This window comes from Streptomyces sp. NPDC001002 (assembly GCF_053599215.1).
In genome coordinates this window covers 1-81,755 of sequence record NZ_JBSFLV010000034.1, presented here as the reverse complement: position 1 = coordinate 81,755, position 81,755 = coordinate 1, and the positions used below count along the sequence as shown (strand labels likewise).

67 protein-coding genes, 1 tRNA gene and 2 pseudogenes are annotated in these 81,755 nt (G+C 70.2%); 28 read left to right on the top strand and 42 right to left on the bottom strand.

The window, feature by feature from the left end; genetic code table 11:
* From ACWDR3_RS17890 to ACWDR3_RS17835, 12 genes are all read right to left on the bottom strand, one after another.
* Positions 1 to 305 (bottom strand): L-threonylcarbamoyladenylate synthase (locus tag ACWDR3_RS17890; RefSeq protein WP_450353432.1); only part of this gene is annotated, 305 nt, incomplete at its 3' end.
* Between the two features lie 55 nt (positions 306 to 360).
* Positions 361 to 1,206, bottom strand: coding sequence for a peptide chain release factor N(5)-glutamine methyltransferase (gene prmC / locus ACWDR3_RS17885; RefSeq protein WP_123997735.1), 846 nt, complete (start codon positions 1,204 to 1,206; stop codon positions 361 to 363).
* 39 nt (positions 1,207 to 1,245) lie between these two features.
* The gene (prfA, locus tag ACWDR3_RS17880) at positions 1,246 to 2,322 is read right to left on the bottom strand and encodes a peptide chain release factor 1 (RefSeq protein ID WP_450353431.1); all 1,077 of its coding nucleotides are present in this window, start codon (positions 2,320 to 2,322) and stop codon (positions 1,246 to 1,248) included.
* Between the two features lie 106 nt (positions 2,323 to 2,428).
* A complete protein-coding gene (rpmE, locus tag ACWDR3_RS17875) occupies positions 2,429 to 2,653 on the bottom strand; it encodes a 50S ribosomal protein L31 (RefSeq protein ID WP_019073185.1) in 225 nt (74 codons plus the stop codon).
* Between the two features lie 184 nt (positions 2,654 to 2,837).
* On the bottom strand, positions 2,838 to 3,959 hold the full coding sequence (locus tag ACWDR3_RS17870) for an LCP family protein (protein WP_450353430.1): 1,122 nt from the start codon (positions 3,957 to 3,959) through the stop codon (positions 2,838 to 2,840).
* Between the two features lie 331 nt (positions 3,960 to 4,290).
* Complete coding sequence (gene rho, locus ACWDR3_RS17865; RefSeq protein WP_450353429.1) at positions 4,291 to 6,339, bottom strand: transcription termination factor Rho; 2,049 nt, start codon at positions 6,337 to 6,339, stop codon at positions 4,291 to 4,293.
* A 417-nt stretch (positions 6,340 to 6,756) separates the two neighbouring features.
* Positions 6,757 to 7,686 carry a homoserine kinase gene (gene thrB, locus ACWDR3_RS17860; RefSeq protein WP_123997739.1) on the bottom strand — a complete coding sequence of 310 codons (930 nt, stop codon included), beginning with the start codon at positions 7,684 to 7,686 and terminating at the stop codon, positions 6,757 to 6,759.
* 292 nt (positions 7,687 to 7,978) lie between these two features.
* Positions 7,979 to 9,037 (bottom strand): threonine synthase, encoded by a 1,059-nt coding sequence (gene thrC, locus ACWDR3_RS17855; RefSeq protein ID WP_450353428.1) that lies wholly within the window; start codon positions 9,035 to 9,037, stop codon positions 7,979 to 7,981.
* A gap of 6 nt (positions 9,038 to 9,043) precedes the next feature.
* Positions 9,044 to 10,336 carry a homoserine dehydrogenase gene (locus ACWDR3_RS17850; RefSeq protein ID WP_450353427.1) on the bottom strand — a complete coding sequence of 431 codons (1,293 nt, stop codon included), beginning with the start codon at positions 10,334 to 10,336 and terminating at the stop codon, positions 9,044 to 9,046.
* 173 nt (positions 10,337 to 10,509) lie between these two features.
* Positions 10,510 to 11,901 carry a diaminopimelate decarboxylase gene (lysA, locus tag ACWDR3_RS17845; protein WP_450353426.1) on the bottom strand — a complete coding sequence of 464 codons (1,392 nt, stop codon included), beginning with the start codon at positions 11,899 to 11,901 and terminating at the stop codon, positions 10,510 to 10,512.
* 26 nt (positions 11,902 to 11,927) lie between these two features.
* Complete coding sequence (nrtL, locus tag ACWDR3_RS17840; protein WP_450353425.1) at positions 11,928 to 13,424, bottom strand: ArgS-related anticodon-binding protein NrtL; 1,497 nt, start codon at positions 13,422 to 13,424, stop codon at positions 11,928 to 11,930.
* A gap of 319 nt (positions 13,425 to 13,743) precedes the next feature.
* Entirely contained in the window at positions 13,744 to 14,346 is a 603-nt protein-coding gene (locus ACWDR3_RS17835; RefSeq protein WP_450353438.1) for a response regulator, read from the bottom strand.
* Between the two features lie 61 nt (positions 14,347 to 14,407).
* Here ACWDR3_RS17835 and ACWDR3_RS17830 point away from each other — a divergent pair.
* Positions 14,408 to 14,479: transfer RNA gene (locus ACWDR3_RS17830), tRNA-Arg, on the top strand.
* Between the two features lie 441 nt (positions 14,480 to 14,920).
* Positions 14,921 to 15,280, top strand: coding sequence for a hypothetical protein (locus tag ACWDR3_RS17825; protein ID WP_450353424.1), 360 nt, complete (start codon positions 14,921 to 14,923; stop codon positions 15,278 to 15,280).
* A 290-nt stretch (positions 15,281 to 15,570) separates the two neighbouring features.
* Here ACWDR3_RS17825 and ACWDR3_RS17820 read toward each other — a convergent pair whose 3' ends face one another.
* The gene (locus ACWDR3_RS17820; protein WP_450353423.1) at positions 15,571 to 15,816 is read right to left on the bottom strand and encodes a hypothetical protein; all 246 of its coding nucleotides are present in this window, start codon (positions 15,814 to 15,816) and stop codon (positions 15,571 to 15,573) included.
* 12 nt (positions 15,817 to 15,828) lie between these two features.
* A pseudogene (locus tag ACWDR3_RS17815) lies at positions 15,829 to 16,290 on the bottom strand (FtsK/SpoIIIE domain-containing protein); the annotation flags it as partial.
* Between the two features lie 360 nt (positions 16,291 to 16,650).
* Here ACWDR3_RS17815 and ACWDR3_RS17810 point away from each other — a divergent pair.
* The 3 genes from ACWDR3_RS17810 (at position 16,651) to ACWDR3_RS17800 (ending at position 19,502) form a co-directional block, all read left to right on the top strand.
* Positions 16,651 to 17,625 carry a DUF262 domain-containing protein gene (locus tag ACWDR3_RS17810; protein ID WP_450353422.1) on the top strand — a complete coding sequence of 325 codons (975 nt, stop codon included), beginning with the start codon at positions 16,651 to 16,653 and terminating at the stop codon, positions 17,623 to 17,625.
* Entirely contained in the window at positions 17,594 to 18,310 is a 717-nt protein-coding gene (locus ACWDR3_RS17805) for an MAE_28990/MAE_18760 family HEPN-like nuclease (protein WP_450353421.1), read from the top strand. The genes ACWDR3_RS17810 and ACWDR3_RS17805 overlap by 32 nt, the downstream gene beginning before the upstream one ends.
* Positions 18,311 to 19,070: 760 nt before the next feature.
* Positions 19,071 to 19,502 carry a hypothetical protein gene (locus ACWDR3_RS17800; protein WP_450353420.1) on the top strand — a complete coding sequence of 144 codons (432 nt, stop codon included), beginning with the start codon at positions 19,071 to 19,073 and terminating at the stop codon, positions 19,500 to 19,502.
* Positions 19,503 to 19,914: 412 nt separating this feature from the next.
* On the opposite strand, the gene ACWDR3_RS17795 is transcribed toward ACWDR3_RS17800, so the two are convergent.
* Both ACWDR3_RS17795 and ACWDR3_RS17790 read right to left on the bottom strand, forming a co-directional pair.
* Positions 19,915 to 20,514, bottom strand: coding sequence for a hypothetical protein (locus tag ACWDR3_RS17795; protein ID WP_450353437.1), 600 nt, complete (start codon positions 20,512 to 20,514; stop codon positions 19,915 to 19,917).
* 80 nt (positions 20,515 to 20,594) lie between these two features.
* Positions 20,595 to 21,401, bottom strand: a pseudogene (locus ACWDR3_RS17790) (IS5 family transposase).
* Between the two features lie 211 nt (positions 21,402 to 21,612).
* On the opposite strand from ACWDR3_RS17790, the gene ACWDR3_RS17785 reads away from it, so the two are divergent.
* Positions 21,613 to 21,936 (top strand): CPCC family cysteine-rich protein, encoded by a 324-nt coding sequence (locus ACWDR3_RS17785; protein WP_450353419.1) that lies wholly within the window; start codon positions 21,613 to 21,615, stop codon positions 21,934 to 21,936.
* Positions 21,937 to 22,185: 249 nt separating this feature from the next.
* On the opposite strand, the gene ACWDR3_RS17780 is transcribed toward ACWDR3_RS17785, so the two are convergent.
* The 4 genes from ACWDR3_RS17780 to ku form a co-directional block, all read right to left on the bottom strand.
* A complete protein-coding gene (locus tag ACWDR3_RS17780) occupies positions 22,186 to 22,416 on the bottom strand; it encodes a hypothetical protein (RefSeq protein ID WP_450353418.1) in 231 nt (76 codons plus the stop codon).
* Positions 22,417 to 22,521: 105 nt separating this feature from the next.
* The gene (locus tag ACWDR3_RS17775; RefSeq protein ID WP_450353417.1) at positions 22,522 to 25,656 is read right to left on the bottom strand and encodes an AAA family ATPase; all 3,135 of its coding nucleotides are present in this window, start codon (positions 25,654 to 25,656) and stop codon (positions 22,522 to 22,524) included.
* Between the two features lie 199 nt (positions 25,657 to 25,855).
* A complete protein-coding gene (locus ACWDR3_RS17770) occupies positions 25,856 to 28,975 on the bottom strand; it encodes an AAA family ATPase (RefSeq protein ID WP_450353416.1) in 3,120 nt (1,039 codons plus the stop codon).
* A gap of 146 nt (positions 28,976 to 29,121) precedes the next feature.
* Complete coding sequence (ku, locus tag ACWDR3_RS17765) at positions 29,122 to 30,261, bottom strand: non-homologous end joining protein Ku (RefSeq protein WP_450353415.1); 1,140 nt, start codon at positions 30,259 to 30,261, stop codon at positions 29,122 to 29,124.
* A 62-nt stretch (positions 30,262 to 30,323) separates the two neighbouring features.
* Between ku and ligD the strand changes: the two genes are divergently transcribed.
* On the top strand, positions 30,324 to 31,205 hold the full coding sequence (ligD, locus tag ACWDR3_RS17760) for a non-homologous end-joining DNA ligase (RefSeq protein ID WP_450353414.1): 882 nt from the start codon (positions 30,324 to 30,326) through the stop codon (positions 31,203 to 31,205).
* Between the two features lie 3 nt (positions 31,206 to 31,208).
* Here ligD and ACWDR3_RS17755 read toward each other — a convergent pair whose 3' ends face one another.
* A complete protein-coding gene (locus ACWDR3_RS17755) occupies positions 31,209 to 32,012 on the bottom strand; it encodes a nuclease-related domain-containing protein (RefSeq protein WP_450353413.1) in 804 nt (267 codons plus the stop codon).
* Between the two features lie 99 nt (positions 32,013 to 32,111).
* Between ACWDR3_RS17755 and ACWDR3_RS17750 the strand changes: the two genes are divergently transcribed.
* The 11 genes from ACWDR3_RS17750 to ACWDR3_RS17700 all read left to right on the top strand — a co-directional run bounded on the left by ACWDR3_RS17750 (position 32,112) and on the right by ACWDR3_RS17700 (position 42,023).
* Positions 32,112 to 32,618: a protein-tyrosine phosphatase family protein gene (locus ACWDR3_RS17750; protein WP_450353412.1), complete on the top strand. Its 507-nt coding sequence runs from the start codon at positions 32,112 to 32,114 to the stop codon at positions 32,616 to 32,618.
* A gap of 198 nt (positions 32,619 to 32,816) precedes the next feature.
* On the top strand, positions 32,817 to 33,608 hold the full coding sequence (locus tag ACWDR3_RS17745) for a hypothetical protein (RefSeq protein ID WP_450353411.1): 792 nt from the start codon (positions 32,817 to 32,819) through the stop codon (positions 33,606 to 33,608).
* On the top strand, positions 33,605 to 34,840 hold the full coding sequence (locus tag ACWDR3_RS17740; protein ID WP_450353410.1) for an ATP-binding protein: 1,236 nt from the start codon (positions 33,605 to 33,607) through the stop codon (positions 34,838 to 34,840). The genes ACWDR3_RS17745 and ACWDR3_RS17740 overlap by 4 nt, the downstream gene beginning before the upstream one ends.
* A gap of 119 nt (positions 34,841 to 34,959) precedes the next feature.
* Positions 34,960 to 35,379 (top strand): SH3 domain-containing protein, encoded by a 420-nt coding sequence (locus ACWDR3_RS17735; RefSeq protein ID WP_450353409.1) that lies wholly within the window; start codon positions 34,960 to 34,962, stop codon positions 35,377 to 35,379.
* Positions 35,380 to 35,422: 43 nt separating this feature from the next.
* The gene (locus tag ACWDR3_RS17730) at positions 35,423 to 36,784 is read left to right on the top strand and encodes an FtsW/RodA/SpoVE family cell cycle protein (protein ID WP_450353408.1); all 1,362 of its coding nucleotides are present in this window, start codon (positions 35,423 to 35,425) and stop codon (positions 36,782 to 36,784) included.
* A gap of 22 nt (positions 36,785 to 36,806) precedes the next feature.
* The gene (locus ACWDR3_RS17725) at positions 36,807 to 38,264 is read left to right on the top strand and encodes a peptidoglycan D,D-transpeptidase FtsI family protein (RefSeq protein WP_450353407.1); all 1,458 of its coding nucleotides are present in this window, start codon (positions 36,807 to 36,809) and stop codon (positions 38,262 to 38,264) included.
* A 46-nt stretch (positions 38,265 to 38,310) separates the two neighbouring features.
* Positions 38,311 to 38,835 carry a DUF3291 domain-containing protein gene (locus tag ACWDR3_RS17720; RefSeq protein ID WP_450353406.1) on the top strand — a complete coding sequence of 175 codons (525 nt, stop codon included), beginning with the start codon at positions 38,311 to 38,313 and terminating at the stop codon, positions 38,833 to 38,835.
* A 25-nt stretch (positions 38,836 to 38,860) separates the two neighbouring features.
* On the top strand, positions 38,861 to 39,799 hold the full coding sequence (locus tag ACWDR3_RS17715) for an AurF N-oxygenase family protein (protein WP_450353405.1): 939 nt from the start codon (positions 38,861 to 38,863) through the stop codon (positions 39,797 to 39,799).
* An 87-nt stretch (positions 39,800 to 39,886) separates the two neighbouring features.
* Positions 39,887 to 40,540: a TetR/AcrR family transcriptional regulator gene (locus ACWDR3_RS17710; protein WP_450353404.1), complete on the top strand. Its 654-nt coding sequence runs from the start codon at positions 39,887 to 39,889 to the stop codon at positions 40,538 to 40,540.
* Positions 40,533 to 40,853 carry a hypothetical protein gene (locus ACWDR3_RS17705; RefSeq protein WP_450353403.1) on the top strand — a complete coding sequence of 107 codons (321 nt, stop codon included), beginning with the start codon at positions 40,533 to 40,535 and terminating at the stop codon, positions 40,851 to 40,853. The genes ACWDR3_RS17710 and ACWDR3_RS17705 overlap by 8 nt, the downstream gene beginning before the upstream one ends.
* 141 nt (positions 40,854 to 40,994) lie before the next feature.
* Entirely contained in the window at positions 40,995 to 42,023 is a 1,029-nt protein-coding gene (locus ACWDR3_RS17700) for an NlpC/P60 family protein (RefSeq protein WP_450353436.1), read from the top strand.
* On the opposite strand, the gene ACWDR3_RS17695 is transcribed toward ACWDR3_RS17700, so the two are convergent.
* The 5 genes from ACWDR3_RS17695 to ACWDR3_RS17675 are packed head-to-tail and all read right to left on the bottom strand — an operon-like array spanning position 41,993 to position 47,707.
* Positions 41,993 to 43,249 (bottom strand): styrene monooxygenase/indole monooxygenase family protein, encoded by a 1,257-nt coding sequence (locus ACWDR3_RS17695; RefSeq protein WP_450353402.1) that lies wholly within the window; start codon positions 43,247 to 43,249, stop codon positions 41,993 to 41,995. The two genes, ACWDR3_RS17700 and ACWDR3_RS17695, sit on opposite strands and share 31 nt — an antisense overlap.
* A 25-nt stretch (positions 43,250 to 43,274) precedes the next feature.
* On the bottom strand, positions 43,275 to 43,919 hold the full coding sequence (locus ACWDR3_RS17690; RefSeq protein WP_450353401.1) for a GTP-binding protein: 645 nt from the start codon (positions 43,917 to 43,919) through the stop codon (positions 43,275 to 43,277).
* The gene (locus ACWDR3_RS17685; protein WP_450353400.1) at positions 43,900 to 44,310 is read right to left on the bottom strand and encodes a DUF742 domain-containing protein; all 411 of its coding nucleotides are present in this window, start codon (positions 44,308 to 44,310) and stop codon (positions 43,900 to 43,902) included. Before ACWDR3_RS17685 ends, ACWDR3_RS17690 begins: the two co-directional genes overlap by 20 nt.
* A complete protein-coding gene (locus ACWDR3_RS17680) occupies positions 44,307 to 44,828 on the bottom strand; it encodes a roadblock/LC7 domain-containing protein (RefSeq protein ID WP_450353399.1) in 522 nt (173 codons plus the stop codon). Before ACWDR3_RS17680 ends, ACWDR3_RS17685 begins: the two co-directional genes overlap by 4 nt.
* A complete protein-coding gene (locus ACWDR3_RS17675; protein WP_450353398.1) occupies positions 44,825 to 47,707 on the bottom strand; it encodes a nitrate- and nitrite sensing domain-containing protein in 2,883 nt (960 codons plus the stop codon). The genes ACWDR3_RS17680 and ACWDR3_RS17675 overlap by 4 nt, the downstream gene beginning before the upstream one ends.
* 416 nt (positions 47,708 to 48,123) lie before the next feature.
* Here ACWDR3_RS17675 and ACWDR3_RS17670 point away from each other — a divergent pair, with 416 nt between their 5' ends.
* Positions 48,124 to 48,909: a protein phosphatase 2C domain-containing protein gene (locus ACWDR3_RS17670; RefSeq protein ID WP_450353397.1), complete on the top strand. Its 786-nt coding sequence runs from the start codon at positions 48,124 to 48,126 to the stop codon at positions 48,907 to 48,909.
* Positions 48,910 to 48,915: 6 nt separating this feature from the next.
* On the opposite strand, the gene ACWDR3_RS17665 is transcribed toward ACWDR3_RS17670, so the two are convergent.
* Positions 48,916 to 49,326: a MarR family winged helix-turn-helix transcriptional regulator gene (locus ACWDR3_RS17665; protein WP_450353435.1), complete on the bottom strand. Its 411-nt coding sequence runs from the start codon at positions 49,324 to 49,326 to the stop codon at positions 48,916 to 48,918.
* A 393-nt stretch (positions 49,327 to 49,719) separates the two neighbouring features.
* On the opposite strand from ACWDR3_RS17665, the gene ACWDR3_RS17660 reads away from it, so the two are divergent.
* Positions 49,720 to 50,556: a lysozyme gene (locus tag ACWDR3_RS17660; RefSeq protein WP_450353396.1), complete on the top strand. Its 837-nt coding sequence runs from the start codon at positions 49,720 to 49,722 to the stop codon at positions 50,554 to 50,556.
* 97 nt (positions 50,557 to 50,653) lie between these two features.
* Here the strand turns inward: ACWDR3_RS17660 and lon are convergent, their stop codons facing one another.
* Positions 50,654 to 53,080 (bottom strand): endopeptidase La, encoded by a 2,427-nt coding sequence (gene lon / locus ACWDR3_RS17655; RefSeq protein WP_450353395.1) that lies wholly within the window; start codon positions 53,078 to 53,080, stop codon positions 50,654 to 50,656.
* Between the two features lie 205 nt (positions 53,081 to 53,285).
* Here lon and ACWDR3_RS17650 point away from each other — a divergent pair, with 205 nt between their 5' ends.
* The gene (locus ACWDR3_RS17650; RefSeq protein ID WP_450353394.1) at positions 53,286 to 53,927 is read left to right on the top strand and encodes a GNAT family N-acetyltransferase; all 642 of its coding nucleotides are present in this window, start codon (positions 53,286 to 53,288) and stop codon (positions 53,925 to 53,927) included.
* Between the two features lie 21 nt (positions 53,928 to 53,948).
* Here the strand turns inward: ACWDR3_RS17650 and ACWDR3_RS17645 are convergent, their stop codons facing one another.
* Positions 53,949 to 54,779, bottom strand: a complete 831-nt coding sequence (locus ACWDR3_RS17645) for a rhomboid-like protein (protein WP_450353392.1) — start codon at positions 54,777 to 54,779, stop codon at positions 53,949 to 53,951.
* 157 nt (positions 54,780 to 54,936) lie between these two features.
* Here ACWDR3_RS17645 and ACWDR3_RS17640 point away from each other — a divergent pair, with 157 nt between their 5' ends.
* The 4 genes from ACWDR3_RS17640 to ACWDR3_RS17625 all read left to right on the top strand — a co-directional run bounded on the left by ACWDR3_RS17640 (position 54,937) and on the right by ACWDR3_RS17625 (position 61,711).
* On the top strand, positions 54,937 to 55,614 hold the full coding sequence (locus ACWDR3_RS17640; protein ID WP_450353390.1) for a spermidine synthase: 678 nt from the start codon (positions 54,937 to 54,939) through the stop codon (positions 55,612 to 55,614).
* Positions 55,615 to 55,745: 131 nt separating this feature from the next.
* The gene (locus ACWDR3_RS17635) at positions 55,746 to 56,483 is read left to right on the top strand and encodes a response regulator transcription factor (protein ID WP_123997789.1); all 738 of its coding nucleotides are present in this window, start codon (positions 55,746 to 55,748) and stop codon (positions 56,481 to 56,483) included.
* Positions 56,480 to 57,592, top strand: a complete 1,113-nt coding sequence (locus ACWDR3_RS17630; RefSeq protein WP_123997790.1) for a HAMP domain-containing sensor histidine kinase — start codon at positions 56,480 to 56,482, stop codon at positions 57,590 to 57,592. The genes ACWDR3_RS17635 and ACWDR3_RS17630 overlap by 4 nt, the downstream gene beginning before the upstream one ends.
* Positions 57,593 to 57,883: 291 nt before the next feature.
* Positions 57,884 to 61,711, top strand: coding sequence for a multifunctional oxoglutarate decarboxylase/oxoglutarate dehydrogenase thiamine pyrophosphate-binding subunit/dihydrolipoyllysine-residue succinyltransferase subunit (locus ACWDR3_RS17625; protein ID WP_450353389.1), 3,828 nt, complete (start codon positions 57,884 to 57,886; stop codon positions 61,709 to 61,711).
* Between the two features lie 117 nt (positions 61,712 to 61,828).
* On the opposite strand, the gene fxsT is transcribed toward ACWDR3_RS17625, so the two are convergent.
* The 8 genes from fxsT to ACWDR3_RS17585 all read right to left on the bottom strand — a co-directional run bounded on the left by fxsT (position 61,829) and on the right by ACWDR3_RS17585 (position 75,242).
* Positions 61,829 to 64,846, bottom strand: coding sequence for an FxSxx-COOH system tetratricopeptide repeat protein (gene fxsT / locus ACWDR3_RS17620; RefSeq protein WP_450353388.1), 3,018 nt, complete (start codon positions 64,844 to 64,846; stop codon positions 61,829 to 61,831).
* A gap of 153 nt (positions 64,847 to 64,999) precedes the next feature.
* On the bottom strand, positions 65,000 to 66,460 hold the full coding sequence (locus tag ACWDR3_RS17615; protein WP_450353434.1) for an aKG-HExxH-type peptide beta-hydroxylase: 1,461 nt from the start codon (positions 66,458 to 66,460) through the stop codon (positions 65,000 to 65,002).
* The gene (locus ACWDR3_RS17610) at positions 66,460 to 67,638 is read right to left on the bottom strand and encodes an FxsB family cyclophane-forming radical SAM/SPASM peptide maturase (protein WP_450353387.1); all 1,179 of its coding nucleotides are present in this window, start codon (positions 67,636 to 67,638) and stop codon (positions 66,460 to 66,462) included. Before ACWDR3_RS17610 ends, ACWDR3_RS17615 begins: the two co-directional genes overlap by 1 nt.
* Before the next feature lie 205 nt (positions 67,639 to 67,843).
* The gene (gene fxsA, locus ACWDR3_RS17605) at positions 67,844 to 68,038 is read right to left on the bottom strand and encodes an FxSxx-COOH cyclophane-containing RiPP peptide (protein ID WP_450353386.1); all 195 of its coding nucleotides are present in this window, start codon (positions 68,036 to 68,038) and stop codon (positions 67,844 to 67,846) included.
* Between the two features lie 49 nt (positions 68,039 to 68,087).
* A complete protein-coding gene (locus tag ACWDR3_RS17600) occupies positions 68,088 to 71,456 on the bottom strand; it encodes an SAV_2336 N-terminal domain-related protein (protein ID WP_450353385.1) in 3,369 nt (1,122 codons plus the stop codon).
* Between the two features lie 7 nt (positions 71,457 to 71,463).
* Positions 71,464 to 72,483, bottom strand: coding sequence for an AAA family ATPase (locus ACWDR3_RS17595; protein ID WP_450353384.1), 1,020 nt, complete (start codon positions 72,481 to 72,483; stop codon positions 71,464 to 71,466).
* A gap of 120 nt (positions 72,484 to 72,603) precedes the next feature.
* Positions 72,604 to 74,766, bottom strand: a complete 2,163-nt coding sequence (locus tag ACWDR3_RS17590) for a VMAP-C domain-containing protein (RefSeq protein WP_450353383.1) — start codon at positions 74,764 to 74,766, stop codon at positions 72,604 to 72,606.
* Complete coding sequence (locus ACWDR3_RS17585; protein ID WP_450353382.1) at positions 74,763 to 75,242, bottom strand: CU044_2847 family protein; 480 nt, start codon at positions 75,240 to 75,242, stop codon at positions 74,763 to 74,765. The genes ACWDR3_RS17590 and ACWDR3_RS17585 overlap by 4 nt, the downstream gene beginning before the upstream one ends.
* 163 nt (positions 75,243 to 75,405) lie before the next feature.
* Between ACWDR3_RS17585 and ACWDR3_RS17580 the strand changes: the two genes are divergently transcribed.
* Entirely contained in the window at positions 75,406 to 75,588 is a 183-nt protein-coding gene (locus ACWDR3_RS17580) for a DUF6104 family protein (RefSeq protein WP_019058231.1), read from the top strand.
* Between the two features lie 84 nt (positions 75,589 to 75,672).
* On the opposite strand, the gene ACWDR3_RS17575 is transcribed toward ACWDR3_RS17580, so the two are convergent.
* A complete protein-coding gene (locus ACWDR3_RS17575) occupies positions 75,673 to 76,518 on the bottom strand; it encodes a hypothetical protein (RefSeq protein ID WP_450353381.1) in 846 nt (281 codons plus the stop codon).
* Positions 76,519 to 76,730: 212 nt separating this feature from the next.
* Here ACWDR3_RS17575 and ACWDR3_RS17570 point away from each other — a divergent pair, with 212 nt between their 5' ends.
* Together ACWDR3_RS17570 and ACWDR3_RS17565 are read left to right on the top strand one after the other, a co-directional pair.
* Positions 76,731 to 77,870 carry a DUF4097 family beta strand repeat-containing protein gene (locus ACWDR3_RS17570; protein ID WP_450353380.1) on the top strand — a complete coding sequence of 380 codons (1,140 nt, stop codon included), beginning with the start codon at positions 76,731 to 76,733 and terminating at the stop codon, positions 77,868 to 77,870.
* Between the two features lies 1 nt (position 77,871).
* Positions 77,872 to 78,981 carry a helix-turn-helix transcriptional regulator gene (locus ACWDR3_RS17565; protein WP_450353379.1) on the top strand — a complete coding sequence of 370 codons (1,110 nt, stop codon included), beginning with the start codon at positions 77,872 to 77,874 and terminating at the stop codon, positions 78,979 to 78,981.
* A 133-nt stretch (positions 78,982 to 79,114) separates the two neighbouring features.
* Here the strand turns inward: ACWDR3_RS17565 and ACWDR3_RS17560 are convergent, their stop codons facing one another.
* The 4 genes from ACWDR3_RS17560 to ACWDR3_RS17545 all read right to left on the bottom strand — a co-directional run bounded on the left by ACWDR3_RS17560 (position 79,115) and on the right by ACWDR3_RS17545 (position 81,728).
* Positions 79,115 to 79,756 carry a hypothetical protein gene (locus ACWDR3_RS17560; protein WP_450353378.1) on the bottom strand — a complete coding sequence of 214 codons (642 nt, stop codon included), beginning with the start codon at positions 79,754 to 79,756 and terminating at the stop codon, positions 79,115 to 79,117.
* Between the two features lie 106 nt (positions 79,757 to 79,862).
* Positions 79,863 to 80,474 (bottom strand): Clp protease N-terminal domain-containing protein, encoded by a 612-nt coding sequence (locus tag ACWDR3_RS17555; protein ID WP_450353377.1) that lies wholly within the window; start codon positions 80,472 to 80,474, stop codon positions 79,863 to 79,865.
* A complete protein-coding gene (locus ACWDR3_RS17550; protein WP_123997798.1) occupies positions 80,474 to 80,683 on the bottom strand; it encodes a helix-turn-helix domain-containing protein in 210 nt (69 codons plus the stop codon). Before ACWDR3_RS17550 ends, ACWDR3_RS17555 begins: the two co-directional genes overlap by 1 nt.
* A 79-nt stretch (positions 80,684 to 80,762) precedes the next feature.
* Positions 80,763 to 81,728 (bottom strand): zinc-binding dehydrogenase, encoded by a 966-nt coding sequence (locus ACWDR3_RS17545; protein ID WP_450353433.1) that lies wholly within the window; start codon positions 81,726 to 81,728, stop codon positions 80,763 to 80,765.
* Positions 81,729 to 81,755: the final 27 nt, after the last annotated feature.

Here is an 81,755-nt window from a genome sequence, read left to right as displayed (position 1 = left end):
GCGACGAGCGTGAGGGCGCCCGGCCAGAAGGCGTCGACCAGCTCCCAGGCCAGCTCGGAGAAGTCCGTGACGAGGCCGTGCAGGGTGTTCGGGGAGCCGATGAGGACGGGCGTGGGCATGTTGCGGCCCCTGCCCTTGGCCTCCAGCAGGTCGGCGACGGCCTCCGAGGTGAAGGCGTCCGCGCCGATGCCGTACACCGTGTCGGTCGGGAGGACCACGAGCTCGCCACGGCGGACGGCGGACGCGGCCTCGCGCAGACCGGTCGTGCGGTCGGTCGCGTCGTTGGTGTCGTATCGCCGTGCCATATCTAGCGGGCCTCCTCGTACACGTACTGCTGCGGGTCGAAAGTCGGGGCGGAGCTCACGGCATCGCCCTGCGGGCGGTGGCGAAGCGCGGGCGGTTGTTGAGGTCGGGGTGATCGGCCGCGTCGGCCCAGCCCCGCTCCTCGGTGAAGATCCACGGCACCTGGCCGCCCTGGGTGTCGGCGTGCTCGATGACGACGACACCGCCCGGGCGCAGCAGCCGGTGCGCGGTGCGCTCGATCCCGCGGATCAGGTCGAGGCCGTCCTCGCCGGAGAACAGGGCGAGTTCGGGATCGTAGTCCCGGGCCTCGATGGCCACGTACTCCCACTCGGTGAGCGGGATGTAGGGCGGGTTGGAGATGACCAGGTCGACATGGCCGTCGAGGTCGGGGAAGGCGTCCAGGGCGTTGCCCTGACGCAGGTCGACCCGGGAGCCCTGGACGTTCTTGCGGGTCCAGGCCAGGGCGTCCTCGGACAGTTCCACGGCGTGCACGCGCGAGCGCGGGACCTCCTGGGCCAGGGCCAGCGCGATGGCGCCGGAGCCTGTGCACAGGTCGACGATCCTGGGCTCCACGACGTCCATGGCGCGCACGGCGTCTATGGCCCAGCCGACCACGGACTCGGTCTCGGGCCGGGGCACGAACACGCCCGGCCCGACCTGGAGTTCCAGATAGCGGAAGTAGGCCCGGCCGGTGATGTGCTGCAGCGGTTCGCGCTGCTCACGCCGGGCGATGACCTCCCAGTAGCGGGCGTCGAAGTCCGAGTCCTTGACGGAGTGCAGCTCGCCCCGCTTCACACCGTGCACGAACGCGGCGAGCTCCTCCGCGTCGTTGCGCGGCGAGGGCACGCCGGCGTCGGCCAGCCGCTGGGTGGCCTGTGCCACCTCTGCGAGCAGCAGGTTCACGCAAGTCCTCCGTGTCGTACTCGTACGCGCCGACGTGTCTTACGCAGCTGCCAGCTTCGCTGCCGAGTCCGCGTCGACGCAGGCCTGGATCACCGCGTCGAGGTCGCCGTCCAGGACCTGGTCCAGGTTGTACGACTTGAAGCCGACGCGGTGGTCGGAGATGCGGTTCTCCGGGAAGTTGTACGTGCGGATCTTCTCGGAGCGGTCGACGGTGCGGACCTGGCTGCGACGGGCGTCGGCGGCTTCCTTCTCCGCCTCCTCCTGCGCCGCGGCGAGCAGCCTGGAGCGCAGGATACGCATCGCCTGCTCCTTGTTCTGCAGCTGGCTCTTCTCGTTCTGGCAGGAGGCGACGACTCCGGTGGGAATGTGCGTGATGCGCACCGCGGAGTCGGTCGTGTTGACGGACTGCCCGCCGGGCCCGGAGGAGCGGTAGACGTCGATGCGGAGGTCGTTCGGATTGATCTCGACGTCGACCTCCTCCGCCTCAGGGGTTACGAGGACGCCGGCCGCGCTGGTGTGGATGCGCCCCTGCGACTCGGTCGCCGGCACACGCTGCACGCGGTGCACGCCACCCTCGTACTTCAGGCGGGCCCAGACACCCTGCCCCGGCTCGGTGGCGCCGTTGCCGCCCTTGGTCTTCACCGCGACCTGGACGTCCTTGTAGCCGCCCAGCTCGGACTCGGTGGCGTCGATGATCTCGGTCTTCCACCCCACGCGCTCCGCGTAGCGCAGATACATGCGCAGCAGGTCACCGGCGAACAACGCCGACTCGTCACCGCCGGCCCCCGCCTTGACCTCAAGGATCACGTCCTTGTCGTCGTTGGGGTCACGCGGCACCAGCAGCAGGCGCAGCTTCTCGGTGAGCTCGTCGCGCTGCTTGTCCAGCTCCTTGACCTCGGCCGCGAAGTCCGGGTCGTCGGCGGCCAGTTCGCGCGCGGTCTCCATGTCGTCGCCGGTCTGCTTCCAGGAGCGGTACGTGGCGACGATCGGGGTGAGCTCGGCGTAGCGCTTGTTCAGCTTGCGCGCGTTGGCCTGGTCGGCGTGGACCGACGGATCGGCGAGCTTCGTCTCCAGGTCGGCGTGCTCGGCGACGAGTTCCTCGACGGCCTCGAACATCTTGGGCTCCTGAACTACGTAAGAAAAGGGAAGGCGGGCGACCAAAAACGCCGGTCCCGGCACGCCTGGGTAAGGGCGTGGCCGTGGACCGGCGAAATGGAGCTCGCTACTTCTTGGAGCCGGCGCCAGCCTTGCCGAAGCGGGCCTCGAAGCGGGCCACGCGGCCACCGGTGTCGAGGATCTTCTGCTTGCCCGTGTAGAACGGGTGGCACTCGGAGCAGACCTCGGCGCGGATGTTGCCGCTCGTGATCGTGCTGCGGGTGGTGAACGACGCGCCACAGGTGCAGCTGACCTGGGTCTCGACGTACTCGGGGTGGATCTCGCGCTTCAAGGTGTCTCCTAGTTTCGGGAGGGCACCGGGTCGCTCCGCGGGTTTGCGGGACGTGAACCGGGGCCGACTGTCCAGTCTGCCAGGACTGGGGCCATCCCCCCAAACCGGGGGTTGCGGTTGTCTATTCCCCGCGGGCCGGTGGGGGCTTGTCGCGCAGTTCCCCGCGCCCCTCAGGGGTTGCGCCTTACGAAGTTGTAACGACGCCCTTGGCTTCGCCTGTCGCAGTGCCCTTCGTGGCCGCTGCCGGGATCGCCTGGTCGTTCTTCAGAGCTGTCCAGACCAGCTGGGCCTTGGACTTCTCGACTATGACGCGGTTGGGGTTGGCCGGGTCGTACTGGACCGGCATCGTGACCATGGTCATGTTCTTGGAGCTGATGCTCTTGAGGCCGTTGGCGAAGGACATCAGGGAGTTGACCGAGCCGAGGTCGGAGTCGGTCGTGACGGCGCTGGTGGCGGTGTTGGCGAGGTCGTACAGCTTCTTCGGGCTGGTGAAAACGCCGATGTGCTTGACCTGGTTGACCAGCGCCTTGATGAAGGCCTGCTGGAGCTGGATGCGGCCGAGGTCGGAGCCGTCGCCGACGCCGTGCCGGGTGCGGACCAGGCCGAGGGCCTGCTCGCCGTTGAGGGTGTGCGTGCCGGCCTTCAGGGTCAGGTGGCTGTCGGGGTCGCTGATGTTCTTGGTCGTGGTGACCGGTACGCCGCCGAGCTCGTCGATGAGCTTCTCGAAGCCGCTGAAGTCGACTTCCAGGTAGTGGTCCATGCGGATGCCGGTGACGGACTCGACGGTCTTCACCGCGCAGGCCGCGCCACCCGTGGTGTACGCGGAGTTGAACATGACGCCGGACGCGGCATCGTGCGTACCGCCCTTGGTGTCGGTGCACTCGGGCCGGTCTATGAGGGTGTCGCGGGGTATGGAGACCACGCTGGCCTTCTTGTGGCCCTTGTAGACGTGCACGATCATCGCGGTGTCCGAACGGGCACTGCCGTCGTCCGTACCGCCGCCGAGCTTCTTGTTGCTGCCGGAGCGGGAGTCGGAGCCCAGCACGAGGATGTTCTCGGAGCCGTTGTCGACCTTCGTCGGCCGGGCGCTGCCCAGGGCCTGGTCGATGTCGACGCTCTTGATGTTGCCGTTGAGCTTGAAGTACAGGTAGCCGGCCCCGGTACCGCCGAGCACGACGATGCCCGCGGCGACCCAGGCCGTCACGACCAGACCCTTACGACGCTTGTCGCGGGTCTTGCGGCGGCGGCCCTTGCCACGGCGGCTGGGGCCGGGGGTGCCGGGCTCAGGCGTGTTCTCGGCGGACATGTGCTCCTCGAATCTCGGCTACAGCTCCATCGTCGCTCCCGTCCGGTCAGACGGCGAAACTCGACAAAGAGTTGCACAACGCCCTGTGCCCAATATGCACAAAGTTAGGCACACTGCGTAACGATCACCGGTGCTCATACGTCCCTGACCTGCGCTTTAGACGCAGAAGGTGGTCCCGCCGAAAACTGTGGCCAACCGAGCCCCTTGTGGCAAAGATCTCGCACACAAAAGGTCGACCCCCGTCACAGATGGACGAGGGCCGACCAAGACGCCCCTAGGGGCGCGGGGAACTGCGCGACCAGCCACAACGGACCGGCAGCCAAAGAACTACCTAGTCACCGTTACCAGGAGTAGGCGTCGTCTTCTGAATCTGCAGCAAGAACTCCGCGTTCGACTTCGTCTGCCTCATCTTGTCCAGCAGCAGCTCGATCGCCTGCTGCTGATCAAGCGCGTGCAGCACCCGACGAAGCTTCCACGTGATCGCCAGCTCATCGCTGCCGAGCAGGATCTCTTCCTTACGAGTACCGGACGCATCGACATCAACGGCCGGGAAGATCCTCTTGTCCGCGAGCTTCCTGTCGAGCTTCAGCTCGGCATTACCCGTGCCCTTGAACTCCTCGAAGATGACCTCGTCCATGCGCGACCCGGTGTCGACGAGCGCCGTGGCCAGGATCGTCAGCGAGCCGCCGTCCTCGATGTTCCGCGCCGCACCGAAGAAGCGCTTCGGCGGGTACAGCGCGGTCGAGTCGACACCACCGGACAGGATGCGGCCGGAAGCCGGCGCCGCGAGGTTGTACGCACGGCCCAGACGCGTGATCGAGTCGAGCAGCACGACGACGTCGTGGCCCAGCTCGACAAGACGCTTGGCGCGCTCGATGGCGAGCTCGGCGACCGTGGTGTGGTCCTCGGCGGGACGGTCGAAGGTCGAGGAGATGACCTCGCCCTTCACCGACCGCTGCATGTCGGTGACCTCTTCCGGACGCTCGTCGACCAGGACGACCATCAGGTGGCACTCGGGGTTGTTGTGCGTGATCGCGTTGGCGATCGCCTGCATGATCATGGTCTTGCCGGTCTTCGGCGGGGCCACGATCAGACCGCGCTGACCCTTACCGATCGGCGACACCAGGTCGATGATGCGCGTGGTGAGGACACCCGGGTCCGTCTCCAGACGGAGGCGGTCCTGCGGGTAGAGCGGCGTGAGCTTGTTGAACTCCGGGCGGCCGCGGCCGTGTTCGGGCGCCATGCCGTTGACGGAGTCGAGACGGACCAGCGCGTTGAACTTCTCGCGCCGCTCGCCTTCCTTGGGCTGACGGACCGCGCCGGTGACGTGGTCGCCCTTGCGCAGGCCGTTCTTGCGGACCTGGGCGAGGGAGACGTACACGTCGTTCGGGCCCGGCAGGTAGCCGGAGGTCCGGATGAACGCGTAGTTGTCGAGGATGTCGAGGATGCCCGCGACGGGGATCAGGACGTCGTCGTCGGAGACCTGCGGCTCGCTCGTGCCACCGATCTCGTCACGGCCGCGGCGACCGCGCCGGTCCCGGTAGCGACCGCGCCGGCCGCGCCGACCGCCCTCGAAGTCGTCGTCGTCCTGGGGGCCGTTGTCCCGCTGCTGGCGGTCCTGGCGTGCGCCGCCGCCCTGCTGCTGACGGTCCCCGCGGTCCTGGCGCTCCTGCCGCTGCTGGCCCTGGCCACCGCCCTGGCCGCCCTGCTGCTCGTCGCCCTTGTTGCCACGACGGTCGCGGTCGCGTCCGCCGCGGTCACGCTCACCGCGGTCCCGGTCGCGGTCGCGACGGTCCCGGCGGCCCTGCCGGCCGTCCGCGTCCGCGTCGCCCTGCGGCTGCGCCTGGACGGGCGTCTCGGCCTTCGGCTCGCTCTTCGCCTCGGCGACGACGGTCTCGGGGCTGCCGGCTTCGGCGGTGGCACGGCGACGACGGCGCTCAGCGGGGGCGTCGTCGCTGGCGGGCTGGCCGGGAATCTCGATCTGCTGCTGGGCCACGGCCTTCTCGGCGGGCGCCTCGGCGACCGCCTTCTCGGCGGCGGGGGCGGCCTCGTCGCCCGTGCGGGCCTTGGAGGTGGCACGGCGCTTGGGCTTGGTCTCGGCAGCAGTGTCCCCGGCGGGGGAAGACGCAGCCTTCGCCGGGGCACCCCCGGCCTGCGCCTCCTTGATGACCTCGATCAGCTGGCTCTTGCGCATACGCGCGGTGCCCCTGATGCCGAGGCCCGAGGCGACCTGCTGCAGCTCGGCCAGCACCATGCCGTCGAGGCCGGTACCGCGGCGCCGCCGGGAGCCGGCACCGGTGGCAGGCGCGGAGGCGTCCGTGGCGGGCGCGGCAGCGGTCTCCTCGACACGTGCGCCCATCAGATCGGTGGTGTCGCTCACGAAGGGTCCTTCCCTGGAGCGGACGTCGGCCTTCTGGCTCGGCGACCGGTTGTGCTGTCCGGCAGTGGTCCTTGCTGTGTGGACCGTGCCGGGGCGGTGGTCCGCCAATGCAGGCGGAGGGAATTTCTGGGATGGCACTTGCCTGAGCCTGGGCGTGGCACCGGATGTTTCAGTGTCACGTGGCTCGGTAGCACCGATTCCGGAGCGTGCCCGGCAAGTCGCTCAGCGCCCGCGTACGAGGTACTGCCCACGTACGTCGTACGGAACACAGTGCGGCTTGGGAGGCTCCCGGAAGAATGTCTGTCCCTGACGGGGACAACAAGCACCTCGCCATGGTGGGGTCGGGTGCAGACTTGAGATTAACACTACCGGATCCAACAAACATTCCCCCTCTCGAAATCCGGCAACCGTGCACTCCTAGATGTCGCCGGAGGCCGCGAGCGGCAGTACGCACGCGCCCTGGGCGTCGAGGTCGAGCCGGTTGGCGGCCCACCCCTCGCCCGCCAGATGGGCCACCTTGTCCGCGCTGTCCCCGTCGACGAGCGCGAGCACGGTGGGTCCTGCTCCGGAGATGACTGCCGGGACTCCGTCGGCCCGCAGCCGCTCCACCAGAGCGGCGCTCTCCGGCATGGCCGGAGCGCGATATTCCTGGTGGAGCCGGTCTTCGGTGGCGGCCAGCAGCAGCTCGGGGCGCCTGGTGAGGGCCTCGACGAGCAGCGCGGCACGGCCCGCGTTGGCGGCGGCGTCGACGTGCGGCACGGTGCGCGGAAGCAGTCCGCGCGCGGTCTCGGTGAGCACCGGCTTTCCGGGCACGAAAACCACCGGAACGATGGAATGGGCGGGCTCCATGGAAATGGCGCGGGCGGCGCCGGACTCCATCCAGGAGAGCGTGAATCCGCCGAGCAGACAGGCCGCCACATTGTCGGGATGGCCCTCGATCTCGGTCGCGAGCTCCAACAGGGCGATGTCGTCGAGCCGCGCTTCGCCGCCTATGGTCACGGCGCGCGCGGCGACAATGCCGGCGCAGATCGCGGCGGAGGAGGAACCGAGGCCGCGGCCGTGCGGAATGCGGTTCGCGCACACGATCTCCAGACCGCGCGGCTGTCCGCCGAGCAGGTCGAAGGCGGTGCGCAGGGCGCGTACCAGAAGGTGGTTCTCGTCGCGGGGCAGTGTCTCGCTGCCCTCGCCCGCGATGTCGATGTGCAGCCCGGAGTCGGCCACGCGGACGACCACGTCGTCGTAGAGCCCCAGCGCGAGGCCCAGGGCGTCGAAGCCCGGGCCGAGGTTGGCGCTGGTGGCGGGGACGCGCACCCTGACGGCGGCGGCGCGGAAGGCTGGACCGGCCATCGCTCGATGACTCTCCTTGAGCTGCGTGACTGTCGAAGACATTCGATGGAGTTCGATGCGTACGGGGAACCCACGGGGAATCCCCTGGGGCCGTCTCCGGGACGCGGGGACGGCGCGGCACCGCCCTCATGCCTCCATGCGTGGAGGCATATGCATCGGGCGGGTTCGGTACAGCCTATCGAAGGAAGGTTCTGTGGCGACATAGGGCGCACAGGAGGCGCACGATGCGTGTCGTAAGCCCCCTGTGCACCCCCGCGGGGGAAAACCCCTGGCGCCCGTCCGTCGTACGGAGTTACGCGAGTCCGAGGCGCTCGGCCGCCGTCGCCGCGTCGACCGGGACGGTGACCGGCTGCGGGGCGCCGGCGACGGCCCAGTCGGGGTCCTTGAGGCCGTTGCCGGTGACGGTGCAGACGATCGTCTGGCCCGGGTCGACCTTGCCCAGCTCGGCCGCCTTCAGCAGACCGGCGACCGAAGCGGCCGACGCGGGCTCCACGAAAACGCCCTCCTGCGCGGCCAACAGCCGGTAGGCGCGCAGGATCTCACGGTCCGTCACCTCGTCGATGGCGCCGCCGGACTCGTCCCGCGCGGCCAACGCGTACTGCCAGGAGGCCGGGTTGCCGATCCGGATCGCGGTGGCGATCGTCGAGGGGTCCTTGACGATCTCGCCGCGCACGATGGGCGCCGAGCCGGAGGCCTGGAAGCCCCACATGCGGGGCGACTTGGCGGCGATGCCGTCGGCGGCGTACTCCTTGTAGCCCTTCCAGTACGCGGTGATGTTGCCCGCGTTGCCGACCGGGAGGACGTGGATGTCGGGCGCGTCGCCGAGCATGTCGACGATCTCGAAGGCGGCCGTCTTCTGGCCCTCGATGCGCACCGGGTTGACCGAATTGACCAGCGCCACCGGGTAGTTGTCGCTCAACTCGCGCGCGAGGGTGAGGCAGTCGTCGAAGTTGCCGTCGACCTGGAGGATCTTCGCGCCGTGCACGAGGGCCTGGCCCATCTTGCCGAGCGCGATCTTGCCCTGCGGGACGAGGACGGCACAGACCATCCCGGCGCGCACGGCGTAAGCGGCGGCGGAGGCCGACGTGTTGCCGGTGGAGGCGCAGATGACGGCCTGCGCGCCCTCCTCCTTGGCCCGCGTGATGGCCATGGTCATACCGCGGTCCTTGAAGGACCCGGTGGGGTTGGCGCCCTCCACCTTGAGGTGGACCTCGCAGCCGGTGCGCTCGGAGAGCACCTGCGCGGGCACGAGGGGCGTACCGCCCTCGCGGAGGGAGACGACCTCCGTGCTGTCGGACACCGGAAGCCGGTCCCGGTACTCCTCGATGATTCCGCGCCACTGGTGGGTCATTGCTGGTTACTCTCCTTCAACCCGCATGATGCTGGCGACACCCCGCACGGTGTCGAGCTTGCGCAACGCCTCGACGGTCCCGGTGAGGGAGGCGTCGGACGCGCGATGGGTGACGACGACGAGAGAGGCCTCGCCGTCCTTGCCCTGCTGGCGCACGGTGTCGATGGACACACCGTGCTCGGCGAACACGGTCGCCACCTGCGCCAGGACGCCCGGTTTGTCGGCGACGTCGAGGCTGATGTGGTAGCGCGTGACGACATCGCCCATGGGCGACACGGTCAGCGCCGCGTACGCCGACTCCCCAGGTCCCGTAGTGCCGTTGAGCCGGTTGCGGCACACGGCGACGAGGTCGCCGAGCACGGCGGAGGCGGTCGGCGAACCGCCCGCGCCGGGACCGTAGAACATGAGCTGCCCGGCCGCGTCGGACTCGACGAACACGGCGTTGTAGGCGCCGCGCACGGAGGCGAGGGGGTGGCTCAGCGGGATCATCGCGGGGTGCACGCGCGCGGTGACGGACCCGCCGTCCTGCGCACGCTCGCAGATGGCGAGCAGTTTGATGGTGCAGCCCATGTTCTTGGCGGAGGCGAAGTCGGCCGAGGTCACCTCGGTCATGCCCTCGCGGTAGACGTCGTCGAGACGCACGCGCGTGTGGAAGGCGATCCCGGCGAGGATGGCGGCCTTGGCGGCGGCGTCGAAGCCTTCGACATCGGCGGTGGGATCGGCCTCGGCGTACCCGAGCGCAGTCGCCTCATCGAGGGCTTCCTGGTACCCCGCCCCCGTGGAGTCCATCTTGTCGAGGATGAAGTTGGTCGTCCCGTTGACGATCCCGAGCACCCGGTTGACCTTGTCCCCGGCGAGGGACTCGCGCAGCGGCCGGATCAGCGGAATGGCACCGGCGACGGCGGCCTCGTAGTAGAGGTCCTTGTCGGCCTCCTGAGCCGCCGCGTGCAGGGCGGCGCCGTCCTGGGCGAGCAGCGCCTTGTTGGCGGAGACGACGGAGGCACCGTGCTCGAAGGCGGTGGTGATCAGAGAACGAGCGGGCTCGATCCCCCCGATCACCTCCACCACGACGTCGATGTCCCCACGCTTGACGAGGGCGGTGGCGTCGGTGGTGACAAGACTCGGGTCGATCCCGTCCCGCACCTTGGAGGGCCGCCGCACGGCGACCCCCGCCAGCTCCAGCGGAGCACCGATCCGCTGGGCGAGGTCGTCGGCGTGCGTCGTCATGATGCGCGCCACCTCTGAGCCGACCACTCCACAGCCCAGCAGCGCCACCTTCAGCGGACGCGTACGCATCATCCGACCTCGTTTCCTCATACCGGCTACGGTGGGAACAGTCTCACGCACCGGACGGGACTTTCTGTCCTTTGTCCGGATCGTGAGACATTGATTTCATTTCTACGGCCCCGGAAAACCGAAGATCTTCCGCCCCGGAATTCTCGTGGCCGTCCGGACCCCTGGGCCCTCGCTGCTCACCCCACATCGAGCCGCAGCAGATCCTCCTCTGTCTCGCGCCGCACGATGACCCGCGCCTGCCCGTCGTCGACGGCGACGACCGGCGGCCGGAGCACATGGTTGTAATTGCTGGCCATGGACCGGCAGTACGCGCCGGTGGCGGGTACGGCGATGAGGTCACCCGGTGCCAGGTCGGCCGGCAGGAACGCGTCCTTGACCACGATGTCCCCGCTCTCGCAGTGCTTGCCGACGACCCGGGCGAGCATGGGCTCGGCGTCGGAGGTGCGGGAGACGAGGGCGACGCTGTACTCGGCGTCGTACAGCGCGGTCCGGATGTTGTCCGACATCCCGCCGTCGACGGAGACGTACGTGCGCAGCCCGTCGAGGGGCTTGATGGTGCCGACCTCGTAGAGCGTGAAGGCGGTCGGCCCGACGATGGCGCGCCCCGGCTCGACGGAGATCCGCGGAGTCCGCAGCTTGGCGGAGTCGCACTCGCGGGTGACGATCTCGGTGAGCGCCTTGGCGATCTCGTGGGGCTCGCGGGGGTCGTCGTCACTGGTGTAGGCGATCCCGAGCCCACCACCGAGGTCGATCTCGGGCAGCTCGACACCGTGCTCGTCGCGAATGTCCTTGAGCAGCCCGACGACGCGATGGGCGGCGACTTCGAATCCGGACATGTCGAAGATCTGAGACCCGATGTGGGAGTGAATGCCGATGACTTCGAGCCCGTCGAGCTGGAGGGCACGCCGAACGGCCTCGGCGGCCTGCCCCCCGGCGAGCGGAATCCCGAACTTCTGGTCTTCGTGGGCGGTGGCGATGAATTCGTGAGTATGGGCTTCGACACCGACGGTGATACGGATCTGCACGCGCTGCCGCTTACCGAGGGACTGCGCGATGTGGGCGACGCGGACGATCTCCTGGAAGGAGTCGAGAACGATGCGCCCGACGCCGGCGTCGATGGCCCGGTGGATCTCGTCGGTGGACTTGTTGTTGCCGTGGAAGGCGATGCGGTCGGCGGGCATGCCGGCGGAGAGGGCGGTGGCGAGCTCGCCGCCGGAGCAGACGTCGAGGTTGAGGCCTTCCTCGTCGAGCCACCGCACGACGGCACGGGACAGGAACGCCTTGCCGGCGTAGAAGACGTCGGCGTCATGCCCGAAGGCACTGCGCCAGGCACGCGCCCGGGCCCGGAAGTCGGCTTCGTCGACGACGTAGGCCGGGGTCCCGAACTCCTCGGCCAACGTCTTCACGTCGATACCGCCGACGGTGACGACCCCGTCTCCGTCCCGGCTGACGGTCTGCGCCCAGACCTTGGAGTCGAGGGCGTTGAGATCGGTGGGCGGGGCGGCGTAGTGGCCCTCGGGGAGGACGTCGGCGTGACGGGGCCCGGCGGGGTGTGCGGAACGGCTCATGGCTGTGTGGCTCTCTCGTTGCTCTCTCAGAGGTGATCGGGTGCGTCGATGCCGAGCAGGGACAGGCCACCGGCAAGCACCGCCCCGGCGGCTTCGGCGAGCGCGAGCCGGGCGCGATGGGCGGCCGAGGGTTTCTCGTCCCCCAACGGCAGCACGGCGGGGAGAAAAGCGAGCGTCGCATCGGCGACGGTGACGAGATGCCGGGCGAGACGATCGGGGGCGCGGTGGGTGGCGGCGCGGGTGAGGGTGGGGGGGTGGGTGGATAGGGCGGTTAGGAGGGGGGTGGTGAGGGAGGGGGTGGTGGAGAGGAGGGTGCTGGTGGGGCTGGGGTTGGTGTCGGGGGTGGGGGTGTCCAGGCCAGGGGCGGTGGAGGTGGCGCCAGGGGTGAGGGGATGCGGCGCGCCGTCGCCGGGGGTGGGTCCGATGGCGGGGGCGACGGCCTCTGGTCCAGGGGCGGCGGCGATCTCGTCGGCGGTGGAGGAAGGAGAGTGCCCGTCGGGGGCGGGAGCAGCACCGGAGAGATACGGAAGCGGCGCGCCGTCGGCGGGGGTGGGGACAGTCCCGGGGACGGCGGCGTCTGGTCCGGGGCCAGCAGCGACTTCGTCGGCGGTGAAGGACAGACAAGGCTCGTCGGAGACGGGAGCAGCACCGGAGACGTGAGGACGAGGCGCGCTGCCGGCGAGGGTGGGTGTAGTGGCGGGGGCGGCTTCTGGCCCGAGGTCATCGGCAATCGAACCGGCGGTGAGAGAAGGAGGCGCCTCGCCGGAGAAGGGGGCGCTGCCGGGTGCGGCGGCATCGACGCCGAGGGCGGTGGAGATGGCGGCGGGGTCGGCGGTGAAACCGAGGGCGGCGGCGTTGCGGGTGACGGCGCGAGTGCGGGCGTAGGCGTAACGGACCCGGAAGAGGGGGTTGCTCGCGCGCTGGACCAGGTGGTCGGCGGTGATGCGGGGCCGGTCGTGGGCGGCGGGGTGGAGGAGGGCCCAGCGGGCGGCGTCGGGGCCGAGCGGGGCGGGGTCCTCGGGCGCGGGAACGGGCCGGAGATTGACGGGTTCACCGTGCTCGACCTCGACCCGGCCGCCCTGCGCGGCAACGATCCGCACGATCGCGTCGGCGACGACCTCGGCACGGATCTCGTACGGAATCCGCAACTCGATGACCTGTCCGGCGAGGGCGTCACTGTGCCCGTACCGCAGACCCGCGCGCAGAATCTCCTCGACGAGAGCGGCGGCGCCGTCCGCCGCGTCCTGGAGGCTGATGTTGATGAACCCCGGCCCGGTGACGACGACATCGGCGACGCCGGCCACCTCGACGAGATGCGGCCGCAGGATCTCGGCCACGCGCCGGGGCGGCTGCCCTGCGGGGCGGGCGAGCTGCAGGGCGATGTTCGTGGCGTAGTCGCCACAGCCCCCGGGCCCAGGAACGGTCACCACGGCCCGCTCCGGCACCGTCACCTTCAGTTCCCCCTCGTCAACAGCACGACGCACCGCGCGCAGCACGGTACGGGAGAGCTCGACGGGGGTCACGGGACAAGCGTATGGGAGGAGGGGGGTGGGTAGGCGAGCCGGATTGGGTGGGGTCCCGGGATGTGGACGGGGTGGTCGCGCGGAGGGGAGCCCTCGGGCGGGTCGGGGATGACAATGGCAACGGCTCCGGTGCCCACCCAACCCTTGCGCCGACGCCGGGCGCATCACTCGGTACCACTAACTACGGGGCTACGGGATTACTGGGCCGCTCGACTAACTGGACTCTGGACTACTGACGGCTGGCGCACGGACCTCCGACTACTGACGGCTGGCGCATGGACTGCCGACTACTGACTACTGACGGCTGGCGCATGCACTGCTAACTACTGGCGCGCTCGGCCTCGCCGACGGCCCCGAAGGCGCTCCCCAGGCCGCCACCCCCGCCGGCCCCGTCTCCCCCGTCCGGCTCGCTCGACGCATCCCACCCACCGCGCCCACTCCGCTTCCGCTCGATCAACTCCTGTACGAGGCGTACGAGTTCGGCGGGTTCGAAGGGCTTGGCGAGAAACGCGTCGACGCCGACGTCGAGGCCACTCTCGACCTCGTACTGAGTACAGGCGCTGACGATGGCGAGGGGCAGCTCACGGGTCCGCGGGTCGGAACGCAGCCGGGCCGCAGTCCTGAGCCCGTCCAACCGGGGCATGACCACGTCCAGGGTGACCACATCGGGCCGCACTTGATGAATGACATCCAGACACTCGGCACCATCGGCCGCGGTCACGACCTCGAGACCCTCAAGCTCGAGATTGACCCTGATCAACTGCCGGATGACCTTGTTGTCGTCCACAACAAGAACCCGGCCCGACGCGCCTGGCACAACTCGAGAGTAGGTCCGGACCGGCCACCGCGTCCGGGTTTTCCCCACTTCCACCCCGTGCGAGGGACGCGGGGTCGGTGCCCCGACCCCCCAAAACCCGTTCATGAACACCCCCACGGAGCTGGTAGTGTTCAACCCGTCGCCGCGCACACCGCGCCACCGACACGCCCCCGTAGCTCAGGGGATAGAGCAACGGCCTCCGGAGCCGTGTGCGCAGGTTCGAATCCTGCCGGGGGCACTCGCCAGTCAGTCAGCGGAAATCATGCTCTGACCTGTGCGGATGCCGACATGAGAGAGCGGGAGTCAGTCTCACTGACTCCCGCTCTTTCTCGTTGCCTCTCACTGTCCACGCACTATCTGCGATACACGCGACACCCCTGCGTACTACGCTCGCGGCCGACCGCCCAGCAGCCGCTGGCGCTCCTGAGATCTGCCCGAACCGGAGCCGAGGTATTGGACTTCCCCCAAGCGATCCTCCGCGGGAGGTCGGGCGGGCGGGAGCTGATCTCAGCCCGTCGCCGCACCTTCACAACCGGACCCGATCGATTCGGCGCTAGAGCAGCGCACTGGCTCGGACACTTGAGGCGTGGGACAACCTAGTGGCACACCAGACCGACTTGAAACTGCTCTGAGTCATGCATGGGCAGTCTACGAGCTGTATGCCAATCAGCGACATAGCGTGGTCAACTACCACCTAATTACAGCGGCATTTCTGACCAACGCATTCATCCTCGCAATCAATGATGGCCGGGTGACGCTTGCGGTCACCGTATGCTTAATCGGCGCAACATCCTCATTCGGAGCGATACTTAACGATCTGCGCCTAAACGCAATAATGGCAGTGGGTGAGAAGTCCATCAAGGACTTAGAGTCATTGCTCGCCAGCACAATGAACCTAGAATCACTCAAGATCATGGAGGCGGCCAAATCCCCGAGGTCTCGATGGAAGAAGCGGGGGATGATGGCACGCATATTCTATGGCATGGTCGGGTCTTCCTTCTGCGCTGGTGCAGCGTATGCGGTCGCAAGCAAACCGTGAGATCTACATTCTGCACCTAGAGGCGACGCAGATTGCCCCACACCGGCCATTGATATCTCGCGATGTGCTGCTACATCGTGTCTCCTTCCTCCTCAAGCGACTTCGCGATCTCGACGTTGGCTGCTTCCTCATGGCCGTCAATGCAACCGTGATAGCGGCGATGGATGACTTCTGGTGAGTTACCGACTCGCCGTGCCACTTCAGCAATGGGTACTCCTGCGTTCAGCCATCGTGTGATGCATGCGTGCCGCAGGTCGTACGGACGTCCGGAAAATGGCGAATCGACGCGTTCAGGAGGAAGGGCGAACAGCCTCTCTTCTTCCCACACACGCCAGTACGTCGATGAGCCGGAGCTGACCGAGAAAGCCGTTGACGGCGAGGAGAGTCGCCTGAACCACCGGCGCGGCAACTGTCTTTGCCACCAGGAAGCCGAAGGTTCCGCAGAGCAGGGTGTCCGCCCAGCGCAGGTAGCGGATGCGCAGCAGGAACCAGATGCACAGGCCGAGCAGCACGACGGCCGACATGGAAACCAGCACGACAGCCCCCTCTCACTTGGCCTCGGTGAACAGCTCGGGCAGGAACGGGGTGAGGTGCGCGTACTCGGCCGCGATCGCTTCCGCGTCCGCCTCGGTGACAAGGTGCGAGCGAGCGCGCTCCCAACCGTCGCCGGAGGCCAGCACGGCCGTACCGGCCTGCTCGGGGGTGATGGCTTGCGCAGCCTTGAGGGCATCGGGATTGAGGTCCCCAAGCGCCATTTCCGCCGTACCGGGATCGGCCACTCGGTGGCACACACGTCCGCCGAGTTGGGCACGCAGTGCCGTGACGCCCGACCCCAGGTCGGATCCCACTCGCTGGCCGGCCACGACGAGGAACACCCCGAGCGCGGCGCCGAGTTGGGCGAGCCGGATCAACGCCGTGCCGGCCGCGTGCGCTTCGTCCTTCTCGCTACGGCTCGCCACGAGGAACAGTTCCGCGATCTCGTCGACAATCACGACGACGGGGACAGCCCGGCCGGTGTCCGTGCCGCGCTCATGGCAATCAGCCGGCCGACGCCAGGAGAAGGTAGCCCAACGTTGTGCTTTACCAGGCAGGTCCACAGACTGCTCCAACGCATCGCAAGCTTGCGGGGCCATGATCACTCGCGCCACAGCAGCGCCACCTCAAAGCCGCTCCGCCGACCGCTCGCTATTGGATCCCTGAAACCCCCCGCAGAGGTGCTCATATGAGTATGTTGGACATACTCCATCGAGGATCCACCTGACCGTCCAAGAGACAGGGAAAACGTGTCTACGCCCGTCGCACCCACCGAACAGCGGACGCAGCTAGCAGCTCAGCGACGTAAAGTCGATTTCGACACTTACGACGTCACTGTGGACGAGCTTCTGCGGCGTGTCAGCAAAAGGCGGATCGATATCGCTCCTGTCTACCAGCGTCAATTTCGATGGGATAAGTCCCGCCAGTCGCGCCTAATCGAGTCAGTCATGCTGGGGATTCCTGTCCCTCCACTATTCATGGCAACTAATAGCGCTAGCGGAGAACAGACCCGCTGGGAGGTGGTCGACGGCCTCCAAAGACTACTCACCCTGGTTAATTTCGCCGGAGATGAGGACACGAGAAGCGCCGCAAACCTGGACGGCGACCCTCTTCGCCTAACCGACCTTGAGAAGCTGACCACCTTCGAAGGCTACGCCTTCGACGGATTGCCTGAGGATATTCGCACCACATTCGAGGACCGGCCTCTCAAGATCATCATTCTTAACGACAAGAGCGAACTGCAAGTACGCTACGACTTGTTCGAGCGTCTGAACACCGGCGGAATCGAGCTCACCGATCAGGAGATCCGCGAGTGCGTATATAGAGGAGAATTTGTTGACCTCCTTGGAAGGCTTGCCGAAGACGAAAACTTCAACACCATTGTCAAGCTTCCTGTCGCCCGACAGAAGGACGGAACTCGCGAAGATTACGTCCTTCGATTCTTTGCCTTCCTTGACCGCTACCAGAAATTTGACCACTCGGTCAAAGATTTCCTTGACGACTTCATTGCAGACGCTCACAAAGCGCCAAAGATCTCGTCGAGGGAAGCGGTATTTAACAGCACCTTCAAATACCTAGCCTCATGCTTCCCAGATGGCCTCAAGAGCAGGAAGGGGCAGACTCCTGTCAACCTATTCGAAGCCGTATCCGTAGGCGCAGCGCTGGCTCTCCGTGAAAACCCTAAGATCGGGGTACCTGACATGAATTGGGTATTCTCGGAAGAGCTTCGGGCTTTTGTAACCGGCGCCACCAACAGCAGGCCGCGCGTACGCGGCCGAATTGAGCTCGCCAAGGGAAAGTTCCTTGGGTAGGCGCCCGATCTTTGACCGTAGCCCGCTAGAGAAGGAGTTTCGACAGCGCATCGCGGTTGTACGCAAACTTCTTGACGCCACGGACTCATCTCCAGGCGCCCCAGGAGCAACAGCACCTATTGACGTCTCGCGAGAAACAAGAGGCCTCAGCATCGTGCTCCTGTATGCCGCGTACGAGAATCTCCTAAAAGGGATATCTCGCACTCTTCTGGAATCCGCCGTTCAATTGAAGCTCGGCAACAGAAGACTCAAGCCTGAATTCCAGGTATTCGCTATTCACGCAAAGCTGCGGGCGCTTACAGATATCTCTGCGCCGCAAATCTGGAAGGGCTCCGGAAGAGGAATAATCGATGCACTTCTCGACAAGGCCTGCTCTATTAACTCGAATATTTTCCCAAACGACGGAAGTCACATGAAGACCGCCCAGGTAGCCACATTGTGCCAAGTCTATGGATTAAACCCTCCCGGCCCTATTCTTCGGGAAGCGTGGGGGCGCATCAACACCGTCGTTTCTGAACGTAACAGCATCGCTCACGGTCAGCGCACGCCCGAAGAAGTTGGCCGAAACTATTCGATCGGCGAACTCAGAAATCTAGTGGATATTTGGGAGCGAAGATGGTGCGAGTTCCTCGCGGACGTGGATAGCAAGGCGTCGACCAGGGACTTCTACCGGGATCCTCGTTAGGAGCCCTTCCCGACCGAGCCCGGTGAGCATCACCCCCGGGTTTCTATGCATCACAAGCGCACTTGAACGAGCGGGGAACAGTGGGAGATCACGGTAAACGAGGCCAAGGTCGGAGAGAGCGAAATTCGGTCGTTCGCCCAGGCCAGCACTCCAACCTTCCGCAAATGCTCGCAGCTTCCCAAGCCGAGTGCATCGGTTGCATCCTTGCGAACCGGCCGTCACGAGTTGCTCTGGTCGACGAAAACCTTGGATAGCGTGGCTGGGGCCGATGGCGGTACAGCGAAACACACGCGCGCCTGATCGGTCGACACGCCCGCCGTCGTGGCTGACTGTCGTCGGCTGAGGCTCAGGCCCCAAACCGAGCTTCCGCCCAGGGTTCTCCGCAGCGAACGGGTCGTGCCATTCGCGTGCCAGATCCTGCGGGGAACCACGGGGAACAGCGGGGACCGGCCACGGATGCGACCAAGGCCCCGAGACCACCCCGCCGCAGGTCAACGGAGCAATGGCCGTCAGAAAACCCGAGCTTCCCAAGCTGATGACCTTGCGGGTGTTGTTCGGAGGCGGTCATGCCAGCGTGACCGACGATGGTGGCCCAGCTCTACCCTGCCGGCAATGAGCACGGCAAAATGCTTCTATGGATCAGGGGGTCGCTGCGGTCTGGGCCGCAGGCTTAGCAGGACTCGCGGGCACAGCAGGGGTTGCTGTGGGGGCCGGATTGACAGCCCGTAGCACGCGTGTACAGGTGCTTCAGCAGAGCGAGTTGGACAAGCAGAGCAGGGAAGAGGAGCGGCGGCGTCAACATGATGAGTGGCGTCGCCAAAACTGCCTCGCCTTCCAAGCAAAGCTAGGAGAGGCAATCGATGCCCTTGACGAACTGATCTACATCCTCAGCGATGGGCAACAGCCAAGCGAGGCGCGCGACAAGCTACGCAAAGCGGAAGGAGCAGTGCTCCGAGGGCACTTCGATCTTGTGGTGGTGTGTGAGGTCGCGGAGCTTGAGCGTATTTCGGGTGCAGCCCTTAGGTTGCTTGAACAGGCACTCTTTGCCGTCGATGCCCTCCGCCGTGACCCTGCCCATGTGACGAATTACGACTCACCCTTGAAACAACATTGGCTCGATCAGCGCCGAGGCCTGCTGGGTGCGTACGAGATGTTTTCCAAAGCGCTTCCCCAGGTCCTACCCGCCGCCTAGCAGATATTCCGCGCTCCCCGGCGAACGGCCCCGAAGAGACAGTGACGGTCTGGCGGCGAGCCTTGTTCTGGTCGACCATGAGCCCCTCGCCTGGCTGGGGCTTATAGGGTAACGAGGCGCTGGCCGGATAGGTCGGTGAACCCAGCATCGTGGCCAACTGCCGTGGCTGATGTTCAAACAGACCGCCTCGAAGTTGTCTGTCGTGGGTGGAGGGGAGGACTTGGACCGATCAAAACTGGGCCGCCCCTAGGCTGTCCGAGGTTGCTCAACAAGAAACAGCGCCGACCAATGACGACCACTTAGCCGCATATGAGACGCGCCCTGAGCAACAAAACCCCAGCTCCCCAAGACCCCAGACAACACTAAGAGCTCGTAACACGATCTTGTGGTCTCAGTGAGGGAGTGCCGATGCTCATTTCTCGGGGTCGGACCAAGCCGCCGCAAGTGCTCGCCGATCTGGAAAGCGGGGACCGGGGACTATCTCCTGGGTGGGTTCACCGTTGAGCCAGCACACTTGCTCTGGGGCGCCGTCGCCAGTGTCGAACAGGCAGCACACTCCTCCGCTGTCGCCGGTGAGGTCGGTGAACACCTTCCTTATGTTGGCCGACCGCGCAAACAAGCGGCTCATCCCCGACGTCGCTGCCCAGCAACCCACCGACGTGTAGCCAGGGTGCAGAACGGACTCGAACCGGATCGTCGCGTAGATGTACCCGATCTGGATGCGTCCGTCCGCCTCGGGTTCAGGGCCGTTCGTCCGCGCGTACTCACGCAGTGCATCATCGACGTCGAACATGAGGGACGTGTCGAGCTCGAGCGTGCTGGTCGTGGAGCAGTCGACCGGCTCGCTCTTGAAATGTGACGTGAACGGGAGGACGAGCCGGTCACCGCCGGGCAGGGCGACCTCAAGCGGCGGCACGGCACGGGACGGTGGCGCCAGCTCGGCCAGACTGGCCAACGCCCTGGCGACATTCCGAGGACGCAGATAGATGTCGTAGCCGTAGATCAGCCCCACAATTCCCCAATCCCAGATCGAACCGCACCCTCTCACGACCCGCCCCTTCGGCGCTTGTCGGTTTCGAGCTCGCAGTACGTTCATGAGTGGTTCCTCATGAGGCGCCGCCAGCAGATCAGGCTGCAGGCCAACGAGAGGAAGGCGTTGTGGAGTTCGAGGCGTCGTTCCATCGGACAGCGAGGCGTTTGAACTGGTGGAGCAGGGCGAAGGTCTGCTCGACGACGTAGCGGAGCTTGCCCAGCCCTTGGATGTTCGGGGCGCCCTTGCGGGAGATCACCGGCACGATCCGGTGTTTGCGCAGTTCATGACGGACGGCCCGGGAGTCGTATGCCTTGTCGCCCAGCAGGGCGTCGGGGCGTCGGCGGGGATGGCCCGGACGTCCGGCGACGGGCGGAATGCCGTCGACGAGGGCGAGGGTCTGGGTGATGTCATTCACGTTTGCCGCAGTGGTGAGCACCTTGAGCGGGTGCCCTTCCCGTCGCAGATCAGATGGTGTTTGCTACCCGCCTTGTGCCGGTTGACCGGCGACGGGCCGGTCGCGGCTCCCCCCTTTTCGCGCGGACGTGGGAGCCGTCCACGCACACGCGAGACCAGTCGAGTTCGCCGGCCGCATTCAATTTCGCGAGCAGAATGCGGTGCAACTGGTCGAAGACCCCTGTCTGTTGCCAGCGATCCAGACGCCGCCAGCAGGTCTGTCCTGAGCCGAACCCCAGCTCCAGGGGCAGGAGCTGCCAGGCGACGTCCTGGTGCAGGACATACAGGATGCCCTGCAGGCACAACCGGTCCGACACCGGTTTCGGCCCCGGCGACCGCTTGGGCCAGGGCGGCAGCAATGGTTCGATCAGCGCCCACAAGTCGTCGTCCACGATCCACGCTCGAGTCGTCACACCTACCGAACGGTCAGATCGTCACAACAGTCCCGCCCGAGCAGGGCACTTCAACAAGATCTTGTCACGAGCTCTTAGACCCGGTGACCTGGACAACCGCCTTGGCCTGCCCGCCAGGCCGTAAGGGGCGAACGGTGCGAGGCTTCTGCCTGACAAGTCACCCCGCCAAAAGTCGTGGGCCCTTGCGGTGTTGGTGGGCAAGGGTGGAGCCGTGACCTATATCAATGTCCGCGGTAGCGCCGAGGACGGACCGTACCGCTGCCCCTGCTGCGGCTTCATCACCCTCGCCGAGCGCGGGATGTACGAGATCTGCCCGGTCTGTTTCTGGGAGGACGACGGGCAGGACGAGCACAACGCGGATGAGGTCCGAGGAGGCCCCAACCACGGTCTGAGCCTCCGAGAGGGCCGCCGCAACTACCAGGAGATCGGCGCGTCCAGCGAACGCGACACCCACCTCGTGCGGGACCCGCTCCCCCACGAGCACCCCGACAGCGGCACACCGTACGGAACGGCGACCCTCCACAACCGCTCCTGACAGACGCAGACATGCAGTCTGCTTCCGCACCACCACCGCACCAGATCAGGCAGGCCCAGCCGGCCCGTGCCCTGCGTCCCGACTTCAGCCGTGACGACAGGTTCTCCGTCCTCGGCATCGCCCGTGCCGCCAAGGCCCCGCCTCCCGGCGTCTGGCGGCGCGGTGTCGCCTTCATGCTCGACGGGCTGCGCGCCGAAGCCGTCCACCCACTCCCCACCGGGACGCCATGGCGAGCCGCCGGGTGCGGGTTCATGTGGTCGGCTGGTCCGCGGCTCTTCGGCGCGATCTCAACTCACCTCGCAGAACGAACCCCCTCAGGACCGCGACCGCGAGGAACGCCACGCCGAACGCTGCTCGTTGCCACTCTCCGACCATGAAGTACCAGTAGAGGGCGAGGCCGGAGAAGGAGAGGCAGACGGCGATGAGGAGGGGTTCGCGGATCCAGAACGGCAGGACTCGGAGAATCAAGTTGATCAACATCGGGTCAGTATCGGGGCAGTTGAGCAGGCGAACAACCGTTCGCGCGATGCCTGCGTGGCCTCTAACCCTCCGCCAGCCCTCCCACGCCCCTCCCCTGCCGCTTCGCTAGCCCTCCGCCTCCCCCGCCAACCCCGTCAGCGCATCCCGCAACCCCGCCCTAGACGTGATGTTCAGCTTGGGATAGGCGTTGCGGAGGTGGGCCGCGACCGTCCGTGGGGACAGGAACAGTTGGGCCGCTATCTGTTTGTTCGTCAGGCCTGTTGCCGCCAGTTGGGCCGTGTGCCATTCCTGGGGGGTCAGGGGGGAAGGGCGGGTCTCCGTGGGGTCCGTGGGGCGGGTCTGGAGGCCTGTCGCGCGGAGTTCGTTCGCCGCTCGGGTGGTCCAGGGGGCCGCGCCCAAGCGTTCGAACGTGGCCAGGGCGGCGGTCAGGTGGGGGCGGGCCGCGACGCTGGCCCGGGCCCGGCGGAGGCGTTCGCCGTAGGCGAGGTGGATGCGGGCCAGGTCGAAGGGCCAGCACTCGGCGCCGGGGGTGGCGAGGGCGCGTTCGAAGAGGTCCCGGTCCACCGAGCCCTGGTCGGCTATGGCTGCCGCGCCGTCCGCGATCATCGCCAGGCGTGGGGAGAGTCGACGGATTCCCAGCGCGCCGATCGCTTCCAAGTGGGCCGCCGCTTCCGCGTGGTGGCCGCTGTGGGCCGCGGCCTCCACGAAGTCCCAGAGCAGCCACAGGTCGTGAGGAGACGTCAGGCGGCCGGCCTCCGTCACCGACGTCAAGTGGTAGTACGCCATGCCGAAGTCCGCGTTGCCCAGCGAGGAGAGGGACTTGATGTGGGCGGAGTAAGTGCGCAGGATGCCCAGGCCTCGTGGATTCCCCCAGGAGACAAGGGTGTTGGCGAGTGTGCGGGCGGTGCCTTCGTCGCCTCGGGCCGCCGCCAGTAGGCCCTGCAGGAAGCGGCCCGGCCAGGCCTGGAGGCGGTAGTTGTGCGTCGTGCACCAGCCCAGGCCCTCGTCGGTGAGGGCGGGGATGTCGTCCCATTGGCCTGTGGTGTAGGCGTCGTTGGCCAGGAGGAAGAGGGCCTCGATCGCCAGGGTGACGGCTCCGCCGCCGCGGCCGTCGTCGACGACGCGCCGGAGTGAACTGCGGCTGCCCAGCAGGCGGTCGACGTAGGAGCCCGCGGCGGCCGTACGGACGATACGGGTGGGGTCCGTCTCGCGGTGGAGGCCGGAGATCAGTTCGTCGAGGCGGGGCAGTACGGGCAGGGCCAGGTGGGCCGGGTCGCCCAAGGTGGCGCGCAGAACGGGGAGTTGATGGCCCACGGCATCGGGATGGAGGCGGTCCAGCGCGGTGTCGACGGAGCGCCATACGTCCGGTCGGCCGCTGAAGAAGCAGACCCTGAGCAGGGTGTGCAGCGCCTCGGAGAGCATGGTGTCGTCGCTCGGCCGCAGGGTGGCATCGTTGTCGATCGCGTTGACCAGGAGCCGCTGGGCGGTGTCAACGTCGCCTTCGCCGTTGAGGAGTTGGCTGGCCGCGGCGACGGCGGCCGGGAGGGACGTGGTGGCCCGGGAGTCCGCGCCGGTGGCGTTGTCCAGGAGGTCGCGCACGTTGCGCAGATCGCCGGTGACGTTGGCCCCCAGGCAGGCCGCCTCGGCGAGCCTGCGTCCCTTGGCCGCCCCGGTGGTGCTGAGTTCAGAGGCGCGCAGCAGGGCGTTGATGGCGCCGACGGCGTCTCCGCGGCGCAGGGTGCCGTAGGCGAGTTCGTGCAGCAGACCGGCCACGTGCTCGTCGGGTCCGACCGCCGCGTCGGCCAGGTGCAGGGCCCGCCGTTCGGAGCCGGCCGGGAACTCCTCGGCGAGCACCTGATGGGCCCACCGGCGCTCGGCGCTGGTCGACAGTTCCATGACGGCGGACCGGGTCAGCGGGTGCCGGAAAACCAACTTCCCTGTCTCTACGTCGACTTGTACGAGGCCGCCGCGCTCGGCGGGGCACAGTCCGGGCTGCGCCTCGGGGGTCGCCATGGCGCGCCGCAAGGTGCGCAGCTCGCCGGAGCCGTCCAGGACCGCGAGCAGGAGCAGCTTGCGGGTGCCGGCCGGGAGGGCGCTGACGCCCTCGCAGTAGATCCGCTTGAGCCGCTCGGTCAGCGGGAGGACGGCCGGCAGTGTGCTGCGCTCGGTCTGCTGCGGTGTGTTGAGCGTGCTGGGCAGTTCGAGCAGGGCCAGCGGGTTGCCGCAGGCCTCCGCGACCAGGCGCCGGCGAACCCGGGGAGCCAGGGCGGGGAATCGTTCCGCCACCAACGCGGTCGCCGCGATGTCGTCGAGCGGCTGGATCTCGTGCGTGGCCATCCCGGTGCCGCTCAGGAAGGACTCGTCGCCGGTCCGGGACGCGGCCAGCAGGGCGATGGATCCGGTGCGTACGTAGCGGGAGACGATCCCCAGCACCATCGCGCTGGGCCGGTCCAGCCAGGCCGCGTCGTCGACGACCAGTGCCAACGGCCTTGCCCTGGTGGCGATTTGAGAGAGCAGGGCATGTACGGCGCTGGCGATGGCGATGAACTCCACCGGCTGCTCGTCGGACAGTCCGAGTACGGCCTGCAGGGTCGCCGCCTGCCGGGACGGCAGGGCCGCGATCTCCTCGGACAGCGGCTGCAGCATCTGGTGCAGCCCCGCGAAGCCGACGGTCCGGTCGAACTGCGACCCGGTGACCCGCAGCACCCGGAAGCCGGCGTCGGCCGCCCGCTGCGCCGCCTCGTCGAGCAGCGCGGTCTTGCCCACCCCGGCCGCTCCGGTCAGCATCAGCGCGGCGCCCTTGTCGACGGCCGCGGCGAGCAGCGAGTGCACGACCCGCAGCTCCGCCGACCGCCCCACGAGGCGGAACGGGGCGCACGGGTCCGTCGCGGAGAGCGTGCCGGTCACCATGTCACTCGCCGCGGAGGACGTGCCGGTCACCGTGCCACCCGCGGAGGACGTGCCGGACACCGCGTCCCTCACCGAGGACGTGCCCGTCACCACGTCACCCGCCGAGAGCGTGCCGGTCATCGCGTCACTCGCGGAGGACGTGCCGGTCGCCAGGTCACTGTCACTCGCCGAGGTCGTGCCCGTCACCACGTCACCCGCCGAAGACGTACCGGACACCGCGTCCCTCACCGAGGACGTGCCGGTCACCGCGTCGCCACCGGCCCGGAGGTCCGGCGGTGAGAGGAACAGCCGCTCGTCCTGTCCGGGCAAGCGGGAAATCGTGCGGCTCATCCTGCACTCTCCCTGTGTTCTGGGTAGGGCGCCACGGTGCGCTGCGCTGCTGTTTCGGCAGCTGAGAGGGGCGGTACGCCCAGGCTTCGGGTGCGCCTTCGGCTGGTCGTCAGTCTGGTGGGCCGGCGGCATCGGCGGCTTCTGTCAGACGACCTGACTTGCCCTCTCAGGTAGTCATCGGGCCGGTCTTTCTGCCCGTTCAGGCGACGACGTCCCGCAGTTGGAAACGTGAGGTGACCCCGAGCTTGGGGAACGCCCGGTTGAGGTGGAAGCCGACCGTGCGCGGCGAGAGGAACAGCCGGGCCGCGATCTCCTTGTTCGACAGTCCCTGCGCGGCGAGTTGGACGATGGCCAGCTGCTGCGGGGTGAGTTCCATGGTCGCGTCCGGGCGCCGCCCCTCGGCGGTGTCGACGCCGGTGGCCCGCAACTCCGCTGCCGTGCGGGTCGCCCAGGGCACCGCCCCGAGCCCCTGGAAGAGTTCCAGTGCCTCACCCAGGGGTGCGCGGGCATCGGCAGGGCGCTGACGACGACGTAGCCACTCCCCCAAGTCGGCCAGCGCGAGGGCGCGTTCGAAGGGCCACTGGTCGCCCTCGGGGGTGAACGCCGCCTCGCGGAGCAGCTCTTCGGCGCGCGTGGCGTCGTCGGTGAGCAGGCCCTGGGCCCGGCACAGGATGAGATGCAGCCGCAGCGAGATCTTGGCGGGCAGTTGCCCCATGGCCGTGTCGAGCGTGACCCGCGCCTCCGCGGACCTGCCCGTGCGTACGGCGCTGGCCGCCAGGTCGCCGAGTCCGTGGTACGAGCTGTGGTAATGCACGGGGCTGCCGTCGCGGTGGAAGTACCGGCTGAGGTGGAAGTACGCGACCTCGTGATCGCCCTCCGCCAGTGCGGCCAGCGCGCTCGCCTGACGGGCGCGTACGTCGAAGGTGCGGGTGCCGCGCAGGTCGTAGTCGCGGACGGCGTCGGCGAGCGTCTGCCGGGCGCGCTCGCTGTCGCCGCGCACGGCGGCGAGCGCGCTGGCGAGGATGTGATTGCTGACGGTGGCGATCTCCATCCCGCCTGCGGCGGACGCCGCCCGGACGGACTCGCTCAGACTGGCGAGGGCCGCGGGCCAGCGGCCGACCTCGAAGAGGGCGAGCGCGTGCGCCGAGGCGACGGTGGCGTTCGCTCCGGCGGTGGCGGCCTGACGGTAGATCTCCAGCATGGTGCCGAGCAGTTGTACGGCCATCTCGGTCTCGTCCAGCGCCCACGCGGCGGCGCCGAGTGCCGCCCAGGCCATGAGCGACTTGTCCTCCTGGGCGGCCGCCCGGTGCAGATGGTCGAGGGCCTCCTCGCGCGAGGCGAGCACGTCACAACTGGCGAGCACCCAGGCCGAGTCGAAGGTCGGTTCACGGGGCGGAAGCCGTCGGTAGCGGTTCAGGATGGCCGTGCGGAACCGCGGGTCGCCGCTCTGGTAGCCGACCGTGGCCGCGGTGCCGAGCGCGTCCATGACCCGGTCGGGCCGGTCCGGCCACGAGGCGTCGGCGGCCGCCATCAGGCGGTCCATCGCCTCGCCGTGCCGGCTGGTCAGCACGAACGCCCAGCCGCCCATCGTGTCGGCCAGCACCCGGGCCTCGTCGGTGTGGGCGATGGCGGCGACGGTGGAGGTGAGTTCGGCCACCCAACGCGGATGGCCGGCCCATGCCGCGAACTCGGCGGCCGCGTTGAGCCGGCGGACCCGGTCGTCCGTGCGTGGGCTGAGCTGGGCGGCCCGTTCCAGGGTCATCGCGGCCGCCGCGTAGCCGCCGCGGCGGCGGGCGCGTTCCGCGGTGGCCTCCAGGGCGGCGGCCACGCTCTCGTCCGCCGTGACCATGGCGGCGGCCCGGTGCCAGGCCCGGCGGTCCTCGTCGAGGTCGGGCACGGACGCGATCAGGCGGTGCGCCTGGGACCGCTCGTCGAACGGCGCGGCGGCCAGGACGGCCGACCGGACCAGGGGATGCCGGAACCGGACCACGCCTTCCCGGAGGGTCAGCAGTCCGGCCTTCTCGGCCACGGCCCAGGCTTCGTCGGCGGCCCGGGCGACCTGGGCTCGACGGGTCGGGGTGTGCGGGTCCGGTGGGTTGCCTTGCGCGTCCGGCGAGTTGACCGACGGGTCCGGCGAACCCCCATCTGTCTCCTGCGAGCTGGCCGACGAGTTCTGCGAACTCCCATCCGCCTCCTGTGAGTTGACCGACGAGTCCTGCGAACCCCCATCCGCCTCCTGCGAGTTGACCGACGGGTCCTGTGAACCCTCATCCGCGTCCTGCGAGTTGCCTCGCGCTTCCTGCGACTTGACCGACGAATCCAGCGAACCCCCGTCCACCTCCCGCGAGTTACCCCCCGCCTCCCGCCCCTCCCCCAACCCCGCATCTTCCGGTTCCGGCAGCAGCACATCGCCCAGGATCTCCGCCAGCGCCGCCATGTCCGGCAGGTCGGCGACCGCGGCCAACGTGAGGAGGCGGCGGGTCGGTCGCGGAAGGGGCTCCAGGTCGGCGGCGAAGAGCTGTTCCAGGCGTTCGGTGAGGGGGAGTTCGAGGCCGACCCACTCCTCGCCGATCGAGCGGGTGGCCGCCGCGCGGGACAGCTCGACCAGGGCGAGCGGGTTGCCGCCGGCCTGCCGCAGCACCTGCCGACGGGTCCGGCCCTCCGGCGGTGTCGCGAGGGAGTCGAGGAGGCGGGCGGCCTGGATCTCGTCGAGGTCCTCCAGCCGGTGCAGGGTGCTCTGGCGCATCCACCCGGCCGGCAGTCCCGTAGGACGGGAGGCGAGGAGGAAGCCCACGGGCTCGCCTTCGAGGCGGCGGGCGCAGAGGCTCAGCAGGTCGTGGGAGGACTGGTCGAGCCACTGGAGGTCGTCGATGATCACCAGGACCGGTCCCGTGTCGGCCCACGTGGACAGCACCCGGAGCAGCGCCCCGGCCAGTGCGAGTGTGCCGCCGGTGGCCGGTTCTCCCCCGCGCAGGGCGGTCTGGAGCATCGACCTGTCCTCGGCGTCGATGCCGGCCAGGGTCTTGTGCCAGGGATGGAGGAGAGCGTCAAGTCCGCTGAAGGCGAGCCCCGCCTCCTCGGGCCGGCCGACCACCCAACGGGCCTGTCCGCCAAGGTCGTCGACCTTCTTGGCCGCGGCCTCCAGGAGCGAGGTCTTGCCGATACCTGGCTCGCCCACGAGCAGCAGCGTGCGCTCGATCGCCCCGCCCTCGGGGCCCCACGCGTCGATCGGGGTCTCCCCGCGCAGTCGGTCGAAGAGACCGTCGATGGCGTCCAGTGACTGCTCCCGACCGAACAGCCCCATCGGTATCGATGACATCGGGCCTCCCACACCTCGCTGCTGGACCGCCAACCCTAGCCCGGCTTCCTATAGGAAACGGATGCGTTCAGCCGATCATCGCCATGACGAAAGAGTGACATCGAGCGCCAGCGACGCCCAGTTCAGGCCCGGTCCGAGGAGGCGCGTCAGGCCGAACGCCTGCGGGGCGCCGCCTTCTTGGCAGTGCTCTTGGCAGTGCTCTTGGCAGCACTCTTCGCCGTGGTCCCGGCCGCCGCGGTGCTCTTGGCCGCCGTCGTCCTCTTCGCGGCGGCCGTGGTCTTCTTCGCCGCCGCCTTCTTCGTCCCCTGCGCCGACTTCGCCGTCGACTTGCTGGCGGACGCCGTCGCTTTCTTCGCGGCCGTCTTCTTCGCCGCCGTGGACGTCGACTTCTTGCCGGTCGACTGCTTCGGCGCCGTACGCGCGGACTTGCGCTGCGGAAGGCGGCGGACCTCGGCCTCTTCCGCCCGGCCCGCTTCCGGTACGCCCCCGTCCTCCTCCGTCGTTCCCTCGCCCCGGGACTCCTGCGCCGCCCGGACGCTCTTCTCCAGGGCCGCCATCAGGTCCAGGACCTTGCCGCCGGACGCGGGGGCCGGGGCGTCGGGGATGGACTCGCCCGCCGCCTTGGCCGCGATGACCTCCTCCAGCGCCTCGCGGTACTCGTCGTGGAGGTCGGAGAGTTCGACCTCGCCGAGGGTGTCCATCAGGGCGTCGGCCAGGTCGAGTTCCTTGGGGTTGACGGTGACGTCGACGTCCGGGGCGACGCCCGTAGGGGCGCGGACCTCGTCCGGCCAGAGCAGGCCGTGCATGGCGATCGCCTCGTCCACGACCCGCAGCATGCCGAGGCGCTCCCGGCCGCGCAGGGCGTACTTGGCGATCGCGACCTTGTTGCTGCGCTTCAGGGCCTCGCGCAGCAGGGTGTACGGCTTCGCCGCGGGGGCGCCGCCCGCCGCGAGGTAGTACGCCGCGTCCATCTGGAGCGGGTCGATCCGGTCGGCCGGGACGAAGGCCACGATCTCGATCGTGCGGGCCGTGGGGAGCGGGAGGTGGGACAGGTCGTCGTCCGTGATCGGGATGATCGTGCCGTCCGCGTCCTCGTACCCCTTGCCGATCTCGGCGGAGGTCACCTCGCGGTCCTCCAGGTCGCAGTACTTGCGGTACCGGATCCGGCCGCCGTCCTCGGTGTGGATCTGGCGGAAGGAGATCGAGTGGCTCTCGGTGGCGTTCACCAGCTTGATCGGGATGCTGACCAGGCCGAACGAGATGGCGCCGTTCCATATGGATCTCACGTGCAGCACCCTTTCGGTCGGTTTGCTCAGGTCTCTGACCAATCGCGTGAGATTCTCATCGTATGACGCCCATCACAGAGGTGGAGGGGAGACGGCTCGCGCTCAGCAATCTGGAGAAGGTGCTGTATCCGGCGACCGGCTTCACCAAGGGCGAGGTGCTGCACTACTACGCCACCACCGCCGCCGCGCTCCTGCCCCATCTGCGGGACCGGCCCGTCTCCTTCCTGCGCTATCCCGACGGGCCGGACGGGCAGGTGTTCTTCACCAAGAACGTTCCGCCGGGTACGCCCGACTGGGTCACCACCGCCGAGGTGCCGCGGTCGGAGGGGCCGGCGCGGATGGTGCTCGTACAGGATCTGGCGAGTCTGATGTGGGCCGCGAATCTCGTCACCGAGTTCCACACGCCCCAGTGGGTGATCGGCGCGCCCGCGGAGGCCGACCGGATCGTGTTCGATCTCGATCCGGGGGCGCCCGCCACGATCGTCGACTGCTGCGAGGTCGCGCTGTGGCTGCGCGAGCGGCTCGCGGCGGACGGTGTCGACGCGCACGCCAAGACCTCGGGCGCGAAGGGGCTGCACCTGCTGGCCGCGCTGCGGCCGACGCCGTCCGAGCGGGTCAGCGAGTACGCCAAACAGCTCGCCGTCGAGGCCGAGCGGGCCCTGCCCCGGCTCGTCGTGCACCGGATGACGCGGAGCCTGCGGCCGGGCAAGGTGTTCGTCGACTGGAGCCAGAACGCGGCCCGCAAGACGACGGCCACCCCCTACACCCTGCGCGCCCGCCCCGAGCCGACTGTTTCCACGCCGGTGACCTGGTCCGAGGTCGAGGAATGCCGGGACCCGGACCGGCTGGCCTTCCGGGCCTCGGACATCGCCCCACGCCTTGAGGAGTACGGCGACCTGCTGGCCCCGCTCATGGACCCGGACGCGGCGGGCTCGCTGCCGTGACCGTCACACCCGGACCCACGTCCCCCGGTCCCGGGCCATCGCGTGCAGGGCTTCCACGTCCGCCGGTTTGAGGACTCCGCCGAGGCGGGCCAGGCCCGAGAGGTCGGTGTCCTGGAGGACGCGGACCTCGCGGAGCGGCGCGGTGACCGAGACGTCGGCGGGGCCGGCGAGGGCCAGTACCGGATGGACCTCGGCCGTCAGGGCGTACGAGGCCCGGTCGGCGTCGGCGCGGACGCGGCGCAGGAGTGGCTGGGGCTCGCGGCGGCCCAGCGCGACCATCGGGTCGGCGACCGTCACCCGCTGCTTGCGCGCGTACAGCGTGTGCACGGCGAAGAGGCCGCCCGGCCCGATCACCAGGTGGTGGACGCGGTCGCCGCCCGGCAGCGGGACCGAGTGCAGGGCGTGCCAGCCCGCGCCGTCCAGCCGGTCCAGGGCCTCGCCGACCGTCTGTTCCGCCGTGAGAGCCCGGCGGCGCGGGTCCGCGCGGAGGCGGTGGGCGGACCCCGGTTCCCGGTCCAGGTCGACCAGCAGCGCCTCGCCGGGGCGGTTGGGCGCCAGGTCGTCGTCCGGGTGGAGGGAGAGCCGGGCCAGCTCGGCCGGGGTCGGGACGGGTGGCGGGCCCACGGTCACCGGGCCCGTGAGGAAAGGACCGAGGGCTTCCAGGACGTCTTCTCTCTCGTCCTCGCTGAGCAGATTGACCCTGGCCGCCTCACGGTCGTACCAGGCGATGTTCCTGCCGTCTGTGAGACAGACGTAGAGCCGCTCCTGGCCATGCCGCCAGGCGGGTACGACGCGTAGTCCGGTCATGCACCATCACCCCTTGACCATGGGAACAGGCGGGGTGCTCCCCGGGCAAGAACCCGGTTACCTTTGAGACCAGTTGGGCGTGGAGTTGGGGAGGCGTTGTTGCGTACCCGCAGGAAGCAACCCGACGTACCGGCTCCGGACACCCCGTGGAGCGAGATCGTGCCCGGACTGTGGATGGGCGGGCACGAGTTCAGGGGGACCTCCGGACAACTCGAATTCGCTGTGGTGCGGGACGAGTTCGACCTCGTCCAGACGCTGCTCAGGCTGCCGGGGCACGGGCCCGATCCCGGCGTCGAGCACCATGTGTGGCCGATACCGGACGGGCCGCTGGACGGGACGCAGCTCGCGGGCGTCATCCGGCTCGCGCGGGCCGCGAGCGACGCGATGGACGAGGGCCGAAAGGTCCTCGTCCGCTGTTACAGCGGCTACAACCGCTCCGGGCTGGTCGTCGCGCAGACGCTCGTCCAGCGCGGCGGCGCCGCCGACGAGGCGATACGGCTGATCAGGGGCCGGCGTTCGCCATGGGCCCTGCACAACGAGCTGTTCGTGGACTATCTGCGGACGGGTCTTTCGACGGCGCGGCTGCTGGAGGAGCTGACGGAGTAGCGCGGGTGGAGTTCCGGGGCGGGGCAGGGTGGGAGCGGGCGGTGCGTGACCGTTTCCCCGGGGCATCCCACGGACCGGCTCTCCGGGGCACCCCACGGACCGGCCCTCCGAGACGTCCCACGGACCGGCCCTCCGAGGGAATTCTCCGGATGAATAGGGTGTACTGGGTCATCGATCACCCTCGCACCCAGGAGCACCGTGCCCCGCACCAGCCCCGCGCGCACTCGTCCCGCGCGCACCGCCCTCGCCGTCACCGTGCTGACGGCGACCGCGGTGGTCACGGCGGCCTGCGGTGACACGGGCGGGCTGCGCGGGGCCGGCGCGACGCCGACCGCGACCAGTCCGGCCAAGCTCTGGCCCCATCTGGCGCCGGCCACCAGCCCCGCCTGGAACTACGACGACGGCGAGTCCGAGCTGGTCCGGGGCATCACCGCACCCGGCGACGACATCCACAAGGTGGACCCGGTCGCCGTCGTGCGCGAGGAGATCCGCCGGCACCCGGACGACTACACGAGCGCGAAGGCGCCGTACGCCGGGACGGCCCGTCGGCTGGCCGACTGCGCCGAGGGGGCCGGGCACGGGAGCTGTCCCGTCCTCAAGCCGTACTACCGCGATCTGACCGGCGACGGGCGCGCCGACCTGACGCTCGGGTTCCGGCTGCTGCCCGGCAATCAGACGGCCGTGCGCGTCTACACCTTCGAGTCGGGCCGGCTGGTCCAGGTCATGTCCAACGACGACGCGGTGAGCGGGGTCGAACTGGCCGGACGGTCCGTGATCATCCACTCGCCGTCCGACATCGCGGACTACGAGTACCGCTTCCAGTGGACCTGGGACCCGGACCAGCGCGTGATGCTGCTGACCCACGACGAGATGCTCCGCACGGGGGGCGGGAAGGGCGGAAAGCGGGACCGGCGTGTGCCGCCCTCGGTGGCCCCGTCCCCCTCGGCCTCCCTCACGGTCTCTCCGTCGGCTTCGGTGGGCGCCGGATGAGGCTCGCGCTTCCGCACTGGGCCGGCACCCTCGCGGTCAAGGCCGCCGTGTTCATCACCGTGATGTGCTGCGCGCTGGCCGCCCTGCTCGGTGTCCTCGTGCATGTCTCGGTGAGCGACCAGATCGTCGGTCAGGCCCGTGACCTCGCGCTGTCCAGGCTGGACGACGCCACGGAGTCGTTCGAGGCCGGGGACACGCTGATGCCGGGTGCCGGGGTCGATCCGTCGGGGCTGCCCGCGCGGCTGCGGACACTGGCGGCGACCGGTGAGCGCGGCACGATGGTCGCCGACCACCGCGGGCGCCCCACGATGTGGGCTGCCGGGCCGGTCGACGGCGGGCGCGCGCTGGCCGTGCGGGTCGACTACGCGCAGGGCCGACGCACGATCGTCGGGCTCGACCGGGCGATCGTGTGGTCCTCGGCGCTGGCGATCGGGGCGACGCTGCTGGTCGGCGCGTTCGCCGTGACCCGGGTGACACGACGGCTGCACGCGACGGCGCAGGTGGCTCGGCGGATCAGTGCCGGAGATCTGGACGCGCGTGTCGACGACTCGCGGACGAAGGATCCGACGCGGCCGCAGGACGAGGTCGCCGCGGTTGCCGCCGCACTCGACTCGATGGCGGGCTCGTTGCAGGGGAAGTTGCTGAGCGAGCAGCGGTTCACGGCGGATGTGGCGCATGAGTTGCGTACGCCGTTGACCGGGCTGCACGCGGCGGCCGAACTGCTGCCGCCGGGGCGGCCGACCGAGCTGGTCCTGGACCGGGTCGCCGCGTTGCGGACGTTGACCGAGGATCTGCTGGAGATTTCCCGGTTGGACACCGGGCGGGAGCTGTTGGAGGTGGACACCGAGGAGTTGGGGGCGTTGGCCGAGCGGGTGGTGCGGGCGTCCGGGACCGACACCGAGGTGGTCGTCGAGCGGGACGCGCGCGTGGAGACGGATCGGCGGCGGCTGGAGCGGGTGCTGGGGAATCTCGTCGCCAACGCGCATCGGCACGGGCGTGCGCCGGTGTCTCTGACGGTTCGCGGGGGTGTGGTGATCGTGCGGGATCACGGGGACGGGTTTCCGGAGTATCTGCTGGCGCACGGTCCGCAGCGGTTCCGTACGGAGGGGGGTGCCCGGGGGCATGGGTTGGGGTTGACCATCGCGGCGGGGCAGGCGGAGGTGCTGGGGGCGCGGCTTGAGTTCGCCAACTCGGCTGACGGTGGAGCCGTTGCGACGCTGACCCTCCGCTAGGGACCACGGAAGAAGCGAACGGCACCTAATGGCCCAGCGTGACGGGCGGCCCCGGTCCCCTCCTCTTAGCGTGGCGATTAGTCCGCTTTGCGGCTCCCGCCCCCCTCACGGAGGTCCCCATGTCCCTGCGTCACACCCTCACCCGTCTCTCCATAGCCGCGGCCTCCGGTGCGCTTCTCGCGTCCGTCGCCGCCACTCCCGCGCTGGCCGACGACGACTGGGACGGCGGTGACGACCCGGGGGTCAGCAGGCAGGACGACGGCTTCGACGACCGCGGGGACTGGAACGACCACCAGAACAACCCCCGGCTGTACCGGGGTGTCGTGACGGCCAGTGAGCTGCTGCTGCGCAGCGCGCCGAACCGCGGCGGCCAGGTGATCCGGGTCGCCTACCGGGGCGACCACGTCAGGATCTTCTGCAAGACCCAGGGCCAGAACATCCAGGGCAACCGGAACTGGTACCTGCTCACGGACGGCACGTGGGCCTGGGGCTCCGCCCGGTACATCAAGACGCTCGGGCCCTCGCCACGCTGGTGCTGACGCCCTGAGGTCACAACACGCACTATTTGGGTAGGTTCCGGACATGACCAAGGCCGGAATCACCGTGGTGGAGGCGGATGCCCCCGCTCCCGCGGTACGCCTGCCCCGACGCCGTGGCATCGAACTCGCCCTCATCGTCCTGGCCGTACTGCTCTCGGTGTACGGCTACTGCGCTGTCGGCCTCGCCCAGCACGGCACCGTCCCGCCCGGCGCCGCCGGTTACGGCGCCGGGCTCGGCGCGCTCGCGCTGCTGGCGCATGTCGCCGTGCGGGTGCGCGCCCCGTACGCCGATCCGCTGCTGCTGCCGATCGGCGTGCTGCTCAACGGGGTCGGCCTGGTCCTGATCTACCGGCTGGACCTGGAGACACCGGGCGATCGCGCGGCGCCCACCCAACTCGTCTGGTCCACGCTGGGCGTGACCCTGTTCACCGTCGTCGTGCTGGCGCTGCGCGACCACCGGGTGCTCCAGCGGTACGCGTACGTGTGCGTGGTCGGCGCGCTCGGCCTGCTGCTTCTGCCGATCTTCTTCCCGGCGGTCAACGGCGCCCGCATCTGGCTGCGGATCGCCGGATTCTCCATCCAGCCGGGCGAGTTCGCGAAGGTGCTGCTCGCGATCTTCTTCGCCGCGTACCTGGCCGCCAACCGCAACGCGCTCGCCTACGCCGGCCGCCGCGTGGGATGGCTCCAACTGCCCACCGGGCGTGTGCTCGGCCCGATCGTCGCCGTCTGGCTGCTGAGCGTCGGCGTCCTGGTCCTGGAGCGCGACCTCGGCACCTCGCTGCTGTTCTTCGGCCTGTTCGTCGTCCTCCTCTACGTCGCCACCGGCCGCACCGGCTGGATCGCGGTCGGCCTGCTTCTGGCCTCGCTCGGCGCGGTGGCCGTCGGCTGGCTGGAGCCGCACGTGCACAGCCGGGTGCAGGACTGGCTGTACCCGTTCGCGTCGATCGAGGCGGGGCAGGGACCCAACCAACTCGCCCAGTCCCTCTTCGCGTTCGCGGCCGGCGGGGTCCTCGGCACGGGCCTGGGCCTCGGCCACTCCATCCTCATCGGCTTCGCCGCCAAGTCGGACTTCATCCTGGCGACGGCCGGCGAGGAACTGGGCCTGGCCGGACTGTCCGCGCTCTTCATCCTCTACGGCCTGCTGGTCGAGCGCGGCTTCCGGGCAGGGCTCGCCCTGCGCGACCCCTTCGGCCGGCTGCTCGCCGTCGGCCTGGCGTCGATCGTCGCGCTCCAGGTCTTCGTGATCGCGGGCGGAGTGACCGGACTGATCCCCCTCACCGGCATGGCGATGCCCTTCCTCGCCCAGGGCGGCTCCTCGGTGGTCACCAACTGGGCGATCGTGGCGCTGCTGATCCGCATCAGCGATTCGGCGCGCGGCCAGTACGACGGCGAGGCGGTCCCGTGACGCGGCACATCGAGGTGGGCACTTGACCAGGTACATCCGGCACGCGGCCGTCTTCTGCGCCCTGCTGCTCGTGGCGCTCCTGGTCAACGCCACCCGCATCCAGGTCTTCCAGGCCCAGTCCTACGACGACAATCCAGCCAACCGCCGGGCCGGCATCGCCCGTTGGGAGCAGCGGCGCGGCAACATCCTTGTGCAGGGCGGGAAGATCACCGGCTCCCGGGACACCGGCGAGCAGCTCCGCTACGAACGGACGTACACCGACGGCCCGTTGTACGCGCCCGTCACCGGCTTCGCCTCGCAGGTGTACGGGACGTCGTTCCTGGAGCACTCCGAGGACGAGGTGCTGGCCGGGACCGACCCGATGCTCACACCGTTCCCGCTCTGGAACGAACTCACGCGGGCACAGAGCCCCGGCGGGAACGTCGTCACGACCCTCGACCGGGCCGCGCAGCGGGCGGCGTTCGCGGGGCTCGGCGCGCGCAAGGGGGCGGTGGCGGCGGTGGAGCCGTCGACCGGGCGGATCCTGGCGCTGGTGTCGACACCCTCGTACGACCCTGCCGTACTGTCGGGCAACTCCGCGGCCACGGAGCGGTCCTGGGCGCGGCTGAACGGCGATCCGGACAAGCCGATGCTCAACCGGGCGATCCGGCAGACGTATCCGCCGGGGTCGACCTTCAAGGTGGTCACCGCGGCGGCCGCGCTGGACGCCGGGGTGATCACGGACGTGGACGCGCCGACCGACTCCCCCGCGCCCTACACCCTCCCCGGCACCACCACGTCCCTCACCAACGAGTCCGACGGGTGCGAGGACGTCTCGCTGCGGACCGCCTTCGAGTGGTCCTGCAACACGGTGTTCGCCAAGTTGGGCGCGGACGTGGGGGTTTCGGACATGGCGGCGACGGCGGAGGGCTTCGGCTTCAACGACACGGGTCTGCGGGTCCCGTTCTCGGTCGCGCCGAGCACCTTCGACACCTCCGTCGACAAGGCGCAGTTGGCGCTGTCGTCGATCGGGCAGTACAACACCCGGGCCACGCCGTTGCAGATGGCGATGGTCGCGGGGGCGGTGGCCAACGGCGGGCAGGTGCGGACGCCGTACCTGGTGGAGCGGACGACGACGGACGACGGCGACACGGTCGGGTCGGCGGGCTCACGCCCGGTGCGCCAGGCCATGCATCCGGCGACCGCGGTCCGCATGAAGGAGCTGATGGAGGACGTCGTCACCGAGGGCACCGGCACGAACGCCGCCATCCCCGGCGCGATCGTCGGCGGCAAGACCGGCACCGCCCAGCACGGCATCGGCAACTCCGGTACGCCGTACGCCTGGTTCGTGTCCTGGGCGCAGGGCGAGCGCGACATCGAGCCGAAGGTCGCTGTGGCCGTGGTGGTCGAGGACGCGTCGGCGATCCGGGGGGACATCACGGGGGGCGGGGTGGCGGCGCCGATCGCCAGGGCGGTGATGGAGGCGGTTCTCACTCCGTGAGATACGGGGTTTCGGGCGCCGTACGCGCCGACCTACCGTTCGGTACATGACGTCAGCGACGGCAGCAGCCGCGTACCAGCTCGCCCAGGTCAACATCGGCCGCCTCAAGGCCCCTTTGGACTCACCCCAGTTGAAGGACTTCGTCGACAACCTCGACCCGGTGAACGCCGACGCGGACAGCGCCGACGGCTTCGTCTGGCGCCTGGAGAGCGACTCGGGCAACGCGACCGACGTGCCCGTCCTCGGGGACGAGTGGCTGATCATCAACATGTCCGTGTGGCAGGACCTCGACTCCCTCACGGCGTACATGTACGAGGGGCGCCACCGGGAGATGCTGGCCCGCCGCCGGGAGTGGTTCGAGCGGGTGCGGGAGGCGATGGTGGTCCTGTGGTGGGTGCCGGCCGGACACCGGCCGACGGTCGCGGAGGCGGAGGAGCGGCTGCTGCACCTGCGTGCAAATGGGGCCACGCCGTACGCGTTCACCCTCCGCTCGCCGTTTCCCGCGACAAGTCACGCACAAGGGATTGACGAGCTTGCTGACAAGCAGTCTCATAAGTCGAGGAGGATGTGACCCCGGGTAACAAGGTGGGAGAACCATGACGACCCAGACGGAAGCCGCCGACCTGGACGGCCTGCGTGACGCGCTCGGGCTGCTCAAGGACCGGGAGCAGGTGGCCGAGCGGTTGCTCGACTCCTCCGCCAAGCACTCCTTCGACCCCGACAAGGAGCTCGACTGGGACGCGCCCTTCGAGGAGGGCAAGTGGTTCTGGCCGCCGGAGCTGGTGTCGCTGTACGACACACCCCTGTGGAAGCGGATGGGTGAGGAGCAGCGGATCCTGCTCTCCCAGCACGAGGCCGCCGCGCTCGCCTCGCTCGGCATCTGGTTCGAGCTGATCCTGATGCAGCTGCTGGTGCGGCACGTCTACGACAAGGCGGCCACGAGCGCGCACGTGCGGTACGCGCTGACCGAGATCGAGGACGAGTGCCGGCACTCCAAGATGTTCGCGCGGCTGATCTCGCGGGGCGACACGCCCTGGTACCCGGTGAGCCGGGTACACCAGAACATGGAGCGGCTGTTCAAGACCATCTCCACCACGCCGAGTTCCTTCACCGCCACGCTGCTCGGCGAGGAGGTCCTCGACTGGATGCAGCGGCTGACGTTCCCGGACGAGCGGGTGCAGACCCTGGTCCGGGGGGTCACCCGCATCCACGTCGTGGAGGAGGCACGGCACGTCCGGTACGCCCGTGAGGAACTGCGGCGCCAGATGGTGACGGCGCCGAAGTGGTCCCAGGAGTACACCCGGGTCACCTCCGGCGAGTTCGCCCGCATCTTCTCGGTGGCCTTCGTGAATCCCGAGGTCTACGCGAACGTCGGCCTGGACAAGCGCGAGGCCATGGCCCAGGTGAAGGCGAGCGGTCATCGCCGGGAGGTCATGCAGACGGGGGCGAAGCGCTTGACGGACTTCCTGGACGACATCGGGGTGCTGCGGGGTGCGGGCCGGCGGTTGTGGAAGGCCTCGGGGTTGCTGGCCTGAGTTCGCGGGTGCGGGTCCGTTGTGGCTGGTCGCGCAGTTCCCCGCGCCCCTGAGTGGGACCAGCACAGGCCGACTACGCTGCGAGGCATGACCCCGCCCGCCGCCACCCCGGCCTACCGTCGGCTCAGTGTCGAGGAGCGGCGCAGTCAGCTCCTTGACGCCGCGCTGTCCCTCTTCGCGCACCGCGTCCCCGAGGACGTGTCCCTCGACGACGTGGCGGAAGCGGCCGGAGTCTCCCGCCCCTTGGTCTACCGGTACTTCCCGGGCGGCAAGCAGCAACTCTACGAGGCCGCCCTCAGGTCCGCCGCCGACGAACTCCGCCAGTGCTTCGACGAGCCCCGCGACGGCGCCCTGCTGCCCCGCCTGGCCCGTGCCCTGGACCGCTATCTCGCCTTCGTCGACCAGCACGACGCCGGTTTCAGCGCGCTGCTCCAGGGCGGCAGCGTGGTCTCGACGTCCCGGACGACCGCCATCGTGGACGGTGTGCGCCGGGCCGCCGCCGAGCACATCCTCAGCCACCTCGGCGTCGCGGATCCCGGCCTGCGGCTGCGGATGACCGTACGGATGTGGATCACCGCGGTCGAGGCCGCCTCCCTGATCTGGCTGGACGAGGGCAAGCAGCCGCCGGTGGACGAGTTGCGGGACTGGCTGGTGGAACAGTTCGCCGCCGTCCTGTCGGTGACCGCGAACCGGGACCCGCAGACCGCGGCCCTGGTCGAGGCGCTGGCCGGGGATGTCTGACACTGGTGCCGTGAAGAGCGAAGACACCCCCTTCGAGGGCGGCCCGATGGACGGCCGGGTGCTGCCGGTCCTGGTCGGCGCCACCGGGCACCCGCCCAAGACCTACCGCATCCCCGTCCCGGACGCGGCCGGCGGCCCGCCCACGGTCCACGTCTACCGCCGCGTACCGCGCGGCTTCAGCAAGCGGCTGGGCCTGCAGAAGGGCTGGAAGTACGAGTACGACCCGACGGCCGGGCCCACCGACAAGCTCAAGTGGCCCTGGTCGAAGCCCGACGCCACGCCGGGCGGCAAGCCGGACGACACCGATGGGTGACGAGGTTGGGCCAAGCCGCCCACACCCGGCGCGCGCGGCCCGCGTCCACGTCTGAAGCTCACGGTGCGGGGCAGAGGGGCTGCCCGCACCGGAGGTGATGACGTGTCAGGAAGGCTTCTGCGTCTGGTGTGTACGGCGGCGATGGCGGCCGGCACCGTCCTGGTGCCGCTGCCCGCGGTGGCCGTGCCCGAGCCGGACGCCGGCGAGCGGCCCGTCTCCCAGCTGCTGACGGACCTTCAGAAGCTGTACCGGGAGGCCGAACAGGCCACCGAGACGTACAACGCCACCGAGGAGAAGCTGCGCAAGCAGCGCACCGAGGTCGACCGCCTCGACCGCGAACTCACCCGCACCCGCCTCTCGCTGCACGACAGCCGGGGCGCGGCCGGCCGCCTCGCCCGGCAGCAGTACCAGAACAGCACCGACATCTCCCCGTACGTCCGCCTGTTGCTGGCCCGCAACCCTCAACAGGCCCTCGACCAGGGACATGTGATCGAGCAGGTCTCCCGGGAACGCGCCGAGACCGTCGGCCGCCTCACCGGCACCGAGAAGAAGGCCGACGAACTGGCCCGCAAGGCGCGCAAGGCCCTCGACGACCGGCTCTCCCTCGCCGCACGCCAGAAGAAGGACCGCGACGACGTACTGAAGCGCCTCAAGGACGTCCAGGAACTCCTCGTCTCCCTCTCCCCCGAACAGCTCGCCGACATCGCAGAGTTGGAGGAGAAGGACGTGGACAAGGCCCAGCAGCAACTCATGACGTCCGGCGCCCTGAGCGACGAACACGAGCCGTCACGCGAGGGCGACCGGGCCGTGCGGTATGCCGTGCAGCAGCTGGGCAAGCCGTACGAGTGGGGCGCGGAGGGCCCCGAGACGTACGACTGCTCGGGCCTGACGTCCCAGGCGTGGGGCCACGCGGGCGCCCCCATCCCCCGGACCAGCCAGGAGCAGTGGGCCCAGCTCCCGAGGATCCCGCTCAAGGACCTCCGCCCGGGCGACCTGGTCATCTACTTCCCCGAGGCGACCCACGTGGCGATGTACCTGGGCGAGGGCCTGATGATCCAGGCCCCCAGAACGGGCGAGAAGATCAAGGTCTCCCCGGTGGCGTCATTCCCGATCCTCGGAGCCGTACGTCCAGACGGGGTTCAGGCTGCTCCGGCGACCGATCCCAGGTAGGCGTTCGTCTTCTCGGGCTCGTAGAAGAAGTTCTCGAAGTCGGCCGGGTCATTGAACGCGTTGGCGAAGCGGTCGGCGACCGGCTGCAACTGACCTGCCGCGCCGATGAGGTTGAGGATGTGCTCCGGCGGCGGGGACAGCATCGCGTTCGTCCACTTGGTGACGTGCTGCGCGGTCTCCCAGTAGCGCTCGAAGGTCGCCCGCATCCACTCCTCGTCGAACTCCTTCTCGCCCTGGTCGAGGATCGACGCGAGATACGAAGCCGCGCACTTGGACGCGGAGTTGGAGCCCTGTCCGGTGATCGGGTCGTTCGCGACGACGACGTCGGCGACGCCGAGGACCAGGCCCCCGCCGGGCAGCCGACCGATCGGATTGCGGACCGTCGGCGCGTACCGGCCCGCCAACGTGCCACCGGCGTCCGTGAGTTCGACCTTCGTGGCCCGCGCGTACTCCCACGGCGTGAACTTCTCCATGAGTTCCAGGGTCAGGGAGAGGTGCTCGGCCGGGTCCTTGACGCCGTTGAAGACGTCGAGCGGGCCGCCGGGTATGCCCTCCCAGAACAGGATGTCCGCGCGCCCGGAGGTGGTGAGCGTCGGCATGACGAACAACTCGCCTACGCCCGGGACCAGGTTGCAGCGGACCGCGTCGAACTCCGGGTGCTCGGGACGCGGGCCGAGACCGTGGACGTAGGAGACGGCCAGGGCCCGCTGCGGCTCGCTGTACGGCGAACGGGACGCGTCCCGGCCGAACATGGAGACCAGCTCGCCCTTGCCCGCCGAGACCAGCACCAGGTCGTACGTACGGGCGAAGTAGTCGAGGTCGGAGACCGCCGCGCCGTGGATGACCAGTTGGCCGCCGCGCTGGGCGAACGTCTCCATCCAGCCGGCCATCTTCACGCGCTGGTCGACCGACTGCGCGTACCCGTCGAGTGTGCCCACCCAGTCGATGGCCCGCTGGGTCGGACCGGGGTCGTGCGAGCCGGGGGCCGCGACCGAGACGCCGAGTCCTTCGATCTTCGGGGCCTGGGACTCCCAGAAGTTCAGCTGGAGATCGCGCTCGTGCTGCAGTGCCGTATGGAACATGCACTGCGTCGACATGACCCGGCCGGAGCGGATCTCGTCCGCCGTCCGGTTCGACATCAGGGTGACCTCATACCCGTTCGACTGGAGTCCGAGGGCGAGTTGGAGGCCGGCCTGGCCGGCTCCGACGACGAGTATCTTCCGCATGCGGGTGGTGTCTCCTAAAGGGCGGTCACTCGGGGGTGACGTCCAGTGCGTGGCCGACGAGGGACAGGAGCGTCTCGATCGCCGAGATCCGCCGACGCGCATCCATGATCATTACAGGTATGTGCACGGGGATCGTCAACGCCTCCCGCACGTCCTCCGGTTCGAACCGCTCGCTGCCGTCGAAGTGGTTGACCGCGACGACGTACGGCAGCCCGCAGCTCTCGAAGTAGTCGAGCGCGGGGAAGCAGTCCTTGAGGCGTCTGGTGTCCGCGAGGACGACCGCGCCGATCGCGCCGCGCACCAGGTCGTCCCACATGAACCAGAACCGCTGCTGGCCCGGCGTGCCGAACAGGTAGAGCACCAGGTCGTCGTCGAGCGTGAGGCGGCCGAAGTCCATGGCCACGGTGGTGGTCGACTTGCCGGGCGTGCCGGAGAGATCGTCGGTCTCCTCGCTCGCCTCGGTCATCAGCGCCTCGGTCTGCAGGGGCGTGATCTCGGAGACTGCGGTGACCAGCGTCGTCTTGCCGACGCCGAAGCCGCCCGCCACCACGATCTTCGTGGCCACGGGGGCGCGGGTGCGGTCCGTCTGCCAGGACCGCAGGTGCTCCTCGTCATCGGGGAGCGGGGTGACGCCGAAGGAGGCGGCGGCGTCAGAGACGACGGAGTCCACTCAGCACCCTTTCCAGCAGAGCGCGGTCGGGACGGCCCGTACCGTGACCGGTACCGGTGCCGTACACACGGATCTTTCCCTGGTCCGCGAGATCGCTGAGCAGCACGCGAACCACACCGAGCGGCATCTTCAGCAGCGCGGCGATCTCGGCCACCGTGCGCATACGGCGGCACAGTTCGACGATGGCCCGCATCTCCGGCATGACCCGGGTGTTGAGGGAGCCATTCGTCAACTCCTTGCGCTCCTCGGGCGCTTCGAGCGCCGCGACGAACGTCTCCACGAGGAGTACGTGACCGAAGCGGGTACGCCCGCCGGTGAGCGAGTAGGGGCGGACGCGGGCGGGTTTGCGCTCGCCGCCGCGTACCGGGAGCTTCTTCGGCTCGGTGCTCATCGGGTGCTCCCCGTCGACTCGGACCCCTCGGATTCCTCGGACTCGATGGACTTCCGCAGCTCGCTGCGGAGTTCGGGGGTCAGCGCGTGGCCGGCCCGGCCGACGAAGAGTGCCATGTGGTACGCCACGACGCTCATGTCGCAGTCCGCGGAGCCGTGTACGCCGAGCAGCGAGCCGTCGCTGATCGACATCACGAAGAGGCTGCCGTCGTCCATCGCGACCATCGTGTGCTTCACCGGCCCTGAGTCCATCAGTTTCGCTGCGCCGACGGTGAGGCTGCCGATGCCGGAGACGATGGTGGCGAGGTCGGCGGCGGAGCCGCGTGGTCCGGTGCGCTTGGTTTCCAGGGCCTGCCTGGCCTCCGTGTTCCGTCCGGGATCGGAGGAGAGGAGGAGCAGGCCGTCGGAGGAGACGACCGCGACGGACTGGATGCCGGGGACCTCTTCGACCAGGTTGGTCAGTAGCCAGTGCAGGTTTCGGGCTTCACTGCTCAGTCCGAAGGTACTGGGCGCGGTCAACTGCTTGCCTCCTCGACTGTGCCCCCCGTGGCTACGTCGGATGTGGGTGATCCTGTGGCCGGTTGCTTGGTCTGGCCTGTCTGTTCGGCGATCTCCGCCTGTACGTCTCGGTGGCCGGCCTGGGCGCCTTGGCGGAATCCGCCGAGTCTCCTGCGGAGGGCTTCCGCGTCTACGCCTGTGCTTCGCTGGCGTGGGGTGTGGGTGGGGGCGGTGATTTTGGGGGTGCGCTTCGGTAGGCCCTTGGCTGTGACGGGGTCTTCGTCCTGGCCGGGGCCGTCGGGTGTGCGGGTGTGGTCCGCCTCGGCTTCGCCTTCGGCGGGATTGTTCCCACCCGCACCACCCGTGCGGATTTCGTTGTCGGGTGCGGGTGGCCCCAGTGGGGCGAAATCGCCGTCGGCGGCCGACGGGTGCGTGGGAGCGCCGGCAGCGGACGGGGGAGCGGGGGCGTCCGCGGATGACGGGTACGTGCGGGCGTCCGCGGCTGCCGAGCGTGCAGGAGTGGAGGGCGGTTCCGGTGCCGGTGTGGGGACCAGCAGTTCCATCGTCATTTCCGACGGGCGCTCCGGAGTCTCCGTGTTCGCCTGCGCATGCGTCTCCGTGCTCGGCTCCTCGCTCGTCTCCGCGTGTTCCATCGCCTTTTCTGCCAGGGCTACCAGTGGGTCGGCCGGCTTGGGGCGGGTGTGGAGGACGTTGGAGTTGGCTTCGGCGTCGGCGCCCGGGAGGGAGTAGGCGTGGGTGCCGCCCGGGACCGGGGACTTGGCGGGAGAGGACGGGACCGCTGCCGTGGGGGCCGCTGCCAGGAGGGGGCTCGGGACCACCACCACCGCCGCCACCCCGCCCTGCTTCTGGTCGCGGAGTTGGACTCGGGTGCCGTGGCGGTGGGCGAGGCGGGCCACTACGTAGAGGCCGAGGCCCAGGCCTTCCTCGCCCTCCTGGTCGTAGGGGGAGTCCGGGTCGAACTCGGCCAGGCGGGTGTTGAGGCGGGTCATGCGGTCGGGGGCCATGCCGATGCCCTCGTCCTGGACGGAGAGCATGACCTCGCCGCTCTCCAGGAGCCAGCCGGAGACCTCGACGGGACGGTCGGGCGGGGAGAACGACGTGGCGTTCTCCATGAGTTCGGCCAGCAGGTGCGAGAGGTCGTCCGCGGCGAAGCCGGCCACATGGGCGTGCGGCGGGAGGGCGGCGATGCGGACCCGCTCGTAGCGCTCGATCTCGCTGACCGCGGCGCGTACTACGTCCACGAGCGGGACCGGGCCCGCGCTCTGCTGGACGTGTTCGGTGCCGGCGAGGACCAGGAGGTTCTCGCTGTGGCGGCGCATGACCGTGGCGAAGTGGTCGAGCTTGAAGAGGGTGGAGAGGCGGTCGGGGTCCTGCTCACGCTCCTCCAGGCTCTCGATCACGGTGAGTTGACGTTCCACCAGACCGAGCGTGCGCAGCGCGAGGTTGACGAAGGTGCCGCCGATGCTGGCCCGCAGACGCTCCAACTGCTCGGCGGAGTCGGCGACTTCGGTGCGCAGCTCCTCGCGCGCGTCGGCCATCCGCTTGCGCTGGCCGACCAGGTGCTTGCGGTCGGACTCCAGGGTGGTGACGCGCTCGTGGTGGGCGACCGCGTGCGCGTGCAGGGCGTTGACCGAGCGGACGACCTGGGCGAACTCGTCGTTGCGGCCGGTGAAGGTGATGGGCTCCTCGGCCGCCGGGTTCTCCGCCTGGGCGAGGCGGGCCGAACCGCGGCGCAGCACGGAGAGCGGGCGGGTGAGGGTGCGGGCCATCGCGGTGGCGACGCCGATGGTGAGCAGGACCAGCGCACCGAGGGCGGCGATCCGGATCTCCAGCGCGGTGACGTCGTCGTCGCGCAGCTGGGCGAGTTCCTTGCTGCGGCGCTCGTAGAGGGCGGACTCGGCGCCGCGCATCAGGTCGACGCGGGCGGAGAGCGCGGTGTCGGCCTTCTTCACCCCGGTGGAGAGTTCGCCGTCGGTGAGCGTGGGCTGGTCGGTGAGGGCGGCGAGGTACTTCTCGGCGGAGTTGACCTCGGCGCCGGTGACCGTGGAGTCGTAGGACTCGCGGGCGGCCTTGGGCGCGGTGTCGCGGAAGTCGGCGAGGGCCGAGTCGGAGCGCAGCCGGGCCTGTTGGGCGGCGGCGGTCAGCGCGTCGCGCGTCTTGGTGTCGGCGGCCGAGGAGGAGGTGGTCGTGGTCGGCAGGCCGGTGACGGGGTCGACGGTGCTCTGCGTGCTGCGCGGCACGTTCAGTGCGGCGAGCAGCAGTCCGCGGGCGGCGGCGGCCTGCTGGACGGCGGAGTCCAGCTCGGCGAGGGCATACCCGCCGGAGCTCGCGCGGGTCGGCATCCGCTCGGCCAACTCTTCGGCGAGCCGGTGCAGTTCGGTGATCGCGGCGGAGTAGGCGTTGTGCGCCTCCAGGGCGCTGCTCTGCCCGGTGAGCGCGGAGCGGCGCAGGGTCGCGATGCCGTCGAGGTCGCCGCGGAGCGCGGCGGGCAGGTCGGTGTCGGCGCGCAGGTCCTCGACCTGGCGGTCGACGCGGCTGCCGCTGTCCTCGGAGGGAGCCTTGGACTTGGGCCGTCCGGCGGCGATGTACGAGGTCACCTCGTCGCGTTCGTCGGCGAGCGAGTGGGCCAGCGCGAGGGCGTCCTGGGTCTGCTCGGCGAACGTGACCAGGTCCTGGGAGTCGCTCAGCCGGCCGGACGCGGTGAGGACGGTGGGCGCCCCGGCCCCGGCGACGGCGGCGGCCACGACCGCCACGGCGACGATCAGCCGGTTGCGTACGTGCGTGGGGCGGCCCTTGCCGGTGACGGTCTCGGGCGCGTGTTCCGCACTCCCTGCGGAGGCCGTCTGCTTGCCTGTGCGACGAGGCCGCGTCTTCTGCACCGGTGCTCGCATTCCTGACTCGTGATACCCAAGGGCCGGGTGACGTCACGTCACTTCCCGCCGACTGTGCGTACACCCTCCCCCATGCTCCCGGCCGGGCGGGCGCAGGGGGTGCCCCCACCGGTCCCCGACCCTCCCAGTGCCGGTGGGCAGTGGTCGCGCATCACCGGACCCGCCACCCGAAGGAGTGAACATCGGAGGGCAGTTGGCGGGCAAGTTCCTCCGGCACCTCGAACGGCCGCCCACGGCGGGCCGGTTGGACGTCGGCGGCGGGCGGTGGCACTATGTGCCGCCACGCGTTCCGCGATCACCGGATTCCACCCCAAAACTGGCTTCTGACCTGCGCGAGTGTGTCAACTCGGCGACCTGTGCCAGCCTTTGGTGAAGCCTGTGAAGACGTCGTGCAGACTGGCCGGATGCGTACGGAACTTGTATCGGAACCCGGCGATCGGGCCCGCCCCAACGAGGACTTCGCGAGCATCACGCTGCCCGCCTCCGGCCAGGGCGGCGCACTCGTCGTCCTGGACGGGGTGACACCGCCGAGGGACGGCACGGGGTGTCTGCATTCCGTCCCCTGGTTCACGGCCCGCCTCGGCGGTGCGCTGACCGAACTGACCGTTTCCCTCCCGGATGTTCCGCTCGCCGAGGCCCTGTCCCGCGCGATCACCCGCACGGCGGCGGCCCACGCGGACACCTGTGACCTTTCTCACCCACGCACCCCACAGGCCACAGTGGTCCTCGCCCGCTGGTCGGCCGAGTCGGTCGAGTACCTGGTCCTGTCGGACTCCGCGCTCCTGGTCGAGTCCCCGACGGGCTCGGTCACCCCGCTCCTCGACGACCGCATCGCCCGCCTCCCCCGCTCCAGCCTGGCCACGGACGCCCTGGTGGACTCCACGGTCCGCAACAAGGAGGGCGGCTTCTTCACGGCGGCCACGGATCCCTCGGTGGCGGAACGCGCGGTGACGGGCGTACTCCCCCGCACCGAGGTGCGCACCCTGGTCGCCCTCACCGACGGGGCCACCCGCTGGGTGGAGAAGTTCCACGAGGGCGACTGGGACGACTGCTTCAGGTTCGTCCGCAAGGAGGGTCCCGCGGCGCTGGTCGCCCGGGTGCGGGCCCTCGAAGTCGCGGACACCGAGCGGGTGTTCCTGCGGCGGAGCAAGACGCACGACGACGCGACGGTGGTGTTCGCGGAGTTGTGAGGGGCGCTACTTCTCCACCTGCCGGTTCAACTGCGCCAGCAGCCGGGCCAGTTCGGAGACCTCCCGTCGGTCCCAGTGGGCGAGCTGGCTGACGTACCGGGCGCGGCGGGCGTCGCGGACCTTGGCCACCCGGCCGCGACCCTCCTCGGTGAGGTCGACCAGCCAGGCGCGGCCGTCGGCGGGGTCGGGTTCGCGGGCGATCAGGCCGAGCTCCTCCAGGGCGCGCAGCTGGCGGGACATGGTGGCCTTGCCGACGCCGATGTAGGCCGCCAGCTCGGTCGCCCGCTGCCGGCCGCGCTCGTCGAGGCGTACGAGGAGGCCGTACGCGGCGGTCTCCAGGTCGGGGTGGACCTCGCGGGCCATCTCGCCCTGGCTGGCCCGGGCACGCCGGAGCAGGACCGTCAGTTCGCGCTCCAGGGAGAGGTACTCCTGGTCGGCGCCGCTCGGTGCGGAGAGGTGCTCCTGGTCGGCGCCGCTCGGTGCGGAGAGGTGCTCCTGGTCCGCGCCGCTCGGTGCCGCCTGTGCCTCCACACGGTGTTCGTCACCGATTGTGCCTTCGTCCACGTCAGCCCCTGCCTTGCTGTTCCGGGGTTTCCCGGTCCTGAAAGTTTCCGCCGAACACTGTTGTCGCCGCAGCTCGGCAAGTATTTCGCAGGGCTAGACCAACGGCAGCCTCTGGCCCCTCTTCCCACCTGCTCGGCCACCTGCGTAGCTTCTTCACCAGGCCTTGACTGGCATGCCCACGCCAGTGGACGCCGACGCACGCGCACGTCCCCCCACCGAGCATCACCGAGCCTTCGGAGGCACGCCATGCCCGTGCACGGACCCGGATCGGCCCGCCCCAGACGCCTCTCCCCCACCGCCCTCACCTTCCTCGCCGGACTCCTGCTCGCCGCCCTGACCGTCGTCCTCGCCGTCCCGGCCTCCGCCGCCGACACCCCCGCCCGGGGCTCCGCCCGGATGGGCATCGGCGTCCTCTCCCACGACGGCAGCGCGGGCACGCCGGTTCCCGGTGACGCCACCCAGACCGAGGGCGTCGACGTCTCCGGCTACCAGGGCAACGTCGCCTGGGCGACCCTGTGGAGCAGCGGGGTCCGATGGGCGTACACCAAGGCGACGGAAGGCACGTACTACACGAACCCGTACTTCGCCCAGCAGTACAACGGCTCCTACGACGTCGGCATGATCCGCGGCGCGTACCACTTCGCCACCCCGGACACCACGAGCGGTGCCACCCAGGCGAACTACTTCGCCGACCACGGCGGCGCCTGGTCCCGGGACGGCAGGACCCTCCCCGGCGTCCTCGACATCGAGTGGAACCCCTACGGCGCCGCCTGCTACGGCAAGACCACCGGCGCCATGGTCAGCTGGATCGCCGACTTCCTGAACACCTACAAGGCCCGCACGGGCCGTGACGCCGTCATCTACACGGCCACCAGCTGGTGGACCCAGTGCACCGGCGACTACGCCGGTTTCGCCACCGCCAACCCGCTCTGGATCGCCCGGTACGCCACCGCCCCGGGGACGCTGCCGGCCGGGTGGAGCTACTACACGATGTGGCAGTACACGTCGTCCGGACCGACCGTCGGCGACCACGACAAGTTCAACGGGGCCCTTGACCGGGTGGTGGCGCTGGCCAACGGCTGAGGCGCGCACGGCACAGGAGAGCGCGAGAAGACGGCGCGAGAAAAAGGCCCGGGCCTCCCTCACGGGACCCGGGCCTTTCCCTATCCGATGCCGTCCGTCACGCCGCCACCGGAACCTCCGACTCCGTCTCCGCGCCGTTGGTGGCCGGCGACAGGGCCAGTTCCAGGACCTGGCGGACGTCGGTCACGGCGTGGACGTCGAGCTTGTCCAGGACCTCCGCGGGGACGTCGTCCAGGTCGGGTTCGTTGCGCTTGGGGATGATGACGGTGGTGACGCCCGCCCGGTGCGCGGCCAGCAGCTTCTGCTTGACGCCGCCGATCGGGAGCACCCGGCCGGTCAGCGAGACCTCGCCCGTCATGGCCACGTCCGTGCGGACCAACCGCCCGGACAGGAGCGACGCCAGGGCCGTCGTCATGGTGACGCCGGCGCTCGGGCCGTCCTTGGGGACCGCGCCCGCCGGGAAGTGGATGTGCACACCGCGGTCCTTCAGGTCCGCGACCGGCAGTTCCAGCTCGGCTCCGTGCGAGCGCAGGAAGGACAGGGCGATCTGCGCCGACTCCTTCATCACGTCGCCCAGCTGACCGGTGAGGGTCAGACCCGCCGCGCCCGTCTCCGGGTCGGCGAGGGACGCCTCGACGAACAGGACGTCTCCTCCGGCTCCGGTGACCGCGAGACCGGTGGCGACACCCGGGACCGCCGTACGGCGCTCGGCCGGGTCCTGCGCCGACTCCGGGACGTGGTGCGGGCGGCCGATCAGGGCGCGCAGGTCCTCGTCCGTGACGGTGAACGGCAGCTTCCGCTCGCCGAGTTCGTGCTGCGCCGCGACCTTGCGGAGCAGCCGTGCGATGGAGCGCTCCAGGGTGCGGACGCCCGCCTCGCGCGTGTACTCGCCGGAGAGCTTGCGCAGGGCGCTCTCGTCGATGACCACCTCGTCCTTGTTCAGACCGGCCCGCTCCAGCTGGCGCGGGAGCAGGTGGTCGCGGGCGATGACGACCTTCTCGTCCTCGGTGTAGCCGTCCAGCCGGACCAGTTCCATCCGGTCCAGGAGGGCCTCCGGGATGGCTTCGAGCACGTTGGCCGTCGCCAGGAAGACCACGTCGCTCAGGTCGAGCTCGACCTCCAGGTAGTGGTCGCGGAAGGTGTGGTTCTGCGCCGGGTCCAGGACCTCCAGGAGGGCGGCCGCCGGGTCGCCGCGGAAGTCCGAGCCGACCTTGTCGATCTCGTCCAGCAGGACGACCGGGTTCATCGAACCGGCCTCCTTGATGGCCCGCACGATCCGGCCGGGCAGCGCGCCGACGTACGTACGCCGGTGGCCGCGGATCTCCGCCTCGTCACGGACGCCGCCGAGGGCGACGCGGACGAACTTGCGGCCCATGGCGTGCGCGACGGACTCGCCGAGCGAGGTCTTGCCGACGCCGGGCGGGCCGACGAGGGCCAGGACGGCACCGCCGCGCCGGCCGCCGATGACGCCCAGACCGCGGTCGGTACGGCGCTTGCGCACCGCCAGGTACTCGGTGATCCGCTCCTTCACGTCCTCCAGGCCGGAGTGCTCGGCGTCGAGGATCGCCTTGGCGCCCCGGATGTCGTACTGATCCTCGGTCCGCTCGTTCCACGGCAGTTCGAGGACCGTGTCCAGCCAGGTGCGGATCCAGGAGCCCTCGGGGGACTGGTCGCTGGACCGCTCCAGCTTCTCGACCTCCTTGAGCGCGGCCTCACGGACCTTCTCGGGCAGGTCGGCGGCCTCCACACGGGCGCGGTAGTCGTCGGACTCCTCGCCCTCCTTGGCGGAGTCGCCGTTCAGCTCGCGCAGTTCCTTGCGGACCGCCTCCAGCTGGCGGCGGAGCAGGAACTCGCGCTGCTGCTTGTCGACGCCCTCCTGGACGTCCTTCGCGATCGTCTCGGCCACGTCCTGCTCGGCGAGGTGGTCGCGCAGCTGCTGGGTGGCGAGCTTGAGACGGGCGATCGGGTCGCTGGTCTCCAGCAGCTCGATCTTCTGCTCGGTGGTGAGGAACGGCGAGTAACCGGAGTTGTCGGCGAGCTGGCCCACGTCGTCGATGGCCTGCACGCGGTCCACGACCTGCCAGGCGGCGCGCTTGCGCAGCCAGGCGGTGGCGAGGGCCTTGTACTCCTTGATCAGTTCGGTGACGTGACCGGGCAGCGGCTCGGGCACGGTCTCCTCGATCCGGGTGCCCTCGACCCACAGGGCGGCACCCGGTCCGGTGGTACCCGCGCCGATCCGCACCCGGCCGCGGGCGCGGATCAGGGCACCGGGGTCGCCGTCGGCCAGCCGGCCGACCTGCTCCACGGTGCCGAGCACGCCGGTGCTCGGGTAGGTGCCATCGATACGTGGAACCAGCAGCACGCGAGGCTTGCCCGGCTCATTCCGGGCGGCGGCCTGCGCGGCCTCCACGGCGGCACGTACATCGGTGTCGTTCAGGTCCAGCGGAACCACCATGCCGGGCAGCACGACCTCGCCGTCGAGCGGCAGCACGGGCAGGGTGAGCGGTGTGGACGTCGAAGCCATGATCTCCCCTTCGGCATTCAAGTTGAGCTATGCCGACTCAATGCGTGGCGCTTCGCGGATGTTCCCGGGATGGCGTTCGCTGTGAGCAAACGGGCGTTGAGCTGGACGTTTACTGGGGGCCGCCGCCCCCAGACCCCCGCATCGGCCCTGAAGGGGCCTTGTCCTCAAACGCCGGACGGGCTGAGATGTTCCCGGAGGCTGCACTGTGAACGATCTTGTACGCGCCTGGGTGGACGGATGGGTTCTGTCGCGCGGAGCCGCGCCGCCCATCGAGGAGCCGTGGGGGTGGAGCGTCGATGTGGGGCAGGTCGAGCAGGTCTCCCGGAGGGTGCTCGGGACCATCGGTGACGACATCGATGAGGCCGTCGTCCGGAAGGTGGCGGACTCCGTGACGGGGTACGGCGTCTGGCTGAAGGTGTTCGCAGATCCGGCGCTGGTACGGGGGTGGCTGGGCCCGGAGTGGTGGGTCGACCCGAACGCGGGGTTCCTGATGTCCGTACCGCTGACCCGGGACGCACCGCCGGCCGCGCCTGACGGTTACCGCGTGCGCACCTGGACCCATGGCCCCGTCACCCAGGCACTGGTCACGGCCCCGGACGGCGCCCTCGCCGCACGCGGGCAGATCGGCGTCAGCGGGCCGACCGCCGTCGTGGACCGCGTGGAGACGGCCCCGACTCATCGCCGCAAGGGCCTCGGCGGCCTGGTCGTACGCACGTTGCAGGCGACCGCGGCCGAACAGGGCGCAGAGACAGGCGTCCTCGCGGGCACCCCCGACGGCCGAGCACTGTACGAGCACCTCGGCTGGACCACCGCCGCCCTCCTGACAAGCGCCAAGTTCACGGCCTAAGGGGCGCGGGGAACTGCGCGATCAGCCACGACGCGCCGGCAGCCGTCCGACAACAGAACGCGGCAGCCCAGTAGAGCGCCCAGCGACCCGCCACCGGCGAACCACCGGCCACATCGCCAGCCCTATCGCGAGCGAGAACACGTGCCCCCAGTTCGTCAGGGGATCCGTGAACTCGATCAGGTCCTCGATCAGCATTCCGCCGAACAGCACCACCAACGGCCACCGCACCCACGGGGACACCAGCCCGGCCAGGGCGCCGACACACGTGGCGACGCCGAAGCTGATGCCGTAGTCCATCCGGTGCAGCGAGCTGTCCGGGAGGTGCCCGACCAGCACCGCGAGCCCCACCGGGACCTCCGTCGCGAGGGTCGCCAGGATGTGCCCGGTCAGGAAGACGACCGCCGTACGCGCCCCGCCTATCCGCCGCTCCAACGCGGTGAGGACAAGCAGGAAGAGGACGGCGTACGGGGTCACGATCCCGCCCGCGATCCACAGTGCGCTGGTCAGCAGCACCAGCATCGGGGTGCGTACGAGGTGGGCCACGTCCGTGCTGGAGCCCTGGTGCAGGGCGTGCACAAGAGAGGGTGCCGCGTCGGCGACGATCAGCGACGTGAGGGCCAGGACCACCGCGAAGAAGAAAGTGAACGGTGTGCCGGTGGGGGTGGGCAGGAGCCGCCAGACGCGCGGGACGCGAAGGGCTTTCGCCGGGGGTATCCGTACCGGCGCCCCGTCCATGTCACCGGTGGACGCGGCGCAGCGACTCCGCTGTCGCGGCATTCCGTCCAGCAGGCCGGAGGCCTTCGCGTCGGCCGGTGCGGAGGGTTCCACGGTGAGGCGCTCCTTCCGTTTCACCCCCAGCCTTCGACGCCCCCTGGCCCGCTGTCTATGACCGACGCCACGCGGGAGGCGATTCTCAGGAACCTCTCAGGCTTCCCGGGCGTCCGCTGGACATGGGTGGTCAACCGTTAATTCCCGTGGCCGTAAAGCCGAGTTCGTGCAGGATGGGCCGATGACCACCTTCTACGACAGCCCCGTGGTCCTGGACCGGCGCGAGGGACCGTACGGCGAGGTCGTACTGCGTCGGCACGGCGAGCTGCTGCAGATCATCGCCAACGGGTGCTTCCTGATGGACACCTCGGACGGCCGTTCGGAGCGGCTGCTGGTGGACGCGGCGCTCGGCGCGCTGGACGATCGGGAGCGGCCGGAGCTGCTGATCGGCGGGCTGGGCGTCGGCTTCTCGCTCGCACACGCGGCAGCGAACCCGCGCTGGGGCGCGATCACGGTCGTGGAGCGGGAGCGCGCGGTCGTGGACTGGCATCTGGACGGGCCGCTGTCCGATATTTCGGCCAAGGCGGTCGCCGATCCGCGCACCCGGATCGCCGAGACCGATCTCCTCGATCACGTCAATGAGACTTGCGACACGTATGACGCGCTGTGCCTGGACATCGACAACGGACCCGGCTGGACCGTCACCGAGGGCAATGACGGGCTCTACTCGCAGGCCGGACTCGCAGGCTGCGCAAGGGTGTTGAGGCCTGGTGGGGTGCTTGCGGTGTGGTCGGCGCAGCCCTCTCCGGAATTTGAAGGAACACTGCGGAATGCCGGGTTCCAACGGGTGCGTACCGAAGAGATCCCGGTTGCCCGGGGAGTTCCGGACGTCGTGCACCTCGCTGTCCGACCTGGATAGCCGTGGCACCGTTACTCCCCGTACCCTGCTGCCCTGGCGCGGATCATTCAAGCGTCAATCGCAAGCATGCCCAGGCATGGGCAGTCAACGGATCACCCCACGGATTCCGGAAAGCAACTCAGGGGCGGGCGATGGAGCAGACACACACCGCACACAACGGCACGGCGACGACCCCGGGCGCACAGCGCCGGGTGCTGGTGGTCGAGGACGACCCGACGATCGTCGACGCCATCGCGGCCCGCCTGCGCGCCGAAGGTTTCGTCGTGCAGACCGCGAGCGACGGCCCGTCGGCCGTCGACACGGCCGAGGCCTGGCAGCCCGATCTGCTGATCCTCGACATCATGCTGCCCGGCTTCGACGGCCTGGAGGTCTGCCGGCGTGTGCAGGCCCAGCGCCCGGTGCCGGTGCTGATGCTGACCGCGCGCGACGACGAGACCGACATGCTGGTCGGGCTCGGGGTCGGCGCCGACGACTACATGACCAAGCCGTTCTCGATGCGCGAGCTGGCCGCGCGCGTGCACGTCCTGCTGCGCCGGGTGGAGCGGGCCGTGGTGGCCGCGTCCACCCCGCGCTCGGGCATCCTGCGCCTGGGCGAGCTGGAGATCGACCACGCACAGCGCCGGGTGCGGGTGCGCAGTGAGGACGTGCACCTCACGCCCACCGAGTTCGACCTGCTGGTCTGCCTGGCCAACACCCCGCGCGCGGTGCTCTCCCGTGAGCAGCTGCTGGCCGAGGTGTGGGACTGGGCGGACGCCTCCGGCACCCGGACCGTCGACAGCCACATCAAGGCGCTGCGCCGGAAGATCGGCGCCGAGCGGATCCGCACGGTGCACGGTGTGGGCTACGCGCTGGAGACGCCGACGCCATGAGCGACGGGCGGCCGACCGCACGGAGGAGCCCCGGGGAAGAGCCCTGGGGCGGCGTACGCCCGTTCTCGATCAAGACCAAGCTCGGCGGCCTCGTCGTCATCTCGGTGCTGATCACCACCGGTCTGTCCATGATCGCGGTGCACACCAAGACGGAGCTCCGCTTCATCACGGTCTTCTCGATGATCGCCACACTGCTGATAACGCAGTTCGTGGCCCATTCGCTCACGGCTCCGCTGGACGACATGAACACGGTCGCCCGGTCCATCTCGCACGGCGACTACACGCGCCGGGTGCGCGAGAACCGGCGCGACGAGCTCGGTGACCTGGCCCAGACGATCAACGTCATGGCCGACGAGCTGGAGGCGCAGGACCGGCAGCGCAAGGAGCTGGTGGCGAACGTCTCGCACGAGCTGCGCACGCCCATCGCCGGCCTGCGGGCGGTCCTGGAGAACATCGTGGACGGCGTCTCGCCCGCCGACCCCGAGACCATGCGCACGGCCCTGAAGCAGACGGAGCGCCTGGGGCGGCTGGTGGAGACGCTGCTCGACCTGTCCCGCCTGGACAACGGCGTCGTACCGCTGCGCAAGCGGCGTTTCGAGGTGTGGCCGTACCTCTCGGGCGTGCTGAAGGAGGCCAACATGGCCGTGCCCGCGCGCGCGGGCATCGCCTCGGGCTCCGGGAGTCACACCCGTACCGACGTCCATCTGCACCTCGACGTCTCGCCGCCGGAGCTGACCGCGCACGCGGACCCGGAGCGGATCCACCAGGTCGTGGCGAATCTCATCGACAACGCGGTCAAGCACAGCCCGGCGCACGGCCGGGTGGTCGTGAAGGCGCGGCGCGGGACGCTGCCGGAGTCGCTGGAGCTGGAGGTCCTCGACGAGGGTCCGGGCATCCCGCGCTCCGAGTGGCACCGGGTCTTCGAGCGCTTCAACCGGGGCGGCGCGGGCACCTCCAAGGGCCCGGGCAGCGACGGGGGTACGGGACTCGGGCTGGCGATCGCCAGTTGGGCCGTGGATCTGCACGGCGGCCGGATCGGCGTGGCCGAATCCGAGCGGGGCTGCCGGATCCTCGTCACCCTTCCGGGAGAGACTTCCGTACCAAGTTGACGTAAAGTCCAATCCGGAACTTCAAGATCCAGGTGCGTCCGCGCTGACGGGCACGTGTGATCTGCGACAGGCCCGCCCGTTCGGTGCGCAGGGCCTGCGTTCGCGTGTTCCGGCCACCCCGTTCCGGAGCGGAACCACGCTTGTTTCCCGCCATTTCACGGCCCGAAACACGATTTCCGGTGTGACTTACACGACGATGAACCGGCCCGGCCTGACCTTCGCGGTCATGGGGGCGTAGCCTTAATTCCCGCTGTCCATCACCTTGTGAAGCGGAAGAGGGCGGTTGCCGCCGTGTCGTCACAGTCCCCCAGTAACTCGACCATCTCGACCGAGTCCGACCAAGCCGCGGGTAAGAATCCCGCGGCTGCGTTCGGGCCCAACGAGTGGCTCGTCGACGAGATCTATCAGCAGTACCTCCAGGATCCGAACTCGGTGGACCGAGCCTGGTGGGACTTCTTCGCCGACTACAAGCCGGGCGCCGCTGCCGCCCCGGCTCCGGCGGGCACTGCGGCCGCGGGGGCCGTAGCGACCACCCCGACGAATCCGGCTCCCGCTCCGGCGGCGCCCAGCGCGCCGGCCGCGGCCGCCCCGGCGGTTCCCGCGCCGGCCCCCGCGACCCCGAAGCCCGCGGCCGCAGCCACTGCGCCTGCCGCGGCCCCGGCCGCGAAGCCGGCCACGGCTCCCGCACAGGCTCAGGCGAAGCCCGCCGCGGCCAAGCCGGCCGCCCAGGCCGCGCCCGCGTCCGCGGAGGGTCCGGAGCTGGTGACGCTGCGCGGCCCCGCCGCCGCCGTCGCGAAGAACATGAACGCCTCGCTGGAGGTGCCCACGGCCACGTCCGTGCGCGCGGTCCCGGTGAAGCTGCTCTTCGACAACCGCATCGTCATCAACAACCACCTCAAGCGCGCCCGGGGCGGGAAGATCTCCTTCACGCACCTGATCGGGTACGCGATGGTGCAGGCCATCAAGGCCATGCCGTCGATGAACTACTCCTTCGCGGAGAAGGACGGCAAGCCGACCCTGGTCAAGCCGGAGCACATCAACTTCGGCCTCGCCATCGACCTGGTGAAGCCCAACGGCGACCGCCAGCTGGTCGTCGCGGGCATCAAGAAGGCCGAGACGCTGAACTTCTTCGAGTTCTGGCAGGCCTACGAGGACATCGTCCGCCGTGCCCGTGACGGCAAGCTGGGCATGGACGACTTCACCGGCGTGACGGTCTCCCTGACCAACCCCGGCGGCCTCGGCACGGTCCACTCGGTGCCGCGTCTGATGCCCGGTCAGTCGGTCATCATGGGCGTCGGCTCCATGGACTACCCCGCGGAGTTCCAGGGCACGAGCCAGGACACTCTCAACAAGCTCGGCATCTCGAAGGTCATGACGCTCACGTCGACCTACGACCACCGGGTCATCCAGGGCGCCGCCTCCGGCGAGTTCCTGCGGATCGTCGCCAACCTCCTCCTGGGCGAGCAGGGCTTCTACGACGACATCTTCGAGGCGCTGCGCATCCCCTACGAGCCGGTCCGCTGGCTCAAGGACATCGACGCCAGCCACGACGACGACGTCACCAAGGCCGCCCGCGTCTTCGAGCTGATCCACTCCTACCGGGTCCGCGGCCACGTCATGGCCGACACCGACCCGCTGGAGTACCGCCAGCGCAAGCACCCCGACCTGGACATCACCGAGCACGGGCTCACCCTGTGGGACCTGGAGCGCGAGTTCGCGGTCGGCGGCTTCGCGGGCAAGTCCCTGATGAAGCTGCGCGACATCCTCGGCGTGCTGCGCGACTCGTACTGCCGCACCACCGGCATCGAGTTCATGCACATCCAGGACCCCAAGCAGCGCAAGTGGATCCAGGACCGCATCGAGCGCTCGCACACCAAGCCTGAGCGCGAGGAGCAGCTGCGCATCCTGCGCCGCCTGAACGCGGCGGAGGCCTTCGAGACCTTCCTGCAGACGAAGTACGTCGGCCAGAAGCGCTTCTCCCTGGAGGGCGGCGAGTCCGTCATCCCGCTGCTGGACGCGGTGCTGGACTCGGCCGCCGAGTCCCGCCTGGACGAGGTCGTCATCGGCATGGCCCACCGCGGCCGCCTGAACGTGCTCGCCAACATCGTCGGCAAGTCGTACGCGCAGATCTTCCGCGAGTTCGAGGGCAACCTCGACCCGAAGTCGATGCACGGCTCCGGCGACGTCAAGTACCACCTGGGCGCCAACGGCACCTTCACGGGCCTGGACGGCGAGCAGATCAAGGTCTCGCTGGCCGCGAACCCGTCCCACCTGGAGACGGTCGACCCGATCATCGAGGGCATCGCGCGCGCCCAGCAGGACATCATCAACAAGGGCGGTACGGACTTCACGGTCCTGCCGGTCGCCCTGCACGGTGACGCGGCCTTCGCGGGCCAGGGCGTGGTGGCCGAGACACTGAACATGTCGCAGCTGCGCGGCTACCGCACCGGCGGCACGGTCCACATCGTCATCAACAACCAGGTCGGCTTCACGGCGGCCCCCGAGTCCTCGCGCTCGTCGATGTACGCGACGGACGTGGCGAGGATGATCGAGGCCCCGATCTTCCACGTGAACGGCGACGACCCGGAGGCCGTGGTCCGCGTGGCCCGCCTGGCCTTCGAGTTCCGTCAGGCGTTCAACAAGGACGTGGTGATCGACCTCATCTGCTACCGCCGCCGCGGTCACAACGAGTCGGACAACCCGGCCTTCACCCAGCCCCTGATGTACGACCTGATCGACAAGAAGCGCTCAGTGCGCAAGCTGTACACCGAGTCGCTGATCGGCCGGGGCGACATCACCCTTGAGGAAGCCGAGCAGGCTCTCCAGGACTACCAGGGCCAGCTGGAGAAGGTCTTCACGGAGGTCCGCGAGGCCGTCACCGCCCAGCCGAGCGCGGGCCCGGTCTCGGACCCGCAGGCGGAGTTCCCGGTCGCCGTGAACACCGCGATCTCCGCGGAGACCGTCAAGCGGATCGCCGAGTCCCAGGTCAACATCCCGGACTACTTCCACGTACACCCGCGTCTGCTGCCGCAGCTGCAGCGCCGGGCGGCGATGGTCGAGGACGGGACGATCGACTGGGGCATGGGCGAGACGCTGGCCGTCGGCTCGCTGCTCCTGGAGGGCACCCCGGTCCGCCTCTCCGGCCAGGACTCGCAGCGCGGCACCTTCGGCCAGCGGCACGCGGTCCTGATCGACCGTGAGACGGGTGCGGAGTACACCCCGCTCCAGTACCTCGCGGAGGAGCAGGCCCGCTACAACGTCTACAACTCCCTCCTCTCCGAGTACGCGGTCATGGGCTTCGAGTACGGCTACTCGCTGGCCCGCCCCGACGCCCTCGTGATGTGGGAGGCGCAGTTCGGCGACTTCGTCAACGGCGCGCAGACGGTGGTGGACGAGTACATCTCGGCGGCGGAACAGAAGTGGGGCCAGACGAGCGGTGTGACCCTGCTCCTCCCCCACGGCTACGAGGGCCAGGGCCCGGACCACTCGTCCGCGCGCGTGGAACGCTTCCTCCAGCTGTGCGCCCAGAACAACATGACGGTGGCCATGCCCACCCTCCCGTCGAACTACTTCCACCTTCTCCGCTGGCAGGTGCACAACCCGCACCACAAGCCGCTGGTGGTCTTCACGCCGAAGTCGATGCTGCGCCTCAAGGCCGCCGCGTCGAAGACGGAGGAGTTCACGTCGGGTCAGTTCCGCCCGGTCATCGGCGACTCGACGGTGGACCCGGCCGCGGTCCGCAAGGTCGTCTTCGTCGCGGGCAAGCTGTACTACGACCTGGAGGCCGAGCGCACCAAGCGCGGCATCACGGACGTGGCGATCATCCGCGTCGAGCGCCTGTACCCGCTGCCGGGTGCGGAGCTCCAGGCGGAGGTCAACAAGTACCCGAACGTCGAGAAGTACCTGTGGGCCCAGGAGGAGCCGGCGAACCAGGGCGCCTGGCCGTTCATCGCCCTCAACCTGATCGACCACCTGGACCTGGCGGTCGGCGCGGATGTTCCGCACGGTGAGCGGCTGCGGCGGATCTCCCGTCCGCACGGGTCGTCGCCGGCGGTGGGGTCGGCGAAGCGGCATCAGTCGGAGCAGGAGCAGTTGGTGCGTGAGGTGTTCGAGGCGTGATGTCGGAGGCGTGAGCTTCTGAACAGGCCTCAACACGTTTGACAGAAGGGCCCGTTCCCGGAGTGATCCGGGGGCGGGCCCTTTGTCGTGGACAGAGTTGAAGGGGTCCGGCGCCGCTTATGTGGTCTGCGGCTCGAAGTCCCAGAACGGCCTGTTGCGGGCGCGGGCCGACACCGTGTGCGGGTGTCGGTCGCCGAGGGTGGCCTCCAGGTCCGTCAGGGCCTCCTGTTCGGTCTTCTCCGCCTGCCGGCGCTCCCGCAGGCCCCGCAGGTCGGCCGCCTGGGCGATCCGGGCCGACAGGGTGAGGGGGTGGGTGCGGCCGAGCGACTCCGTGCCGCGCGCCACCGTGGCCCCGCTGAGCGCGGCCGCGCCTTCGGTGTCGCCGACGAGGTTGCGCAGCGCGGAGGCGTTGAGGGCGCAGCCCAGTGTCCAGGGGTGGTTCTCCCCCACCGCCGCGGTCAGTTCGGCCAGGGCCTGCTCGATGAGGTGGTGGGCGTGCTCCCGTTCGCCGACGTTGCGCAGGATCAGCGCCTGGTTGGCGCGGGCTCCGGCGATGAACGGGTGTCCCTCGGTGAGCATCAGCTCGTAGCGGGCGACGATGGCCTCGATGAGCGTGCGGGCCTCGTCGATGTCGCCGTGCTCACGGGCGAAGCAGCTCTGGCCGGAGGCGAAGATCAGCGTCACGGGGTTCGTCTCGCCCAGCACCCGCTCGCCGCGCTCCAGCACACTGCCGAAGAGCACTCCCGCCTCCTCGCGGTTGCCCTTGCGGTACTGGCACAGCGCCAGGTTGTACTCGGCCCTGAGCGTCTGCGGGTTGTCCTCACCCATCACGCGCTGATTGTCGGCCAGGTTCTTGCGCTGGATCGACTCGGCCTGGGTGTAGTTGCCGAGCAGCCGCAGGTCGATGGCGTAGGAGATCTCGGAGTCGAGGGTCCACGGATGCCGGGTGCCGGTCCGCAGCAGGTTGCGCCGGGCCTCCAGGGTCTTGCGGTCGACCTCCAGGGCGTGTTCGTAGCTGCCGAGCAGGCGCAGGGACACGGCCATGTTGTTCTGCGCGTTGAGGGTGCGCGAGTCCTGTTCGCCGAGCAGTTCGCGGTAGGCCACCAGGATCCACTGGGACAGCTCCAGCGCCTCGTCGTAGCGGGCGAGGCCGCGCAGGTCGGCCGCGAGTCCGGCCGCCGCGCGCAGATGCTCCAGGTCCTGGGGTCCGCGCTTCTCCTTCAGGTGCTCGACGGCGGCGCGGCTGAGGGCCTCGGTGCGGGTGTAGTCGCCCGCGGCACGCAGCAGGTTGGTGTAGTGGTACGTCAGTTCCCAGATGCGCGGGTGGGTGTCCCCGAGCAGGGCGCGCCATGCCTCCATGGCGCGCTCGCCGAGCTTGATGCCCGCCTGGTACTCGCCGGAGAAGTACATGTAGCGCAGGCAGTTGAAGACCAGGCGCTGGACGTTGCCGTCCTTGGTCTGCAGGACGTCGGCGTACTTCAGGTGGGGCACGATCTCCGCGTAGGCGGGCCACAGGTCGGGGTCGGTGGGCCGGCGCGGGTCGGCGGCGGCGAGTGCCTGGCGTACGACGTCGATGAACTCCTGGCGGTCCGCCTCGGGCATGTCCTTGTGGACGATCTGGTGGACCATGCGGTGCAGGTAGAGCGACTCGCCGGGGGAGGCCGTCTCGTCGACGGCGGACTCGTGGGACTCCAGCCGGACGACGGAGTACTGGCGCAGCTGGTTGATCGCCCGGTTCCACAGCAGCGGGTCGTTGACCAGTCCGGCGATCTGTTCGGGCAGTTCGTCGGCCGGCATCTCCTTCAGCAGGCGGACGGGGATGAACCCGGGCGCGAAGTAGGTGCACAGACGCAGCAGGTCGACGGATTCCGGCACGGTGTCGCGGAGTTTGTTCAGCAGTATCGACCAGGCGGTCTGGAAGGCCACGGGGAAGTCCGCGGACACCTTCACCACATCGCCGTCGATTCCGCCCTCCAGCAGGGCGATGTACTCCTGCACCGAGAGGTCCGAGTCGTTCAACCAGCCCGCCGTCTGGTCCAGCAGCAGGGGCAAGTCCTCCAGCGCGTCCGCCAGTTGGTCGGCCTCCCCGTCCGAGAGCCTGGGCGCGCGGCGGCGGATGAACGCCACCGACTCGTAGCGGGCGTAGACCGGTACCTCCAGCAACTTGCTGTTGTGTTCGCCCCATTCGGGGTTGCGGGAGGTGACGAGGACGTGCCCTGGCCCGGTGGGCACCAAGTCCCAGATCTGGTCGGGCTCGTCGGCACCGTCCAGGATCAACAGCCAACGCCCGTACGGTTCCCCGCGCCGCAGCGAGTCGCGTACCGCACGGAGCCGCTCGCCGTACTCCTGGCCGGTCTGCAACTTGAGCTTCGGGGCGAGCTCGGCCAGCAACCGCCGGTACATCACCCGTTTCTCGGCGTTGACCCACCAGACCACGTCGTACTCGGAGCCGAACCGGTACACGTATTCGGCCGCCAGTTGGGTCTTGCCCACGCCCGACATGCCGAACAGCGTCACCACACCGGCGCCCGGCTCGGCACCCTGCAACAGGTGATAGGCGTCGTTGAGCAACGACTCGCGGCCGGTGAAGCGGGTGTTGCGCCGCGGCACCCCGCCCCAGACCTCCGGCATCGCCGCCGGGTAACGCGGCCCTTTGCGGCCGCCCTGGCCGGCGTCCGCCAGCGGCTCGTAGGGCAGATCCAACCGGTCCAGCAACCGCCGCTCGGCCTCGTCCGCACCCATGTTGGCCAGGTCCGTCGGTGCGAGCACCGCGGTGGCCGAGGGGACCGGCGCCGTGGTCACGGACACGGCGGCGAACCGTGACGGGTCCGGCGCCACGACCTCGCGCAGCGCCGCGTTCCACTCCTCGTGCGAGCGCGGGCCGAGTTGGAAGTACCACTCGCTGACGACGATGAGGATGCGGCCGTCCGCCAGTTTGAGGTCGCGCAGCAGATCCACCAGCGGGACCTCCGCCGGGGAGTCCCAGCGCAGATACGTCACGCGCAGCCCGTGCCGCTCCAGCCGGTCCCCGATCCAGGCCGCCCAGGCCCGGTTGAAACCGGCGAAGTGGATGGTGACCGTCTGTTTGGCGGCCCCCCTCTCGGTTGACCTGACCGATGTACGGGCTCCAGCCATGCAGCCGCCTCCAGCGCTTTGTCCCACGAAATCCTAGAACCTGCGCGCTCCGCTCGTAAGAGCCCCGGAACAGGGGAACGGGCGCACGGGCGCGACGATCTTCGCGCACCGGACGGGAGCCGTGGGCCGGAATCCTGAGTCACGTGGGGACCCTCACTCGTTCGGCCGTGGACACGAGGGGGCATGACGCTGCGTCCACAGGGTGCGGGCGGCCCGCACATAGGCCTGGGCGCGGACGGTATGGCCCCGGGGCGCCGGATCCGCGCCCATGCGTTCGTGGGCGGCGACCATCTCGTCGACGAACCGCCGCCCGGGGACGGTGAGATCGGGCGAACCGACGAGCGCGGGCAGGACCGCCCCGACCTGGGCGCGGTAACGGGCATGCAGCGCCCAGGCCGAGGGACGGTCGGCCGTACCGTCGGCGAGCGCCCTGCGGTGGTAGTAGTCGGCGATGGCCAGATGTGAATAGGCACCCTGGAGAAGGCCGTCGTAGGGCCGTGCGTCCGGCCGCCAGGGCGCGAAATAGCGCTCCTCCGGAGAGGCTTGATGGAGCGTCACCATCTCGCTCAGTGCCGCCAGTTGCGCGTGGTGCATCTCGTGCACGAGGGTCGCGGCGAAGGTCACCGGGTCGGGTGGTGTGGTGCTCAGCAGGGCACCGAACGCCTCGCGCCGGGTGGCGCTGCAACTGCCGCGGGCGCCCACGCCCGGTGGTGGCGCCAGCGGCACCAGGCAGCGCAACAGGGCCGTCGCCGCCGTCACCCGGTGCGCGCCGCCCTGCCGCAGGGCCGCTGCGGTGCCGGACCACACCTGGAGCCACCGTTTGCGCTCCGCGTCGTCGAGCGTCGTCGGCCCGCTCAGCGCGCGGTGCCGGGACTCGCGGACGGTGCGGTACGGGTCCAGGTCGTCCAGCGGCATCGGCGCGGAGTCGGGCAGCAGCCCGGGCAGCGCGTACGCGGACTGCCAGGCGAGCGAACCGGACCAGGCTCCGGTGCCGCTCTCCAGGTGCACGGTGACGTCTGGAGCATCGCGCTGACGAAACGTCAGGGTTCCTGCTCGGTGCCGGACTTCGACCTCCGTGTCGCCGGAGGACGCGGTGCGCAGGGCTCCGAGTGAGGGCAGGGTGAGGGTTCCGTCGCAGGCCGTCAGCGTTGCCGAGAAGGAGAGTCCGGCCCGGGCGGCGGCGGCCGCGGCGAGGGCGCTGAAGTGGGCCAGTGCGCGGCCGAGTTGAGCCGGCCGGTCCTCCCCCGGTGAGCCGGCGTCGGCGGTCAGGACCCGGAGGCAGTGGCGGGCCCACGGTCCGGTCAGGGGGTACATGAGGCGCGCCCGAGCGGGCGAGAGAGCCAGCGGCATGACAGCGGTCCCGTCCGACTCCCTTACGCGGCCGTCGAGTTGGAGTCCGTCCGCCGCCGTCAGCATCGCCCAGTCCGCGCGCAGGCGGGCCTTCTGCCTGTACGAGCAGGTCGCCGGGTCGGCCTCCGCGGTGGCGTCGAGCACTGCCCGCAGCATCAACAACCGCCGCGTGTCCTGGTCGCGCACCAGCAGGGCGAGGGTGTCGGCGCTCGCCTCGGCGCGGCCGAGTTCGGCGAGGGCCGGTTCCGTGACTGCCGGGAACATCATGGAGTGCCCCCTTCGCCGGCGGCCGGTGCGGTGGCCGAGCGCGCGCCCGACGCGTCCTCGGCTAGCCTCGCGGCCACATGACGGATGAATCGTTGCAGATCAGAGCAGTAAACAGACGGATTGCGGTAGCCGTGCCCGGACCGATAGCGGTGGGCGTAGTGGCCACCTCCGCAGACCGTCAGGAGGGGGCAGGCCCTGCACTGGTCGGCGAGCGCCGCCGGCCCCGCCTGCCGGGCGACGACCCCCGGGTGCCGCAGGGCCTGGTCGAAGTCGTGCCGGAACACGTCGAGGCCGGTGCGCGCGGCACCGGGGTAGGCCGACTTCAGGGAGTCGACCTGCTCGATCGACCCGTCCGTCTCCACGACGACCGCGTCGAAGGGCTGCAGCCCCAGCGACTCGGTGGCCGCGGGCAGCCCCAGCAGCAGGGCGAGGGTCTCCTCGAAGAGCCTTACCCGCACCTCCCGCCGCCCTGCCGCCCACCACCGGTCGAAGACGGCGCACAGCCAGTCGCCGTACCGCGCGTCCTTCATGTGCGGCGGCGGCACGGACCAGTTGCCGTGCGGGAGCAGGAGATCCAGGGCGGGCGGGCGCAGGGCGAGCAGGGATTCGTACGTCCGCACCGGATCCAGCGTGGGGTCGACGACGGTGAGGATTCCGGCGTACGACCGCGGGAAGCGGTCGGCGAGCAGCCGTGCCCCGCGTGAGGCGGCGGGCCAGGAGGGCCGGCCCGCGTGGTCGACGCGACGCGCGTTGTGCGCGGCCGTGCCGCCGTCGAGGCTGACGCCGACGCGGATGTCGGCGCGGGCCAGTTCGCCGAGGTTGTCCTCGGTGAGCAGGGTCGCGTTGGTCTGGACGGTGGCGTGGACCGTGCAGTGGCCGGGGACGCGGTCGCGGACCAGGGCGGTGAAGCGGGCCAGGGGGGCCGCGCCGGAGAGCAGCGGTTCGCCGCCGTGCAGGACCAGGGAGAGGTCGGTGAGGCGATGGGTTCGGGCGTGGTCGGCGATGCGTGCGGCGGTGCGGTCCAGGACCCGGGCCGGGACGGCGGCGGGGCGGGTGCGCCAGCTCTGGTCGGGGCCCTCGTAGAGGTAGCAGTAGGTGCAGGCGAGGTTGCAGCGCCCCTGGACCTTGACGATGAACTGCCGGAAAGGGAAGGGGCCCGGCGTCGCTCCAGACACTCCAGCACCCCCATGCCGTACCGCCCGTGCTGCTGCGACGCGACCGTGTCGCGGCCTCGACCACGCATGGGGCCGTTTCCCCGGCCGGACGGCAGCCGCAAACTCAGGGCGACCGAATTTGACCGATTCAACTTTGAATGCGACCGGAATGGCCACCAATAGAGCACACCATGACCGTTGTTGGCCCGTCTTGGTGACTCGTCGCTCACATGGAGCTGTTGAACCCCCACAGCATCTCGCTCGGCCGCCCCGCCCGCTCCCGCAGCTCGGCCAGCACCTCGCGCAGCACCGGATGCTCGACGGTGCCCAGCTCCGCCAGATCCAGCCCGAGCAGATCCGGCAGCGGCTCCTCGCCGCCAGCGACCGTGTCCCGCGCCGCCGACTCGTCCCCTGCGCTCATTCCGGCCCCTCTCCACCCCTGATGCGGCTGATGCGGCACCCCGACCGGCTCACTCCAGCTCGCTCAGCCGCAGTTCCGTCTGCCGGGCCGTCGGCTCGCCGGTGCCCAGACTGTCGTCCGGCAGCCGCGACCACTGCGCGCGGGCCGCCCGATAGGCCTCCCGGGCCGCCCGTGGCCGGGCCGCCGCCTCGTAGGACATACCCCGCCAGTGGTGCGCCTGCGCACCCAGTTCGACGGCCTCCTGGCGCCGGCGGTCCGTCTGGGCCGCCTCCTCGGCCTGACCGGCCGACTCCGCGGCGGCCCGGAACGCGTCGACCGCGAGGTCGAGGCGCGTCGGGCGGCGCAGACTCCGGTACGCCTCGAACTGGACCTGGCCGAGCTCCAGTCGGCAGCGCGCGGCCAGCAGCGGGTCGTCCGCGTCCGCCGCCGCGAGGCCGAGGAGGTGCTCGGCCTCCCGCAGGTCGACCCGGTCGCCGCGGGCCCGGTAGCGGAGCATCAGGGCCCGGCCGAGCAGGAGCAGCCGGCGGGCGAGACCGCGGCTGCCGGCCGGCGTCTCCATCCGGCAGTCCCGCAGCACCCGGATGGCTCGCGACAGCGCCTCCCGGGACCGCGTCCCCGTCTCCGACTCGGCGGTGCGCAGCAGGACTTCGCCCCACTCGGCGAGCACGTCCGCGTGGGCGGGCGCGTCCCGCGGCACGCGCTGGGCGGCCTGTTCGAAGCTGTCCGCGGCCCGTTGCAGGTCGGCCGGGTCGCCCGACTCGGCGTGCCGTGCGACCGCGATGCGCCCGGTGCGCAGCAACAGCTGGGCGCGCTGGCTCTGTTCACGGACGATCAGCAGCGCCTCGTCGACCCGGGCCCGGGCGTCCTCCAGCGGGCCCCCGGAGCCGAGCAGCGCGTCCACCAGATCGAGCAGGACCCGCACCCGGGCGCGTACCGCCTCGGCGGTCCGTGCCTCCGCGCCGGTCTCCAGGGCGTCACGCAGCGACTGCGCGCTCTGCTCGGCGTAGAGCCGGGCCTGGACCGGGTCGGCCGTGGCGCCCGACAGCCGCAGCAGGACGCGCCCGTGGGCCAGCGGGAGTTCGGGCGGGCGGCTGCGGCGGTCGGGCCAGACGTCGGCGAACGCCTCCAGCATGCCCACGGCGCCCTGCAGCAGTGCGGTGTCGTCGCCCAGCCGCCACTGGGCCTCCAGTGCGCCCACCCGTTCCAGGGTGAGCTTGAGGGCCTCCGCGCGCTCCAGGTCGGGCGCCGCGCAGGCGACCGCGTACTCCCGGTCCGCGCGCCGCAGCAGGTCGAGCGCGCCCACGTGGTCGCCGCGCCGACGGCGGTCGGTGGCCGCGGCGTGCAACACCCGTGCCAGTACGGCCCGTTCGTGCAGCGCGTGCGGATGGGCGACGGCGCGCTCCGCGGCCGACTCCGCCTCCTGCAACAGCTCGTCGCCGCCCTGCACCTGCCACAGGCGCAGCGTGGAGTGGGCGTATTCGGCCCACAGTTCGGGATCGGCCGCCGCGGACCGCTCGCGCTCGGTGGCGCCGCGCAGCAGTTGTACGGCGTCGATGACGTCCTGGATCATGCCTTCGGCGTCGAACCGGGCGAGCAGCTCGCGGGCCCGGCCGACCGCGGGATGGCTCGGCCGGTCCTCGGCCGGACCGGGGTCGGACCGGCTGCCGTACGTCTCGAACTGTTCCGGCAGCGGCATGAAGCGCTTCAGCACTCGGGCCGCGACCTCCGCGAACGGCTGCGGGACCAGGGTGGCGTCGCCGTTGCCGCCGTTCTCGCCGCTGTAGCCGCCGGGCGCCGCGTACGGCCGGCCCGAACCCCCGTCTCCCAGCTGCGCCAGGGCGAGAGCGGGGAAGTTGGGGCCGCCCTTTCCGAAGCGCTGCTCGATGTACTCCGAGCTGTGCTTGAGCACGAGCATGGCCTCGTCGCGGCCGAGCCTCGACAGCAGCGCGTCGCGGACGTCCGGCTCGATCTCGTACCAGGGGACGCCGTCCGTCTCGTACCCCTCCTGAACCCGGGTGACCAGGCCGCCGACCAGGAACTCGGCGAGTTCGGAAGGACCGGAGTCGGGCAGCATGGTCCGCTGCACCAGCTGCATCACGGGCAGGCAGAGCGGGGCCGCCGCCAGATAGACGGCGAGGCGGCCCGCGGCCGGGGAGGCGCTGGAGCTGAACCTGCTGACCCGTTCCATCGGCGTGCGGTCGGGGCCCGAGCCGGTCGTCGGCGTGGGCGGCTGGTCCGCGCGCACCCAGCCCACCGCACCCGGCACCGGTCCGGCACCGGCCCCGGACAGCAGGCGCGCCCAGGCGCCGAGGGCGACCGGCTCGGGCTGCAGCACCGGCACGGGCAGCGCGCCCCTGCGTGCCTCGGGCGGGACCCCGCCGGAGGGTGTGCGCACCCGCAGGACGGACGCTCCGCCCAGCGTCTCGCCACGCGTCAACTCACCGATGGTGACCGGCAGTCGGGAGCGGTTCCACAGGCGCTGCGGCAGCGGCTGGAGCACGGCGACCGGCCCCTGCCTGGCCAGTTGGTGCAGCAGCCGGTGCGCCTGTCCGCTGTGCCACAGCGGGCCCGCGCAGTCGCTGACCAGCAGCACGATCCGGCGTCCGGTCGGATCGCTGAGCCGGTCGGGAGAGTGCAGTGGAGCCGCGTACGCGTCGGGGTTGCGGTTGACGGCGGGGCCGCCGTCCGGGCCCTGGTGGAGATAGCTGACCTGGATATCGGAGAACGCCCCCAACTGGCCGAAGACCTGCTCCAGTTCGGCGAAGAGCCGGTCCCAGACCCGCATGGACGAGGAGGCGTCGAGGACCAGTTGCAAGCGCGCGTCCCGTCGGGTCACGGCCCGGTGGACGGGCAGGATGAGACCGCCGGCCCGGGCGCTCAGGTCCGCGGTCGCCACCTCGTCGAGCTCCTGCCGCAGCGGCGGTGCGGGGCTGCGGTAGCCCTGCAACGGCCTTAGCGCGCGCTGGAGTTCGAGCGGGGCGGGCAGCGCGGGGGCGGCGGGCACCCCCACCGACAGCACCGAGGCGCGAGCGCCGTCCCCCGTCCGCGGCGCGCCGTCCTGCGGCACCGGATACAGGGCCACCCGCCGGTCGGCCGTCGCGGAGTACGGCCGCGGCCGGGTGGACCGCCGCTCCTCGGGCGGCGGTGGCGGGGTCCGGTCCGGCGGCGGGCCGACCAGCCGCACGGACCGCGTGTCGGCGCCGGGATCCGACGACTCGTCGTCGGCCGTCGGCCGGGCCCAGCGGGCCAGCCAGAGCGCGTCGCACAGCTGCTCGGCATCGGGGTCGAGGCTGATCTCCCGCAGCCGGACGATCAGTTCGGCGATGAGGTCGCCCTCGGGCACGGGTGCGCGCCCCGCCGCGGATTCGTCGCCGTGACCGGGCGGGAGGGGACCGTGACGCGCCGCCGCGTCGGGCATCAGCGCCTCACCTCGGGCGGTCGAGTCGCTGGACGAGCTGCTCGGCGAGGCGGTCGCGACTGGTCGGCGCGGCCACATCGGTCAGATAGATCGCGTTCAACAACTGGTCCGCGGCCAGCAGTTCGTTGCGCGAGCGTTCCAGGAACCGCGTGATCAGATCCTCCCCGGCCCGCGCCGCCTCCACACCGAGATGGGCGCGTACGAAGGTGGCGAGCCGGTTGTGGTCCGGGCGCCCGAGTTCGAGGTGGATGCAGCGGCGCATGAGCGGGGCGGGGAAGTCGCGTTCCCCGTTGCTGGTGAGGACCACGAAGGGGAAGGCGCGGCAGCGCACCCGGCCGTCGCGCACCCGCACCTTGACGCCGTCGGCCGTGAGCACCGTCGCCTCGCCGTCCGGCAACCGGTCCGCGATGCGCTCCAGTTCGGGGATCGCGAACTCGCCCTCCTCCAGCACGTTGAGCAGGTCGTTGGGCAGGTCGATGTCGCTCTTGTCGAGCTCGTCGATCAGCAGCACGCGCGGGGCGTCGGAGGGCAGCAGCGCGGTGCCGAGGGGGCCGAGCCGGATGTAGCTGCCGATGCCCTCGACCGCGCCCGGCGACCCGGCCGCCGCGCCGAACCCGCCCTGCGCGGCGATCTGCGCGTCCTGGAGCCGCGCGATCGCGTCGTAGTGGTAGAGGCCGTCCTGGAGGGTGGACCGGCTCACGATGGACCAGCGCAGCACATTGCCCAGGCCCAGTTCGTAGGCGACCGAGTGGGCCAGGGTGCTCTTGCCGGCCCCCGGACTTCCCGTGACGAGCAGCGGACGCCGGAGATAGAGCGCCGCGTTGATCATCTCCAGCTCCTCGGCGCCCGGGCGGTGCAGCTCCGCCAGATGCCGGTGGGCACCGAGCCGACGGTCCTCGGACCCGCCGCCCGAGCCCGCGTCCCGGCTGGAGAAGTCCCGCCACGGCGGCGGGGCGGGCAGCCGTCCGACTCCGTCGTGGGGTTCGCCGGCGCCTCGGTAGATGAGCCACTCACTGGATTCGGTCATGATCCGGTCCTCGTCACTCGTCCCCTACGGCAGCCGTCCGAATGTGCTTCACCGTATCGATCCTCGGGTGACCTGATAAGGGGCCAATTGCCACAGTGGCCAGGTTCTTTCGGGACTGCGTCAAGGAGCCTCCAGAAGATCGCCGGTCCCGGGAAGAGGGTGGTGGGGATCGTCGTACAGGAGAGCCACTCCGTCGGCCCAGTACGCCTCAAGGCGGGCCGCCCGCAGCCGTACCCGAAGCTCGTGCACGGCGCGCGGAAGGCGGGCCGCGCTGGGCGGTTCGGCGATCTCGTCGATCGTGCCGCGGTGGAACTCCCCGCACACGGAGTCGAGTTGACCTTTCCTGCGGCGCCACAGCGCCACGCCGTAGCCGCCGAGCACGATCCGGGTGAGCGCGGCCGCGTCGTCGTCGTAGCGGTGATCGCCGTACCGGCACAGGACCGGGACGGTGCCGTGGGAACGGCCGCGCAGCTGCTCCACGGTCGGGACCGGCTTGCGGAACCCGTCGTCGCAGTCGATGACCTCGGCCTTGGCGCGATGCGCGTGCAGCCAGCGCCAACGGGCCCTGCGTTCCTCGTCGATGTCGACCCGCTCCGCGTCGAAGAGATCGAACTCGCCGTCCTCGGGCAGCTGGTCGCGGTCGGCGCAGCGCACGACCACCGGACGCGACTGCCCCAACTGCGGCTCCTCGGGCCACGGTTGCCAGGTGTCCACCTCAAGTCCCAGCAGGACGTGGGGCAGTGCCACCTGAAGGACGGCCGGCCAGCCCGGTTCGTCGCAGCGCCGGAAGGCCTCGGCGAGGGGACCGGCGAGCTGTGCGGGCAGTTCGGCCAGCGACACGCGCTCCGCCTGGTGCAGACGCGTCGCCTCACCGCCCGGCGAGGCGACGGCGACCGACCAGTCGTAGCGGTCCGGTTCCCAGGCCCGGCGGGCCACTTCGAGCAGCGCGAACCGCTGCGTCTCCGCGTCGCGGGCCCGCGTCCGTGGCACGCCGGCGGATCCGGGGCCGAAGGCGCCGGTGATCGTGTCGGGCGCCTCCTCCCCTTCCGCGGCCGCTGCCGGCTCGGGCGGCCTGCGCAGCCGCAGCCGCTCGGTCCGCTGCCGGGCGAGGCTCTCGCGGTAGGGGGCGCCGAGCCGTTGCGCGGCATGGCGCACCCACTCCCACAGCGCCTCCTCGGCGTCCGCGGTACGAGGGGTCACGAAGGGGCGTTCGGCGGACAGGGCCAACATCGCGTAGTCGAGGACCAGTTCAAGAGCGCCGTCGTCGCGCGCGCTCTCGTACAGCGCGCCCAGACCGTCCCGCCAGGCACGCGGGGCGGGCAGCGGGCTGGGGTCCTGGAAGTCCGGCAGGGATTCGAGGATGTCGAGCAGGCCGCGGGTGCTGACCGGGGGCGGCAGATCGGCCAGCCGGCCGAGCAACTCGGTCCGCTCGTCCGGTCCGAACGTGCGGCCGGGCCGGGAGCCGAGCTGGCTCTGCACGTCCGCCCAGGTGTGCTGCCGGGAGCCGGGCTGCCGCTGCCGGTCACGGTGGTAGCGGTCGTGGGCGTGGAAGATCGCCTGGTACGGGTCGTCGTGCTCGGACCGGGGCGCGGTCGCCGGCACCTGCAGCGTGCGCAGCTGCTCGATCCCGGTGGACGTGCCGCCCGGCCGGTGGTCCGAACGCGACTTCAGTACGCCGATGACCTCGCCGCGCACCGGGTCGATCACGGGACCGCCCGACACCCCGAACGGCAGGTCGTTGTCGCCCAGGCGTATCTGCACGTCCGAGGACCAGCCGCCGATGGTGCCCTGCACCGCCAAGGGCCCGTACAGGAAACGCAGTTGACCGTCCATCACGGTCCAGCCCGCATAGAGCACCTGGCCCTCGCCGTAGTAGGCGGGCGGGCGTTCGGTGACGTACGCGCACTCGTGGTCGACGGGTTCGCTCAGTTGCACGAGCGCGAGGTCCGGGGCCGGCCACCGGCCCGGCACCGCGGCCTGCTCGGCGCGGCTCGGCAGCGTGGCCACCACCTGGCCCAGGACGGTGGACGTGCTGCGGCCGGGCGCGGTTTCATGGACGACCGCCACTTCGCCCCCTTCCCCGTCGCAAGCCACGTGTGCGCAGGTCAGAACCCAGTTCGGGGCGACGAAGAAGCCGCTCCCGAGGAACGACCCGGGTTCGTCCAGGGCATACCCGACACCTGTGCGATGAATGCGCACGGTCGCCGTCATGACGAGTCGGCGCAGCGCACGACGGGCGGCATCGGAGCCGTGGGACGCGCCCCGGGCGTGCCAGTCCGTCATGCTCCGCTCCCGGTGGCGGCGCCGTCGGCGCCCCCGTGCACCGACGCGCCGGTGGACGCGCCCGTACGTGACGTGCTCGTCGCCCCGGGCACCGACCCGTCGTCACCCGCGTCCGCGCCCGGCGGTGCGTCTCCCGCCCCGTTCCAGGTGAGCGTGACCGTGATCGCGGCCTTGGCCTCGCCGTCCGCGAGCAGGCCCACCACCTTCCCCGCCTTGGCGGTCAGTTCGATCCCGAACTCGACGCTCACCTCGTCGGGCCGGACCGCCCGCACCGGCCCGGCCAGCGACCGCGCCACCCCGGTCACCAGCGAGTGCAGACTCTCGACGCTCGCCTCCACCCGGTCGGCGAATCCGGTGTCCGTGTACGACAGTTCCCCCGGCGGTACGTCCAGCTCCTCGGCCCCCGATATCCGGGCCCACACCGGCGTCCCGTCCGGCAGCGCTATCCGCGCCACCCGCGTCGCTTCCCGCGCCATCGCGTTCCCCGTTCCCCCGAGTCCCCGTGGTACTTCCTGCGCCTATCCTTGTTCCTCACGGGCCTCCCTGTCGGAAGACCGCACTTCTCCCTCCCACAAGGAAGAGGGTTCTTCCCGCGCGGGAGCGTGCCAACCCCTTCGACGAACCCACGGAGCACGATCCATGTACTTCACCGACCGCGGCATCGAGGAGCTGGAGAAGCGGCGCGGCGAGGAGGAAGTCACCTTCGAGTGGCTCGCCGAGCAGCTGCGGACGTTCGTCGACCTGAACCCGGACTTCGAGGTCCCGGTGGAGCGGCTGGCGACCTGGCTGGCCCGGTTGGACGACGACGAGGACGACGAGTAGAGGTCCGTCCCGAAGGCGCCTCTCGGGGGCGCCTCCGCGTTTCAACGGCTGCCGCTTCCGCGCCTCTGCGGTGGCTCCCCCGCCTCAGTCCCGCGGCAGCACCACGTCGTACGCCAGCCCCAGCGCCCCGTGCACCAGCAGCAGCGCCCCCGCCGCGATCCAGCCGCCGCTGCGCCGCCGTACGCCCCAGGCCGTGAGCGGGAGTCCGACGGCCACCTCGGCGAGGGCCAGGGCGCGGGCCTGCGGGGTGCCCGAATGGGGCAGCCAGGGGATGAGCGGACCGGTGTCGATCGCTCCGAGCTCGGTGCGGGCCGTCTCGCGCGGGCCCGGCCGCTCGACGGGACGGGCGTCCGGGCGGATGCTGGCGGCCTCGTGGAGGCGGTCGGCGGGGTCGCCGACAGTGAGGCCGGCGGGGAGTGCGACCCCCGCGCGCGTGAGGACCGCCAGGAGGCCGCGCAGGCGCGCACGGGCATCGGCCGCCGGATCGGGCTTGGTGAGTTCGTCGAGGGACTGGACGTCCAGGACCGGGTCCAGGCCCAGGCGGGCGGCGAAGGTGCGCATCGCCTCGTCCTCACCGGCCGGGGTGCCGTTCGCGAGCCAGACGTAGCCGACCGGGCGACGGAAGCCGGACGCGAGCGTGTAGCCGGCGCGGTCGGCGTCCCACCACAGGGCGAGTACGGGCCAGGGGGCGCCCACGGCCAGGGCGGTGGCCCAGCCGGTGAGGACGCGGTCGACCGGCTCGCCGTCGGCCGACCAGGGCGCGCCCTCGGGGACCAGGACGCTCCAGTCCTCGCCGGCACCGGTCAGCAGCATCCGCTCGCGCAGCAGCCCGGCGACGGGGGCGACGGACTCGGGTTCCGCACGGCAGAGCAGCAGGGCTCCGGGGGCCGGCGCGGAGCCGGGAACGTTGCGGGAGGCTTCCGTCGACATGCTCACACGCTAGGGCGATTTGTCCCGTCCGGTCACTTCGGAGGCATTTCACCACCCTTCCCGGAGCGCCCCGAGGGCCTCCAGAGGGCGCCCCGACGGCGTCCCCTAGGGGTCTATATCCCCCGAACGGGTGCCTTGACTTTCCTCGACCGCGATATATCGTGAATAACGAAAGACGCGATATGGCGCGTCAGGACGGGGAGGTCCGGAACATGTCCGAGTGGTCCGTCGCAGAGCCGCGGAAGCTCACGTTCGACGAGCCCGTGCGAGAGCTGCACGTGCGCGTCGTCAACGGAACGGTGAACGTGGTGGGCACCGAGGAAGGTTCCGCCCGCCTGGAGGTCTCCCGGATCGAGGGACCTCCCCTGACAGTGACCCAGCGGGACGGCACCCTCACGGTCGCCTACGAGGATCTGCCCTGGAAGGGCTTCCTCAAGTGGCTCGACCGGAAGGGGTGGCGGCGCTCCGCCGTGGTCTCCCTGGCCGTTCCGGCGGACACGCGCGTCGAGGTCGGCGTGGTCGGCGCGGCGGCCGTGGTCTCCGGGCTCGACGGGCGCGCGGAGGTCAAGGGAGTCACCGGCGACACCACGCTGGTACGGCTCACCGGCCCGGTCCGCGCGGACACGGTCTCGGGCAACGTGGAGGCGCAGGCCCTCAGCGGCGACCTCCGTTTCAACTCCGTCTCCGGCGATCTGACCGTGGTCGAGGGCGCGGGCTCCTCCGTCAAGGCGGAGTCGGTGAGCGGCTCGATGATCGTCGACCTCGACCCGGCCGGCCGCCCGACCGACGTCAGCCTGACGAGCGTCTCCGGCGAGATCGCCATCCGGCTGCCGCATCCGGCGGACGCGGAGGTGGAGGCCAATACCGCGAGCGGCTCGGTCTCCAACGCCTTCGAGGACCTGCGGGTGAGCGGCCAGTGGGGCGCCAAACGGATCACCGGCCGCCTCGGCTCGGGCAGCGGCCGCCTGAAGGCGACCACCGTCTCGGGCTCCATCGCCCTGCTCCGGCGCCCTCCGACGGAGGACGGCCCCGAGGACGGACCGTGGGACTCGACGCCGGACGACTTCGAGGCGGGGGTCTCGGATGCGGTTCCGCGGTCCGAGGAAGCGGCCCGGGACACCGACCTGTTGACCAAGAACGACACCAAGGACGCCACGGACGACACGGACGACATCGATCCGCCTGCCGGCGACATCGCCCCGCCTGCCGAGGCCTCCGCCCCGGCGACCCGGTCGGACGACACCCCGTCGGCCGAACCTGACAGCAACTCGGGGGACAATTCCGTTTCCGGCCCGGGCGACGGCACGAGCGACGCCCCGGCCGACGGTACGACCGACAAGAAGGTGCTCTGACATGCCCCCCGTCTTCGCCCACGGCCGCCTGCGCCTCTACCTGCTCAAGCTGCTGGACGAGGCCCCGCGCCACGGCTACGAGGTGATCCGTCTCCTCGAAGAGCGGTTCCAGGGGCTGTACGCGCCGTCGGCGGGCACCGTCTACCCCCGTCTCGCCAAGCTGGAGGCGGAGGGCCTGGTCACCCACACCACCGAGGGCGGCCGCAAGGTGTACGCCATCACGGACGCGGGCCGCGCCGAACTCGCCGACCGCAGTGGCGAACTGGCCGACCTGGAGCTGGAGATCCGCGAGTCGGTCGCCGAGCTGGCCGCCGAGATCCGCGCCGATGTGCGCGGCGCGGCGGGCGACCTGCGGCGCGAGATGCGGGCCGCGGCGAGCGAGGCCCGCAGCGGTGCCGGCGCCAAGAGCCGCGGCGACGGCGAACACGCCGGTCCCGCGGGCGACTTCGGCGACTTCACCGACAAGGAGTCCTGGCGCGTCGCCAAGGAGGAGATGCGGCGGGTCAAGCAGGAGTGGAAGGAACAGGCCCGGCGGGCCAAGGACGAGAGCCGGCGGGCCCGCGACGAGGCCCAGCGGGCCAGGCGCCAGGCCAAGGAGGCGCAGGAGCGGGCCCGGGCCCAGGCGCAGGAGGAACTGCAGCGCATCGGCAAGCGGGTGCAGGAACAGGTGCAGGACCACTTCTCGCGGGGCGACTGGCCGACTGGGGTGCGCGAAGGGCTGACCGAACTGGCCAAGGAGTTCGGCGAGTTCGGGAAGGACTTCGGCAAGGAGTTCGGGAAGGACTTCGGGTTCGGGCGGGGCGGCGCGGGAGCGGGCACCGGCACGGAGGCGAGTGCGGGTGGCAGTGCGGGCGCTTCGGGCACGCAGCCCGACTACTCGCAGACGCCGGAGGACTTCCCGGCCGAGTTCGAGCCGAGCTGGGCGCACGACGACTCGACGACCGGTGACGCGGGCCGTGACCTCGACCGGCTGCTCGACCGCTTCCGGGACGACATCCGCGACGCGGCCCGGGACCACGGGGTCACGGACGACCAACTGCGCGCAGCCCGCGGCCACTTGTCGACGGCGGCGGCGCACATCGGGTCGATACTGCGCACGCCGAGGGCCTGAGCGGGAGAGCGGGACGGCACCGGGCGCACCGCACAGCGCGCCCGGCCGGCCCCTCGCATCCACCGCACGTCACATCCACCGCATGTCACATCCACCGCACGTCACACCCACCGGCAGTCACACGCAGTGCCCGTCACATGCACTGCCAGAGGAAGCGGCCCTCCTTGGCGTCCGGGGCGAGGAAGGCGTAACCCACACCCGAGTCGCCGAAGTCGACGTCGAAGGGCAGCTTGCCGGAGTCGAGTTGGACGACCAGGGACCAGTCGTCGCCGGGAGGCTCCTCGCCCTGGAGCCAGTGCGGTTCGACCCCGGGCCCGCCGAGGAACTGCCAGGGCCGACGGCTCTCTCCGGCATCGCCGCCTTCGACATCGGCGCCATCCGGCAGTTGACCGTCGCCAGGCACATGGTCGGCACCGGCGCTGGGCCCCTCCGCCCGGTGCTCGACGGTCACGAACTCAGGGACGCGGCCGTCGGGTTGGACCACGAGGGCGTTCTCGCCGCCCTCCGGATCGAAGGTGCCGTCGACGCCGTCGCCGGATGTGTCACCGTCCCCCGTCATGAAGAGGTACGCGAGCCGACCGCCCGCCAGCGCGAACTGTCCCAGGAACTCCATCGGCCGCCCGGTCCCACGGGACAACGGCCACTGCGGCTCGCCCAGCCACACGGGCTGCCCGCCCACCTTGGTCACCGCGTCCCGCACGGCCCCCTCCGCCGGGACGAGGACGAGCGGCACGGGCTCGGACATCGGGTGGGACACCGGATCGGACACAGTCATGGGCTCTCCTTCGAAGGACCAGGCCATTCTCGGCAGGCCCAACCCCAGTACCCACCCCTGACTCCCCCACGGCCACATCTTCGCCGCCCGAGTCCGCCGCGCCCGGTCAGCCGGCCTTCGCCTCGCCGCCGCCGGCACCCGCCCCGTACAGCACCCGCGACAGCGACTCGTGCGTCACCCCGTGATCGGCGAGCACCTCGGCCGGTACGCCCGGCAGGATCGTGAGGGCCAGCAGGAGGTGTTCGTCGCCGACGTGCCGGTCGCCGTGGGCGAGGGTGGTGCGCAGCGCTCGTACGAGGACATCCTTGGCGCCTCGTTCGAAGGGACGGCGCCCCAGCCCACGACTGCCACCGCCACGGTTGCCACCTCCGCGGCCGCCGGTCCCGCGGTCGCCGGACATCGCGCCGACGCCGTGCACTTCCTCGATCCGGGCGACGATCTCCGAGACGTCGATGCCCAGTCCGGCGAGGGCCTCCGCCTCGGCCTGGGACAACCCGGCACGACGTCGCGCCTCGGCGAGGGCTCGGCGTACGGACTCCTTGTGTTCGGTGTCGGACACGCCGAGCGCGGCCAGTGCGAAGGTCGCGCGGCTGCCTTCGCGGTCCAGCAGCGCGAGCAGTATGTGCTCGGCGTCCACGGACCGCGCCCCCGACCGTTCCGCCTGTTCCACCGCTTCCTGGACCACCGCGCGGGCGTTCTTGGTGAACCGCTCGAACATCAATGCCTCCCGTACTTCTTGTGCACGGCCTGCCTGCTCACTCCGAGTTCCGCGGCGATCTCCTGCCACGACCAGCCCTGATTGCGGGCGTTGCGCACCTGCACGGCCTCCAACTGCTCCAGCAGCCGGCGCAGAGCGCTGACGGCCCGCAGGCCGACCCGTGGATCGCGATCGCCCGCGCGCTCGGCGAGATCCGTTGCTTCGGTCATGGTGTCAACTTACGTTGACGAGACCGTCCCTGTCAACCACAGTTGACAGGGGTAGGGAGGTGAGGGGCAGGGAGGGAGGTCAGCCGTTCGTGAGGACGATCTTTCCGAACTGGTCGCCGGACTCCAGCCGTTCGAAGCCTTCGCGGGCGCGGTCCATCGGGAGGATCTCGTCGATGACGGGACGCACGCCGGTGGTGGCGCAGAAGGAGAGCAGGTCCTCCAGTTCGTCCTTGGTGCCCATCGTGGAGCCGACGACCTTGAGTTCGAGGAAGAAGATGCGGGTCAGTTCGGCGTGCGAGGGGCGGTCGCCGCTCGTCGCGCCGGAGATGACGACCGTGCCGCCGGGCCGCAGGGACTTGATCGAGTGCGACCAGGTGGCCGCGCCGACCGTCTCGATGACGGCGTCCACGCGTTGCGGCAACCGCGCGCCCGGCTCCACCGCCTCGACCGCGCCGAGCTCCACCGCGCGCTTCCGCTTGGCCTCGTCCCGGCTGGTGGCGAAGACCCGCAGCCCCGCGGCCCTGCCGAGCACGATCGCGGCGGTCGCGACACCGCCGCCGGCACCCTGGACGAGGACCGAGTCGCCTGGCCGGACACCGGCGTTGGTGAAGAGCATGCGGTACGCGGTGAGCCAGGCCGTGGGCAGACAGGCCGCCTCCGCGAAGGAGAGTTCCTTCGGCTTGGGCAGGATGTTCCAGGTCGGGACGGCGACCTGTTCGGCGAAAGTGCCCTGGTAGCGCTCGGTGAGGATGGAGCGGGGCTCCTTCGGGCCGACGCCGTGCCCGCTCTGGCCGATCACGGAGTGCAGGACGACTTCGTTGCCGTCCGCGTCGACACCGGCGGCATCGCACCCGAGGATCATCGGCAACCGGTCCTCCGGGAGCCCGACGCCCCGGAGCGACCAGAGATCGTGGTGATTGAGGGAGGCGGCCCTGACATCGACGGTGCTCCAGCCGGAACGGGCCTCGGGGGCGGGTCGATCCCCCAGCTCCAGTCCGGCGAGCGGTTGGTCGCGGTCGATTCGGGCGGCGTAGACGGCGAACATGGCCTCGACGATAGGCTCCGCCGGTTG

Coding starts and splice junctions, on each gene's coding strand:
- lon (WP_450353395.1), bottom strand. CDS start 53,080: ATGGCTTCGACGTCCACACCGCTCACCCTGCCCGTGCTGCCGCTCGAC.
- ACWDR3_RS17720 (WP_450353406.1), top strand. CDS start 38,311: ATGACGTCAGCGACGGCAGCAGCCGCGTACCAGCTCGCCCAGGTCAAC.
- ACWDR3_RS17575 (WP_450353381.1), bottom strand. CDS start 76,518: ATGTCGACGGAAGCCTCCCGCAACGTTCCCGGCTCCGCGCCGGCCCCC.
- ACWDR3_RS17565 (WP_450353379.1), top strand. CDS start 77,872: ATGCCCCCCGTCTTCGCCCACGGCCGCCTGCGCCTCTACCTGCTCAAG.
- ligD (WP_450353414.1), top strand. CDS start 30,324: ATGACGCCCATCACAGAGGTGGAGGGGAGACGGCTCGCGCTCAGCAAT.
- ACWDR3_RS17635 (WP_123997789.1), top strand. CDS start 55,746: ATGGAGCAGACACACACCGCACACAACGGCACGGCGACGACCCCGGGC.
- ACWDR3_RS17590 (WP_450353383.1), bottom strand. CDS start 74,766: ATGACGGACTGGCACGCCCGGGGCGCGTCCCACGGCTCCGATGCCGCC.
- ACWDR3_RS17550 (WP_123997798.1), bottom strand. CDS start 80,683: ATGACCGAAGCAACGGATCTCGCCGAGCGCGCGGGCGATCGCGATCCA.
- ACWDR3_RS17770 (WP_450353416.1), bottom strand. CDS start 28,975: ATGTCATCGATACCGATGGGGCTGTTCGGTCGGGAGCAGTCACTGGAC.
- ACWDR3_RS17585 (WP_450353382.1), bottom strand. CDS start 75,242: ATGGCGCGGGAAGCGACGCGGGTGGCGCGGATAGCGCTGCCGGACGGG.
- ACWDR3_RS17850 (WP_450353427.1), bottom strand. CDS start 10,336: ATGATGCGTACGCGTCCGCTGAAGGTGGCGCTGCTGGGCTGTGGAGTG.
- ACWDR3_RS17595 (WP_450353384.1), bottom strand. CDS start 72,483: ATGACCGAATCCAGTGAGTGGCTCATCTACCGAGGCGCCGGCGAACCC.
- ACWDR3_RS17600 (WP_450353385.1), bottom strand. CDS start 71,456: ATGCCCGACGCGGCGGCGCGTCACGGTCCCCTCCCGCCCGGTCACGGC.
- ACWDR3_RS17735 (WP_450353409.1), top strand. CDS start 34,960: ATGTCCCTGCGTCACACCCTCACCCGTCTCTCCATAGCCGCGGCCTCC.
- ACWDR3_RS17835 (WP_450353438.1), bottom strand. CDS start 14,346: ATGAACGGGTTTTGGGGGGTCGGGGCACCGACCCCGCGTCCCTCGCAC.
- ACWDR3_RS17775 (WP_450353417.1), bottom strand. CDS start 25,656: ATGAGCCGCACGATTTCCCGCTTGCCCGGACAGGACGAGCGGCTGTTC.
- ACWDR3_RS17695 (WP_450353402.1), bottom strand. CDS start 43,249: ATGCGGAAGATACTCGTCGTCGGAGCCGGCCAGGCCGGCCTCCAACTC.
- ACWDR3_RS17560 (WP_450353378.1), bottom strand. CDS start 79,756: ATGACTGTGTCCGATCCGGTGTCCCACCCGATGTCCGAGCCCGTGCCG.
- ACWDR3_RS17615 (WP_450353434.1), bottom strand. CDS start 66,460: ATGTTCCCGGCAGTCACGGAACCGGCCCTCGCCGAACTCGGCCGCGCC.
- thrC (WP_450353428.1), bottom strand. CDS start 9,037: ATGACCCACCAGTGGCGCGGAATCATCGAGGAGTACCGGGACCGGCTT.
- thrB (WP_123997739.1), bottom strand. CDS start 7,686: ATGGCCGGTCCAGCCTTCCGCGCCGCCGCCGTCAGGGTGCGCGTCCCC.
- ACWDR3_RS17740 (WP_450353410.1), top strand. CDS start 33,605: ATGAGGCTCGCGCTTCCGCACTGGGCCGGCACCCTCGCGGTCAAGGCC.
- ACWDR3_RS17705 (WP_450353403.1), top strand. CDS start 40,533: ATGTCTGACACTGGTGCCGTGAAGAGCGAAGACACCCCCTTCGAGGGC.
- ACWDR3_RS17755 (WP_450353413.1), bottom strand. CDS start 32,012: ATGACCGGACTACGCGTCGTACCCGCCTGGCGGCATGGCCAGGAGCGG.
- ACWDR3_RS17640 (WP_450353390.1), top strand. CDS start 54,937: ATGACCACCTTCTACGACAGCCCCGTGGTCCTGGACCGGCGCGAGGGA.
- ACWDR3_RS17780 (WP_450353418.1), bottom strand. CDS start 22,416: ATGTTGATCAACTTGATTCTCCGAGTCCTGCCGTTCTGGATCCGCGAA.
- ACWDR3_RS17660 (WP_450353396.1), top strand. CDS start 49,720: ATGCCCGTGCACGGACCCGGATCGGCCCGCCCCAGACGCCTCTCCCCC.
- ACWDR3_RS17700 (WP_450353436.1), top strand. CDS start 40,995: ATGGCGGCCGGCACCGTCCTGGTGCCGCTGCCCGCGGTGGCCGTGCCC.
- ACWDR3_RS17555 (WP_450353377.1), bottom strand. CDS start 80,474: ATGTTCGAGCGGTTCACCAAGAACGCCCGCGCGGTGGTCCAGGAAGCG.
- ACWDR3_RS17710 (WP_450353404.1), top strand. CDS start 39,887: ATGACCCCGCCCGCCGCCACCCCGGCCTACCGTCGGCTCAGTGTCGAG.
- fxsT (WP_450353388.1), bottom strand. CDS start 64,846: ATGGCTGGAGCCCGTACATCGGTCAGGTCAACCGAGAGGGGGGCCGCC.
- prfA (WP_450353431.1), bottom strand. CDS start 2,322: ATGTTCGAGGCCGTCGAGGAACTCGTCGCCGAGCACGCCGACCTGGAG.
- ACWDR3_RS17685 (WP_450353400.1), bottom strand. CDS start 44,310: ATGAGCACCGAGCCGAAGAAGCTCCCGGTACGCGGCGGCGAGCGCAAA.
- fxsA (WP_450353386.1), bottom strand. CDS start 68,038: ATGAGCGCAGGGGACGAGTCGGCGGCGCGGGACACGGTCGCTGGCGGC.
- ACWDR3_RS17670 (WP_450353397.1), top strand. CDS start 48,124: ATGCGTACGGAACTTGTATCGGAACCCGGCGATCGGGCCCGCCCCAAC.
- ACWDR3_RS17570 (WP_450353380.1), top strand. CDS start 76,731: ATGTCCGAGTGGTCCGTCGCAGAGCCGCGGAAGCTCACGTTCGACGAG.
- ACWDR3_RS17630 (WP_123997790.1), top strand. CDS start 56,480: ATGAGCGACGGGCGGCCGACCGCACGGAGGAGCCCCGGGGAAGAGCCC.
- lysA (WP_450353426.1), bottom strand. CDS start 11,901: ATGAGCCGTTCCGCACACCCCGCCGGGCCCCGTCACGCCGACGTCCTC.
- ACWDR3_RS17545 (WP_450353433.1), bottom strand. CDS start 81,728: ATGTTCGCCGTCTACGCCGCCCGAATCGACCGCGACCAACCGCTCGCC.
- ACWDR3_RS17730 (WP_450353408.1), top strand. CDS start 35,423: ATGACCAAGGCCGGAATCACCGTGGTGGAGGCGGATGCCCCCGCTCCC.
- ACWDR3_RS17870 (WP_450353430.1), bottom strand. CDS start 3,959: ATGTCCGCCGAGAACACGCCTGAGCCCGGCACCCCCGGCCCCAGCCGC.
- ACWDR3_RS17580 (WP_019058231.1), top strand. CDS start 75,406: ATGTACTTCACCGACCGCGGCATCGAGGAGCTGGAGAAGCGGCGCGGC.
- ACWDR3_RS17715 (WP_450353405.1), top strand. CDS start 38,861: ATGACGACCCAGACGGAAGCCGCCGACCTGGACGGCCTGCGTGACGCG.